The sequence below is a fragment of the Mesorhizobium sp. Primo-A genome (assembly GCF_003997175.1).
GTDB classification, from domain to species: Bacteria; Pseudomonadota; Alphaproteobacteria; order Rhizobiales; family Rhizobiaceae; genus Mesorhizobium; species Mesorhizobium ciceri.
Genome location: NZ_RZTG01000011.1, coordinates 53,928 through 167,179 on the forward strand (window position 1 = coordinate 53,928; position 113,252 = coordinate 167,179).

Here is a 113,252-nt window from a genome sequence, read left to right on the forward strand (position 1 = left end):
GACCGTGATGCTGCGGCTGCACATCGGCACGCTCGGCCTGATCCCCGACCATGTCGTCAGCGGTCAGGCCGACCTTGGCATTGGCGGCCTGCTGGGCGATGTCGACGTGAACCTTGTGCGCATCGGCTTCATGTCGATCGTGCTGGCCGCCGCGCCCACCCACCCGCTGGCCTTGCTGCCGAAACCGGTGGCGATCGAGGATGCGCGCGAACACACCCAACTTGTCGTCACCGACCAGTCGGAGCGCACCAAGGGGCGCGACTTCGGCGTCTATGCCTACCGTACCTGGCGGCTGACGGATGTGCGCACCAAGCATATGCTGATGCGCGAGGGGCTGGGCTGGGGCGGGCTGCCGCGCTGGCTGATATCAGACGACCTGGCGAGCGGCCGGCTGGTCGAGATCGACCTCGAATCCTTCAGGGAGGTGAGCTCGCCGCTGTTTGCCATGCATCGCAGCGATCGCAGCCCGAAGCCGGCGGCGGCCTGGCTGATCGACCAGTTCAAGCGCCAGCTCGGCTGCTTCAACGAGTTCGAACCGGGCGAGGTGCCGGATGAGGAGCACGAGACAGCCCATCGATCAGCGCCATGAGCACGGCGCGGTAATCTTGCGCTGAGGCGCCGGCCTCGATGGCCAGGGCGGCACGGTCGCAGGCGGAGCCGAGCAGTGCTGTCAGCGCGTCGGCCGGCAATCTCGTCATCGTCTGCGCCCGCATCGCCGCGACCAGCCCTTCGCGCAGAGAGCGGTTGCCGTGGCGATTGTCGATCGCGTCCATGGCGGCGCGGCCAAGCACGGCCGGGCCGTCGAGCAGCAGCAGCCGCGTGCGTCCGGGCGCGCGCATGGCGGCGAGATAGGCGTCGGAGCCGGCAATCAGCGCGTCATGGGCAAACAGCGATGGCGGCGAGGCGCGCTCGATCTCCTCGGCGACCGCTGCCGCCTCCTGCTCGACCACGGCAGCAAACAGTGCCTGCTTGTCGGCAAAATGATGGTAGAGCGCGCCGCGCGTCACGCCGGCGGCGGCGACGATCTCCGGCGTGCCGGTCTCGGAATAGGATTTCTCCGTGAACAGCTTTCGCGCCGCGGCAATCAGGTGGGCGCGCGTGGCTTCGGTGCGGTCGCGGTTGGAACGACGCGCGAAATCTTGTTGCATACATGCAGCCTGTATGTTAATTCGGTTTACATGCAGACTGTATGTTAATTGACGGGAGAAGGAAAGATGAAGACCACGAGCTATTACCCGGTGCTGATGACCGGCGACGTCGCCGGCACGGCGGCCTTTTATGTGAAGCATTTCCGCTTCCAGCCCCTGTTCGAAAGCGACTGGTATGTGCATCTGCAATCGGGGGAGGACAGAAGAGTCAATCTCGGCATCGTCCAGGGCGACCATGAGACCATCCCGGAAGAGGGGCGGGGCCGCGCTTCGGGCCTGCTGATCAATTTCGAGGTTCGCGACCCGGACGCTGTCTATGAGCGCGTCGTCGCCGCCGGCCTGCCGATCCTGCGCTCGCTGCGCGACGAGCCCTTCGGCCAGCGCCATTTCATCACCAAGGACCCCAATGGCGTGCTGATCGACGTCATCAAGCCGATCCCGCCGAGCGAGGCGTTTCTGGCGCAGTATGCGGAAGGGGTGGCGGGAGCCTGAGCGCCCGCCTCAACTGGCCCTTGCCACCGGCGTCACCGTCACCTGGCTGACACCGGTGCGGCGCACGACGGTGCACAGCGTCTCGCGGCCGATGCGTTCGGCGTCGAGCATGCGCACCAGGTCGTCGACGCCGGTGACAGGACGGCCGTCGATGGCGGCGATGATGTCGCCTTCTTTCAGGCCGGCCTTGGCCGCCGGGCCGTCCTTCTCGACGCTGCGCAGGCGAACCGCCGTGCTGGTCGAGACTTGCGACAACAGGGCGGCGCGGCGCGGCAAACTGGCAGTGTCGGCCGAGACGCCGATGAAGGCGCGGCGGACACGGCCGAAGCGGATGATCTCCGAAATGACGAAATTGGCGGTGTTGGAGGCGACAGCGAAGGCGATGCCCTGCGCGCCATGGATCATGGCGGTGTTGACGCCGATCACCTCGCCGGCCGACGAAACCAGCGGCCCGCCGGAATTGCCGGGGTTGAGCGCTGCGTCGGTCTGGATGACGTCGTCGATCAGCCGGCCGGTCGAGGCGCGCATGGAGCGGCCGAGCGCCGAGACGACGCCGGAGGTGACGGTCCATTCAAAGCCGAGCGGATTGCCGATGGCGATGGCGATCTGGCCGCGCCGCAGCCGCTTGGAATCGGCGAGCGGTGCGACATCGGCAAAGCTGCCGTCGGCGCGCACCAGCGCGATGTCGGTGTCGGGATCGCGGCCGAGCACGCGGCCTTCGCGGGAGGCGCCGTCCGGCATCGAGACGCGCACTGTCCTGGCATCGCCGACGACGTGGAAATTGGTGACGACCAGTCCGTCCGGCGCGATGACGAAGCCGGAGCCGTGACCGCCCTGGCCGCCGACGCGTTCGATGCGGCAGACGGCCGGGCCGATGCGGTCGACGGCGTCCGCAACGGTCGTCGAATATGCGTCGAGCAATGTATCGTCAGGTTCGAATTTGGCTGCGGCGAGGGCCATGGAAGGGCTCCGTATTTTTCGGGCGAAAGGATGATTTTTTTCCTGTGCGCGTCGTTGTCCCAAAACCGCTGAGCACTTTTGGGCGACACGCACTATATGTGCGGAGCGGCTGGAACCGCCGCGACCTGACCAGATGGCCAGTCAAACCGGCAACTAGCCTTCAGGCGAGTACCTCTGAACGCGCTGTCGAGCGATATCTGGGGCATGGATGAACCCAGGAGACCAATATGAGCGATTTCAATCTGAGTGCGTTTTCGCAAGCCATCGCCGATCTCGCCGCCCAGGCGGCAGCGGCAACGGCTGGCTTCGCCACGCATCATCACCGCACGGCAAGCGCCTTCCACTGGCGTGACGGTTATTTCGTCACCGCCGAGGAGGCTGTCGAGGCCGGCGAGGAGATCGAACTGACGCTGGCCTCGGGTGAGGCGGTGAAGGCAGAACTGGTCGGCCGCGATCCGTCGACTGGCGTTGCCCTGCTGAAGCCGGCTACGGCCATCAACGCCGTGCCGTTGGCCAGGGCTGACGCGGTGCGGCCAGGCAACATTGCCATCGCCATCGGCAATAGCAACGGGTCGGCTCTGGCCGTTTCGGGCTCGGTAGGCGAAGTCGGTCCGGCCTGGCGCTCGATGCGCGGCGGCACCATCGACCGGCGCATCAATCTGGCCGTCGGTGCCGGCGGCCGTTTCGAGGGCGGCCCGGTTCTCGACGCCAAGGGTGCGCTGATCGGCATGCTGCTGTTCGGGCCGCGCCACCGGGCGCTGGTCATGCCTTACGAGACGATCGAGCGGGCGGTTGCGACGCTGCGCGAAAAGGGCCATGTCGCGCGCGGTTATCTCGGCGCCGGCCTGCATCCGGTACGCGACCGCGACGCGCATGGCGCGATGGTGATGAGCCTCGATGACGATGGTCCCGCCAAGGCCGCCGGTCTCTCTCTCGGCGATATCATCGTGGCGTGGAACGGTGAGGCGGTGCATGGCCCGCGCGACCTGATCCGCAGGCTCGGACCAGACAGTGCGGGCGCTTCGGTGACGCTCGGCGTGGTGCGCGGCGGCGAACAGCGCGATGTCGGGCTGACCATCGGCGAAAAGCCGCTTTCCTGAGAGGAGTGATGGACACGCTCACCAGCGACCGGATCATGCATGACGGTGCCGTCTCGCGGCGGCTGGTGGTGCTGATTGCGCTTGGCGATGCGTCGCGCGCCGAGCGCTTGGCGGCCTCGCTGGCCGCGAGCGATGACCTGCTGCCGGTGGTGGCCGGCAGGGCTGACGTCGCCATCGTTGACGACAGCAGCGGCGGTGCCGTGCCGGCCGCCATTCCCCGGGTTCTGCTATCGGGACGCGCTGGCGAACGGCCCGCGGGCGAGGTGTTGGCCGTCCTCCAAACGGGCGCGGACGATTTGTTGATCGCTGCGGCGGCGCGGCTGGCGGCGGCCGGCTATCGGGTATCGGGCGAGCGCAGAACCGGACGCCATGAGGATTTCCATACTGGCGATGGCGAGCCGTTCGAAGATGAAGCCTCCGACGAGCATGCCGTCCGTCCTTCGCTGTCGCCGCGCGAGGCGGAAGTGCTGGCGCTGCTGGCCGAGGGCGCACCCAACAAGGTGATCGCGCGGCGGCTGAACATTTCCGTGCACACCGCGAAGTTCCATGTCGCCGCAATCCTGATCAAGCTCGGTGCCGCCAACCGCACCGACGCGATTGCCACTGCGATGCGGCAGGGGCTGGTGCTGGTTTAGTCATAAACCCTACGCTGCGTAACGCGGTGTCCGGCGTGTCGGGTCTTGCGCTGTGGTCGCCCGCCGCGCAAAGCTTCGCGTCTGACGTGTTGCAAGGGAGGCGCAAGGAAATGTCGCTCAAGGGAAAGACGCTGTTCATCTCCGGCGGATCGCGCGGCATCGGGCTGGCGATCGCGCTGCGCGCGGCGCGCGACGGCGCCAATGTGACGATCGCGGCCAAAACCGCCGAACCGCATCCGAAGCTGCCCGGCACAATCTATAGCGCGGCAGAAGAGATCGAGCAGGCCGGCGGCAAGGCGCTGCCCGTGCTGTGCGACATCCGTGAAGAGGCACAGGTGGCCGAGGCGGTCGCCAGGACCGTGGAAAAGTTCGGCGGCATCGATATCTGCGTCAACAATGCCAGCGCCATCCAGCTCACCGGCACGCTGGAAACCGACATGAAGCGCTACGACCTGATGCATCAGATCAACACGCGCGGCACCTTCCTGGTGTCCAAAATGTGCATTCCGCACCTGAAGTTGGCCAGCAATCCTCACATCCTGAATCTGGCACCGCCGCTCGACATGAAGGCCAAGTGGTTCAAGAACCATGTCGCCTACACGATGGCCAAGTTCGGCATGTCGATGTGCACGCTGGGCATGAGCGCCGAGTTCGCCAAGGACGGCATCGCCGTCAATTCACTGTGGCCGATTTCGACCATCGACACGGCAGCCGTGCGCAATCTGCTGGGCGGCGCGACGGTGGCGGCAATGAGCCGTTTGCCCGACATCATGGCCGATGCTGCGCATGCCATCTTTATGCGGCCGGCGCGCGAAGCGACTGGCAACTTCTACATCGACGAAGAGGTGCTGCGCGCCGAGGGCGTCAGCGATTTCTCGATCTATGCGCCTGATGCGACCGGGCCGCTGGCCGGCGACTTTTTTGTCCCCGACGAGGTGTTTGCCCGCACGGACAGCAAGATCAGGAATATTTACTAGAGCTCTTTGTTTTGACGCGACGGGCGTCGAGCCAAGCCCTTCGCCACCCGCAGGGAAAGCCCTGCTCGAACAAGGCGGTAGGGCATCGTTCCTGCGGGATTGATTCAACGTCCGGCGGGCGCAGGCTCACGCCTCGTCCTTCTTGCCTTTGCTCAGGCCCATCAGCCGGTCGATATAGGCGAGCATGAGCGCCGAGACGACGAAGGCGAGATGGATGATGGTCAGCCACATCAACTGGTCGGTCGTGTAGGACGATGAGTTCAAGAACACCTGCAAGAGGTGGATCGACGAGATGGCGACGATGGTCGAGGCAACCTTGACCTTCAGCGAACCGACATCGATGGTGCCCAGCCAGTGCACACCGCCGTCCTGGTCGTCGAAGCGGCTGACGAAATTCTCGTAGCCCGAGATGATGACCATCACCACCAGCGAGGCAACCAGCGCGGCATCGATCAAGCCGAGCATCTTCAGGATGGTGTCGGTGTCACCGAGCGTGAACGCCAGGCTAATGAACTCATAGAGCTTCTTGCCGAAGGACAGCGCATAGACGGCCAATGCCAGGGCCAGGCCTATATAGAAAACGACGAGCAGCCAGCGTGAAGCGAGAATGATCGATTCGATGGCGAGTTCGAGACGCTTCATGGGATGATTCCGGCGGGTTGATCTCTCAGACAATGGCCGTATTCGACGAGGCCGCCACCGTTTGCAAGACAAAAAACCCCGCCGAACAAAGTCCGGCGGGGCTCAATGCGTCCCGCTGGAGTCGGGACGGGGCAGGGAACGCCCAGCACCGAATCTGGGGTGGCTGCGCTCGCGATTCAATGAGCCGTGTCTAACGCCCGTACAATTCTTGTTGAACCCCGCACATCCATCCACCCCCGGCTGTGCCGGGGGTGGATGCTTCTCTTGCCGATTCCACAAACCGGGTCATGATTTTGAAATCATGACCTAATTGTTGCTGGCGACCGGTGCCACCAGCGAGGTGATGCGGCGGATGGCGACGCGGCGGTTCTCGCGGTTGGGCGCCGCCGTGTTGACCTTCAGATACTCCTCGCCATAGCCCTGTGTCGTCAGGTTTTCCGGCGGGATGCCGAAGGCATTGGTCAGAGCCTCCGCCACCGCTTCCGCACGGCGATCGGAAAGAGCGAGGTTAGCCTCCGGTGTGCCGACCGCGTCGGTGTGACCTTCGATCAGGAAGGTCTCGGCCGGGTTCTTCTTCAACAGCTTCTCCATGGCCGTCGCTACGCCCTCGAGCTTCTGCACCTCGGTGTCGGAGATGGAGGCCGAACCGAATTCGAAGTTGAGCGTGTCGAGATCGACGCGACGTGCGATGTCGCGCACGCGGGCCGAACGCTTGACCTCGTCGATCGAATAGAGGCGCTGGACCTTCTCGACCGGGGGCTGTTCGAGGAACTCGTAGTAGTCATCGGGGCTCTCGACGTCCTCGGAATCGAGAATGTATTCCCGGCGCGGGATGGTCAGCCGCATCGGCGGCAGGTCGTCGCCGGGATCACGCCAGTCGCTGTCATCTTGATAGTGCCGCTCGTCGACATAGCTCAGCACATATTCGCGTCCATCCGGCGCGATGCGCGAACGCTGGATAACGTCGCCATAGCGGTTGCGGATGGTGACGATCCGGACACCGTTGTCACGCTCGACGATTTCCCGGGTGCGATCGCCCGACAGATCCTCATAGTAGACTTCTTTGGCACCGCGGGTGACGCGCGGGGCGTCATTGCTCTGGACAAATGTCTGGTTGTTGAACTGTAGGATGACGCGATCGCCGAGTTTCCTGACGACGTCGACGCCTTTCGGACGCCGACGATCGCGGGCGATCTCATCGGGCGCACGCTCTACGCGCGTGCCCTTCTCCTCGGTCACCGGGACGATCTTCTCGGGCTTGATCTCCTGCTGTGCGGCCCTGTCGTCGGTGGGCGGCGGACCCTGGTCGACGGGAGCAGCCACCGGCTTGCGGCCCTGATCGCCACCTTGCTGGGCATTTTGCCCGCCATTCTGCTGCTCGCCATCCTGCTGAGCATTCTTGTCGCCACGTTTGCGGCCGCCGCCCCTGCGCTCGACGTCCTTCTGGCTGTCCAGGATGGGAGCGGCGTTTGGATCGGCCGGTGCTTCGCCTTGCACCGGGTTTTCGCCCTGTGCCGGTGCTGCCGTCTGACCATTGGCCGGTTGTTCGCCGGTGGTGGGTTGTTCGGCCGTCGCCGGCTGCTCGCCAACAGGTTTCCTGCCGTGCTTCTTCGTCGTGTCCTGGGGCTGCTCGCCTTGGGCCGCCGGCTGCTCGCCGGCAGGGGCCGTCGCCTCTCCAGCGGGAGCTTCCTTCGGCGTCGGGGCGACTTCAGGTTGGGCTTGCTGATCCTGCCTGTTCTTCTTGCGCGGCTGGGCCTGCTCGCCGGGCTGATTGTCGTTGGCCGGCGCGACCTGTTCGGCCGGCGTCTGCTCGGTCTGCTGCTGCTGATCACGCTTCTTCCTGCGCGGCTGCTGTTCCCCTGCGGGTGCTGCCTGTTCGGCCGGCGCCTGCTCGGTCTGCTGCTGCTGGTCACGCTTCTTCCTGCGCGGCTGCTGTTCCCCTGCGGGTGCTGCCTGTTCGGCCGGCGCCTGCTCGGTCTGCTGCTGCTGGTCACGCTTCTTTCTGCGCGGCTGCTGTTCCTCTGCCGGTGCTGCCTGTTCGGCCGGCGCCTGCTCGGTCTGCTGCTGCTGGTCACGCTTCTTTCTGCGCGGCTGCTGTTCCTCTGCGGGTGCTGCCTGTTCGGCCGGCGCCTGTTCGGCCTGCTGCTGCTGATCACGCTTCTTCCTGCGCGGCTGCTGTTCCTCGGCGGGAGCGGCCTGTTCGGCGGGCGCCTGCTCGGCCTGCTGCTGCTGGTCGCGCTTCTTCCGGCGTGGCTGCTGCTCCTCGGCGGGCTGCTCGCTCTGGGCAGGCGCGGCCTGCTGTTCAGGCTCGGCCTTCTTGCGCTCGTGTTTCTGTTCGGGTTCCGCCTGCTGCTTCTGCGCGCAGGCCTCGGCCGATTCGCCCTCGGCGCATGCTGCTTGCGCCAGGATGAATGGGGTTGCCGTGCGCTGGGCAAGACCGGACGCGACACTTCCCTGAAGCGGGAACGCGCCCAACGGCGCGGATGCCATCAACAGGCCAAGTGCGGTGCCTGCCAGAATCCGTGGTTGGCGTTTCATCGAAATTCTCCTTGTGGGGTCCCATCCTTGCCGAAACCGATCTTGTGCCGATTGGTTCCAGTCTGGCACGGATAGAGGCCGTACGGGGCGATTGACCGACCTTTTGAAGGCAACTTCATGTCATTCACCTGGCGATAGCCGCAATTGCGACCATTGCCGCGCTTGACCTTGCCCGCGGCCGGGGCCACATCCGGGAAATGGAAACGCCATTCTGGAAAACCAAGGCGCTGGAGGCGATGAGCCCGGCCGAGTGGGAATCGCTGTGCGACGGCTGCGGTAAATGCTGCCTGTCAAAGCTTGAGGACGAGGACACTGGCGAGATCTACTGGACCAGCGTCGGCTGTCGGCTGTTCGACGCCGAGACCTGCCGCTGTTCGGACTACGCCAACCGGCTGGCGCGCGTTCCCGATTGCGTCGGGCTGACGCCGCAGAATGTGCGAACCATCAGTTGGCTGCCCAGTACCTGTGCCTATCGGCTGGTTGCCGAGGGCCGCGACCTCTACTGGTGGCACCGGCTGGTGTCTGGCAGCGCCGAGACCGTGCATGAAGCCGGCATCTCGATGCGCGGCCGGGTCAAAGCGAGTGAAACCGATCTTGCCGAGCCGGAAGACTATTTTGACTATGTGCTGGACGAGGAGCCGTAGGACCAGCGGCGGCGAGCAACAGCCTTACGTTCCACGACTTCCGGCCAATCCGCGGGCTCGGAATAGGGCGCCGAGTCAGGCATTCCGGCCTTCACCAAGGGCTGGGGACGGTGGCGAATGGCCGGAACTTCCTTCTTCCCGCCATATGAACCGGAGATGAACGGCAGGTTCGTAAAGAGTTCAGACAGGCAAGCGCATTCTCCCCCCATCGGTTCACGAGGACGGGCGAAGGCCCGCAAAAAGGAGAGAAGACGATGTTCAACACGATCAAGACGGCAGCCCTTTCGGCCCTGGTCGGTCTCGGCACACTGGCGGCCGTTCCCGCCCACGCCGACAGCCTCTATCTCGGCTTCGGCAACAACAACGACCCGCGTTTCGGCGTCTATACCGGTGACGACGGTTATCGCCATCGCCGTGATGAACGCCGCGGCGACTGGCGCCGTGGCTGTTCGCCGGACCGCGCCCTCGACAAGGCCGAACGCATGGGTCTCCACCGTGTCCGCATCGTCGACGTCAACCGTCGTACGGTGAAGGTGGCGGGCCGCCAGGACGGCGACCGTGTCGTGGTGGTGTTCGCCAATGAGCGCGGCTGCCCGGTTATCTATCGCTGAGGTTCGACAATTAAGGCCGACCCCTCTTTGAGGGTCAGCCTGGCAGCATGATCTTTAGCAAGATCAGCTGGGACTAGCGGAGCCCCTTTCCGTTTGAAGGGTGTGGCTCGAAAAAACCCCCCGGGAGCAATCCCGCGGGGTTTTTCATGCGCGCTATTGGCTGGTGATGCATCGGTGGCTGGGCAAGACCCAGCCACGGATCCTCAGAGCCGCTTACTTCAGTTCGAAGGTGACGGTCACCTGGACATTGTAGGAATTCTCGCCGGCCTGCACGGGAGCCGCGCCACCCGCCGCGGCATCGAAGGCCTTGGCGTTGATCGGCATCGGCGCCGGCGCAATGTTCTGATCTGATATCTCGAGCACCCGGCCGAGGCTGGCGCCTGCGGCCTCGGCCAGCGTCTTGGCCTTGGCCATGGCGTTGGCGACCGCCTTCTTGCGCGCCTCGGTGACCGTGGCTGCCGGGTTGTCATTGGTGAAGGCGATGCCGCCACCCTGGTTGACGCCGAGCGACACCGCCTTGTCGAGGATCTCGCCGGTCTTGTCGACATCGCGCACCCGCACCGAAAGCGTGTTGGTCACCTGATAGGCGACGAGTTCGGCTTCCTGGCTGCCGTCCGGCTTGTTGGTGTAGTTGTAGCGCGGGTTGATCTGGATGCCGGCGGTCTGCAGGTCCCGGTCCTTGATGCCGGCGGACTTCATCGCCGCGATCACGGCGGCCATGGCGTCATTGTTGGCGTCGAGCGCGGCGCGCGCGGTCTTGGCCTCGCGCATGACGCTCAGCGTCAGGACCGCCAGATCGGGGGCCACGGTTGCTTCGCCTTCGCCCGACACGATGATGCGGGGCGGCGTCGGCAGATCGGTGGCTCCAGCCATCGCCGGAAAAGCGATTGCAGCGGCGAGCGCGAGAGGCAAAAGATGTCTGGTCATGAAAATCTCCTTGGTCTGCGATCAAGTCGCAGACGTCGCGTAGAGCGCGATTATGGGTTGATTTGGGCGATCTGGGGAAGCCCGTCGGGAAAGCCTTGTGCCGCGATGCGAAAAACATTAATCCAGCCCGCGTGGGGCCTGTAGCTCAATGGTTAGAGCCGGCGGCTCATAACCGCTTGGTTGGGGGTTCGAGTCCCTCCGGGCCCACCATTACCGTTAGGTCCGTTCCGGACACATAGGTTACGGTTTATACCGGAGACATGGGTAACACTTTTGGCCCGAAGGGGTTTTGGAGTGGTTCGAGCCTGCATGTCTCATCGTCGAAATATCCCAAATCATAGTCCATGAAGCTAGCCAGCCAGATATGGTCCTCGACCTGTTTGATTCCGACGGTCTGGCCGGCAAAGACAAGGCTGAGGTTGATCTTCTTGCGGTTATAGCAGATGCGGCCGCAGGTGGTGACGGTGACGGCCTTGTCGTGAAACGGGTGGTCGAGATCGGGCAAGCCGGTGTAGGGACGCGTTGAGGGCGTGTAGCGCTCGGCCGGGCAGTCCATGTCGAGCGCCTGGTGCGGGCGTTGTGAGTTGAACTCGTCGATGAAGTCATCGAACCTGGCCTGCTGTTGAAGGAAATTGGCGCCGGCCGGTTTGGTGGTCTCCTTCTTGAGGGTGAGGTGCATGCGCTCATGGCGGCCATTCTGCTGCGGACAGCCCGGCTTGATGCGCTCGATGTCGATGCCCAGGCGCAGCCACCAGACCGACAGTTTGCTGAGATTGAACAGCGCGTTGGGGCTGGCGAAGGGAACGCCATTGTCGGTCCTGATCGCGCTGGGCAGGCCGAACTCTTTGAAAACGCTTTCGAACACGGTGAAGGCATAGGCTTCCTTGGTGGTCGAGAGCGCCTCGCAGGCGATGAGATAACGGCTGGCGAAGTCGGTGATGGTCAGCGGATAGCAATAGCGCCGATCGGCGAGCATGAACTCGCCCTTGTAGTCGGCACACCAAAGATCGTTAGGGCGACAGCCGTTTGAAAGTGGTGTCCCCGTCGCCCTGTTGCGCCTGCGCTTGCGGCGCTCGACCATGCCGTGGCGGTCGAGCACGGCATGCACCGTCGAGATCGCGGGCCGGTGCACATCCGGATACAGCCGGGCCAGCCGCTCGCGTATCTTCGGCGCACCCCATGTCGGCTTGTCTTGCTTGAGGCGCACAATCAGCTTCTCGATTTGAAACGGAAGCTGATTGGCGTGGCGATAGGGCCGCCGCGATCGGTCCGTCAGCCCCTCCAGGCCGCTGTCGTTGTAGCGCGTGAGGATCTTGTAGCCGGTCTTGCGCGAGATATCGAACTCCCGGCAAAGCATCGCCATCTTCTCGCCGTCCAGCAGCCGGGCGACGAACTTCAGCCGCTCTTCCATGACGTTACACTCCCTCCAAGGCACCTTGCTCTCCTTGCAAAGGGCCGAAAGTGTAACCCATCTATCCAGAATGAACTGTCACCCATCTCTCGGGAAGGGCATTATTATCAATGGGTTTATTGACAGGTTCGCCACGAGGTTCGCCAAGCGCGTTACCAGCCGTACGACTCGGTCCATGCCCTGCACAGCCAACGCACCTGCGACGCTTCCCGGGAATAGAGTTCGGCATGGTCAATGTCGTCATGGCCGAGACATCCAACATCTGCCTGGTGGATGCCTCCGCTTCGGCGAGATAGACCCCAAGTGACTTCCGCAGACCATGCAGCGTAAGGCCCTTCGGCAATCCCGCGAGAGCGCACCAGTGGGTCATAGCACCGGTCAGAGATTTCGGCGAGAAAGGTTGGCCATATTCCGTGACTAGAACTGTTTCGCCGCGCCGGTCGGCGCGGAGATGCCAAAACAGCAGTTTCGCTACCCCGGAACTGCGCCGTGAAGGGCCAATCCATGATATGCCTGCCACTTCAAGGTTCTACCGTCCCTTGCCGTGCTGCCCAGTCGTATGGGTACAGACAGTAAAAATAGCCGGTACGCTCGGTGGCGATGTATTTGAGGTGGGTGCCGTTGGGCAGCCAGACGATGTCGCCAGGGCGGCATTCGTGGCGGCCGTCATCCAGTTCGATCGTCAGCGTGCCTTCATGGATGAACAGCACCTCGTCATAGGTCACGGTCCAGTCGATCGAGGCGTTCTCCAGATACTCGATGCCGCCGCCCATGGTCCGGCTGATCTCGGCATTGATCACGCGCGCGATCGAAGACGTTCCGGTCGGCGTGACCGATGGCTTTAGGGTCAACTCGCTGTGCTTGAAAATCTTGGCCTTGGACATCGTCATCCCTTTTTTGCGCGAAGATTGGCTTTGGAGGGAGTGACGCCGGACGGAGCCAGCCCGGCGAGCCATCTCGTCACCGGATCGAGCTTGCGCCCGGCATGTTCGAAATCGTCACGCCGACGCACAGCGCCGCGGACAAAATGTGCACCGACAAAGCGAAAGGGTTCGGGCGGGAAACCGCGCGTTACCGGACGAACCAGCGCCGAATGCGTCAGTTCCGATTCACCGTCAGTCAACAGGCCGGTGAGGATCTCGCCGCCGATATAAGCCATTGTCGTGCCATTGCCGGAAAAGCCATAGCCGTAAACGACATCGCGGTTGGCGCGCAAAGCGCCGAAAAGTGGCACGCCGCTCACCGTCCGGTCGATCGGGCCGTTCCATGATGTCTCGAGCGGAAAATCGGCGAGCGCCGGGTGGCCGTCCCGCAGCGCGCGACGCATTTCGGCGACACGGGGCGACTGGCCATGGAAACGCTGGTCGACGATGCCGCCGAAGCCAATAACGCCACCGCTGACGCCGACGGACAGCCGACCATCGCGCGTCGGAGACCAACCGCCAACGAAGACGCGGGAATCGATCATCAGCGGCGCCCGGCGGTAGCCGATCTTGTCGAGAAGGTCTGGAATGGGCTGTGACATGGCGTCGTCGCTGGAGATGTTGAAGATCGCAGGGGCCAGTTCCGGAATCGCGCCGGACCAGGCATTCATGGCAAGCACGACCTTGCCGCAGGATACAGTTCCTTTCGCCGTTTCCACCGTGAGCTTGCCCCGTCGTGAAAACCGCTTCATCGGCGACTTTTCATAGATCCGAACGCCGCGCTTTAGCGCTGCACGACGCAGGCCGCGCACCAGGAATCCGGGATGCACTGTTGCCGACGAAGCGTCGAACGCGCCGCCGAGGTGGCTCGTCGTGCCTGCCATCGCCGCGATCTCGTCGCGCGAAACGCGTCGCGCAGGCACGTAGCCATGCGCCGCCAGCTTGTTCAACGCGTCGTCCCAGGCGCCAAGCTGTGCTTCGCACGTCGCGCCCCAGATCCAGCCGATGCGATCGAACCAGGCGTCGATCGCCTCGACCTTGCAGAAAGCCTCGATGCCGCCGATCGCGGCTTCGGATGCCTTGATGATCGAAAGCGCGTCGGTTCCGTCGCGCAGGGCGACAAGCGCGCTGTATTTGGTCCATGCCGAAAGCACCATTCCGGAATTGCGGCCGCTCGGGCCACCACCACAAATGTCGCGCTCTAAAATGACAACATCGAAGCCTGGATTGTGCTCCTTGAGGCGGATGGCCGTCCACAATCCAAGATACCCGCCGCCGACGATGCAGATGTCGGCCTGCGTTGCCTCTTCGAGCGGAGGCGCAAGGTCTGGGTCCTCGGGCAGGACCTGCCGCAGCCAATGGCTTCGCCAAACAATGTCCTTTTCCGTCAGTTGCATCACGATGCGCCTCTGGCCGACAGGCGGCGCTCCACCAGCCTGACCCAAAGGCTGGCGCCAATCGGCAGGATTGCGTCGTTGAAGTCGTAGTTGGTGTCGTGAGCCGCAGCCTGATGCGCATCGTCGGCCTGGCCGAGCAAGAAATAGCAGCCCGGCCGCTGTTCCAACATGTAGCAGAAATCTTCCGAGCCCATCTCGGGAGGCGGATCGACGACGAGACGTTCCGGTCCCATCACCTCGTTCGCAATCGCGATCATCGCATCGGCTTGCGCCGGGGTGTTGATCGTCGGCGCGAAGGGCGTTTCATAGAGAATGTCGACGCTGGCGCCAAAAGCTTCAGCCTCGTTTTTCGCGATGCGGCGGATTGCCGTCTCCAGCGTCTTTTGAACCTGATGGTCGAAGGTGCGCACGGTGCCGGTCAGAAACGCCGTATCGGGGATGGTGTTGAAGGCTTCGCCTGCGCGCAGGCTGCCAACGGTGACGATTGCCGGAGCGTGCACATCGGTCAGGCGGCCGGGCAGGGCTTCGATTGCGAGCAGGATGCGCGCGGCGATGGGGAGTGGATTGATCGCCAGATGCGGTGTCGCCGCATGGCCGCCCCTGCCGTGGACGACGATCTCGAAGCGATCGGCCGCCGCGGCCACCGTTCCGCGGTGGACGGCGATCTCGCCGAGCGGCCGTTCGCAATTGTGCAGCGCGTAAACTTCATCGCAGGGGAAACGCTGGAAAAGGCCCTCATCCAGCATGGCAAGCGCCCCACCTCGACCCTCCTCGGCCGGCTGGAAGATGAAATGCACCGTGCCGGCGAAGTCGGGCGAGCGAACAAGTGCTGACGCTGCGCCGAGCAGCATTGTCGTGTGGCCGTCATGGCCGCAGCCATGCATCCTCCCGGGGACGCGGGACGCATGCGGCAGCGGCCGCGCCTCGGTCATCGGCAGGGCGTCCATATCGGCGCGAATGCTCAGGCTGCGACCAGCGCCGAGCCTGCCCCTGAGCGTGCCGACGACGCCTGTGCGGCCGACACCTTCGGTCGTCTCGATGCCCCACGAGCGCAGTTTGTCCGCCACGAAACGTGCCGTCTCGAACTCTTCGAAGCCGAGTTCTGGATTGGCATGCAGATGCCGCCGCCAGGCCGTCATCTCTGTCTCTAGTTGCTGCACCGAGGGTACCAGTCTCATGCCGATGCCTTTGCGCGAAGAGTTTGTGAGCGGCTCTGCAGGATGGCGATGACCACAAGCAGGATTGCCGAGAAAGCGATCAGCAGCACGGCGACGGCCGCGATGGCGGGACTGATGGACTCGCGCACCCCGGAGAATATCATGCGAGGCAAGGTTCGCTCTGCGCCCGTCGAGAGGAAACTTGCGACGACGACTTCGTCGAAAGAGATGATGAAGGCGATGATGGCCCCTGTAATGACGCCCGGCGCTATCAGCGGCAGCACTACCTTGAAGAATGTGCGCATGGTGCCGGCGCCGAGCGATGCCGCCGCGCGAACCAACGTCCGGTCGAAGGTCGAAAGGCTGGCGACGACAGTCGTCAGCATCACAGGCACGGCCATGGCCGTATGCACCAGAATGATCGATAGCTTGTTGCCAACGAGTCCCAGTGTGGCGAAGAATGAAAAGGCCGCGACGCCGACAATGACGACTGGCGTCACCAAGGGCGCGGCGATGATCGCATAGAGGATCCGTTTGCCGGCAAAATCGCCCCAGGCGAGCCCGATCGCCGCCGGTATGCCGAGCAGCAGCGCCAGAACCGTGGTGGACAGCGCGATGACGACCGAGTTCCACAGCGCGGTCGGCCAGCGCTGGTCGACCCACAGTTCGGCATACCAGCGCAGCGACCAGCCCGGCGTCGGAAACGCCAGCGAGTTGCTCGAGGTCAGCGACATGGGGATCACGATCAGCAGGGGCAGGATGATGAACGCCAGCAATGTCGCCGCATAGGCATACATCAGCCATTTCCGAAAGCGGTCGGCGCTCATGCGACATGCGCCTTGCGGCGGAAGAGGACGGACGCCGTCCAGAACAGGAATGCAAACAGGACGAGGATCATCAGCAGTTGCAACGAAAGCGCTGCACCCATGCCCCAGTTCAGTGTGCTGTTCGTGTAGAACGCTATGTAGCTGGAGATCATCTGGTCGGTCGGCCCGCCGACAAGCGTCGGGGTGATGTAGTAGCCGAGTGCGAAGACAAAAACGATCGCCCCGCCGGACAGGATTCCTGGCAGGATCAACGGCAACTGCACGCGGCGCCACGCTGTGAGCCACGGCGCGCCCAGTGACAGTGCCGCGCGCATATAGGTGGTCGGAACCCGCCGCATGACGGCGACGACGCAGAGCACCATCATGGGCAGCAGAACCTGAACCATTGCCACGTAGAGTGAAAAGCGTGTGTAAATGAGATTGAGCGGCTCGCTGACGATGCCGAGGCCAAGCAGCGTGGAATTCACGGGTCCGTTCTTCTGCAGCACGATGATCCAGATGACGGTGCGCACCAGCAGCGATGTCCAGAGCGGAAACAGGATCAGCGCGAACATGAGCTTCGACCAGGCCGGCGGCGCGCTGACAATTGCCTGCGCCAGCGGCACGGCGAGCACCGCGCAGATCACGGTCACCACGATGCTGATCCAGATCGTACGCAGCAGCGCGTCGACGAAGATGGCGCGATCGGCTGAAATGGCTTCGATCGAATTGTCCGCGCCTCGCTTCAGGTCAAGGCTCGCAAGCAGATAATAGTCCGTTCGCGCGCTTTGCTGACGCGCGATGACCTGCCAGAGATCGATATTTTTCCAGCCGGCCTGTTTGGAGAGCACCTCGTCGCGCACGGGACGCATAGTCAGCTTGCCGTCGGCCGCATCCTTTGCCGTCTTGATGACGAGGAAACGGCTGCCGACGACGCGCTGGTTCACGAGTTGCGCCAGTACGCCTTCCTTTCCGGCGCGCCGCGCGTCGGCCAGGTCCTCGACGAGTGCTGCAAAGACGGGTTCGCCAGGCAGGCCGCTATCTGCTTTCCAGCCTGCCAGAGCGGCAATTGTGTGCGGCAGGTTGTTCGAAAAATCCGAGTTGTCGACGGCCAGAGCGAGGAAGCGCGCCACCGGCCACAGAAACAGAATGACGACGAACAGGATAAGCGGGGCCGTCAACAGGGCGAGCATGCCGCCCCGTTGGCGCCGCTTTATAGCCGGCTTTGTCCCGACCAACATGCCTGGGTTACTTCGCGAGCCAAGCCTTGAAGCGTTCTTCCAGCGCTTCCTTGTGCTCGGTCCAGAAGTCGTTGTTATAGGCGGCGCCGTACTGGAGGTGCTCCGGCGACGTCGGCAGGTTGGCCTTCCAATCCGCGGGAATGAGGTCGGCGGCTTCCTTGCGGCCGGTGCCATAGGCATAGAGTTTCGAGAAGCCGGCCTGATTTTCAGGGATGGAGAACCACTTGAGGAGATCCAGCCCGCCCTGCTGGTGCGGTGCGCCCTTCACCACGGCCCAGTAGTCGGTGCCGTAGAAGAAGCCTGCGTCCCATGCGATGGCGTAGGGCTTTTTCTCGTTAATGGCTTCGTTGGTGATGCGTGCATTGAACGCGTCGCTGAGCGTCACTTCCCCGCTGTCGAGGTTCTGGATGCCCTGCGTCGTGGTGGACCACCAGACGACGTTCGGCTTGATCTTGTCGAGCATGGCGAAAGCCCGGTCGATACCTTCCGGCGTGGCCAGCACCTTGTACATGTCCTCGCGCTTAACGCCGTCGGCCATCAGCGCGTTTTCCAGCGTGAACTGCGCCTGCTGGTAGAGGCCACGCTTTCCCGGAAATTTCTCGACGTTCCAGAAATCCGCCCAGCTCTTCGGCGCGGCGTCGCCCTTGTAGACATTTGTGTTGTAGGCGAGGACCGTGGCCCAGGTATCGGACGCGACGCCGCATTCGTGCAGGGTGCCCGGCAAATAATTGGCCGCGTCGCCTGTGATTTCTGGCGTCAGCGGAATGAACAGGCCTTCGGCGCAGCCGACTTCCATGGCGGGCGCTTCGACCGAGACGACGTCATAGGTGATGTTGCCCGCCTGCACCTGGGCACGCACCTTGGCGACCTCGCCGCCCCACTCTTCCATGACGATCGGGACGCCCGTCTTTTCGGTGTACTTGTCCCAGACCCCATCCTTGTAGGCCTTGTCCCATGTACCACCCCAGCCGACTACCGTGACGGGGTCGGCCGCGGACGCGACCAAAGCCGAGGTCGCGAGGCAGATCGCGGCGGCAGATACGGCTTGCAGATAAGTCCTCATTGCAGTTCCCCTTTCTTATCGTTGTAGATTTGATCAAATTTCAAACGCAAAATTGATTGATTAGCAACAGGAATTTACGGTACGGTGTAAAAAAGTGAAAAAGCCAAAGGGATTTGATCGAATGCTGCAAGGCACTAGAGACGTGCGCGCCAATGTCAGTCTCGCTGCTGTTCTGGACGAGGCGCGACAGCGTTTCGCTGACGCAAACCCGAACAGCCGGGCGCGTCAGAACGAGGCCGCGGCATCGTTGCCGGGCGGCAATACGAGGGCTGTTCTATGGTATCGGCCATTCCCCGTATCGTTTGTTTCCGGTGAAGGCTGCAGGGTGACCGATCTGGACGGCCATACCTATGTCGACCTGGTCTCGGAATACAGTGCCGGTTTTTACGGCCACTCCGACAAGGCGATTTCGGCGGCCCTTGTGGACGTCATACAGGGTGGCATCATGTTGGGCGCACCCAACCGCTATGAGGCGCGCCTGGCTGCCGCGGTGGTCGACCGTTTTCCGGCCATCGAGCGCGTGCGCTTCTGCAACTCGGGCACCGAGGCGAACATCATGGCGATTTCGGCGGCTCGCGCCATCACGCAGCGCTCGAAGATCCTCGCCTTCCGCGAGGGCTATCATGGCGGCGTACTCACCTTCGCGCATGGCGGCTCACCGCTCAATTTGCCTTTCCCCTTTGTCTTCGCCGACTACAACGATAGTGCAGGCGCCGTGGCGCTCATCAAGGAACAGGGCGACGAACTTGCCGCGGTGATCGTCGAACCGATGATGGGCGGCGGCGGCTGCATCCCGGCGACGCGTGAGTTCCTGGAAGCGCTGCGCGCCGCGACGAAGGAGACCGGCGCGCTGCTGATCTTCGACGAGGTGATGACCTCGCGCCTCGACTACCGCGCGCTCCATGGCGCACATGAAATCTTTCCCGATTTCGTGACGCTCGGAAAGTACATCGGCGGCGGTGCGAGTTTTGGCGCATTCGGTGGACGCGCGGATCTCGTCGACCGCTTCGATCCTGCTTTGCCTGGTGCGTTTTCGCATGGCGGGACGTTCAACAACAATATTCTCAGCATGGCTGCTGGTTTGACCGGTCTGACGCAGGTGCTGACGCAAGAGGCGAGCCGCGCCATCAATTCGCGCGGCGATCGCTTGCGTGAAGCGATGAACGTCTCCCTTGAGCGGTATGGCGTCGAGGGCATCGTCATAGGGCGCGGGTCGTTGATGAACCTGCATTTCGTCAGGGGGCCGGTGGACACGCCGGCGCGGCTCGACGATGCCGATCCATCGGCGATTGCGCTTTGGCATATCGAGATGCTGTTGCGAGGGTACTACGTGACGCCGCGCGGCATGCTGGCGTTGTCACTGCCATTTGGCGACGCAGAACTCGACGGCTTCGCCGCCGCATTCGACGATTTCCTGTCGAGCAACCTCAAAATACTGCCGCGCCGGACAAACTGATGCTCGATCGCAAGGATGCCACTGCCGGCTCGGCCGCGCAAAAGACAGCTCATGTTCGTGTACATACGGGCTTGAAGGAGGCACTGATGAACGGTGACTTCCTGCCCGGCCAGAGACTGGTCGTACGACAGCTTGCCGAACAGTACCGGACCAGCGCCATGCCGGTGCGCGAGGCCTTGCGGCAACTCGTCAGCGACGAGGCGATGTTCGACCACCCAAATCGGGGCGTCATTGTCCCTGAGGCCACGGTGGCGCGTATTTCGGATCTGGTGCGTGTGCGCTGCAGCGTCGAAGGGACGGCGGCCGAGTGGGCCGCGACGACCATCACGCCCGAAGAACTCGATGAATTGGCGAAGCTGAACGGGCTGATGCGCGAATGCGTCGAGAGCAATGTCATGGCTAATTATCTCGGCCTGAACAGGCGCTTCCATTTCACGATGTACCATGCCGCGCGTTCACCTCTCATCCAGCAGATCATCGAGAAATTGTGGCTGCAGGCAGGACCGTTTCTGAACATCGTCCGCTCCGACGTGACCTACGGCCTGGGCCTGGACCATCACGACGAAATGCTCGCGGCGCTGCGTCGCGCCGATGGCGCGGCTGCGCGCAAGGCGCTGGTTGCCGATCTGCGCGAGGCCGCCGACATCATTCTTCGCGCCGCGGCGGCGGCTGAGGCTCAACCTGCGCGCAAACGCCCGGCTTCGGTACGCCGTGATCCGAAGGCGCAGGCGCGGTGATGGGCGGATCCCCGCATGGCCCGGTTCATGTCGAGTTTCGTGGCGTCAGCAAGCGCTACGGGCAGACCGTCCAGGCGGTGCGTCAGCTCGACCTGGAAATCATGCGCGGCGAATTCCTGACGCTGCTGGGGCCTTCGGGATCCGGCAAGACGACGGCGTTGATGATGCTTGCCGGATTCGAGGATACGACCGAGGGCGAAATCCTCATTGACGGTCAGCGCATCGACAACGTTCCCGCCAATCGTCGCGGCATCGGCATGGTGTTCCAGAACTACGCGCTTTTCCCGCACATGACGGTCGCCGAAAATCTGGCTTTCCCACTCGAGGTCCGCAAACTTGGCCGCGAGGAGGTGACGCAACGTGTCAGGAACGTTCTCGACATGGTCCAGTTGCCCGAATTCGGCAACCGGCGTCCGGCGCAGCTTTCGGGTGGGCAGCAACAACGCGTCGCGGTTGCCCGCGCCCTGATCTTCGAACCAAATCTTGTCCTGATGGACGAACCGCTCGGCGCCCTAGACAAGCAACTGCGCGAGCAGATGCAGTTCGAAATCAAGGAAATCCATGCCCGGCTTGGCGTCACGTTCGTTTATGTGACCCACGACCAGACCGAGGCGCTGACCATGTCCGACCGGATCGCGGTGTTCAGCGCCGGCCGCATCGAGCAGCTTTCGACACCACGCGAACTGTATGAGCGTCCGACGGGCAGCTTTGTGGCGAGCTTCATCGGCGAGAACAACCGCATGTCCGGCACCGTGCTTGCCGGCGGTGAAAATGGTGGCGTGGCCGTCCATCTCGACGATGGCGATCTGGTGTTGAACGCCATTTCCCCTGGCGCGACGCCCCCTACGGGCGCCAGGGTGACGCTGTCGATCAGGCCCGAGCGCATGTCCTTATTGCACGAAGGCTCCACCGCCCTCAACGTGATCGCGGCAACCGTCGTTCAGTCCGTCTATGTCGGCGATCACATCCGGCTCGTCGCTGTCACGGCGGGCGGCCTGAAATTCATTGTCAAGCTTGCCGCATCGTCGTCTCGGTCCGAACTCAATGCGGGCGAGGCGGTTCGATTGGGCTGTGGTCGTGAGGATTGCCTCGCTCTCGATAGATAACAACAAAAGGCAGACAAGGGAGAGTTCAACCATGAAGAAATCGCCGAAAGTCGTCATCACCTGTGCGGTCACCGGCTCGATCCACACGCCGACGATGAGCCCGTATCTGCCGATAACGCCGTCCGAGATCGTCGACGCCGCTGTCGGAGCAGCCGAAGCCGGGGCGTCGGTGATCCATCTGCATGCCCGCGATCCGGAGACCGGCAAGCCTACCCCTGATCCCAGGCTGTTTATGGATTTCCTGCCGCGCATCAAGCAGCAGACCGACGCCGTGATGAACATTTCCACCGGCGGCGGGCTGAAGATGACCCTCGAAGAGCGCCTTGAAGCGGCGCACGCTTCGAAGCCGGAACTCTGCTCGCTCAATATGGGATCTATGAATTTCGCCTTGCACCACATCGCGCCGAAATACACCGACTGGAAGTACGACTGGGAGAAGGGCTATCTGGAAGACACAAAGAAGGGCATCGTCTCCAACACGTTCGAGCAGATCGAGCGGATCATCGTCGAGGTCGGCCAGGCTTATGGCACGAAGTTCGAGTTCGAGTGCTACGATGTCAGTCACCTCTACACGCTTGCGCACTTTCTCGACCGCAAGCTGCTGAAGCCGCCGCTTTTCGTCCAGACGATCTTCGGGCTGCTGGGCGGTATCGGCGCCGACCCAGAAGACATGATGCACATGCGCAGGACGGCTGATCGGCTGTTCGGAGACGACTATCTCTGGTCGATCCTTGCCGCGGGCAAGCACCAGATAAATCTCTGCACGATGGGCGCGATCATGGGCGGCAATGTACGGGTCGGTTTGGAAGACAGCCTCTATGTCGGCAAGGGCACGCTCGCCAAGAGCAATGCCGAACAGGTGGCCAAGATAAAGCGCATTCTCAACGAGTTGTCGCTCGAAATCGCGACGCCCGACGAAGCCCGTCAACTGCTGGATCTCAAGGGCGCACATGAGGTCGGGTTTTGACGCCCCCCGGCATCGAAACCTATGTCGGCGTCGTGCATCCTTGGATGTGCGACGCGATGGGCCATCTCAACGTTCGTCATTATGTGGCGATGTTCGATGACGCCAGTTTCCAGTTGCTGGGCAGGATTGCCGATCCTCGTTTGACGCCGACCCTCGGCTGGGCGGATGTGAGGATGGAGATCGACTACGTGCATGAAACCGCGGTGGGAACTCTGGTCACCGTTCGCAGCGTTATAGAAAAGCTTGGGAAATCGTCGCTGACTTATCTGCATGAAATGCGCGGTACGCTGGACGGAGTCCTGCATGCGCGCATGCGCACCGTAACGGTGCGCTTCGATCTTCAAGCGCGGAGCAAGATCGAGATCGAAGGCGAGGCCCGGCAGGCGAGCGCGAAACTCCCGAGGGGTGAAGCCGGCAGCTTTGCGCCTCAAGTCGGTCGTTAAGACCAGCTTCGCCGTTTCCCGAAAGCCGACGTCATCGGACTACGCTGGCTTAAGATGACTGCGCCTCTAGACGGACGGCGGCGACAGGATGAAAAGCGCTTGCGCCTGCTTGGTGGCGGAACTGTTGCGGAAGGTGTGGAGGCGTCTTGGGTCGAAAGTCATGGCGTCGCCTTCGAGCAGGACGAACTCCTCGCCTTCGAGCAACACGGTCACGCTGCCCTCGACGACGAACACGAATTCCTCTTCCGAACGCCAGCTGTAGAGCTTGTCGCCGCCGGTGCCGCCCGGCGCCATGATCGACAGGATCGCCTGCGTCCGAACCGCGGATTTCGGGCTGAGCAGGAAGTCTAAAAGGTCGGTGCCGCCGAGCACCGCCGGAGTGCGCGCGTCAACGCGGACGACAGCCGTGTTGTCATGCTGGAACAGGCTGCCGATCGTAATTCCAAGAATGTCGCACAGGCGAACGAGCGTTGCCACCGAGGGCGAGGCCTTGTCGCGTTCGACTTCGCTGAGAAAACCCTTGCTGACTTCAACGCCATCCGCCACGGCCTGGAGGGTAAGGTCCAGTTCGCGCCGTCGATTGCGCAGGGCATCACCGATGCGGGCCGTGGACGGCCTCTGGGTGCCACTCGTCATGATTGCGCTCTCAGCATGTTCAATCCCATACCGTCAGCTCGGTCCGCCGTACAAGCCGGAATTTTATGTGTTCTGTATAGAACAACTTTGTTGACTTATACAGAATTCCCCACCAGCATCCAGATGAATTTCGAGGAGGCGGCGGTGCCATGAGGCGAGCCTTCCCCGCCAGCATACGGATGAAGGAGCGATGATGAGCCAAGACGATATTGCCGAAGCCAGGCGCAGTTCGCAGAGTTGGTACTGGTGGGGCATCGCGACGTTTTTCCGCTGCCCGGTAGCGGAGACTCCGGCCGATGTGGATATCGGCCTGGTCGGCGTGCCGCACAGCTCCGGAAACGGCTCGACGGAGCGCGACCAACATCTTGGCCCGCGCGCGGTCCGCAACGTGTCGGGCTACTATCGCCGCTCGCACGGGGTGCACGGCTTTTCGCCATGGGATGCCGCCAAGATCAGCGATCTTGGCGACGTTCCCCTGCCCGAGGCCATGAACAACGAGGCCTGTGTCCGCGACATCGAAGCCTTCTACGCCCGGCTCGACGCCGCCGGCACAAACCCGGTTTCCATCGGCGGCGATCACTCGATCACCGGGCCTATCATCAAGGCCATCGCCGGACCGGGCCGGCGCCTGTCGGGAGGCCAGCCCTGCTCGCTGATCCATTTCGACGCGCACACCGATTCCTACGACAACATGCCCCACTGGCTTGGCGCGAAGCGTTCGGCGGCGCACTGGGCGGCCTATACGGCAAAGGAAGGTGCGGTCGACCCGGAACGCAGCATCCAGATCGGCATGCGCGGTCATCCGGCGGCGGATATCCACACCGGCGGCGTTGGCGGCTCGAGTCGCGCTCTGGGCTATCGGGTTGTTACGATGGACGAGTTCGAACGCTTGGGCATAGAGCGCATGGTGGAGATGATCCGCGAGCGGGTTGGCGATCGCCCCGCCTACATCACCTTCGATCTCGACAGCCTCGACCCCTCCGTCGCTCCCGGGGTTTCGAACCTCGAGCCGGGCTTCGGCGGCCTGACCATCCGCGAGGCGACGCGCCTTCTGCAAGGATTGAAGGGGCTCAACATCATCGGTGGGGACGTCGTCTGCCTGATGCCGACCAAGGACAGCCCCAACCAGATCACGGCGCAGGTCGCCATGGTGATGATGTACGAACTGATCTGCCTGATCGCCGCAAAGAATGCCGAGACGCACTGACGCGTGGCCTTGGCCGCTACAGGAGCGCGCCGACGCCATCGGTGATGGCGTCGCGGCTCGCGGCTCCGGACTTTCGATGCCGGTTGCCGATGCGGTGGCGCCATTCTTTCGCTGTCTCCTGTTCTCTTAAATGAATTATGTTGACTATTGACGAACTTTCGGCAAGCGTTCCTTGAGGCCGCCAAGAGCCCAAACTAGAGGTGAACCATGAACCGCAAGATCCTTCTACTCATCGCCCTCGCGGCCGCCACGCCGGCGGCAGCACAGCCGCCGAGCTTCGCCGCCGACGGTAAACTGCAAGCCTGCGTCGATCCCACTTTCCCGCCGATGGAATTCATCAAGACGGCGGGCGAGGCTCCCGTTGGCGTCGACATCGACGTCATCAAGGCGCTGGCCGCGCACTGGAAGGTCGACGCCAGTATCACGACGATGGACTTCAGCGGCCTGCTTCCCGGCCTGGAATCGAAGCGCTGCGACATCGTCATCAGCGGCGCTTTGCTGAAACCCGAACGGCTGGAGAAGCTGAGCGGCGTGCCTTATCTGAAGACCGGCGTCGTCATGATCGGCAAGGCCGACGATGCGTCCGCCTACAAGAGCTATGAGGATTTCTCCGGCAAGACCATCTCCGTCCAGTCCGGCACTTCCTATATAGGCCTGCTGGACAAGGTGAACGAGGACCTGGCCAAGGCCGGCCGCGACAAGATCACCATGCAGACCTATCCCAAGCAGACCGATGCGATGCAACAGGTGGTGCTGGGTCGCGCGGTCGCGACGATCAGCCAGGACACCGAATTCGCCTACCGCGACTTGCAGCAGCCCGGTGAGTTGAAGATCGTCTACTCGGCCGGCGCGCAGGATCAGTACGCGGCCTATTTCCGCAAGGATGAGGCTGACGCGGCGGCGGTCGCCGCTACTGTCAAGGAGCTTGCCGCGAACGGCACCATGAAGACCATCGCCGAGACGTGGAAGCTTCCGATGTCGACCATCAGTGGCATCGGTCAGTAACGGCGCGATCGGCAGGGTTCCGTGAGCTTTGACTTTGGCTTGTTCTGGTCGACACTTTTTTCCGGGACGTTCTTCAGGGCGGCGCTGGTAGCGCTCGCCCTGACAATACTCGCGCATGCGGCGGCGATCCTCCTGTCGCTGCCGCTTGCCTTGGCGCTCAACGGGCAAAACAAGGTGCTGCGCTGGGGAGCGACGGCCTATATCGCTGTTTTCCGCGCACTGCCGGCGCTTCTGCTGCTGCTGTTCGTCTGGAACGGCCTGCCGCAAATATGGCCGATCTTCCGCGAGACCTGGTTTTCGCCCTTCATCGCGGCCCTCCTGGCGCTGACGCTGAACGAGGCCGCCTATCAGGTCGAGATCAACAGGGCGGCGCTCAGCGCCGTCGAAGAAGGGCAGTTTCAGGCCGGCGCCGCACTTGGCCTGCGCAAGCCGCAAGTGTTCTTCCTGATCGTCGTGCCGCAGGCGCTGCGCATCGCCCTGCCGCCGACCGTCAACGAGTTCATCACGCTGCTCAAGACCACGTCGCTGGCCTCGGTGATCTCATTGACGGAACTGATGGCGGTCACCCAGCAAAGCGTCGCCTCAACGTTCCGCTATGCCGAGTTCTACGCCGTCACCTCCCTCTACTACCTGGCGATGGTCTATGTACTGATGATCCTGCAGAAGCGGATCGAACGGCGCTTCGCCTGGGCCAAGCCCCACGCGGCCGGAAACGATACCGACAAAGTGCCCCATCACGCATGACGGGCACAAAACGGTGGGCCGCAGCGTGCGGCACGCCATTGACATCCATCGACGCGACGGCATGACGCTGCTCCGAAAGGGCGCCAGATGCCTGAGCCGCGCAGCAATTCAGGGGGACGCGTAATGTCAGGGGCTAGTTCAGAACAGATGCCGGAACAGGCTGATGTCGTCATCGTCGGCGGCGGCATTGCCGGATGTTCGGTCGCCTATCACCTCACCAAGCTTGGCATCACCGACGTCGTACTGTGCGAGCGCAAGCAGCTGACATGCGGCACGACATGGCATGCCGCCGGCCTGGTGACGCAGTTGCGGGCGACGCGACAGATGACGGAGCTGGCGAAATACACCGGCGAGCTGTTCGGCCGCCTCGAAGCCGAAACCGGACAGGCCACCGGCTTCATGCAGCGCGGCTCGCTGCGTGTCGCCAACACCGAGGCGCGCTTCGAGGAGCTGGCACGCGGCGCCTGGATGGGGCGCAATTTCGGCCTGCCGGTCGACATGGTCACGCCCGGCGAGATCAAGGAACGCTGGAGCCCGGTCAACATCGACGGCATCGTCGGCGGCTTCTGGTTCCCCAATGATGGACAGGTCAACCCCACCGACGTCACCATGGCCTATGTCAAGGGCGCGCGCACCGGTGGCGCCTGCATTCTCGAAAACACGCCGGTCACGAAAATCCTGGTCGAGAACGGCCGCGTTTGCGGCGTGGTCACCGACAAGGGCGAGATCCGCGCCGACAAGGTGGTGATATGCGGTGGCATGTGGTCGCGCGATCTCGCGGCACAGATCGGCGTGACGCTGCCGCTGCACGCCGCCGAGCATTTCTACATCGTCACCGAGACCATCCCCGGCCTGCCCGCCAATTTGCCGGTGCTTTTCCTGGGCGACGAGTGCTCCTACTACAAGGAAGACGCCGGTAAGCTGCTGCTCGGCTGCTTCGAGCCGGTGGCCAAGCCGTGGGGCCATAACGGCATCTCGCCCGATTTCTGCTTCGACAGCCTGCCCGAGGACTTCGAGCATTTCGAACCGATCCTCGAAATGGCAACCAGGCGGGTGCCGCTGCTGGCGGATGTCGGCATCAAACTGTTCTTCAACGGACCGGAAAGCTTTACGCCGGATGACCGCTATCTGCTGGGCGAGACGGCTGAGGTCTCCGGCCTGTTCTGCGCCACCGGCTTCAATTCCGTCGGCATCCTCTCCTCGGGCGGCGTCGGCAAGGCGCTGTCGGAATGGATCCGCGACGGGCGCCCACCGGTCGATCTCGCCGATGTCGACGTGCGCCGCACCATGTCGTTCCAGTCGAACAAGAAATATCTCTACGACCGCACCACCGAAACGCTTGGCCTTTTGTTCGACATGCACTGGCCATACCGCCAGTTCGCCACGGCGCGCCACATCCGCAAGAGCCCGTTCCACGACCGCCTGATGGCGGCGGGTGCCTGCATGACCGAGGCCGCCGCCTACGAACGCCCTGGCTTCTTCGCTTTGCCCGGCATGAAGGCCGAGATCGACTATTCCTACGGCCGCCAGAACTGGTTCGGCGCCTGCGGCGAGGAAAGCCGCAACACGGCTGACAACGTTACGCTGTTCGACCATTCCTGCTTCGTGAAATACTGGATCGAGGGGCGTGACGCCTGCGCGGTGCTCAACCGCATCTGTGCCAACAATGTCGACGTACCCGCCGGCCGCGTCGTCTACACGCAATGGCTGAACGAGCTAGGCGGCATCGAAGCCGATGTCACGGTCACCCGCATCTCCGAAACCGCCTACATGGTCGTGACCATCGCCGTGTCGCAGCGGCGCGACCTGGCCTGGCTCAAGCGCCATATCCCGGCGGACGCGCATGTCTTCGTGCAGGATGTCACCTCCGGCCTGCCCATGCTGGCGCTGATGGGGCCGAAATCGCGCGATCTCCTGCGCGCCGTCTCGCCCGATGACTTCTCGGAGGCGGCGTTTCCCTTCGGCACCAGCCGCGAGATCGACCTTGGCTATGCGCGGGTGCGCGCCAGCCGGCTGACCTTCGTCGGCGAGCTTGGCTGGGAGCTCTACATGCCCGCCGAGTTCGCCGCCCATGTCTTCGACAAGCTGGCCGAGGCGGGCGCCGATTTCGGCCTGCGCCAAGGCGGCTACTTCGCCATCAATTCGCTGCGCATGGAGAAAGGTTACCGCCACTGGGGTCACGACATCGGCGAGGAAGACAGCCCGCTGCAGGCAGGGCTTGGCTTTGCCGTGGCGTTCGACAAGCCAGGCGGCTTCATCGGCCGTGATGCGCTGTTGCTGCAGAAGGAGGCGGGCAAGCCGCGCCGCCGCTTGGTGCAGTTGCGGCTGCAGGCCGAAGATGCGCCTCTCCTCTATCATCACGAACCGATCTGGCGCGGCGGCAAGATCGTCGGTTCGGTCACCTCCGGCGCCTACGGCCACCGCATCGGCGCCTCGCTCGGCATGGGCTATGTCGAATGCGAGGGCGGTGTCGACGATGCCTGGCTGGCAGCCGCCCCTCTGGAGATCGAAATCGCCTGGAAGCGATACAAGGCCATTGCGCAGCTCAAGCCGTGGTACGATCCGAAGGGGGAACGCCTGAGACCGTGACAGAACCTCCTTTTGGATCAGTCGGAGGCCCTAAGTCCCAGCCACGCTGAAGGTCCGCTTCGGCTTCCGCTGATGCCTGAAGCTACCAGTCCGCTTTCGGCCCAGTCGTGACCGAGCATGGGCTGTCTGATTGAGACTTCTGCCTCGGCCAGCTAGCCGCCGGCACAAAATCAGCATCGTCGGCCTATAATGTCATCAAGAGCTTCGATCCTTGAAGCGGTTCCAGAGATGCATGCGGTTCGCGACCTGCACGGCGACCGGATGGAACGGAACCGGTTTCATGTTGGTGACCGGCAAAGGCATCTGCTCGTCCCGGCGCCGGCCTGCCGCCCAGCGGCCGATTTCCTGGCCAAGAGACATTGCCAATGCCACGCCGCGGCCGGAATAGACGCCGCCAAACACGAGGCCGGGTGCCAGGCGATAGAGGCGAGGTCTGCGATCAGGCACCACGGCAAAGGTGCCATGCCAGTATTCCACGATCGGCGGTTCGCCGCCGAATGCGCGAAAAGCCTTGCCCAGCATGCTCGAGACCTTGGCGCGACCGCGGTCGGCCTCGTCAAACCACAATGTATGCGTGCCGCCGCTCACCAGCCGGCCGTCGACGTCGTAGTGGAAATAGCGGATGTCGTTGCGCATGTCGGACACCGCGGGGTTGCCGACAAGGATCTGGGTGCGCAGGCCTTCCGGCAGCGGGTTTGTCGCGGCCTGGAAGACCTTGAACGGCATCAGTGTCTTCTTCAGCCCAGCCCAGAGGTCGCCGGTAAGCGCATTCGTGGCAAGCACCACTTCTGGCGCCGTGACGCTTCCCGTTGCGGTGAAGACGCGCCAGCCGCCTTCCACCTTCTCGATGCGAGACGCCGCGGCGTTCTCGAAGATGGTCACGCCTTCGCGCTCAAGGGCGCCGGCAAGGCCAATGGTCATGGCGAACGGATTGATGTGGCCGGAATTGTGCACCATCCAGCCGCCGAGATAGGGGCTGCCGATGCGCGCGCTGGCTTCGGCCCGGTCAAGCCAGGAGACATTGGCGCCGAAGGCTTTCCACTCTTCGTAGAACTGGTGCGCGCGGGCAAGCGTGGTGTCGGTGTGAGCGGGCTGGATCCAGCCTTCCTGAACCTGGTGGGCGTCTATGTTGAAGCGCTGCATCAGGCCGAAGGCTACGCCGGCCGCATCCGCAACCATGCGATTGTAGCGCTCACCGATCGTCTTGCCGTAGACCGCCTCGAACTCCGCCGGCGAGGCCTTGGAATGGTGGGAGATGACAAGGCCGTTGTTGCGGCCCGACGCTGCCGATCCGATCTCGTTGCTCTCAAGCAGGATGACATTGACGCCGCTGTCGCGCGCGCCGAGTGCCGCGGCCATGCCGGTGAAGCCGCCGCCGACCACCAGCACGTCCGTCTTCAGGTCGCCTTGCGGTGCCGGTGCGGCCGGGCGCCTGTTCGCGGTCTTGCGCCACAGATGCGGCGTCTTCCAGTCGACCTCAAACATGAAGGACGTCCTCGCTGGCGCCGCCGAGATAGTGTTCCCTCAGGGCCGAATGCGCGGCCATTTCCTGCGCCGGGCCATGCAGCTTCACCTTGCCGGTGTTGAGCAGGTAGGCGTAGTCGCCGCATTCAAGCGCCAGCTGAACGTTCTGCTCGACGAGCAGGATCGAAATGCCGTGGCGCGACAGGTCGAGGATGATGCGGAAGATCTGGTGGACGATCTTCGGGGCAAGGCCGAGAGACGGCTCGTCGAGCATCAGAAGCTTCGGCTCGGCCATAAGCGCGCGCCCGATCGCCAGCATCTGCTGCTGGCCGCCGGACATGCGGCTTGCCATGCCGTTGCGCCGTTCCTTGAGCACAGGAAACAGCTCGAACACCTCGGCGCGCAATGCCTCGAAACTCTTCCCGCCGCGACCGATATGGGCCGCGACCAAGTTTTCCTCCACCGTCAGGCGCTGGAAGATCTGGCGGCCTTCCGGGCAGTGGGTGATGCCGAGACGCACGACCTGTTCGGGGCGCATCCCGGTGATGTCGCGGCCCTCGAACGCGATGCTGCCTGCGGTGGGCCGCGCCACGCCGGAAACGGAATTGAGCAGCGTCGTCTTGCCGGCGCCGTTCGGACCCAGGATGACGACGATCTCGTGCGGATCGACGTCAATGCTGATGCCCTCAAGAACGCCGACGCGCCCGTATCCCGAGCTGAGCCCGGCGATTCTGAGCAGCGGCCCGGATGTCGTCGATGTCATTGGCGGTTCCCAGATAGGCGAGTTGGACGTCGGTGCTTGCCTGCACTTCGGCGGGCGTGCCCCGGAAGAGCAGTTTCCCATGATGCATGACGATGATGCTGTCGCAGAGTGTCATGACGAGATCCATGTCGTGCTCGACGACGATCATGATCCGGTCGGGCGAACGCAACGCGGTGAGTTTTGCCGTCAGTTCCGCCGTCTCGTGGTGGTTCAATCCGGCGGCGGGCTCGTCGAGCAGCAGGACGCGCGGATTGGCGACCAAGGCGCGGGCGATCTCCAGCATGCGTTGTCGGCCATAGGGCAGGCCCCCGGCATCGACGTCGGCGTAGCCCTGAAGGTCAAAAAACCGCAGGATTTCCATGCATTTCTCACGCCGGCGCCGGCGCTGGGCGTTGGCATAGGGTGGCCAGATCACTTCCCTCCAGGCGGCCGCAACCTCGGCGGGATAGAAACAGACTTCAAGGTTCTCGATCGCCGACATCTGGTCGAAGAGGCGGATGTTCTGATAGGTGCGGGCAATTCCCGAATTGGCGATCTGGTATTTCTTGAGTTTGTCGAGACGCTTGCCGTCGAGCGTGATCGAGCCCGACGACACTGTGTAGGAACCAGCCGTCATGTTGATCAGCGTCGACTTGCCGGCGCCGTTCGGTCCGATCACGCCGTGGATTATGCCGGGAGCGAAGTCGGTCGACACGCCGTCGATGGCGACGACCTCGCCATACACCTTGCGAAGGCTCTGAAAGACCAGCGTCATTTTCCGAAAAGCCCTCGGATCAGTTTCTCCGGCCCGAAGCTGCGCGGCACGATGCCGGCCGGGCGCGCGATGATCAGCGAGATCATCAAAAGACCGAGGAAGAGGATGCGCCATTCGGCGAATTCGCGCAGCAGCTCCGGCAGCAGGATCAGGATTGCCGCGCCGGCGACGATGCCGAAGATGTTGCCGATGCCGCCGACCACGATCATCAGCACGATCAGCACCGATTCCTGCAGCGTGAAGCTTTCCGGGCTGACGAAACGCTGCGATGCGGCGAAGATCGCGCCGGCTATGGAACCGATCGTGGCCGAGGTGGCGAAAGCGGCAAGCTTGGCATTGGTGGTGTTGATGCCGATGCCGCGCGCGGCATCCTGGTCCTCGCGGATCGCCGCCCACGCCTTGCCGAGGATGGAGCGCTCGAGCCGCCAGACCACGGTGCCGACGATGAGCACGGTGATCAGCAGCAGCCAGAAGAAGTCGATCGGCCGGGCAATCTGTATGCCGAGGATCGACGCCTTGTCCAGCCGGGCAATGCCTTGCGGCCCTCCGGTCAGCCAGTCGAGATTGTTGATGATGATGCGGATGATCTCGCCGAAGCCAAGTGTGACGATGGCCAGATAGTCGCCGCGCAATCGCAACACCGGAATGCCGAGCAATATGCCGGTGACCGCACCCAGGCAGGCGGCGACGAGCAGGATGAGCAGGAACGGCATATGCAGGCCGAGCTGCGGGCTTGCCAGCAGCCCATAGCTGTAGGCGCCGACCGCGTAGAAGGCGACGAAGCCGAGATCCAGCAGCCCGGTATAGCCGATCACGATGTTCAGGCCGATGCCGAGCAGGATGTAGATCAGCAGGCTGTTGAGGACACGGACATGGTAGTTGGGCAGGAAGGGCGTGGCCATGATCAGCGCGATCGCGATGGCGAAGACGAGCCAGGAGATGGTCCGGTTCGCACGCGGCCGGGCCGCGGCGAGAGTGTCGGCGGCGGCCATCAGAATTCCCTCTTGTACACGATGCTTTCCTCGGAGACGGCCTCGCCGAGTATACCGGCAGGACGGACCAGAAGCACGAGTATGAGGATCGCAAAGGCGAGAACGTCGCGATACTCGGTGCCGAGCACGCCGTTTGTGACAATGGGCAGCAGCGCGGTTCCCCACACTTCGATAAAAGCCAGGATGAAGGCGCCGAGCATGGCGCCGGGGATTGAACCGATGCCGCCGAGGATGGCCGCGGTGAAGGCCTTCAGCCCGATGACGGCGCCCATGCTGGGCGACATGATGCCATAGTAACTGGAATAGAGGATGCCGCCGGCAGCGCCGAGAAGCGGCCCGACGAAGAACACCATGGAGATGGCGCCGTTGACGTTGATGCCAAGCAGCTGTGCGGTCGGTCGGCTTTCCGATACGGCGCGCACGATGATGCCGATACGGCTCCGGTTGACTAGGACATGCAGGCCGAACATCAGCACGAAGGCGGCGATCAGGATGCCGATCTGCATCAAGGTGATGGTGCCGCCCATCACCTGATATCGGACGACGGGGAAGAAGCTGGGAAAGGCGACTGGCTGTGGGCCGGCCAGGATCTGCACCCCGGTGACGAGCGACAATGAGACGCCGAGCGAGGACAGCATCGGCGCGAGCCGGGTGGAGCTTCTCAGCGGTTTGTAGGCGACCCTTTCGATGCCGACTCCAATGAGGCCGACGAGGAAGATCGCCACGAGAAAGGCCGCGGTAAGCGCCAGCGCGCCCGACATCCCGACATCGCCGACCAGCAGGCTGAGCGCCAGAAACGCTACATAGGCGCCGAGCATGAACATCTCGCCATGGGCGAAGTTGATCATGCGCAACACGCCGTAGACCATGGTGTAGCCGAGCGCGATCAGGGCGTAGATCGAGCCGATGGTCAGGGCATTTACCGTTTGTTGGATAAGATTTCCCAGCATGGGCCGGCGTCCTGTGCCTGCAACCCCATGGACCGGTCGAACCGGGAAGGGGAATGGTCGACGTGGCCGCCCGTACTTGCGGCAGGCACGCCCGTCAACAGGTGAAGGAGCCGCTTCGCGCGTAGCGATGCGGCTCCGGCGGTCTGGCTGCTATTTCGAACCGACGAGATGGAAGCCCGTTCCCTCCACCTTGTAGAGGTAGGATGGGGCGACTTTGAGTTCGCCGGTTTCGTCGAATTCCAGCTCGCCGACGACGGTCTTCGCCTTAACTGCATGCAATGCCGCGTTGAGGTCCTCACGCGTGAGGCCTTTCGTCGTTTTCAGCACCTGTTCCAAAATCTGGCCCTGTACATAGCCGTAGATCGAATACGGGCCGGCTTCCTCACCATATTTCGCCTTGTAGAGTTTGGCGAAATCGGCGATCTCGGGGGAGGCATCCATCGGCGGCACCTGGATCGCGACAAGCGTGCCCTGGACATTGGCTTCGCCGGCCTGTTTGATGAGGTCCGGCGTGTAGCCGCCGTCCGGCACCATTAGCACGGCGGCGATACCTTGCTCGTGCATCTGCTTGGCAAACAGCGCAAGCTGCGGCATGACGGCGCCGAGATAGATCGCATCGGGCTTCTTGGACTTGATCTGGGCCAGCACAGCGGTGAAGTCCACGTCGGATGGCGCCACGGCAATGGTATCGAGGACCTTGCCGCCGCCGGTTTCGAAGTTCTTGGCGAAGATTTCGGAAATGCCCTGGCCGAAGACCTGCTTGTCGTTGACGATCACGGCAGTCTTGGCGCCGAGCTTGCCCAGCGCATATTCGGCTGGCAACAATGCGCCGGCCAGATCGTTGGCCACCGGGCGCACCATGAACTTGTAGCCCTGCTTGGTGAGAGACGGATTGGAGCCGAAGGTCATGGTCGGCAGCGTGCAGTCTTCATAGATTGGCAGCGTCGACTGGGCGACGCCGGAATTGAAGTTCACCAGGCCAAGCACGACCTTGTCATTGTCGCAGAATTTCTGGGCGACGAGCGTTCCCTCGCGCGGGTCGGCCTTGTCGTCCTGCTGGTCATAGGCAATGGTGACGCCATTGACGCCGCCATCGGCGTTCAGCCTGTCGACGTAGAGCTTGAAGCCATTGTGCCAGGTGCTGCCGAAATAGGCCTGCGCGCCCGAGAGCGGCGCGGACATTCCGACGGTAATCTGCTCGGCCATGGCCGGCGCTGCAAAAAGCGAGGCGCCGAGAAGAAGTGTGGCGATAGATTTTTTCATCATGGTTCCCCTTAGCTGCTGACTACGACAGGGGAGGCCGTTGCGGTCTTCTTCCCCGTGTAAGCCCATCGAAGCAGACAAAGGGATCGTCGTCAAGAAAGTGTCGACACTATTGCGTTCAATTTTGTGCTCAGATATCGATTATGCGTCGCGAGCCCTTCGGCGACGCTTCAGCTCGGCGCCATTGTCGGGCGCGAAAACCTTGAGCAAGGCGTCCTTGAGCGCTTGCTGCGTGGCGGAGACGGTCATTTCGATATGTTCGCGCAACAGTTTCGCGCCGTTCTCGGCATCGCGCTTGACGGCAGCCTCGACGATGGCCGAATGGGAGGTGATCTGCGCCTTGTCATGCGAAGGATGTTCGATCTGGATGCGGCGGATGAAGCGGATGCGTGCATTGATGGAGCTGAGCTGGCCGACAAGTTCCGGATTTCCGGAGAGTTCGGCGATGAGCAGATGGAAGCCTTCGTCCTCGGCCAGGATGACATCCGGCGGCTGGTCCGGGTAGGCGTCGACGATCGCTTCCCAGTAGCTCCGCAGCCGGTCGATTTCGCTGTCGTCGGCGCGCTCGCACATCAGCTTGAAAGCAGCGCACTCGATGATCGAGCGGAACTCGTAGAGATCGAGCAGGCCCTCGGTGCTGAGGCTTCTGACGAAAAAGCCTCGATTGGGCGTGAGCGAAACGAAACCCTCGGAGGCGAGCCGGTTCAGCGCCTCGCGGATCGGTGTGCGCGAAAGGCCAAGGCCGCGCGAAAGCTGGACCTCGTTGATGCGCTCTCCGGGCTTCAGCTTGAATTCGACCAGGAGCTTGCGGATGGTGTTGTAGGCGCGTTCGCTGCTATCGGCAGCGCGGCGCGTCTCCGCTTCAGCGGCAAGGGACGGGTCGCTATCGGCACTGGTCTCGGCTCGTTCGGTCACGTCGGTTCTCATCTGATTTGTATGCAGGCTGTGTCGACACTTTGTAGAGCCGCCTTTCTTTCCCAACTTCGTGTGAATGGCAAGCAGCAGGTTCAAATCCGGGGGACAACAATGATTGTAGGCATTCTTGGGGTCGGGCATCTGGCGACGTCCATGCTGGCTGGGTTCTTGCGTTCCGGGCTTGATCCCGCGGCGATCGTGCTGTCGCCGCGGGGCAAGGCGGCGGCGCTCTCCGCCCGGCACGGTTTTCGGCTGGCAATCGACAATCGCGATCTCGTCGAACAGTCCGATGTCGTCATTGTTGCGGTGCGGCCCGTGCATGCGCCGGATGCGGTCGCTGGCCTGCCGTGGCGCACGGACCAAACAATGGTTTCGGTTTGCGCCGGCGTAGCGCTATCGCGGTTTGCTGTCGCGCCTGCGCGCGCGGTGCGCGCCATGCCGTTCACGGCTTCCGAAATCTGTGCCAGTCCGACGATCTATTTCCCCGACCTTGAGCAGGCGCGGGCGGTCCTCGACTGGCTTGGCCCCTCGATCGCTCTGGCCAGCGAAACGGACTTCGAGTTGGCGACGGTCAATGCCGCCATCTATGGCTGGGTGCAGGATCTGATCCGCAGGACGACTGAATGGTCGAGCGCGCGAGGTCTCGATCCGGCAATTGGCCGCCGGCTGACGGCGATGACGTTCGTGGCCGCCGGGCGGCTGATTGAGGAGAAAGACCAGCCGATGCATCAGATGCTCGAGGAGCTGGTGACACCGGGCGGCATCACCGAGCGGGGTCTGCAGGTGCTTTCGGCGCGCGGAGTGCCTGCGGCCTGGGAGGAGGCCTGCACGGCCGTGCTCGACAAATTGACCGAGCCGGACTGAGGCGCGGCGTCGCTGACGCCACGCATGCTCATCGTTGCGGCGCGGGCGGATAGGTATGGCCGCCGGGCGCCTGTTCGCTCGGCGCGACGGTCAGTTCGCTGATGTCGACATGATCCGGCATCCGCAGCGCGGTAGCAAGCACGGCGGCAATGTCGGCCGGGCCGAGCGGCCGCTGTTGCGAGTACATGCGCTTGCGCAAGCCCTCGCGGTCGCCGTCGAAGGCCTTCAGATAGAAATCCGTTTCCACACGGCCCGGGGCGATCTCGGTCAGCCGCACGCCGGTGCCCGCGAGATCATAGCGCAGGATGCGACCGGCCTGGGAAAGGCCGGCCTTGGCCGCACCGTAGGTCGTCGTGCCGGGAAAAACGCCGCTGGCTGCCGTGCTGGTCAGGTTGAAGATGTGGCCACGCTTGCGCGCGATCATGCCCGGCAGCAACATGCGGATGAGCTGCAAGGGTGCGGTGAGGTTCAGCGCCACCACCTCGGCTGTTTCCTCCGCGCTCTGTTCGTGCAGGGGGCGCACGGTCGCCAAACCGCCGGCATTGTTGACCAGGACATCGATTTCCGCCGCACCGAGCGCAGAAGCGATCGCCTCGTTGTCGCGCACATCGGCGACAAGCGGTTTCACGCGTGGCCCGAGCCTCTCCTGCAGGACCTGTAGCGCGCCACGGCTGCGCGCCAGCGCATGGACGGTCAATCCTTCCGCGATCAGGCTCTCGACGATCGCTGCGCCGATGCCTTTCGAGGCGCCGGTGACGAGGGCGGTGCGATAGGTCATGGCCATTCTCCGTGACGATTAGAGTGCACCGTGTGCGGCCACTGTTTTCAAAATGCCGACCAGGCCAGGCTCGCGCGCGGCCTTCAGATCCTCGTGGCTGCGCCCGCCTACCGCCGCATTTGTCGAAGCTGTGATCGAGCGGATGGTCTCGCTGTCAAGCTTTGCGTCGAGCAGCGTGTCCCAGATCGCCTGATAGGTCGGGCCATATTTGCGCAGGAAGTCCTCGATGCCATCGGCGTTGAGGCTGTTGGAGATGAACGAACCTTGCAGGGTCCATTTCGCGCCCGGCCCATACATGAAGGCACGATCCACGTCCTCGACCGAGGCGACGCCGTCTCGCACCAGAGCGATCGCCTCGCGCCACATGGCGCCCATCAGGCGCAAGGCGATATGGCCGGTCACCTCCCGGTTGAGCGTTACCGGCTTCTTGCCGATGGCTTCATAGATGGCGCGTGCGCGGGCGATCGCTTGTGGATCCGATGTCTTGCCGCCGACGATCTCGACCAGCGGCATCAGATGCGCTGGATTGAAGGGATGGCCGAGCACGACGCGGCCGGGCAGGCGGCACTCGCCCTGCATGTCGGACACCAGCAGGGCCGAGGAGGAGGAGGCGATGACGATCTCGTCACCGACATGATCTTCGATCTCGGCGAGCAGCCGGCGCTTGAGGGCCAGGTCTTCCGGACCGTTCTCCTGCACGAAATCGACGCCTTGGAGCGTCTCGGCGAGCGTCGGAAAAAGATGGATCTCGCCGGGCGAGGGCGAGGATCCCTTCAACGCGTCTAGGTCGGCCATGAGTGCAGGCAGCACCTCGTTGAAAGCCGCTTCGCGCCGCTCTGTCGGGTCGAACACGCGCACCGCGTGGCCGGCATGGGCAAAGCAAGCCGTCCAGCGCTGCCCGATGACGCCGAAACCGACAATGCCGATGGTCAGTTTTTCCATCATCCGGCCCTCCTGCCGTCAAGCGCAGCGCGGAAGGCCTCGTTGAGGTCGTTCCACGGGATGAGAAGATCGATCCAAGCGCCAACCCGCCCGGTAGCCAGGATCGCCTCGTCCATCAGCGCACCGAGCGGATAGTTGCCGTCCATCGCCGCCTTGAGCCGGAAAAGCAGGGCAGGCGTTTCCTCCATGTGGCAGAAATCGCGTAGCCGGGTCGCGGTCTTGTCGAGCGCGATTGCTGCCGCCTGGCGCAGCACCAATTCGTCCTTCCGGCCGCGCTCGGCGCGGATCCACCAGAGGAATTCGTGCAGCACCCGCGCTTCTGATTCCGCGGTGAAGACAGGCCCTGCCGGGTGCATGATGGCGCGTGACGCGGTGACCCGGCTGATGTCGGCGGGACAGAACACCCACAGCGCCTTGCGAGCGGCAATGATATCCTGTGGCAGCGACGATGGCGGCGAAGGCTCGGACACGCCGCCATCCGACCGGACAAGCGTGCCTTCCAGGATGCGGCGGCCCTGGTCCTGTTTCAGTGTCGCGGCAAGTTCGGCAATGCCTTCCACCGGCGCGTCGAGATGGCCGAGAACGGTGATCTCGGCATTCTCCGCCTGAAGCGGCGCGAAGGTGATTTCGAGGAACTGCCGCACCGGCCAGTAGATGAATGCGCCGGCGGTCGCGGAAAGCACATGCGTAGCACCCTCGATATCCTCGACGAAGGGAGCATGCCAATAGATATGGCTGCCGGCGATCTTCGGCGTGTGCAGCTGCAGACGCATCGGCAAGGCCGAAAGCAGCGCGCGGCGCGTGCGCTCGGCATCGCCAGTCAGGCGCAGCGGCCAGCTGCGCCCCTCGGTCGAGAAAGTCAGGTCCATCTTATTTTCCCGGATTGAAGAACGAGACGGGTTTGAGGATCTGGTTGCGCATGTCGAGCAGATAGTCGGTCTCGATCACCTTGCGCCGGTAGGCCTGCCATTCCGGGTCTGCCTCCATGCGGTCGCGCCGCTCCTCCCGGTCGGCAAGGCTTTCATATCTCCACAGATGCACGGTGCGCGAGAGGTCGCCGATATGCGTCTGGAAGAAGCCGAAGGGCTCGCCCAGATAATGCCGCTGCATCGGCAGGCCGACGTCCTCGTAGAGTTTGAGGAAATGCGACAGCTTGTTGGGGCGGGCGGTGTAGGTGCGATGGTCGAAGATCATATCGGCACTCCTTCTGACATTCTGTCGTGGCGCCCTTGACGCGGGCGTGATGGTCTTGCCGGCTCAGCCGGCACTTCGCACCGTATCGGCGATGAGCCGGGCGGTGAGCGCCGGTGCCTCGATCTGCGGTACATGGCCAACGCCATCGAGAAGATGAACGGCAGTGAAGCCCGGCGCGCGGGCCGCATGGGCGACCGGGATGACGCGATCGAGCCTGCCCCAGATGAGCCGCGTCGGGACGGCGAGTTCGCCAAGCGCGCCCGCGAGATCGAAACCCTGCGTGCCGTCCGGGAACAGGCTTTCGGCCATCGCAGTGAGCGCGTCGCGATTGCCGGTCTTTTCCAGCTGTCTGAGTGCGGCCTGCGCATAACCGACCGGCAGGGCCGAGGGGTCGCCGACCATGACCGCCAGCCATCGCTCAAGCGCCGGGACGGTTGTTGCGCGGGCGAGCCCGGCAAGGAAGCCCGCATTGATCTCGGGGCCGAGCCCGCCAGGGGCAAGGAGTGTGACAGAGCGTACCGTAAAACGGCCCAGTCGTGCGAGCGCCAGAGCCGCCGCGCCGCCGAGCGAATGGCCGACGAGATGGGCATTGCCGACGCCCATCCCCTCCAGCCGGTCGGAGAGGAGGAAGGCGATCTCCTCGATGATGCTTGCAGGTCTTGCCGCTTCCGTACCATGGCCGGGCAAGTCGAGGCTGATCGTCTCGATCCCCGGCCCGAGCAACGGGACAACCTGCCGCCACACGGAGCGATCCGCCCCGAAGCCGTGGATGAGGACCACCGGCACCGTCTGCCGGGCCGGCGCGGCGACAGGCGATGCCTGGACTGCGGCTGGCGCCCGCTGGCCTGCACCGTCCTGTTCGTTCGTGCGAGCGGCAAGGGTGGCATCGATGTCGCGCTTCTTGATCCGTCCGCGCGGCCCGCTTCCCGAAATGGCGGCAAGGTCGAGCCCGGCCGCGGCGGCAAGGCGCCGGGCAAGCGGGCTGGCGATCGGGCGGCTGCCAGGCTGCCGGATGGAGGAAGAGGCTTCGTCAGCCACAAGCTCGCGCGGATTGGCTGCCGCGGCGGCTGCTGTCGCCGGCCCGACCGAGGCTGGCTGGCCAGCCATCGGCTTCGCGTCCGCGATCGTGCCGAGCACGGCGCCCACCGGCGCTTCCTGTCCCTCGGCGAAGAAGATTTCGGCCAGCCAGCCGTCGCGGTCGGCTTCGATTTCGGTCGCGGCCTTGGCCGTCTCGACGGTGACGACCAGATCGCCGGCCTTGACCGGATCGCCTGGCTTCACCGCCCAGGCGATCACCAGCACGGCTTCCATGTATTCGCCGCCGGCGCTGTCGATGCTGATCGGATGGGTCGCCATCGCCGCCGCCTCCGTCACTTCAGCGTCTTCAGCGCGGCGGTGCGGATCTTCTCGGCACTTGGCAGCATCGCCGTTTCCAGCGGCTCGGAATAGGGGATCGGCATGTCCGGCAGCGTGACGCGCGCGACCGGCGCGTCCAGCTCGTCGAAGGCGTGATCCATGATCGTTGCCGAAAGCTCGGCGGCGTAGCCGCAAAAGCGCCAGCCCTCGTTGACCACCACGGCATGGTGCGTTTTCGCGATCGAGGCGACGATGGCGTTGACATCCAGCGGGCGCAGCGACCGGAGATCGACGATCTCGGCCGAAACACCGTCGGCTGCGAGAAGATCCGCGGCTTTCAGTGCCTCGACCACCATCTTGGAGGTGGCGAATATCGAGATATCGTTGCCTTCGCGCAGGGTTGCCGCCTTGCCGAGCGGCACGGTCACATCGCCTTCCGGCACCTCGCCGCGGGTGTTGTAGAGCAGCTTGTGCTCGAGGAAGACCACCGGCTGGTCGTCGCGGATCGCGGCCTTCAGCATGCCCTTGGCGTCGGCGGGCGTCGAAGGAGCAACGACCTTGATGCCGGGTATGTGGGCAAGCATGGAATCGAGCGACTTGGAGTGCTGCGCGCCGGCGCCGGCGCCGCCGCCGCCCTGCGTACGCAGCACGAACGGCATCTTGACCTGGCCGTTCCAGATGTAATTGTAGATCGATGCCTGGTTGACCAGCGCATCGAGCGTCAGCGGCACGAAATCCGCATACATGATTTCCAGCACCGGCCGCGTGCCGGTCATCGCGGCGGTCACGGCCATGGCGGTCAGCGCCTGTTCGGAGATCGGCGTGTCGCGCACCCGCGTTTCGCCGAATTCCTCCATCAGCCCTTTCGTCACCTTGAAGACGCCGCCATAGCGTCCGATGTCCTCGCCGAAGACGAAGACGGAGGGGTCGGCCTGCATCTCTTCGCGCAGTGCCGCATTGAGCGCTTCGGCATACCGCATCATGGCCATGTCAGTGTGCCTCGCTGTAGGGGTTGCAGGCTTCGTCGAGCGAGAATTCGGGCATCGGGTCGGAGAGGGCCGCCGCGAATGCCTCGTCGACCTCAGCTCTGGCCGCCACCTCGATTGCCGCGAGTTTCGCCTCGCCGACGTCGCCCAAAAGCGCCTTGCGCGAGACGAGCAACGGGTCACGTTCCTTCCAGGCCGCAATATCCTCCGGCTTCTGGTAACCGCCCATGTCGGAGGTGGAGAAACCTTCGACGCGGTAGGTCTTACATTCGACCATGCCTGGGCCTTCGCCGCGCCTGGCGCGCTCGACCATGGCCGACACGGCACGGTAGACAGCCACCGCGTCATTGCCGTCGACGATCTCGGCCGGCATCGCGTAGCCGGCGGCGCGGATCGACAGGTCCTCGACCGGCGACTGGACCTCGGAGGGAACGGTCAGGCCGAACTGGTTGTGTTCGAGCACGAAGACGACCGGCAATTTCCACAGCCCCGCCATGTTCATGGCTTCGTGGCAGATGCCGGTTTGCGCGGCGCCGTCGCCAAAGACGCACATGGCGACATTGCCGGTGCCGAGGATCTGCATCGACAGCGCCATGCCGGTGGCGGCTGGAATGCCCGCGCCGACAATGGCATTGCCGCCGATCACGCCCTTTTCGGCATCGGCCACCAGCATGTGGCCGGCGCGCCCGCCGCAGGCACCGGTGGCCCGCCCGAAGATCTCGGCCACCACCGGGTGCACGGCCATGCCCTTGCCGATATAGACCGCGTGGCCACGATGGGTGGTGGCGACCTTGTCGCCGGCCTCCAGCACGGCGGTCGCGGCGACGCCGACGGCTTCCTGGCCATCGCAGCGATGGATCGGACCGCGCGTGCGTCCTTCCTTGTGAAGCGCCCCAAGGCCCTCTTCGAGATGCCGCACCAGCAGCATCCGGCGATAGATTTCCAGATGTTGTTCGACGGAAGGAGTGTTTTTCACCGATATCCCCGAGTTCGTGCCGAAATTAAATACAAAAGTGTCGACACTTTGCAAGCGCTTCTGCAAGATAGGGCAAAACAAGTTTGTGAAAAGGGGATCGATCATGCGTTTGGAGGGCAAGGCGGCCATCGTCACCGGAGCCGGCGCCGGTATCGGCGCGGCCGTCACGGAACTGTTTGCGAAGGAGGGCGCGCGCGTTCTGGTCGTCGATCGCGACGGCGCGCGGGCCGGCGAGGTGGCCGGCAGGACCGGAGCGCTGGCCTGGGAGGCGGACGTCTCGGACGAAGTCTCCGTGGCGACGATGGTGCGCCGCGCGCAAGAGGCCTTCGGCCGGGTGGACATTCTGGTCAACAATGCCGGTTACGGCATACGCGGTTCGGTTGTCACCACCGCGGCGGCGGATTGGGACGCGCTCATGGCCGTGAACCTCAAGGGCGTCTTTCTCTGCTCCAAATATGTCATTCCCGTCATGGCCGCGGGCGGCGGCGGGGTGATCGTGAACACCGCTTCCAACGTGGCCCATGTCGGACTTGCCGATCGGGCGGCCTATGTCGCCTCCAAGGGCGGCGTCGCGGCGCTGACGCGTGCCATGGCGCTTGACCATGTTGCGGACAAGATCCGCGTCAACGCCGTGGCACCGGGTGTGACCTGGTCGAGCTATTTCGAAACCATGCTGGAAACCCATCCCGATCCTCAGGGGTTTGTCGCGGCATTGAACGCGCGCTCACCGATGAATCGCGTCGCGCAGCCGGTTGAAATCGCAAATGCAATCCTGTGGCTCGCCAGTGACGAATCCTCTTTCGCCACCGGCTCGATCCTGACGGTCGACGGCGGCATGACCGCCTGGTAAGGCACGCCCCTGTCGTTGCGTAAGACGAAGCCTGCCCGTTTCAGGCAACGGGCCGGATGGAACGCAGGGCACGCAGCATCTCGTCGAGGTCGGCGCAGGGCAGGCAGCCTAGGTCTGCTATATCCTTGGTCACGTCGACCGGCAGGCCCGAATTGGACTCCTTGGGCACTTCGTTCAATCGTCCGCCGATGAGCACCGGCAAGGCAAGTCCGCGTGCCGCCATCGCTGCTTTCACCGCCTGTGCATAACGCAGCGCCACGCCATTGTAAGTGCTGACGGCGATCGCATCGGCCCCGGTTTCGGCGGCGCGGGCGACGAGTGTTTCCGGGTCGACGGCCACACCGGCATCGGCGATGACGATGCCCAGGCCTTCAAGCGCCTGTTCGACGAGATATTTTCCGTGCTCATGCACGTCGGTCGTGCCGATGCAGACGGTCAGGGGTCTAGGGCTTTCCAGCGGCTTTTGCGTCGCGACCCAGGCGACGGCCTTGTGGTTGAGCTCGCGCGCCCATTCGGCATGGATCAGCGGCGTGCGTCCGCGGATGCCGTCCGCGCCCGGGCCGAACAGCGCCTCCATGCGCTTCGGCCCCATGCGGCGGATGGCGAACATCAGCGCGGCCGGGTCTTCGGTATCCACCCCGCGCTCGGCCAGCCCTTTCATGACGGCACCGGCAAAGCGACGCCCGCCTTCGACCAGCACATCGGCCATCGCCTCCACCCTGGCCCAGTCGAAGACGGGGTCGTAGAAGGGGGCGTGCAGCGTGAGCCGGTGCGCGAAGGTTTGTGCGTCGATGATCTCGTCGACATCGGGAATGCGCTGGTTCTCGGTTACCGGTACCGGATTGATCGCATGGCCGGAGGGCCATCGCCCGACAGCCAGTATGTCGGCCAGGAGATAACTCGCCAGGGTTGCGTAATTGCCTGCCGGGGTCGACTGGTAGGAAACGGTGTTGCCGAAGATCATGGTGCCCGGCGTATCGCTGACCCGCACCAGCGCGGCATGGAAGGCAGCGCGCGACAGTGGATCGCTGAAGTGGTGGCCGTAGCAATGGCCGAGCCGCGCGCCGATCAGATCCTCGACGATGTGCTTTTCGACCAGCACCATGCCGAGCGCGCAGGCCATGTCGATGAACAGCCCGGCGAAGCCGTCGTCGAGATTGGAATGGACAAGGATTTCGGCATCCTGCGCGGCAATCAGGCCGAGGGCGGTGACGGTCGCTTCGGTGGTCGCGACATCATCGTCCCAGTAGGGCAGCCGGAAGGTGAAATACTGCCCCAGATTGCCGATGGCCGTTGCACCGGCGGCGATGGCGGCGCGGGTGTTTTCCACCGCGCCCGGCAGGCCGAGCATGAAGTCGCCGAAATGCGCGGCAGCGGGCGCGGCGTTGGTGATGCGGGCGAAATCCTCGGGGCCGGTGAGCACGATGCCGGTGCCGCGCGCGGCCTTTGCACGCATGGCTTGGGGATAACCCATCGACCAGTCGAGGGTGATGCCGAAACGGTCGACCGTTACCCCTGCCTTGCGGCATTGCTCATGCACCTCGCCGATCGCGGCCACGGTGCGGTCGACGCTTCTGAAGCCGATATGGGCGTGCTGCATGACTCGCTTTTCGGCCGCTGCCTTGCGCTTCCATGCGGCTTCGGACGGCATCCCAGTCTCGGTCAGGAAGCGGCAGCTGCCGAGGCGCCAGTCGCGCGCCATGACGCGTCCTTCGGCGAGGAGCTCGGCGCCAGGCTTGAGGCGCGGGTCGAGGAGGGCGGGGCTGAGGTCAGCGATCATGATGCTTTGCGATCAAGGTGAGCTTCGACAATGAAACGGCGAATGATGGCGGCAAGACCTTCGGGGTCGGCGAGGGGGTGAAAATGCGCACCGGGAACTGAAACAAACCGGGCATCCGGTATTGCCGCAGCGATCGCCTCCGAAAGGGCTGGCGGTGTCAGGATATCGCCGGTGGCCGCAATCACTTGAACCGGGGTGTCGATGCGCGGCAGATCGGCAAGGCGATCATGGTCGAGCAGCATGCGCACGCGCGCAGCACTGACTGTCAGCGGCGCCAGGGTGTCAGGGGCGGCGGCGACGGCTGCGTCGAGTTCCCCGGCATGCGTTTCGAGGTAGGACGGTTCGTGGCAGAGCACATGGCCGAGGCGCTGATAGGTCTCGGCCAAGCCGGCCTCCAGCAGTTCGGCGCGAGCGCTGAAGAGCGTGCGGAAACGGCTGTCGGCTCGCGCCCAGGAACTGCTGATCGTATAGCTCAGGCCAAGTTCCGAATGATCGAGCGCCAGCACCTGCGCGATGGCGCCACCAGTGGAATGCCCGACAATATGGGCGGGACCGCCCGTCTGCGCCAGCAGGCCGGCAATGTCGCTGGCGATCAGGGGAATGGAATAGGGGCTTTCGGGGCGATCGCTGCGACCGGCGCCGCGATGGTCGGTGACGATGACGCGATGGTCGGCCTCGAGCAGGCGTACCACACCAGTCCAGAACCTTCCATCACCGCCGAGCCCGGAGATGAGGATGAGGCGTGGGCCGGCGCTGCCTGATGTCTCGTAGTGGATGCGGCAGCCATCGGCGGCGGTGAAGAAGGGCATCAGCTGAGGCCCTCCCTGTCGAGCAACTCGCCAAGCGCCGCGACGAGACTGAGCGCCGTGAGCATCGAGGTTTTCGGATTGTTGGGCGAGGGTGCGTTGACGAGGCGGAAGGAGGCGGTGCCGGCGGTGCTCTCGACCTCGATTTCATGCATGTTGCCGGCAGCTTTCGGATCGGCAACCACGCGCACTGTGACTTTGTCGATACCTGCAGCGAGCGCCACGGCGAAGGCGGCGTTGAGGTTTTTCGGATAGAGCTTTGCCGCTTGCGCCGGCGTGCCTTCGAAGAGGGATACCGCGTCGTGCTCGGCCGACAGGCCAAGAGTGGCAAGCTCGACTTCCCAAGCTGTCGGCGGCTTGCGCGAGGTGTAGCGCACCCGCGCCTCAGGAAGTGCGGCTATCGCCCTGAGATAGTCGAGACCGCCCAACGCGCCTGACGGCAGGACCAAGCGCGCGCCGCTATTGCGCGAAGCATCGGTCAGCCTCGCGGCAAGGATCGGATCGGCGAATGCACCGATCGAAGCGATGATGGTCGGGATGCCGGCTTCGAGAAGCGCGGGCACATAAGCGGCCACCGCCTCCTGGCTTGCCGCCTCCACCACCGCCCGGGGGCGCGGACCGATCAGCGCGTCAAGCTGCGTGACAGTGCTGACATTCGCCGGCAAGTCGCGGCGGGTACCTTCGCGCATCAGCGCCACCCAGCAAACCGAGTCCACTGGGAAAGCTGAGACGATCTCGCGCGCGATCGTGCCGAAGCCGATGAGGCCGAGCGTCACCATCCGAGGCTTCTTCAGGGATTCTGCCTCAGGGGATCGAACTTGTCGGCGAGGTCTGCCCCGAACACCGTCTTGCGCTCGATTTCCAGAACGTTTTCGGGGCGCGGGAAATTGGACGGCACACGGTCACCTGGCTTGCGCGGCTTGCCGATCAGGCGAAAGAAATCCTCGAGCCCGTTCGGCACGATCAACCAGATCCAGCGCAGGCGCGTGTCGCCGTCGTTGATGAACATGTGTCGGACATTCTTCGGCAGGAACACCACGCTGTCCGGTTCCAGCGGATATTCCTTGCCGTCGATGACGGCGCGGCCATGGCCTTCGATGACATAGACCGTCTCTTCGTTGCGGTCATGCGTGTGTTCGCGCACATAGCCGCCGGGCGCTACCGACTGCGTGCCCAGCGCGAAGGGGTGCTCCATGCCGACGATGTGCGGCGCGAGCGCCACGTCGATATGGCCGTTTGCGGGAACCGGCTGCCAGTAGCTTTCGCGCGTTTCGGTTCCGGAAACATGGATGCCAGAGGGCGCGGGTGGAAGGTTGGTGTCGTCCATGGCTCTGCCTGTCGAATGGAGCTGCGAAGGTCGTTCGGGCGCGTTGCTGACTTGGAGAGGGTACAGCGCAAAAAGTGTCGACACAATAGTAGACAGATTAAATTTCGTGCCTCTATATAGTGCTGTGTCGATGATGGCAGGGGAATGCCGATGGGCGAGTACGATGTTCTGGTGATCGGTTCGGGATCGGCGGCCTGCTCGGCAGCGCTGCGGGCCGCCAAGGGTGGCCTCAGGGTGCTCGTCATCGAAAAGAGCGAATGGTTGGGCGGCACCTCGGCCATGTCCGGTGCCGGGGTCTGGATACCCGCCAACCATGTCGCGGCCGAAGCCGGCATCGCCGACAGCCGCGAGGATGCGCTCGCCTATCTGCGTGCGGTCGCGCCCGAAGGATGGGAGCAGAAGGAAGATGCGCTCTGGGGCGCTTTCGCCAAGGCCGCGCCGGACATGCTGCACTTTCTGTCCGTCAACACGCCGCTCGATTTTCGCTTGATCAACGAGCCCGATCCCTTTGCCGAAGCGCCGGGCGGGAAACTCTATGGCCGCATGCTCTCGCCGAGGCCGCTCAGCCGCCGTCTCCTCGGCAAGTTTGCGCGGAGTCTGCGCCGCTCCACCTTGCCGCACAGCTTTACCTACCAGGAGATCGTCGACCTCGATCTCTATCACCATCCCATCCGCGCCGGGTTCAAGGTCTGGCCGAAGCTTCTATGGCGATGGCTGACGAATTCCGGCGGCCAGGGCACGGCACTGATGACCGGGCTGATCAAGGGCTGCCTCGATGCCGGCGTCACCTTTCAGCCGGGAACGCGCGCCGTCACCCTGCTTCAGGATCCGGACTCACGCATCGCCGGCGCGGAGGTGGAGAGCAAGGGCCGGCGCACGAAGATCGTCGCGCGCCGCGGCGTCGTCATCGCAACCGGCGGCTTCGAATGGGACGCCGAGATGCGCGCACGCCACTTCCCCGGCGCCTTCGACCGGATCGGCAGCCCGCGCGGCAATGAGGGCGACGGCCAGAAGCTTGCGGCTTCCGTCGGCGCGCAATTGGACCGCATGGATCAGGCGAACGTCTATCCCTGCCTGCCGACGCGCTACCAGGGACAGTCGCACGGCTTGCCGATGACCTTCCAGGCCGAGCCGCATTCGATCGTGGTCGATCGCGAGGGAAAGCGCTTTGTCAGCGAAAACGCCTTCAACATCGGCGAGGCGATCGATGCGCGCGGACCGGATGGCGAGCCCGTCCATCTGCCCTGCTATCTCGTTGGCGATAATCGTTTCCTCAAAACCTCGCTGCCTTTCCGCTGGTATGCCTCCTACGAGCGCGACTGGATCAAGAAGGCCGATACCATCGCTGGCCTTGCCGCCAAGCTCGGGTTGCCGGCGGCGGCGCTGGAGGAGACGATCGCGCGCTGGAACGGCTTTTGCGAGAACGGGCACGATGCGGACTTCCACCGCGGCGATAATGGTTGGGAGGCATACAAGGCGCATGGCCCCGAGAACCGGCTGAAGCCGATCGACAAGGCGCCCTACGTCGGCATGACGATCAATCGCTCGATCCTCGGCACCAAGGGCGGGGCCCGGACCAACGAGCGGGCGCAGGTGTTGAGACCGGACGGCTCGATCATTCCCGGCCTTTATGCGGCAGGGCTTGCGATGGCCAACCCCATCGGCACGCGCGCCGTAGGGGCCGGCACCACGCTCGGCCCGAACCTGACCTGGGGCTTCATTGCGGCCGAGACGATCCTGCATCAGAACAGGTGATCGCGGAAGCCTACATGGCAGACGGCACCGAACCTCAGAAGCACACCGGAGGCATGGGGGTGATCGCCGGAGCCTACGGTCTTGCACGATCGCCGGTGTCGCCCTGGCCTGAACGTCCCGGAAGCGCTTCATGATCATTATTCGGCTGTCGCCGTGAATTGCAGGGAGCCGTAGGGGTGTTGGTGGATGTTTCGTCTTCGCCATCTAGCGGATTGGTTTTTTGATAGTTACGCCCGCTTGTCGTCCGGATGGCCAAGCTCGCAGAACCACCCGCCCAGATACTTCACCGATGGCGCCTTGGGATCCGGAATCTGCGTCTTCGCCTCGACCGCTGCGCGGAATGGCTCGGCGCTGTCTTGCGGGATGAACCCCAGATGGTTGGCGCCGCTGTTGTCGACCATTTTCAGCTTGTTGTCGGATATGCCGAACGAGATTGTGTGCCCGACGCGCGGCGCCGTCAGTGCTGCTTCGACCAGACGAACGCAGTCGGCGAAGGAAAGATACGACCACAGCATGCGTCGGTCGGCCGGTTCGGGAAAGGACGAGAAGATACGCAGGCAAGCCGTCTCAATGCCGAACTTGTCCCAGTAGAGCCGGCTCAGGCTTTCGACGAAATTCTTCGACACGCCGTAGAGGCTGTCGGGGCGCACCGGCGCATCGACGCCGATATGGGCTTCGACTTCATGATAGCCGATGGCATGCACCGAGGAAGCATAGATAACCCGCTTCACGCCGTGTTTCCGGGCGCCTTCGTAGATGTGGTAGGATCCGCGAATGCTGGAATCCAGGATCGTTTGCCATTCGCATTCAAGCGGCGCACCGCCGAAATGCACGATCGCGTCGCAGTCCTTGGTGGCCGCAAGTGTAGCCTCCATGTCGGCGAGATCGAAGACCGCTTCTTCCTCGTGAGGAGCAAGATCGCCGAACGGTTCGCGACCCGCCAGGCGGATCGTTTTTGCCAGCGGCACCAGCCCCTTTCGCAGTTCCGAGCCAAGCCGGCCGGCGGCGCCGGTGATCAGGATGCGTTCGTAATGCGGCATGGTCTACTCCACTTGCGCGACGGCGGCGTTGATCCGCGCGATCGCCTCGGCAAGCACCTCCTCGCTGGTGGCGGTGGAGATACGAAAATAAGGTGAAAGTCCGTAGGCAGTGCCCGGCACCGAGGCCACGCGGCCTTCGTTCAGAAGATAGGTCGCCACCGCCGTATCGTCCTCCAGCATGACGCCTTTTGGGGTCCTGCGGCCGATCAGGCTGGCGCAACCGATATAGGCATAGAAAGCTCCTTCCGGCGGCGGCAGCGTCAGGCCGTTGATGCGCCTTATGCCATCGACGACCAGGTTCCTGCGCGCCTCGAATGCATCGCGGAAACGAGCCACCTCGTCCTGCGGGCCATTCAGTGCGGCGACCGTCGCCGCCTGGGCAATCGAGCAGACCGAAGTGACCGACTGGCTCTGGATGATCGACATCGCCTTGACGAGTGGTGCCGGGCCGGCTGCATAACCGACACGCCAGCCGGTCATCGCATAGGCCTTGGCCACGCCGTTGACGATGAGGCTTCGGTCCTTGAGGTCAGGGCAGGCCTTGCCGAAGGATACGAATTCGCGGTTATCGAAGATGATGTGCTCATAGATCTCGTCCGACAGGATGAGCACCTGCGGATGCCTGGCAAGGACAGCGCCAAGCGCCTTGAGATCGTCGGCCGAGTAGACCGCTCCGGATGGATTGCCGGGCATGTTCAGGAACAGCCACTTGGTTCTCGGCCCGATCGCCTTTTCCAAGAGTTCGGGCGTCAGCCTGAAGCCGCCGCTTTCCCTGCATTCGACCGTGACGGGCGTGCCGCCTAGCAGCTTCACCATCTCAGGATAGGAGACGAAATAGGGCGCGGGCAGGATGGCCTCGTCGCCGGGTTCCAGCGTCGCCATCAGCGCGTTGAAGATGATCTGCTTGGCGCCGTTGGCCACGACGATGTCGTCGGCCGTGTAGTCCAGTCCGTTCTCGCGCCTGAACTTCCCGGCCACGGCCTCGCGCACTTCCGGCGAGCCGGCTGCGGCGGTGTAGAGGGTCTGGCCCGCTTTGGCGGCTGCATAGGCCGCTTCGATGATGTGGGCAGGCGTCGGAAAATCAGGTTCGCCAAGGCCAAGGTCGATGACGTCGACGCCTTTGACCCGTAGCGCCTTGGCCGCCTGCGAGGCGGCCATCGAAGCCGACGGCTTGACCACGGACAGGCGCGAGGAAATGTAGCTCATCGGCTTTTCTCCGAAATATAGCCCCTGGACACGTCCTGTGCCCGCGCCTCCGTACTGCGCCTGGAGGGATCGCCATAGCCGCCACCGCCAGGAAGTTCCAGCACCAGACGACGCCCTGCCGGAACGTGCTGCCAGCCCTTGGGGCGCATCAGCGTGCCATCGTCGAGCCTGACGATGCCGGCTATCCCGTCCTTGCCGCCATCGCGTCCCTTGGCCGGATGGTTGACCCGGTCGAACATGGCGGAAAAATCGAACTCGTGGCCTTCAGTGGCCGCGATTTCGAGGATCTGGCCGAGGCCGCCGCGAAATTCCCCGTCGCCCCCGGAATCGGGACGCAGTTCCTTGCGCCAGATGACGATCGGCCCGGTGTGCTCGGTCGCCTCGATCGGCATGGTATGGACACCGGACGGAAAGGCGGTGGCGGACAGCCCGTCCAACGTCGGGCGGGCCCCCATGCCGCCGGAATTGAACATCAGCACCTCGGCGCGGCGTCCATCGCTCCCGGCGACCGGCCTGACCGAGATGTGGATGTTCCACAGTGCCGCCGCCCCTTCGGCAAGGATCTGGCCCGGCAGCGCCTTGGCCAGCGCGCCCAGCACCAGATCGGGCACCATATGGCCGATGACGTGCCGCAGGGAGACCGGCGCCGGCCGCGGGGCGTTCAGGATGTTGGTCGGCGACGATATAGTGAACAGAGCAAGCGAGGCCGCATTGTTCGGGATCTCCGGCGCCACGACGCATTTCAGGGCGTAGCAGGCATAGGCCTTGCTGTAGATGATCGGAACGTTGATGCCCCATCGGCTTGTCGGATCGGTGCCGGAGAAATCGACATTCAAATGGTCGTCCTCAATCGAGACAGCTGCCACCAGCTTGACCGGCGTATCGTAGCCGTCGGTCACCAACTCGTTCGACCAGGTGCCTTTCGGCAGCGCCTTGATGCGCTCCAGCGTCGCGTCATGCGTGCGCGTGAAGATGAACTCTCCCAGCCTGTCCAGCGATGCCAGGCCGATCTCCTTCATCATGTCGACCAGGCGGCGATGGCCGACCTCGTTGCAGGCGGCCAGCGAATAGAAGTCGCCGACGACCTGGTTCGGCTCGCGCACATTGGCGCGCAGGATCTTCACCAGATCGAGGTTCACCTTGCCGCGCTCGGCGAACTTCATGATCGGGATCTGGATTCCTTCCTCGTAGACTGACTTGCCGTCGGCGCCGAAGCCACGTCCGCCAACATCGACCACGTGCGCGGTGCAGGCGAAGAATGCCACCAGTTCGCCGTTCAGGAACGAGGGCGAGACCATGGTGATGTCATGGAGATGGCCGGTGCCTTTCCAGGGATCGTTGGTGACATAGGTGTCGCCCTCGTACATCTCCTCGCGCGGGATCTCGTTCATGAACTGCAGCACGGCCTCGGCCATGGTGTTCACATGCCCGGGCGTACCGGTCACGGCCTGCGCCAGCATCTCGCCGCGCGGATTGAACACGCCGGCCGACAGGTCGCCCGATTCACGCACCGACGTGGAGAAGGCCGTACGCAACAGGGTCAGCGCTTGCTCCTCGACCACCGAAATCAGGCGATTCCACATCACCTGCATGCGGATTTCCAAGATGTCGCTCATGCCTGGACCCCTTTGCGGATCAGGAGGATCGAACCGTCGCTCTGTAGCGCGGCATCGAAGAGAGTGGTGACGACCGTCGACGTCTCACGCTCGACGATCACCGCCGGACCGCTGATGCGATCCCCTGGCGAAAGGTCGGCGCGTTCGATGATGGCTGAAACCTGCACGGTTCCGGTCGCCGGATCGAAAACCTCGCGCGTTTGCGAAGCGGCGACGGTCCTGGTCCCCATGGTGATCTCGTGCCTTGCGGGCGCCGGCCGCACGTCCTGCGCCTTGACCGACCAGGTGACGATCTCGATTTCCAATCCGTCGAGGCCATCAATGGCACGGCCGAAGAAGCGCGCATAATTGTCCCGGAAGGCGTCCTTGAGGCTCACCTCATCGCCGGGCTTGAACGCCCTGTCGGGCAGCGGCACCGGGATTTCCCAACCCTGGCCGGCATAGCGCATGAAGGCGGTGATCTCGCGGGTGATGGCATTGTTAGTGCCGGCTCGCACGAAGCTCTCGGCAGTCGTCTTCAGCCCGTCGAGCAGCGCATTCACCTCGCATGCATCGAAGCGCGACAGCCGCATCAGCTTGGAAGCCAGCGCCTCGTAGCCGAACGGCGCCTTGAGAAAACCGATGGCCGAGCCGACGCCGGCGCCTTGCGGGACAAGGCACTGTTCGACGCCAAGCTTCTCGCACAGCCGCGCCGCATGCAGGGGCGCTGCACCGCCAAAGGCGATCATGACATTGTCGGAGATGTTCTTGCCGTTTTCCACCGCGTGGACGCGGGCGGCATTGGCCATATTCTCGTCGACGACCTCGCAGATGCCGAAAGCGGCGGAAACGGAATTGAGCGAAAGCCGGGTGCCGACATCGCGGGTGATCGCCTGCTCGGAAGCCTGCGTGTCGAGCCTGATGGCGCCGCCGGCGAAATTGTCGGGATCGAGCTTGCCCAGCACCAGGTCGGCATCGGTGATGGCCGGGCGGCTGCCGCCACGCCCGTAGCAGGCGGGACCGGGTTCGGACCCGGCACTTTCCGGGCCGGTCTGGATGCGGCCCATGGCGTCGACCCAGGCGATCGAGCCGCCGCCGGCGCCGATCTCGATCATCTCGATGACCGGGATCGAGATCGGCATGCCGGAGCCTTTGCAGAAGCGATAGGTGCGGGCGACCTCGAAGGTCCGCGCCGTGCGCGGCGAATAGTCCTCGATCAGGCAGATCTTCGCGGTCGTTCCGCCCATGTCGTAGGAGACGACGGAGTCCAGGTCGAAGCGCCGCGCCACGTCGGCCGCAAAAATGGCACCGCCGGCCGGACCGGACTCGACCAGGCGCACCGGAAATTCGGACGCGGTTTCCATCGAGATCAGTCCGCCGCCCGAGTGGATCATGAACACCGGACAGTTCGCCCCCATCTCCTTCAGCCGCACCTGGAGGCGCACCAGATAGTCGGCCATCTGCGGCCGGACATAGGCATTGGCGCAAACCGTGTTGAAGCGTTCGAACTCGCGCATCTGCGGCGAGACCTCAGCGCTGATGGAAATCGGTATGTCCAGCTTTCTGGCGAGGATCGCGCGTGCCCGCTGCTCATGCACCGGGTTCATGTAGGAATGGATGAAGCCGATGGCGACGGCGCCGAAGCCGCCCGCGGCGATGCTGTCGGCGATCTCGTCGAGCGCTGCTTCGTCCAGCGGCTGCAATTCCTTTCCGTCCGCGCCGATGCGCCCCTTGACCGTATAGCGATGCTCGCGCGGGATCAGCGGCGGCGGCAGCTTCAGGTTCAGATCATACTGTTCGAACCGGTTTTCCGTGCGCATCTCGATGACATCGCGAAACCCTTCGGTGGTGACCAATGCCGTCTTGGCGCCACGCCGTTCGATGAGCGCGTTGGTCGCCAGCGTGGTGCCGTGAATGACGATGTCGAGGTCCGCCAGCGTGATGCCGGCGTCGCGCACGACGATCTCGATTCCGTCGAGGATAGCCTGTTCGGGGGCGGCATAGTTGGTCAGGATCTTGGTGGAAAAGATCGTGCCGCGCACATCGACCACAATATCGGTGAACGTGCCGCCGATATCCGCGCCGAGACGGATGTCATTTGCCGTACTGGTCATGCGTTGGCCTTATGCGAAGCGAGCGCTGCGTCGCGCATTTGGGAAAGGGTTTGACGCGGCGTGATCGCCTCCGGGGAAATATCCAGCTCCAGGACCGCGCCGGTCGCGGATGCCAGCGCCCTGCCGAAAGCGCCGGCGAACTCCCCCGTCGCGCCGACCCGCTCGGCGTGGAAGCCATAGGCCCGGGCGATGCCGACAAAATCCGGGTTCTCGATGTTCGTTCCCGACACGCGCGCCGGATAGTGCCGCTCCTGATGCGCGCGGATGGTCCCGTAGATGCCGTTGTTCAGGATGAGGACGATCGGCTGCGCCCCGGCCTGCATCGCCGTCCCCAACTCCTGGCAGTTCATCTGGAAATCGCCGTCACCGGCAAAACAGACCACCGTGCGTGAGGGAAAGGCCACTTTGGCCGCGATGGCCGCCGGCAGGCCGTAGCCCATGGCGCCGGATTGCGGTGCAAGCAGCCGCGCCTTTGGCCCGAACCTGAAGAACTTGTTTGGCCACACGGTGAAATTGCCGGCGCCGTTGGTGAGGATGACGTCGTCGGGTAGGTTCTCGCGCAGCCAGCGGCTGACTTCGACCATGTCGACCGGGCCCGGCTGGGCAGGCGCGGTGAACGTGCCCTCATAGCTTTGGCGTGCCTGCGACCGCCACGCGCCCCAGTCGCCCTTGACCGGCGAGAGCGCCTTGGCGAAGGCGTTCGGCCCGGCATGGATGCCAAGCGAGGGCACGTAGATCTTGCCGATCTCGCGATCCGAAGCGTGGACATGGATCAGCTTCTGCTTCGGCTCGGGCACAGACAGCAGCGTGTAGCCATCCGTGGTCATCTCGCCGAAGCGCACATTGATCGCCAGGATCACATCGGCGTCCCGGATCAGCTTCTTGACATGCGGGACCATGCCGACACCGGCCTCGCCGACGAAGACCGGTGAGCCATTGTCGAACTGATCCTGGAAACGGAACGCCGCGACCACCGGAATGTCGGAGGTCTCGGCGAAAGCCTGGAGCACGGCACGCCCGTCAGCTGACCAGTTGGCACCGCCGATCAGGATCACCGGTCTGCTGGAGGCGGCCAGCATGGACCGGGCCTCGGCCAGCGCATCGGCATCGGCCGCGGCCTCGAACACCCTGGCAGGCCCGCTGAGCGCCGCGACATCGGTCAGCGTCGTCAGCATGTTCTCGGGCAGGGCGATCACCACCGGGCCTGGCCGCCCGGTGAGCGCCGTGGTCCAGGCCCGGGCAATGATTTCCGGCAGGCGCTCGACAGCGTCGATCTCCACCGCCCATTTCGCCATCGTGCCGAACACCGCGCGGTAGTCGATTTCCTGAAACGCTTCGCGGCCGCGCATGTCGGTGCCGACCTGGCCGACGAACAGGATCATCGGCGAACTGTCCTGCATCGCCGTGTGCACGCCGATGGACGCATTGGCGACACCCGGTCCGCGCGTCACGAAGCAGATGCCCGGCGAACCCGTCAGCTTGCCATAGGCCGAGGCCATGAATGCCGCGCCGCCCTCGTTGCGGCACAGCACGTAGTCCAGCTTTCCACGAGTGTCGTGCAGCGCGTCCAGCACGGCCAGATAGCTTTCGCCCGGCACACCGAAACTCTTGGTCGCGCCGAGCGCGATCAGGCATTCGACAAGAAGGCGACCGCCATTGCGGATCATGCTGCGACATCCTTCATTCAGGCGGCAAGCGGATCGAGCCTGCCTTTCGGATTCATACGTGCACGCTGGCGCATCGAGACGAAACCAAGAAATGCCGTCTATTCGAAAGTTTTTCTTTCCCGAGAGGCGCGAACCAGGACGTCCGGGTTCATCGTGCCCAGCGGATCGAACGCGCCTTTGAGCCGCGCCATGAGCTCTCGCTCCACCAGGCCGCGATTGCGGTCGGCCATGACCACCTTTGCCCGGCCAAGCCCATGCTCGGCGGCAAAGCTGCCGCCCATCTGAGTGGCAAGAGATGACAGCGCCTCTGCGAACAGCTCGGCCTTGCCGTCGAAATCGGCACGACCTTCCGGCGGAGACAAATTGTAATGGATGTTTCCGTCGCCGAGGTGCCCGAACGGGTTTATCCGCACACCGGGAAGAATGCCGCCGCAGATCTTCGCGCCAGCCTCGACGAAACGGGCGATTGCACCTGGAGGGACGGAGATGTCGTGCTTGAGTTGCTCGCCTTCCAGCCTTTGTCCCTCCGGTTGCTCCTCGCGCAGCCGCCAGAATTGTGCGCGATGCGCACCTGTCGCCGCCAGCGCGCCGTCGCTAACCAGGCTCTGTTCCATGCCCCATTCCAGAGCCGAAGCCAGGATCTCGTCCAGGGGAACGCGTGACGACCCCGATGCCAGTTCGACCAGCAGATAGACGTCGCCCCGTGTCTCCAGTTGGTAGGCAAGGTCGGGCACGTGCTTGAGCGCCAATCGCAGGCCCACATCGGAGAAGAACTCGAGGCCAGTCAGGAATTCCCCGGCCTCGCCGCGCAGGAAGGCGCCGAACGAAACGGCGGCGGCAAAGTCGGGCAGGACCAGAAGGGCGCTCGCTTGCTGCCGAGGCTTGGGGTAGAGCCGCAGGATCGCGCGCGTGACGATGCCGAGCGTGCCCTCAGCGCCACAGAACAGCTTGCGCAGTTGATAGCCGGCATTGTCCTTCTGCACCGCGCGCAGTCCGTCCCAAATCCCGCCATCAGGCGTCACGACTTCGAGACCCAGGACGAGATCCTGCATCATGCCGTATCGGAAAGCCTGGCTGCCGCCGGCATTGGTGCCGATCAGGCCGCCGATCCTGGCGCTGCCTTCTGCGCCCAGATGCATTGGAAACATCAGCCCATGCGGCTCCAGCGCCTCGTGCAGCGTGGCCAGCACGACACCCGCCTCGACGACGATCGATCCGCTGTCCAGATACGGCTTCCCGATCGCCGTCATGCGTGACAGCGAGACGATCACCGCATTCGGCTGCTCGGCGACGGCGGCGCCGCAAAGCCCGGTGTTTCCGCCTTGCGGCACGACTGCCAGTCCGGCCTCGCGACATAGTTTGACGACACTGGCAACCTGCGACGTATTCGCGGGCCTGGCAACGCCAAGAGGTGCGACGCCGTAGCGATTGAGCCAATCGCGCTGGTAGGGCTCGGCATCCCGGCCCGAAAGCCAGCCTTTCGGCCCGAGAATCTCGTGCAGCGCGGTGGCGGGATCGGTCATTGATTTACCCGAGTTAGCTGAGGGCGTGCCGTGCGACACGTCCCGGATCGTTGCTTCCAATCAATGACCCAGCACCTGCGACAGGAATTGTCGAGTGCGCTCGTTGCGGGAAGAGGTGAAGAACTCGTCCGGAGGCGCTTCTTCGAGGATCTCGCCGCCGTCCATGAAAAGCACCCGGTCCGCCACGCGACGCGCAAAGCCCATCTCATGCGTCACGCAGATCATCGTCATGCCTTCCGAGGCAAGCGTGACCATGACGTCAAGCACTTCGGAAACCATTTCCGGATCGAGCGCCGAGGTCGGTTCGTCGAACAGCATGATCTGCGGCTGCATGCAAAGTGCGCGTGCAATGGCGACGCGCTGCTGCTGACCGCCGGACAATTGGCTGGGATATTTCATGGCCTGCTCGGGAATGCGCACCTTCTCCAGGTAGTGGCGGGCGGTTGCCTCGGCTTGCGCCCGCGGCTGCTTGCGCACGATCATCGGGGAGATCATGCAGTTCTCCAGCACCGTCATGTGCGGGAACAGGTTGAAGTGCTGGAACACCATGCCGACTTCACGCCTGATCTCGTCGATATTGCCGACATCGTCGTTGAGCTCGGTCCCGAGCACCGCGATGCGGCCGCCATTGTGCTGTTCGAGGCGGTTGATGCAGCGGATCATCGTCGATTTGCCGGAGCCGGAGGGTCCGCAGACGACGATTTTTTCGCCCCGTTGTACGGAAAGGTTTATCCCGCGCAGTGCTTGGAACGTGCCGTAGTATTTGTCGAGGTTTTCGATGCGGAGCGCCGGCTCACCGGTCGAATTGGTTGAGATCACCTGCACGCCTCCTTACCGTTCGCTGACCGACATGCGGCGCTCGAGAAAGGCGCCATAGCGGGATAGGCTGAAGACGAAGATGAAGTAGATGAAGGCGATGAAGGCATAGACTTCGACATAGGCGAAGCGCCATTCGCCGGTGCCATAGGCGGCATTGCCGGAAGCCAGGATCTCGAAGAAACCGACGATGACCACCAGCGAGGTCTCCTTGAACGAGATGACGAACTGGTTGATCGTGGCCGGCATCGCGTTGCGCATTGCCTGAGGCAGGAGGATGCGGCTGATGCGTTGCCAGTAGCGCATGCCGAGCGCCATGGCAGCCTCCTCCTGTCCTGTCGCAACGCCCTGCATGCCGCCTCTCACGATCTCAGCCTGATAGGCGGAGAAGAACAGAGCGGAGCCGAGGATCACGCGGTAAAGCTTATCGCCCTGCAGCCATTGCGGCAGCGCGAACGGCAGAACCACTGCAAAGGTGAAGAGGATCGATATCAGCGGAAGCGACCGGACCCCGTCGATGATGAGGCCGGTGGTCCGCGAAATCCAGGGCAGCTCCGACCGGCGTAGCAAGGCCAGGCAGATCGCCAAGGGGAAACCGATCAGGCAGGTGGTAACGAAGATGAACAGGGTCAGCGCCAGCCCGCCCCAGGCTTCCTCGCCGACATGGGCAAGGCCAAGCACGCCGCCTTTCATCAATAGGTAGAAAAGGCCTGTTCCGGCTCCCCATACCAGCGCGATCCGGCGGCCCGTCCAGAACGCCGGGATACAGCTCAGCACCGTCATCACCACAACGGCGACGCAGGCCAGCGCCGAGCGCCATTGTTCCTCGTAGGGATAGAGGCCGAAGAAGATGATCCGCCATCTCGCTGCGATGACCGACCAGCAGGCTCCCGCTGTCGCCTGGCAGGCTTCCGGCCCGCCGCTGGTGGTGAAGACAGCCGAGAAAACCGCCCAATTCAGCAGCTTCCAGACCAGGAAGACCATGATCGTCAGACAGGCCAGCGACACCACCGCCTGAAGCGGCGTCGCGAAGAAGCGTCGCCTCAGATCCTCAAGCCTGCCGGGAGCGGGTGGAGCGACAATGACCATCTCCATCTCTCAGCCCCTCAGTTGATTGCCCTTGAGGGCAATTGCCTTGTTGATGCGGTTGAAGACGGCGGCAAGGCTGAGGTTGATGGCGAGGAAGCCTGCCATCAGGATGCCGATCGCTTCGAGGGTTTGCCCGGAATGGTTGATCGTCAGCGCCACAATCATGAAGAAGTCGGTGAAGCCCACGGCGATGCCCATCGTCGTCGCCTTCATCAGCCAGACATACTGATTGGCAAGGATCGGCAGCATGGCACGCAGCGCCAGCGGCAGCCGCACCAGCGTGAAGACCCGCCAGGGACTAAGGCCCAAGGAAAGGGCTGCCTCGACCTGGCCGGTGCCGACAGATTTGAAGCCTCCGCGCACGATCTCCGCAATGTAGGAGCCGCCATAGATGGCGATGGCGATGGCGAGGGTGGCGAACTCCGGAGGGATACGCAGGCCGCCTCTCAGATTGAGGCCTTGCAGGGCAGGGAAGTCCAGCAGCGGCGTATCCGGCAGACGTCCGAGAGCCAGAATGATGGTCGCGCAGGCCAGTGCCGCTGCGGCGGCGGCAAACTGGATGGTGCGCCGCTGGCCGATCGGCTGGGCAAGGAGCGACGTCCTGCCCAGCCAGGCCGGCAGCACGATGGCCGCGATCACAGCCACTGTGGCTGCGGCAAACGCGGCACTGCCGACGTTCGGGAATGGGATGTAGAGTCCTCGGCTGGTGAGCAGGAAGCCCCAGGCTTCGTGCGCGCTGCGCGGCGTCGGCAGGTGCGTGATGATCGCATACCAGAAGAAAACCTGGAGGATCAGCGGAATGTTGCGGAAGATGTCCACATAGGTACGGCCGAGCAGCCGCGCCAAATCGTTCGAAGACGTCCGCGCCAGACCGACGATCGTTCCCACGATCGTCGCCAGTATCAGGCCGACGCTCCCCAGGAACAGCGTGTTGATGATGCCGATGAGGAAGTACCACCAATAGGGATCATTGGCCGTGGCGGGCAGCAGCGAGAAATTCACATCCCAACCCGTCGACTTGAACAGAAAGTCGAATCCGGAGGTGATCCCCTGATCAGCCAGGTTGCGGCGGGCGATCACGATGCCGGCAAGCACCATCGCGGCGATCGAGCCGACATAGAGGACCTGCAACAGCGCGTTGCGGACCTTTTGATTTCTCAGCAGGCTGACCATCCAAAGATCCTTGCCGAATTGTCGCCGACCCCGCCCGGCTGTGCCGGGCGGGGCCTGGAGCGGGTGAGTTAAGGACGGATCAGTCGATCACCAGCGGGAACAGGACACCGCCATTGTTCCAAAGGTTGGTCAACTCGCGGTCCATCTTGTAGGGCGAGTCCTTGCCGAGGTCGCGCTCGAAGATTTCGCCGTAATTGCCGACGTTCTTGATCACCTTGTAGGCCCAGTCATCATCGAGACCGAGACCCTTGCCCATGCCTGGCGTGACGCCGAGGAACTTGGCGACTTGCGGCGAGGTCGGCTTGGCCTTGACCTCGTCGACGTTCTTGGAGGTGATGCCTTCCTGCTCGGCGAAGATCAGCGTGCTCAGCGTCCAGTTGGCGATGTCAACCCAATTGTCGTCGCCTTGGCGCATGATCATGACTTCAGGCTCGACGGCGAGCACGTCGGGCAGGATGACATGGTCGTCGACCTTGCTCTTGGCGATGCGCGCAATGGCGAGCGTCGGGCCCCACTGCGCATAGAGATCGCAGCGTCCGGAGAAATAGGCCTGCTCGAGCTCCTCGGTCTTTTCGATGAGCACGGGTTCGAGCTTGATGCCAAGCTTGGCCGTATAGGCCGCGACCTGCTGTTCCTGCGACGTGCCGGCGGGAATGCAGATCGTGCCGCCGGCCGCATCCTTGAGCGACTTGAGGTTTAGCTCCTTGTGCGCCATCACCTTGGTCGTTCCGAGGTAATAGGACATGGAAAATTGCAGGCCGAGCTCGGTGTCGCGGCTGAGCGTGCCGCCTGACGCCTTGATGATGATGTCGACATCGCCCGATTGCAGGGACGGCCAGCGCTGCGCCCAGCTGATCGGAACGACCTTCAGTTTTGCCGGGTCGCCGAGCACGGCCGTGGCCACCGCCCGGCAGAGATCAATGTCCATGCCCTTCCAGTTGCCCTTGTCGTCGACTTCGGCGAAGCCGAGGTAAGACCCGTCATGGCCGGTGCAGTTGAGCACGCCGCGCGCCTTGACGGCTTCCAGCGTCTTGCCGCCGGCGGCTTCTGCCGGCGCTGCAAAATGCACAAGTCCAAGGGCCATGGCTGCGGCCCCCCATTTCATCGTCTTCATGTTCCGTCTCCACTGTTGAGGTTGTTTGGTTTCTTGTTGTTGGAGGCCCAAAAGTTCTCTTTCGGAGCTCGGTCTCAAAGCCGCTCCTAGTCGGAAAGCGGGGTCGGTTTCGGCACGGAGGAAATCTTCAGATCGCTGCCCCAGTCCTGCTGGGCGAGCCATCGGTGAAGGGCGGCGACCGCCTTCACGCGCAGGTGCCCGCGCGGGACGATCAGGTAGAATCCAGGAACTTCTTCCGGCCGCATATCGGCAAGGGCGTCGCGCCCGACCGGAGCGACCAGCGCGCCCGACCTCAAATCTTCCTCGGCGTCGATGACGGAGACGAGACCGACGCCGATGCCTTGCAGGGTTGCACGGCGCATGGTCGCGGCATCGTCGAAGCTGATGCTTTGGTTGCCGTCCGTCTGCTCGATGGCAAGGTGGCGTAAAATGTCTGGCCAAAGGCGCTTCGACTTGACGGTGTCCAGCAACGTGAACAACGTCAGGTCCTGCGCCGACTTGATGCTCTCGCCGATGGCCGGAGTGCAGCAGATGACCTTCGGATCAGGCACCAGCAGTATGGTCTCGTAGTCCGGCCAATTGCCGTAGCCCCACTGGACGGTCATATCGATGTCGTCGCGTCCGAAATCGGGCAGATCGACCATCGTCGTCAGGCGCAGATCCGCACCGGGCAATATCTCCCGGAACAGAGATAGGCGAGGCAGCAAATAGTGGGTCGCGAAATAGGGGCTCGCATTCAGGTTGATGCGGTCCCGGTAATTCGACTTGGTGACGCGGCGAACACCTTCGGAAAATTCGTCGAACCCAGCTTTGACATAGTGCGAGAGAAGGATGGCAGACTCGGTCAATTCGACCGACCGCCCCTTGCGTTCGAACAGTGTCACCTGAAGCGTGTCCTCCAGTAGCTTGATCTGCTGTCCGACGGCCTGCGGCGTGACCAGCAATTCATCCGCCGCCTGCCGGAAGCTCTTGTGCTGCGCGACGGCGTGGAAGACGCGAAGCGCATTCAGCGAGGGAAGGCGAAGCTTGCCGGTCATCGTCTATTCCACCTCCTTTCGCTTGCGTTCCTGTTGGACAATTCAGCGCCGCCGGCGCGCGAAAATAGCTCAGGCGTATATATAACCACCTGAAACAATTACGTTTTCTCCGGTCATGTAGGTATTCTTGGGGCCGCCGGTCATGAGAACCCACTCGGCAATCTCCGCAGGCTCGGCGCCACGACCCAGCGGGCTCGCCTTGGCCAGTTCCTCGAGGAAGCCGAGGGCCTTGGCCCGCTCCGTGGCCATGCCTGCGGGGGCCACCGAATTGACCAGGATCCCGTGTTTTGCGACGTCATGGGCAAAGGAGCGCGTCAGGCTGACCACGGCGGCCTTGGTTGCCGCATAGTGGGCGTTCTGCGGATGCGCCTTGAAGGCATCGACAGAGGTCAGGTTGACGATCCGGCCACGCACATGGCTCTTCGGCTCCTGCGATTGCATGTGGCGAACGGCTGCCACCATCATATGATAAGTGCCCTTGATGTTGATGCCATTGGAGGCATCCCAATCGGCGTCGCTGATCTCGAGGAGCGGGCGGCGAGGGTAGATCGCGGCGCAATTGATCAGCGTGTCGATACGCCCGAGCTTCGAAACGATGGCGTCGAAGGCGGCGTGGCACTGAGGGCCGACCTGGATGTCGCACAGGGCGGCCGCGGTCGGCAGGCCGTTGGCCTTTGCCGGTGCGAGAGCGGCTTCGGCGGCGTCCTGGTTGATGTCGATGATGCCGATCTTTGCAGCCCCGGCCTCTACAGCCATCCTGGCCAAAAGCGCGCCGAGGCCAGCGCCGCCGCCTACGATCAGAACGGAAAGATCCTTCATTCCAGTTTTTCCTTACTTGGCGCCGCTTGGCGAGGTTGGCCATGTCGGCATGATGTCGAAACGGGTAACGTCGGCCCATGCGGGCAGGCCGAGTACCGCGACCACCATTCCGGCCACGTCATCCGGCTGCACCACTTTGCTGGCGTACATGGCCGCGCGCGCCTTTGCGTCGAGGATGTCCTGGTAGAGCTGCGTCTCGACACGGCCGGCGACGATCTCGGTGACACGGACGCCTGATGGGGAGAGGTCGGCGCGCAACGCGGCGGCAAAGCCTGATATCGCCGCCTTGGTGGCCGAATAGACGGCAATGTTGGAATATGCCGCGTGGCCCGCGGTGGAGCCGGTGAACAGGATGTGGCCAGCCTGCCGCTCGCGCATCTGCGGAACGACGAGGCGGGTAAGCAGGATTGCCGCGCTGAGGTTGACCTCCAGCGTGGTGTCGATGTCGGAGATTTTCATGTCGGCGAAATTGCCCAACGGTGGCATGATCCCGGCATTATTGATCAGCACGTCGATGGTCAGATCCGCCAGAACAGCTTCCAGCGCCTCGCGATCGGTCACGTCGACGGCGATGGGCACGATGCCGGATCGCTCGGCCTGCAACGCCTTGAGCGCGGCCTGGCTGCGCCCGACCGCATAGACATCGTAGCCGGCGTCGCTCAGTGCGATCGTCATGGCCCGCCCTATGCCGCTTGTTGCACCTGTGATGAAGGCTGTCGTCACGTTGGCTTCCCTGATTGCCTGATTCAGTCTGCGGCCTGGGCCGATGCCGCGAAACCAAGAAAACCAGCAAAAAGGAAAGATAAACTTTCGAATTCTCTTCTCCCGCCCGAAACCTGGACAGGTGGTGACCTCGGCGCCGAGGCTGAAAACCGAAGGAAACGACGGGAAAACGATGTTCTCAACCTGCGGGAAACGGTTCAGGTCAGCTGGCGGAGCCAAAACATGGCTTTCGCAATGCGGTGGCTAATCTGGGTGAGTGCGAATGCCTGGGTGATCGAAGCCGGGGCCTATCCGCCGGTCGAAACAGGCCTCTTCATATCGGTAAAGAGCGAGGCCGCAGCCGCCTGCTGCTCTGCCTCTGTCGCCGCGACGCCCGAAGCCCGTGCCAAAGCGCGCACACGCCCGAGGCTGTTGTGCAGATGCTTGCGCATGGCCTGGCGAGCGGCACGACCGTCCTGCCTTTCGATGGCATCCACGATGGTTTTGTGCTCGTTGTGAATGCGTGCGTAATAGCTGTCCTTGAGCGCCGGCGTGACCACGTAGCCCAGTTGAAAGCGTGGAACGATCATCGGCCTGAGATAGCTCAGGAAGCCGTGGATGAATTCGTTGCGCGCGGCTTTGGCGATCGCCAGATGGAAATCATAGTCATAGTGGATCTGGACCACAGCGGGATCCGCTTGCTGGGCGTCGACCTGTTCCATCAGGGTTCGGATTCCACTCGCCTCCGCATCGGTGCGCCGTTCCGCGCATAGCCCGGCGGACTCCACTTCCACACTCAATCTCAGTTCGAGCAGGGCAATGGTTTCCGGCAAGGTCCTCAGCGCCTCGTCCGGTATCGAGAAATTGCGCGGCGCCGGCGTTTCGCTGACGAACATGCCGCGGCCCTGCTGCGGCACCACCATCCCTTCGGAGCGCAATCGCGCCACCGCTTCCCGCACCACCGTCCGGCTGACGTCGTACTCGGCACAAAGCTCCGCCTCGGTCGGCAATTGCGCGCCGGGAAGCAGAGATCCGGAACGGATCTTTTCGGACAGACTCTCCGCCACGACAGTGGAAAGCGGTTTGCGCTTCGTCATCAGTCTCCCCTTAGCCAGATTCGCGATGATGCCCGAACCGGCAAGGCCATTCAAACCGCCGCGGTGACGATCAGCTCGACCAGCATTCCAGGCTTGGCCATCCGTCCTTCGCCGGAAGAGCGCGCGGGTGCATGCTCCTTCGGCATCCATCCGTCCCAGACCGTGTTGACCTCGTCGAAATCCCTGATGTCGTCCAGCCACATCTGCACGTGAAGGATACGTGTCTTGTCCGTACCGGCCTTGGCAAGCAGGACGTCGACCTTGCCAAGCGCCTCGCGCATCTGGTCGGCTGCGGACTGACCCGGCTTTGCGACCTGGCCGGTGAGGTAGAGGGTGCCATTGTGGATGACCCCGTGGTGGATGCGGGTGTCGAAGTCGAAGCGCTTGATGTCACTCATTGGATTGTCCTTGTCAGATTTCCGGCCTCCGCCGGATGGGTCAGATTTCCGGCCTCCGCCGGATGGGTCAGATTTCCGGCCTCCGCCGGATGGACTCAGATTGCCGGCGTCTGGCGGATGGGGTTTCCCTGCAGATATTGTGCGTAGGGCGCCTGAACGAGCCAGCCGGCGTCGACGGGCAGGGTGACGCCGGTTATCGATGCGGCCCGGTCGGAGCAGAGGAACAGTGCGGCCTCGGCAACGTCGCGCGGCTCGACGAAGCGGCGCAGCGCGGTGGTCGCCTGGATGGCTTCGGGGTTGCGCTCACCCTTGGCGATCCTGGCTTTCAGCCCGTCCGAAAGCGTGTAGCCGGGTGCCACCGCATTGACGCGTACGCCGTGCGGACCGAGCTCGGCGGCCAGGATCTGGGTCAAGGCCAGGACGGCATGCTTTCCGGGCGTGTAGGCGGGCAGGGACAGCGGCGCGAAGGAGGCAAGCGAGCCGACGTTCAGGATCGCGCCTCGCCCGGCAGCCGACATCAGCCGACCGAACACCTGGCAACCCAGCAAGGTGCCGCGATAGTTCACTCGCCACATCCTCTCGTCTTCGTCCAGATCCTGGTCGAGGACGTGCTTGCCACTCTGCAGGATGCCGGCGCAGTTGACGACGACGTGCGGGGTACCGAACGCGTCGCTGACGGCCTGCGCCAGCGCTTCCACCGAGCCGGATTCGGCGACATCGGTCTGGACAAACAGCGCGCGCGGTGCGCCGACCGCCGCGCAGGCGCCAACCGCCTCATCGCCCCGTGCCGCATCCCTGCCGGCGACCACCAGATGGTAGCCGTCCTCGGCGAAGCGCAGCGCTATCGCGCGTCCGATGCCGGAAGTGCCGCCGATGACGACGGCCGTCAATGTCTCAGCCATTGCCGCGACCCTTGCCTTCGATGTCGAAGAATTCGGACATGGCCCGGACCTGGAAATCCATCATCGGGCGCCCCGGCTGAATGCGGCAGCCAATCTCTTTCGCCGCCTTTAGCAGGGGGGTCTCGGCGGGCTCCATGATGATGTCGACGACCGTCATGTCCGGGGTCAGCCGGCTCACATCCAGCGGCAGCGGGTCGCCGGCGTGCATGCCGACCGGCGTGGCGTTGATCGCCATATGCATGCCGGAAGGCTCGGCCTCTCCAACCTGGATGCGGCATTTCGGGAAGACCTGCGCGACCAGCGCCGCCAGTTTTTCGGCGCGACCGGTATCGATGTCGGCCAAGCGGATTTCCTCGGCACCGGCTTCGGCGAGACAATAGGCCAGGGACGCGCCGGCGCCGCCGGCGCCGACCTGAAGGATGCGGCGGCCGGCAATCTCATGTCCGCCTGCCTTGAGGCCATCGATAAAGCCGACGCCGTCGAAATTGTCGGCGTACCAGCTGCCATCGGGCAGCCGGCGCACGGAATTGGCGCTCTGCACCCTCGCGGCGCGGTCGTGAGCGGCGGTGCATTTGTGATAGACCGCAACCTTGTACGGCACCGAGATGATCACGCCCCTGATATTCTCGGCTGCCGTAATGCCGGCCCAGAAGGCCTCGAAATCCTCCGGGCGGCAGCTCAAGGGCACCATGAGGCTGTCGAGGCCCTTCTGCTCGAAGATCTCGTTGAATATGCCGGGGCTCTTGGCATGGGCCACGGGATGGGCCAGCATCACGAAGATCTCGGCCTTGCCGGTTCCGCGCATCGGTTTTACTCCTTTTCTTTTGACAGTTCGTGGCCGCTGAGGATCTCCAGCGCCTGGACGAGGGACGAGTGGTCGGCCTCCGCGCCGCCTGGTCGGGCTGAGCAGGCGCTCATCAGTTGTTGCGCCATCGCGGTGTTCGGCAGCGAGACGCCAAGCGCGCGGGCGCTTTCGAGCGCGAGGTTGAGATCCTTCTGGTGAAGCCGCATGCGAAAGCCCGGGGCGAAGGTCCGGGCGATCATGCGCTCGCCATGCACCTCCAGCACGCGGGACGAGGCAAAGCCGCCCATCAGCGCGGCGCGCACCTTTGCCGCGTCGCAACCGGCCTTGCTGGCAAAGACGAGCGCTTCCGCCACGGCCTCTATGTTGAGCGCGACGATGATCTGATTTGCGATCTTGCAGGTCTGGCCGGCGCCATTGTGCTCGCCGATCAAGGTGATGTTCTTGCCCAGCGTCCGAAAGATCGGCAGCGCGCGCTCGAACTCTGCGGTCGGCCCGCCGACCATGATGGTGAGGCTCGCCGCCTTGGCGCCGACCTCACCGCCCGAGACCGGGGCGTCGAGGTAGCCGGCTCCCGCTTGCCGCAGTTTCGCTGCGAATTCCGCAGTGGCGATAGGGCTGATCGAGCTCATGTCGATGACCAGCTTATCGGCCGACAGCCCCTCCAGGACGCCGTTTCCTCCAAGCAGGACACGCTCCACATCTGGCGTGTCGGGCAGCATGGTCACGATGATCTCGGACATCCGCGCCACATCGCCAGGAGAGGCGACGACCGATGCCCTAAGGTCCTTCGGCAGAGGGGAGCGGTTCAGGACCGTGAAGATCTCATGTCCCGCGTCGACGAGATGGTGCGCCATCGGTGCTCCCATCACACCGAGCCCGATGAACCCGATCTTCATTCTTGAACCCCTGTACGAAGGTTGGTGCGTATTGCATCTTGCAGCAAATTATTGCCGTATGATATAGGACATCATACAAATTTCAACGTCCTTTCGCTCATCGGAGACCGACCGCAAAATGCAAGAGCGCCTCAACACGCTGAAGGCTGCCGTGTCGGCCGGCCGGACCCATATCGGCATCTGGTGCTCGCTGGCTTCGGCCCTGACGACGGAAATTGTCGCGGGCTCCGGCGCCGGCTGGCTGCTGATCGATGGCGAGCATAGCCCCAATCATCTGCGCAGCATCATGGCCCAGTTGCAGGTCATGGGCGGCTTCGACAGCGAGGCCGTCGTCAGGCTGCCTTCCGACGATCCCAATCTGATCAAGCAGGCCCTGGATATCGGTGCGCGCAGCCTGATGATCCCCAATGTGCGGACGGCCGATCAGGCCCGCGCCATTGTCGCGGCTATGACATATGCGCCTGGTGGATTTCGCGGCTTCTCGGTCGGTCACCGTGCCAACGGCTTCGGTCGCATCGCCGGTTACCACGCCAAGGCGCGTGAGCAGCAGCTTCTCGCCGTACAGATCGAGGATGAATTAGGCGTCGCCAATGCCGCGGAAATTGCGGCAGTGGACGGCGTCGACGTTCTCTTCGTCGGACCCGGCGACCTTTCCACCAATATGGGTGCGATGGGCAATCCCGGGGCCGCACACGTTCAAGAAGCGATCGCCTCGGTGCGCAAGGCGGCAACGGCGGCAGGCAAGGCCAGCGGGATCCTGGCTCCCGCAAAGACCGATGCCGACCGCTACCTCGCCGACGGCTTCACCATGGTTGCCGTTGGTTCCGACCTCGGCCTGCTGGCGCGGGGCTCGGATGCCTTGGTCGCTTCGTTCACTCAGTAGACCGGAGATACAGCCATGCCGATCCCCCGGTACAAAGCGCCGTCACGCACCGCCTACGACATCGTCATCGTCGGCGGCGCCGTCATCGGTTCGTCCACGGCCTACTGGCTGAGCCAGGCGCTGGGCAGCGGCGCCTCGATCCTCGTGGTCGAACGCGACTCGAGCTACGAATTCTCGTCGACGGCGCTCTCCACCAGTGCGATCCGGCAGCAATATTCCAATCCGATCAATGTGAAGATCAGCCAGTTCGGCATCGAGGTCATCCGCGGATTTCAGGAGCGTATGGCACCTTTCTACAAGGACGAACCGGCGCCCGACCTCGGCTTCAAGGAGCATGGGTATCTTTACTGCTGTTCACCCGACGGCGTCAAAGCGGCCCGCGAGCGCGTCGATCTGCAACGCAGTTTTGGGGCCCACACGGTGTTTCTTGAGCCGGGCCCGCTGAAGGATCGCTTCCCCTGGCTCAATGTGGAGGATCTCGGTGGCGGTTCCTGGGGGGCCAGGGAAGAGGGCTGGTTCGATTCCGTGGGGCTGATGAACGGTTTCCGCCGCGCAGCCCGCGCCAGCGGCGTCGAGTATATTGACAATGCCGTGACAGGGCTGGACATCGCCGATGGGCGGGTCATCTCGGTGCGCCTCGCGACCGGACAGACGGTTGCCTGCGGAACATTGGTCAACGCCGCGGGCCCGCGCGCTCAGCAGGTGGCCGCCATGGCCGGCCTGTCGATCCCGGTCGCGCCCTACAAGCGCTACAGCTTCGTCTTCGCCAGCGCCAACCCGATCCCCGGCCGGATGCCCAATGTCATCGACCTTTCCGGAACATTCGTGCGTCCCGAAGGCGAGCTTTTTCTCACCGGCAACACGCCGCAAGGCGACGGACCGGCCGGCTACGACGACTTTGAAATGCACCATGAAGAGTTCGACGACTACATCTGGCCGGCACTCTGGCACCGCATTCCGTCTTTCGACGCACTCAAGGTCCAGACCAGTTGGACCGGCCACTACGAGTACAACATGCTCGACCACAACGGCATCGTCGGCTTCCACCCGCAGGTGACCAATTTCATGTTTGCCAACGGCTTCTCGGGGCACGGGCTGCAACAGTCGCCAGCCGTGGGCCGCGCCGTTTCAGAACTTATCGTTCACGGGGCTTTCCAGACGCTCGATCTTTCGCCGTTCTGTTACGAGCGCATAGATCGCAACGAGCCGTTTCTCGAGGAAGCAGTGATCTAAAGCGAGACGATCGGTCACCCATTTTATCTCGGGCATTCAGCGTCCAATGAAATTGCATTTTAGTCAGAGACGTCGTGAAAACTACTCGCTCGGATCGCTCTATCTTAGCAGGGGCGTCACGAACCCACGGTCGATCGATTTGGTTGCGGCGCTGCCAGATCTCGGCCAGAGGAGGCCTCGTGGCGCATGAGGAAACGCTCTATGGCGCGGATGATGGCGATCAACAGCAGATTGATCACAAGGTAGAGCACGCCGGCAATGGCGAAGATCTCGAAGATTGCGAAGGTCTGGCTCATCAGCCGCTTGGCGTAGCCGGTGATCTCGAGCACCGTGATCGTCGAGGCAAGGCTGGTCCCCTTGACGACCAGGATGAGCTCATTGCCATAGGCCGGCAGCGCCTGGCGGATGGCGAGCGGAAACTCGATGCGCCGGAACCGCAGCATGCGCGACATGCCGCATGCCTGCGCCGCTTCGACGAGGCCAACCGGAACCGACATCAATCCGCCGCGCAGGATCTCCGACGTGTAGGCAGCCGTGTTCAGCGCAAGCGCCAGCACGGCGCAGCGCGCGCCGTCGCTGATCAACCACCACAAAGCTGCGTTGTCCTTGATCGAGGAAAGTTGGCCAAGCCCGTAATAGAACAGGAAAATCTGCACCAGCAGTGGCGTCCCGCGAAAGACATTGGAATAATATTTGGCAAAGCCTGACAGGAAGCGGTTCGACGACAGTCGCATCAGCGCCAAACCGAGGCCCAGATTGAAGCCGATCAGCACCGAGACGAACGTTAGTGCCGCTGTGACCCACAGGCCCTTGAGCAGGACGGGAACCGCTAGCTGGATGAGATCCATCATAACTACTTTCTCGTCCTCACCCTGAGCAGGCGTTCGATGCCGTCGAACCCGGCCTGGCTGACGAGCGTAATGGCCAGATAAACCACAGCCGCGATCAGGTAGAAGATGAACGGGTGGCGGGTGGAATTGGCGCCAATGAAAGAAATGCGCATCAGCTCCTGAAGGCCGACCACCGAGACCAGGGCCGTGTCCTTGATCGTGGTCTGCCAGACGTTGTTGATTCCGGGAACCGCGATGCGCAGCATCTGCGGCGCGATGATGCGGCGAAAGATCCGGCCGCCCGATAGCCCGAGCGCGCGCGCGGCCTCGATATGCCCATTGGGGATCGCGCCCAGGGCCCCGCGCACGACCTCGGTCGAATAGGCGCCGGAGATCGCGCCGATGGCGATGACCGCGATGACGAACGCATAGCCGCTCTCCGCGACCCCGGCATAGCCGAAAGCGGTCACGACCTTGGTCACGAATTCAACCGAACTGAAAAACAGGAGGTAGATGATGAGCAGCTCGGGCACGCCGCGCACCAGCGAGGTATAGGCATCAACGAGCAGCGAGAGCGGAAATATCCGGGCCCATTTGATCAAGCCGCAGACAATGCCGATCACCAGCCCGGCCGCCATGCTGACGAGACCCACCAGGATCGTTATCGACGCGCCACGCAGGATGGCGGTCACCCAACCCGCTTCCCAAACCTGCCAGAGACCGAATTCCATCTGAGTTGCCCTAGTCTTGTCGTGCCAATGAAGTGCATGCGCCCGGAGCTCCGGGCGCATGCGAGGGTTCCAAGGCGTTATTTGCAGGGCCGGGAAATGTCCGTCTTGAACCATTTCTCGCTTGCCTTGCCGACCGAGCCGTCCGCGATCAGCTCGCAAAGCGCCTTGTCGATCTTGACCTTGAGTTCGGTGTTGTCCTGCGCGATGCCGACGCCGATGCCTTCGCCAAGCGTCGGGTCGTATGTGCTCTTGATCTCAACACCGACCAGTTGGAAGTTCTTGCCGTCAGGCTTGTCCAGAAAATCCTGCAAGGCGGATTGATCGGCGAAAGCCGTGTCGATACGGCCGCTCGCCAGGTCGATCTGCATCTGGTCAAGCGTGTCGTAGGTTTTCAGGTCGGCATTCGGTGCACGCTTCTCGAGGAAATGCGCGTGGGTCGTGCCAGCCTGCACGCCGACCTTCTTGCCGTCGAGCGACTTCAGCAGCGTGTCGACGTCGGTGATCGCGGCCAGATCAGACCCCTTGGCCGCGACGAACATGTTGGCCAGTTCGGCATAGCCGACGCTGAAATTGATCTCCTTCTTGCGATCGGCGGTGATCGACATGCCCGAGATGATGACGTCGAAGCGCTTGGCCTTCAGCGCCGGGATCAACCCGTCGAACGCCTGCACGACAAAATGGCAGGTCACCGCGAGTTTGGTGCACAGCAACGCGCCGACATCGGCGTCGAAACCGGTGACGTTGCCATTGGCGTCGGACATGCTCCATGGCGGGTAGGCGCCTTCCGTTCCGATGGACAACTCGCCTTCGGCCGCCAATGCGCTTCCCATGCTTCCCGCGAGACATGCGAGCAGCGTCAAGACTTTCAGTTTCATATCAGTTCCCCTTGTTGTTGGTCTTCATTGCCGTTGTCCGGTGCGAACCGGACGCTTCGAGAATGCTTCCCTCACAGTGTCCGAGCCAGGAATTGGCGCAGACGCTCCGAGCGCGGGCTGCCGAACAGCTCCGCGGGCGCACCCTCTTCCTCCACCTTTCCCTGGTGGAGAAACAGAACCTTGTGGGAGACCTCGCGCGCGAACTGCATCTCGTGCGTTACGAGGATCATGGTGTTGCCTTCCTCCGCCAGTTGACGGATCACGCGCAGCACCTCGCCGACCAACTCGGGATCGAGCGCCGATGTCGGTTCGTCGAAGAGGATGACTTTGGGACGCATCGCGAGCGTTCGGGCGATCGCGGCGCGTTGCTGCTGGCCGCCTGATAACTGGCCCGGATAATGAGCGTGCTTGTCGGCGAGCCCGACCTTCTTCAACAAAGCGTGCGCATGTTGGATGGCCTTCTCGCGGGGCTCCTTCAAGACGTGCCGGGGCGCTTCGATGATGTTCTCCGCCACAGTCATGTGCGGCCACAGATTGAAGTTCTGGAACACCATGCCGACGCGGGCGCGGATGCGTTCGACCTGCGCCATATCGGCTGGCCCAAGACGGCCGCTCGACAGCGGCTTCATCTTGATCACCTCGCCATCGATGGCGACCTTGCCGCCATCCGGCTGCTCCAGAAGATTGATGCAACGCAGGAACGTGCTCTTGCCCGAGCCCGACGAGCCGATCATGGAAATGACCTCACCGGCATGGGCGGTGAGATTGACGCCCTTCAACACCAAAAGCGAGCCGAAGCTCTTGTGAAGCTCGTCGATCTGCACGGCCGGCGTGGTGATCTTTGCCTTGTCAGCGGGCGCCGGATCGGCCGCGACGGCAGGAAGGGTTGGCGGCGTCTGTTCGCTGCTGGTGTCCTGGGTTATCTCGACGGTTCGCAGGTCCGCCAGCGCACGATCGAAATAGCGCAGGCTGCTGGACAGGCAGGTGCGTTGCCAGTCTGGGTCATCCGGGATGAAGGCGCAACGCAGAGTGTCGCGGATCCGCTTGCCCAACGGCGAATCGAGCTTGCCGAACAGATGCAGCCAGTTGTCGGCCTGGACCGCTTCCATGACAGCCGGCCCGTCCAACGTGCCGCATTCAACGACAAGCGGCAGCACGCGCGCGTTCGGCATTGCCTTGCGGACGGCATCGGAGACATAGCCGGTCGCCGTTGCCGTGATGCCGGTATCGGTCTTGGCGCCCTGGCCTGTCAGGACTGTCGCCAGCGCCGGCCCGAAGATGGATTTGCCCCAGGCAAGGCCGTCATGCTCGGAACTCGCCACAGAAAGCAGAGCCGGATAACCGTAAGGCCCGGCGCCGGTATGCAGGTCGAAGACGATGGCCTGGCGCGCCGCGCCGGCAAAGGTCTTCAGAATTTCGTTCAAGGTGCGGTTCGACCAGACCGGGCCGCCACCGCCGTAGAACATGCCGTCGGCGAACTCATACTGGCCGGCTTCGACGATCGCCGCCAGCCCGGCATGCCCAAGCCTTTTGCGCGCCACGGCGAGCTTCTCGTCGGCCGCTATGCGGTCCGGTCCCTCCCACTCGCGATACGCCATGGCGTCGTGCAGGCCGGCATAACCGTTGTTGACGGGAGCACTTGAAGACCAGTCGATGAAGTTGCGGTTGAGGTCGACATTGTCCTCGTTGACGCGCCGCGACCAAGCCGTACCCCAGGGATTGATGAGGTGAATGGCAAGGATGGCTGTGTCGCCGGGCAGGCGCCGCAGGTGCTTCTGGCCGAGCCACGCGGTCTGGCAAGTCGAGCCGAACGGGCCCTCGACACCATGCGTACCGGAGATGAGCACGATCAGCTTGCGCGCATCGCGGCGGCCAAGCAGCGCCACATCCGTCGCCAGCGTCTCGCCATCCGGGCCGTTCAGCGGATGAACATATTCAGACAGTTCCGCGCCGGCCCGCTCGGCGGCTTCGCGAAATCTCCTGCGAAGGACGGCGAAATCACGGGCATAGGCGGGGGCTGGCTCATCATGGCGCATGGTCGATCCCACCGGATCGCTGGCGGTTGCGGTCAATCCGTTCATTCCCTGTCGTTCCACCGTGGGGCTATTCATCGTTGTGATGGCTCGTGTTCTGAGGTGGCAATCGGCGCTCATTGCCGGAAAGGAGCGGCCTGGAGGACCGGACAAACCAGGCGTCGGAGGGAAGCACCTTGTCGGGGTTCATGATCGACTGATCGTCCAGCGCTCGTTTCACCCGCTCCATCGCGGCGAGCTTCGTCGGGTCAACCGTCGCCAGCAGCGAATGGATGCGCTTGGACCCAACACCGTGCTCGGCGGAAAAAGAACCGCCAATCTCCCGCAGTTGTTGGTACAGGACGCTCTCGGCAGCCTCCGCTACGTCAGGCGCCAGCGGACCCTGACGGTTGAGGATGATATGCAGGTTTCCATCGGCCAGGTGACCGAAGACATAGGGCGCCAGACCCGGTTCGATCGCTGCGAGCCGGGGCAGGATTCTGTCGAGATAGGCCGGAATTTCCGACAGAGGCACCGACACGTCGAAGGAAGGCGCTTGGGGATGGGCGCGATAGAGCACGCCGGTGTCCTCGCGCAACCGCCACAGGTCTTCCTCTTGCCGCCGCGAGCCGGCAATGATGCCGGTGGCTTCAGGATAGCGCTCCATCACTTCCGAATAGATCCGCTCGAAATCTTCGCGCAGCGCCTCTTCGCGCGCGCCGCCAAGCGACAGCAGCAGGAACAGCGGCTGGTCGAGCGGCACGCTCGGTTCGGACCATTCATGCGCGGCTGCGGCCAGGCTGAAATACGAGGTCCACATCGCCTCCGCCGCGCGCAAATGTCCCGCATCCGATTCAAGCGCCAGACGAATGACTTGCAGCGCCGCTTCGACAGACGGCAGCCCGAAAAGCGCGGTGGCGGTGGCTCGGGGCGAAGGGTCGAGCTTGACGACCACGCGGGTCACGATGCCAAGCGTGCCCTCCGCACCGATGAAGAGATGCTTCAGATCGTAGCCGGCGGAATTCTTCACCACCCGCGTCAGATCGGAATAGACCGATCCATCGGCCAGCACGGCCTCCAGGCCAAGGACGCGGTGGCGCATGACCCCGTTGCGAAAGGCCATCACGCCACCCGCATTCGTGGAAACCATGCCGCCGATCGTCGCCGAACCGCGCGCGGCAAGATCGATACCGGGCTCCAGGCGGTGCTCAAATGCGGCAGACTGCAAAGCTTCGAGCGTAACACCGGCACCGACGATCGCCACGCGCTCGACGGGATCGAGCCGCTCGATCCGGTTCATGCGTGCCAGGGAAAGAACGATCTCGCCCGGCCGCGAGACACTTCCGCCGACCAGGCCGGTCCGCCCGCCCTGCGGCACGATCGGAATCTCATTTTGACTGCAGATGCGCACCACCGCGGCGACCTCGCCGGTCGATGAAGGCGCAACGACGATGCCGGCGGCGCAATCCGTCCCGTTCGAACCAAGGTCGATCGCCCCGGCATCATCACCGATCCGCACATTCGAGGCGCCAACGACATGGCGGATCGCGTCGACAACCGACAACGGCACCGCTTGCTCGATCCAGTTCGTTTGCCTGGGAGACGCGTGGCCGCTCATCGCCCAGCCAATCCCTGAAGCGCCGTGATCAGCCGGTCGTTGTCGGCCGGCAAGCCGATGGTGGCGCGCAGATAGTGCTCGTAGCCGGCTTCGCGCCACGCCTTGACGATGATCCCCTGCTTCAGGAGACCGGCGGCAACGCTGGAGCTGTCGCCCTTGCAGTCGAAGAACAGGAAGTTTGTCTGCGACTGGGCAACCCGGAAACCAAGGCCCGTAAGTGCGGCGGCGGTGCGCACGCGCTCGGCTCTGACGCGGCCCGCCGACGCCTTCATCCAGCTTTCGTCGGCCAGTGCCGCAATAGCGGCGACCTGTGCTGCCGCATTGACGTTGAACGGCGTCTTGGCGGCCGCGATCACTCTTGCCAGTTCGAAGCCCGAACAAACGGCATAGCCAACGCGCAGCCCCGCCAGGCCATAAGCCTTCGAAAATGTGCGCAGCACGACATGGTCGATGCTGCTGTTGCGCAGGACCTCGATGCCGTCGGGCGCGCCGGGATCGGCGAATTCGAAATAGGCCTCGTCCAGGACAAGAAGCGTGCCGGGTCGCACGGCGCCGATCAGCCGTCGCAGGCCAGCGTGGTCGAGACCCGGCCCGACCGGATTCCACGGCGAGGATATGAAAACGATCCGTGGCCCAACGGCGATCGCCGCTTCGAGCGCGGCAAGATCGAACCCCATCTCGGGTTTCATCGCAATCTTGACGACATCGGCACCGGCAGCCAGCGGCTCTATCTCATGCAGCCCGAAGCTCGGCACCGTGGTGACGACCGAGGCGCCCGGCACCAGGACGGCGCGCGAGATGGCGGCGATCATCTCCTCGGAACCATTGCCGGCAACGATCATGCCAGGATCGATCGCCAGTTTTTCGCCAAGCGCCGCCCGCAGCGCCGTGCAGGCCGGATCGGCATAGCGCCATGGCTCGAAGGATGAGGAGGCCAATGCGGCCATGACGGCGGGAGAACACCCATCCGGGTTCTCGTTGCTGGCCAGCCGGGCGACATCGTTGCGGCCACTCAGCGCCCGCGCCATCGCGATGTTCATGCCGGCATTGTAGGGCGGCAAGGCGGCGATATGCGGATTGAGCGGCAGGCTCGACGCTGGTTTGACCGACTGTTCCAAATCCCGACTTCCGTTTCCCCGCGCCCACGCGCGGCAATCTTGTCAAATATCGAGGACGACTGATCCGCGCGGCTTGGAGCAGCACAACAGCACTTCGCTGCTTCCAAGCTCGTCCAGCGGTTCCTCGAAATAGGCGATGTCGCCCGAGATCAGCCGCGACTTGCATGTGCCGCAGATGCCGGCCCGGCAGCTGAATTCCGGCAACAGACCTTGGTTCTCGGCGAAGTCGAGCAACGATACGGCCGAGCCATCCCAGACGGCCGTCAGGCCCGACTTCCGAAATTCCACGGTTGTCGCTTCCCCGGCCGGCTCGATCCTTGCCGGCTGCGCTGGAACCGCGGGAACTCGCACTGCATCGGGCTCAAGCACCGTCGCCGGGCCGAAGAATTCGTAGGCAATGCGATACCTTGGCGCGCCAAGCTCGCGCAGCATGACGTAGATCGCCTGCATGAACGGCGGCGGGCCACAGAGGTAGAAATCATAGTCATCGATCGGCAGCAAACGCTGCAGCACGTCCCGCGAAATCATGCCTTCGCTATGAAAGCGCTGCTCGGCCTTGTCGCGCTCGGACGGGAGCCGGTAGCAGAAGTGTGCGGTCAGGCCGGGACGGGTCGAGACCAGGTCGGTCACCTCATCGCGCAAGGCATGCACATCGCCGTTGTCGCAGGCGTGAATGAAGACGGCACGGCGGTCCGGCAACGAAGCCAACGCATGCAGCATCGACACCATCGGCGTCAGCCCGACGCCGCCGCTGAGCAGCACGACTGGACGGTTGCTGGCCTTGTCGAGCACGAAATCGCCGCGCGGCCCTTCCGCCTGAAGCACATCACCGACGTCGATACGGTCATGCAGGAAGCACGAGCTTATCCCATCGGGAAGCCCCGGCCCGGGTGCTGCCTCACGCTTCACACTGATCCGATAGGAAGCGCTGTCTGGGGAACAGGAGATACTGTAGTTGCGCAGCACATATCCCCTTTCGCCGGCGGCCTCCCGCGCTACCGGAATCCGGAACACCAGGAACTGGCCCGGCTGGAAGTCGCGCCAGTCCTGTGGATCGACCGGCTCGAGATGGAATGAAGTGATGAGGGCGCTTTCGCGCACCTTCGCGACCAATTTCAGGTCGCGAAATCCGCTTCTTGCGATGGTGTCGCGAGCGGTGAATGCATTCATTCGGCAGCTGCCAATTGCTGGCTCTCGCTGGCGATCAGCTTGGCCAGGTTCCGGCGAAAGCGCAGCGGTCCGACATCTATCTTCAGATCGAGATTGGGCGTGCGCTTGTTTGCCATGCCCTTGTGCACGGCATTGAGCACGGTGCGGTCCTCGTCGAAGGCGCCGCGCACAGAGGTGGCGAACTGGCGGGAAACCTCCAAATCGTCGGGGGCGAAATTGCGCATCTGGAACCAGTAATATTTCGTCTGGTTCTCATCGACCGGCGTCATGAAGTTGTAGCTGTCCATGAGGAACACGTCCTCGTGCAGCGGCTTGCCCTCGCCGCCGGTGCGGGCCGGCACGAAGATCGCCTTGATGATGGCGTTGGAGGGGTAGCGCACTTCGTAGTGCTGCTTGCGGTCGCAATTGCCTGAGAATTTGAGGAAAGGCGCATAGAAGGGCGCCGGCGCGGCATCGACCACCCAGCGCCACACGGTCACGCCGTCCGCGCCTACGGTGGTTTCGAGTGGCGCATCCTCCATCGCCTGAACGCCGCCGAAGGAGGACTGGTGGACCCAAGACACATGCGAGGGGTCGAGCAGGTTGTCGGTCATGTAGAGGTAGTTGCAATCGAGCGCCATGGACTCGCCGCGATTGACGCCCCATGCCGGATCGCCCCAGTGGTCGACCGCGAAAATCAGCGCGGGGTCGGCCTTTGCCGCTTCGCCCATCCATATCCACAGCAGCCCGTAACGTTCGGCGATCGGATAGGAACGAACGCATGCCACATGCGGTATCTTTTCAGCACCGGGCACGCGCGTACAGGTTCCGGTGCTGTCGAAGGTCAGCCCGTGATAGCCGCATTCGACAGTGTCGCCCTTGATGCGGCCCATGGACAGCGGCAGCTTGCGGTGGGGACAGGCATCCTCGAGCGCCGCCACCACGCCATCGGTCCGGCGGTAGAGGACAATGTCCTCGCCAAGTATCCGGGTCGGCACCAGCCTGTCGGCGACCTCATGGTCCCATGCGGCAACGTACCAGCAGTTTCGAAGAAACATGGCGTCCTCCCGAGCTTGTGACGCCTAAACGAATATCTTGCGGGCCTGGGACGACATAGGGCTTGCATCTGTGTTCTATTTTAGAAAAACTAAATCAAGCTGACCCCAGGATTGTTGCCCAGGTGAAGAAGACGCCCCCACTGCGTGCGATACAGGCCTTCGAGGCTTTCGGCAGGCGTGGCAGTGTGACGGCGGCCGCCAACGAACTCGGCGTCTCCGTCGGCGCGGTCAGCCAGCAGATCCGCAAGGCCGAAGACGCGCTGGAGGCGCGGCTTTTGGAACGGCGCGGCAGGAGTGTCGCCCTCACCGCGCTGGGCCGCGTTTACCACGCAGCGGTTGCCGTCGGCTTCGAACACATTCGCGACGCCCAGGATCTCATCGAACAGGCCCGGTCCGCGGACACTTTGACCATCTCCTGCCTGCCGTCGTTGGCCAGCAAATGGATCGGCCCGCAGCTCCTGGATTGGCAGGTCGACCACCCCGGCGCGACCGTGCGGCTGGTGGGCGCCGAGACGGAGCCAAGGCTGGGCGCCGAACAAGTTGACTTCCGTATTTCGTACGGCACGAAATATCGTGATTTCGAGCACTACACCGAACTGTTCACCGACTGGGTGGTGCCGGCCTGCTCGCCGACGCTGCTGGCGAAACATCCGGTCGGCAAGCCCGCCGATATTCTCGATCTGCCGCTTCTCAGCATCGAATGGGCCCGCGATCACCGCTCGCCGCCGACATGGGCGGAATGGGCCGCAAGCATCGGCGCGGTGCACCGCAGAACATCCGGCGAAGTGGCCTTTTCCCTGTCGAGCGCGGCGATCGATGCGGCGGCCAACGGAAGGGGCTTTGTGCTGGCGCAACTGTCGATGGCTGCCGACGATATCGCGTCGGGCAGGCTCGTCGCCCCGTTCGACAAGCGGATCAGGCTGCCGGAACCTTATTTTTTGGCTTGGGATCGGGCCATTCTTGAGAAGCCTTTTGGTCCTGAGCTGCGAGCCTGGATTGTTTCGATTTCCAAGCGACTGGGCGCAACCTTAGCCGGATAGCCGAACACCGATCTGGAGACACAAGTTTGCATCTGCCGAGTTCGCGCGCACCAGCGTCTTAAGAGATCCAGACATTGGTCGGCGGTGTGCGGTCCCACGGATTGCTTCAGTTTGCCCTAGATATCTCGACAAAAGTCCGCTTTTTTCGCCCTTCTTGCACCGCTAGCCGTCGGGCGGCTTTGCGACCCAAAACAGCAGCGTTCGCGCCCTCAAGTCAACAGGGGTTCACTCAACTTCCCTGCTGTACGAGATCCCGGCGAACTCGGAGCCCCTGCTTGAGCAAATTCCGACGTACACGAAGTCCTGGCCCCGCCCACAATCGTAACGCCGGCTTCCTCATCAGCGTCCTGTAACCGGCGACGGGTCTCCAACGTGCCCGTGTCGTCATTGCCTGTAACAATTAGATCAAAAGTTTTCTGGCCTGCGAGAGGCGGCCTGCTGTTTTGCTCGAATCACTTGCGATGGAAGGTGCGGCGTTTCGGTGGCAGCCCCAGCGCGCTTTGAAATGGGATAATCCCTCGCAGATCGCCTTTGCAACGGGGATACCAATCTCGGATCGCGAAAGATCGGCGAACCAGACCTGCGAACCACAAACTTCGCCGATTTCATTCAGCAGGTCGGTGACGTTGCTTTCGCCAGCGCTTTCCAGGCCGTCGGCAGGCTTGCCGATGGCGAAACGAAAGTTGCGCACGTCAGCGAAACGCTTCCAGCGGGTCATCCGACAATCGTCATCGCTCATCGTTTTATTACGGGGCCGTTCTGCCCTTTCGGCATGGGCCTGCATTGCAGCTTCGGATTGTATCAATTCCAAAAACGCGGACCGGGCGGCAGCAACCATATCGAAGCTGCACCCGAACCCCGCCGCCATATGCTCGCCACTGTCTTCGCAGCTGATCGCCGCCGTCACAATGGCCGTGCGGAAGGACGAGATATCGAGAAGCCAGAGCCTGCGTCCCGTTTCTTGGCGATGCTGCTGGATGTGAGACGCCAAGCCTTGGTCATCAAGCCGCGCGATATCCAGCCGCTTTCTCAGGGAGCCTCGGTGCCACCATATCCCTGTGGCGTCTCGTTCGACGAGTTCAAGCAAGGCGCGGGTTCTTGCATCCGCCCGCGTTGTGCCAGCGGCGCAACCATTGGTGTCGACGTTCAAGCTGCAATCGCCATATGCGACGTCACCAAAGCGGCCATAGCAGAGAAACGCCGGACAAAGCGCGACCCTATCGTCATGGAAGCTGCGAACGGACGCCCATAGCTGGGGATTGTTCAGATGATCCGTTGAAGGGATACTGTCCCAGCCACGCCACATTCTGTTGAGCCGATCGCGATGTCGGATCTGTTCCAGCGAAAAGCCCAATACCTGAATCGCATCGATCCTCATTCCATCGCCTGGAGAGCCGATGCGTGCTGACGCCGTGACGTCTTCGGCTCTGCAGGCCCAGCTGGAAATCTCCGCGGCCTCTCCGAGGCAAGACAGCACGGCCGTGCCGGCATCAAAGCCTTTGCCACTTGCCGTGAATCGTTTCTCATTCCCTTCGAATGGAGCAATGTTGGACATAGCCAGGAATCCACCCGGAACATCGAACACTTCAACGCCAATGTCGTGCCGTGTCGCGAAGTGCAAAAGGGGCAGCCCATTCTCGGGCGCAGCGACAAGGGTCGCAGCCAGATTCTCCAAAACATCCAAATCATCTTCACTCGACTGGCGGTCCCAGGTCGGGTCGTCTTGGTTCACCGTCATCGGCCGGCCGTGATGCATCAGCAGAGCAAGCGTTGTCCAATGCGACCCGCGCAACAGCATGTTGGCTCTTTCAATATCTTGGCTTCTGCTGTTTACGTAGGGTAAGCGGTGGCGCCCGTTGGCGACCGAGACGATAGCCGGCGGAGTTGACAATTTCCACAGACGGTCTGGCGATTAGGCTAATCGGCGGTTTCGAGCTTCGCAAGGGCTCGGAGACGTTCTCGTTGGGCAAGCGGAAGGCCTGCGCGATTCTCGCCTATCTGTTACTGAGCGGCAGGTCACGCGAGACGCGCGGGCGACTGGCGGCATTGCTTTGGAGCGAGCAGGACGAGGAGCATGCGCGCGGATCACTGCGCCAGTGCATAAAGGATCTCCGACGCCTGGCAAGCGAGACCAGGCTTAATTACCTCGCGGTCGACAAGCTCGTCCTGGGAATCGATCCGACTGCAATCCGTTCCGACATCGATGAGCTTGAACGTGCGCTCGACGACCGCAATTATGACGGTGCGCTGCTCCTGCTGGCCAAAGCCAGGGATGGACTTTGCGCCGGGTTGGACGATTGCGATCCTGTCTTCGACAACTGGCTGAGAATGCAGTCGACGATGATAACCGACAGGCTGGTGACACGGCTCGCAGCCTGGCTGGCGGCCGAGACAGACCCGAGACAGCGCAAATCCATCGCTGCGTGCATCCTGCAACTTGATCCGTTTTTCGACGATGCCGTGGTGGAGACCATTCGGAGGGTCTGTGAGGAAAGCGGTTATGCCCGCGCCCTAGCGTTCTTCGACCGCTACGCGGCCGAACTCAAAGCGGACATGGATCTGCGACCACCGGCAGAAATCCTCCACCTTCTAGAGGCGCTCAAGCCGGGCAACGACGGTGAAAAGCGGGCGGCTGACCCCGACCTTGCGCAAAGCGATCACGACAGCCGCATCCCAGGGAAGCCGACAATCGCCATCATCATTGCCAGGCGCGAAGCAGAGAACGAGCACCTGCAATTTGCCTTGGCGACAGAGCTTCTGGCTTCGATTTCCCGATTTAGGCATTGGACAGCCGTGTCAACGGAGTTGCAAGCCGGTGAATTCTCACTGGATCAGATGCATCAGGCGGCAGGCGAACACGTGGATATCGGCGTCCTCATCCGTCTGATCGACACGGATGGACCAGCAGTGTTCCAAATTACCTGCTATGATTTCCTGCAAGAAGGAGAAGCCTTCGTTCTCACCGTTCCGTCGGATCCGTCTTCCTGGCGCTCGGCCTTCAATGAAGTTTGCGCACGCTTTTCCGCGCGCCTGCAGATTGCCTTGTCCAGTGCCAGGCTGCATCGCATATCGCAAGCTTCCCCGAACCATTTCTCGGCCTATGATTGCTGGCTGGACGGACAGCGGCTTTCGATCATGTGGCGAAAGGACACCGAAGAAGCTGCCATCGCCCGCTACGAGGAAGCCATCCGGCTTGATCCCGATCTGTCCTGCGCTTATTCCAGCCTCGCTGCGGTGCTCAACTCGCGTTGGATCGTCGTTCCGGGTGCATCGTCGATCGAGCAGGATCTAAAGCGCGCATTCGAACTGGCCAAGCGTTCGGTCCTGCTCGACCCATTCGACCACCGCAACCAGGTAAATCTGGCCTGGAGCCACCTTCTGGCGCGACGCTGGGAGCTGGCCGATTTTCACTTCAGCCTTGCACATGAGCAAAATGCCGGGAACCCCGCGACGTTGATCGCCTACGCGCTGGCCAGCTCCTTCATGGGTGATCATCAACGGGCATCGGAGCTTTCGAAGCGCAGTTTCGACCTCAATCCCATGCCCGACGCTCACTATCATGGCTACCAGGCGACCATTGCCTTTCTCGCCAATGATCTGGAGGGGTGCGTGGCCGCTGCGGTCAAGAGCGATCAACTGTTCGCCGACATCCACGGCTGGTCGGCGGCGGCACTTGCGTTGCTGAAACGCAACCGCGAGGCCGGGGATGAGTTCAGACGTTTTCTACGCAACCTAACGGCGGCGTGGCAAGGGCCGGGTAGGCTTGACCGCGCTGTCGCCGTGGAGTGGTTCAAGACCGCTTTTCCGATCCGGTTACCAGTCGATCAGGAGAAGCTGGCCCGTGGCATCGAATTGGCAGCCCAGTCGGGCTGACACGGCCGAACCGTTGCTCGCAATTGCGCCGGGTTTCACTTGCAGCGTGACATCACGTAGTCGCCGAGGCGCTTATGATATGCGCTCAAACGGTTTTTCTTTATTTGATCGGGCGGGCCGGCGTTCGGGTCGAGATTGTAGTGATCGGGAAATGTATAGTCCTCACCGGGTCCATCCGCCGGCGCAATGGTGGCGATCGTTTGCTCGACGTCGCCGGTGAAGGGAAAGGCGATGTTCACGATCAGGTCTTGGTCGAAGTATGGTTGGATGGTGATCTCCTCCCAGGTTTTGTCCCTGGGCGTCATGAACCCACGCAGCAGGTCCTTCATCGCCTCCTGATCTCCACTTCTGAAGATCGCTTGCTTGGCCGGATCCTTGATCAGGTCTCGGATGAATTCGCCAAGCGCCTCGAACTGCACATCTTTGAACTTCACCATGTCCACTTTCCCCGCTAAACCAGATTGAGCACTGTAGCGCTGCCGTTATCAGCGCTATTGAAAACCCTGACTGCCGAGCAGGCCGCCAAGCACTTCATCCGATACCTTCGCAGTATCATTGAGATCGAGCAGTCCTGCCAGCGTTTTTGGCTCTACGTCCGGAATGAGCCTGCGAGAGGTGATATCCGTATCGGCAGCCTTGAACAGTGCGGATGCGATCGTGGCGGCCACCACATAGGAGCCAACTGGGCCAAGATGGCTGCCGTCATTACCAAGAACGGACGCCTCCTGGATGATATAGTAGGAGAGAGGTGTTTGCCTCAGGAACTCCGGGTACCGTTGCAAAGCGGCCCGAAGTCGGCCGGCGTTGTAGACGTAACGTTTGGCGCAGGCGGCCGTGGGAAGCATGTCATTGCCCGTCAGGACCGGCACATCGATACTGTTGTCGCCCAGGGCGGTCTTCACCGCACCGGCCACGTCCTGCCCGGATGGCAAACCAAGGTCGTAACAGCGCCAGCAATCCATGAAGGCAACCGGCCGGACTGTGCCGTTCAATTCCGCACTCAGGCCGGCAATCGTCAGTTCTTTCGACAGGAATGGTCCTATGCGCCGGGCACTTTGAGCTTTCGACGGGGGGTCGGCTGAGGCAAACCGGTTCCAGTCGACAATCCAGTTCTCGGGTATTGGAATCTCCCCACCCGGGCGCAGGCTGGAAAAGGACAGCATTTTGCGCAGATTGGCTGGTTCTTCGACCGACCTGTCGTTCACGACATAGAACTGCCGGACCATGGCGTGGGCAAAGCGCGACGCACCGAAGGTGAATTCCAAAGGCAGCGCATTGAAAGTCTCAAGTGCCGAGACTCCGGCGCCAAGAAAATCGTCACTGGCGAAAAAATGGTCCCATATTTCCGGAGCCAGAACTTTTCTCAGATAGTCGTTGATGATCACAGTGCGGTAAACCGAGGTCAGATAGATCCTGGCACGCTTGTAAGCTTCTGCTGGGTCGGTGCCGATGCCAAGCAGCAGATCCACGATCCTGTTGTGGATGCCCATGAGTGTGCAGAGCAGTTGCGACAGGACAAGATTGTCGTCGTTTCGCGGATCCGCCACCAAGGGCCGATAAGGCGATCGCCGACCCTCGACACTGATAAACTTGCCCGAGAAGTCGATGCGCGGCAAATCACGGCCTTGCATGGTCTTACCGTCGACCGGAAGCATACTGCCTTTCATGCAAGGCAAGCCGATCGGAAAGCGGCAAGCCGACAGGTCCGCCCCATCCGCAACATCGTAGAGATGGGCGTCGACGATTGGCCCCCGCCCATAGAGCCCCGAAAGGTCAAGGCCTTGCGAGGACGCGTTCTTCAAATGATGGGTTTTGCCTGTCGGCTTGGGCAATCCGAATATTTGGCTGAAGACGATGTCATGGAACACGAATTGACCGAAATAGGTAAAGCCGGCTGGTGTAGGGCTGAGATCACTGCCTTCAAGTCCATCGGTCGGGCCGACCATTTCCGCCGTGATGTCCAGCAAGCCCGCCTTGGTGCGGTCGATGGCGCTCTCGTCTTCGGTTGCGTCAAACAAGGCGATCGGCATGTCCGCCAGGGACGGGAAGAGCCTGATGCCTCTCAAGGTCGGCTTGTCGTTGAGGCCGTCGTCTGAATTCTGGTTTGACCGGTTCGGTATGTTGGCGGCTTCGAAGGAGGACGTTTCGCCGTGGAGCATCGAAGTAGACCTCGTTTTCCAGAAGGATGAATGCGGCCAGGCGAGTAGCTTGGCATGAATCCGGGAGTAGAAACAGACTTGCCCGTCGGTGGTCTGAATGGCGCGGCCCCAGAGCAGAGCGACATTGCCGAGGCGATCATGACACTGACGGATCGAGCTTCGGGCCCGCCGAGACGGCGGTGAACAGCACACAGGACAGAATGACGCCCGCACCCAGAAGCCCGTCGGGCGAAAGCCGTTCACCAAGCAGAGCGGCAGCGGAAATGGCGGCGAACACACCCTCTCCGCTGCAAATCACCGCCGCATGGGACGAAGTGGTGTAGCGCTGTGCAGAAGTCTGCAGGCAAAAGCCGACAGCGGTCGAGAACACACCAAGCGTGATGAGTTCTGGCCATGCTGCCATAATTGCCTGAAATGTCATTGTGCCCTGCAGGGCGAAAGGTAGCGTGGCAACGGCCGTGCCGATGAACTGTGCGGCCGCCGTCGCGAAGGGATGGCCATGTGCCTGCACATGCCGCCCGAGTTCGACCGTCCATACTGCAAAACAGATTGCAGTCAGGACGGCGAAAGCGTCGCCGGCGGTTGCCGAACCATTGAAGCCGCCCGCCAGGAGAGCCGATCCCACGACCGTCAGAATTGCGACGAATAGGATCAGTGCACTTGGACGCTCCCTCATGATCAGCCATGCGGCGATCGGCGTGATAACAGTGGAAGCGCTGATAAGGAGGCTCGAGTTCGTCACCGTCGTGCTGACATAGGACAATTGCTGGACCACACAGCCGAGAGCAAAAAGCAGAACCACTCTCGCCACACTTGGAAACCAGCCGGTGTTGGTTTCGGGGTCGCGCTCCCGCACCGCGAATGGCAACGTCACCAGTCCGGCGATCACGCTGGTCAGGAAAACAACCGCCATGGGATCGAGGTGGGCCAGTATGGTCTTGTGGGACACATTGCCCACTCCCCAAATGAGCGCAGCAAGCATTAGCAAGGAATTTGCCTTGAATCTGGACATGATTGATCGCATCACCACAGCGGGCAATGGCTCCAACGGTTTGTGATCGGGTTTGAAAGCGATGATCGGGGCCGACGGACCCCGTCATCGTCGAGGTGGCTGGTGTTGCGCGGAAGAACGCGTCTTTTGGTTCGCGATCTATCCGGGGCCAGCACTCGATATATGTGATCTGCGCAAGACGGGGATGGTGGGCAGCAGGACGGGCGTTGGCGGTTCGTTCTGCTCGAAACTGACGCTGCGCTGAAGAAGCGGAAGGATGGCCTCCGGGGTTGCCGAAACCATTTGCGTGCATCGAGTTGACGAGTTCATGAAGCCAGCCTCGGACATGCTCTCGAAGACGCCGAGAAGTGGTGACCAGAAGCCTTTGAAATTCGCCAGGACCAGCGGCTTGCAGTGCCTTTCCAGCTTGCGAAGCGTCATGACCTCGGTCAGTTCCTCAACGGTTCCGATGCCGCCAGGCAAGGCTACAAATGCATCCGCGTAGTCAAACATGAGCTGTTTGCGGATACTCATGTCGGGAACTGAAATCGTCTGGCATCCCGATAATAGCATTCTCATCCGCTCGATCAGGAACTGCGGGGTGATCGCGATCACGGTTCCACCCCCTTCTGCTGCGGCAATAGCCACCTGGCCCATCAGGCCATCACAGCCACCGCCATAGACCAGGCGAATACCTGCTGCGGCTATCGTCTCGCCAAGGATGGTGGCGCAACGGGCGTGGTCGGGATCGTTGCCAAGCATGGCGCCGCCGAAAACGCAGATCGTGCCGATGCGTCGCTGCAAGGGATAGGAGCGGCCGATCTGTTCTGCGGAATTGTCGGATGATGATCCAAACATGGTGTCTCTCCAAATGAGGTTGGAATAGCGAAGCTTGATCAGCCGGCGGAATGATCGCGGGCTGCGCGAGGTTGGCTCGATCGGAACAGAAGCAGGTCAGCCCAGGACCAGAGCAGGTAACAAACGAGAAGGCTGGCGGGCGTAGACCAATGCTGTGGCTGTTCGACTTCGAATTTGAACAGCGATGCACAGAGTTCTGTCCCGGCGGCGATGAGGGCCGGCAGCCGGCTGAGAAGGACCATGACGCGAAACGGGTCGGGGCCGTATTCCGACAAGTTGAGGATCCGGACACCGGGTCGGTGGCAAGCACTGCCGAATTTTCCAACGGAATGAAGCAGGCCCGATGTCAACGCCAGCAACGGATGGCCAAGTTCAAACAGGGCCAGGCCAAGGCAACCGGCACCAACGCCGGACAGGAAATCACCCAGGCGGTTGAGATTTTCCCTAGGCTTGAGACGTCCGTTCCAGGCGCGATGGTAGATCTCGCCGCTGGCGAAGAAGATCGCCGTCGCCGAGGTCATTGCGATCGCAGCGAAATTGCCCGTCAAATAATGGCTGATGGCGGCCGGCGCGCCTGTCCAGAGGAGTTGGTTCAGATCGCCGGATACGAGAATCTGCGCCGTAATCCCCTGACAAAGACCAATGAGGTTGCCGACATTGTAGGCTCCCCCAGGGCCAGACATCCGTGCCGTTAACGCGCTGCGCCAAGCAAGGAGGCGCGGAGACCGAACCGTGAAGGATGAGGCTGTTTCGCGAGCTGAAATTTCGACTGGGGCTACACGCAGCGGCTTATTGATGTTGAGCGTCATGTCGGGTTCCTCCCTTATGACGCATGCTTTGCAGTGCTCCGCGTGATCTCAACGTGAATTGCGCTGGAATGGGTCCGTCCAGGCTAACAGGCAGATCGCATTGGCGGTTCCTGCAAGGTGACGGTTGATCTACTTCTCTCAATTGCCTCGGCCAGCCTTATCCCGCGGCGAGCTTCTGTGTCGGCGGGGCCTTGCAGCCCTGGCCGACGACATTGTCTAAGCGGATCGCCTGCCGAGCCTCCATTGACAGCCATCCGGATGCACGGGCCGCGAAGACCGGAAATCATCTCTCGACGATCATGCGAAGACACCGGGGAACGATGATCGTTATTTCACGCTGAATTACGCTGAGTTGCCCAACATCACAGCCGCAACGCCAGACTGACATCCGCAAAAGGCTGAGCGGTCGAACCTGAACCTCAACTGAATCCAAGGATGGAATTCGATCATGCTACGCAGCTTGACGAAAACATTCACCGCCATCTCGACAATCGCCGTTCTCATGGCACCTCTGATGACTCCCAATGCGGCCTACGCGAACAGCACCACCGTTCCGCGCAAATGCATAAACGGCGTGGCAAGGTGCGCATCTCGCTATCCAGCAAGCTTTCGAGACCACCCATTTCAATTCAGCGGGACAGTGCAACGCACCTTACTCCCGAGGTTGGCGCAACGCTCTCCGGGTCGGCATCCATCTCAAGCTCCTTCGAACGCCCGGCTTGTCTGAGGGTCTTCACAAAATGTTACGTAAGGGAACGTTCGCGCCTGACTCTTCTTAGGCAATCGAGGCGGTTGTCGCCTCGTGCATTGTGAAGGAGAAGAAGAATGCCCAATCAAGGTGGTAGCCACGAACAGCATGTGAAGGCAGGCCAGCAGAGCCACAAGAATGCCGACAATAAAAACCGTCAGCAACAGCAGGCCGCTGGTGGTGGTCAACGGCAGCAGGGCGATGGATCCGGCATGCGTGGTGGAACCCACGAACAGCACGTGAAAGCTGGCGAACAAAGTCACAAAAACCGCTGATCGCGGGTGATTTCAGCAGACCCACCCCGAAGTATCGGGGTGGGTCTGATTGCATCTGAAAGAGGTGCTATCGACGACGCTGCGGTTAGGGTCGCGAAAGTCGCCCCGGCGACTTTGCCGGGGCGACTTCAGTCAGGACGCCCAGTCAGGCAGCTTGCTCCAGGGCGCGCTCATTGACACCGCCTTCGCCCAGCCCGGAAAGCGCTTCGTCCGTCGCGACCTCCTCTTTCAATGTCTCGTTGAGGAGCTTGACCACGTCGCTCTTGCCAAGCTGTTCAGCCCACGCGACCAACGTGCCGTAGCGCGCGATTTCATAATGTTCGACGGCCTGTGCCGCGCCGACCAGCCCAGCATCCAGGGCTGGGTCGCCCTTGTATTCGTCGAGAATTTCCGACCCTTCCTCAAGAATGCCGTCGATCGCCGGACAGGTTTTGCCGCGCGCCGGTTTGTCCATAAGTTCGAACACTTGCTCGAGCCGATCAACCTGGCCTTCGGTTTCCATGCGATGTTTTTCGAAGGCCGCAGCCACCTCCTCGGATTCGGCGCCCTTTGCCATCTTCGGCAAGGCCTTGAGTATCTTCTTTTCAGCGTAGTAGATGTCCTTCAGCCCATCGAGGAACAAAGCCTCCAGTCCCTTGGTCGTCGCTCTTTTTGCAGTCGCCATGATTTGTCTCCCTTGGATTGTCGTGAAAGCTCACCGGCGGTGTAGCCATGGACTAACTTTCCATGGAAGCAGTTGTTCCCTGGGGGCGACGTGGAAGGGCAGCGCGTCGAACACCGCTTTTATCGAGGGCCGATCGACATCAAAAGGCGATGGACGATGACGGTGTGAGAGCCGCCGGCAGGGGGGACGGAAAGCACCGGGGTTCGTCGCGCTGTATGGAGTAGATGGTGAAAAGAGATACTTCCGATGGGTTCATATACGAAATCATATTTACATATAAAACAAATCATGATGATCTTGCTGTCGTGCAACGGCGGCTAAGGTGGTCGGTTCCGGCGTCCGTCGCCGAGCCTGAATGCCAGCAGATGATCGTGCACAATGAAATCAAAGATGATGTCGCGGTCGAGTGAGCCGTGCATTGGTCGGATGTAGGGAGTGCGGCATGCCCTTTGATGTCATCGTTGTCGGAGCCGGCGCAGCCGGGGCTGTCCTTGCCGCCCGGCTCACCGAAGATGCGGCCACGAACGTGCTTTTGCTGGAAGCGGGGCCGGACTACCGGAGCGGCGAGCAACCTGCCGAGATGGCGAGTCCAAATCCCTTCAACCTGCTGCTTCCCGATCATTTTCAGCAACAATATATGTACCCCGACCTGATGGCTCGCCGCACCAAGCGGCAGGAGCATCGGGTCTACTGGCGCGGCAAGGGGCTTGGCGGTTCGACGGCCGTCAATGGGCAGATTGCCATTCGCGGCGTGCTCCATGCCTTCGACCGCTGGGAGGAAATCGGATGCAAGGGCTGGTCGGGAGCCGACGTGCTGCCCTTCTTCCGCCGGCTGGAGGATGACCCGATCGCGGCTAATTTTCACGGCAGCGATGGCCCGATTCCGATCTACCGCGCGCCTGTCGAAAGCTGGGGAAGCGTCGACAAGGCCATGCGCCAAAGCGCGATGGCCCTCGGCCATCCCTGGCATGACGATCTCAATGCTCCGGATGCCGAAGGGGCTTGCACCTATCCCATCAACAGTCGAGCCGGCAAGCGCGTGTCGGTCAATGACGGCTATCTGGAAGCTGCCCGCGACCGGCCGAACCTCACCATCATCGGGCAGGCGACGGTGGACAAGGTGCTTTTCGATGGCAAGAAAGCGATCGGCGTTTTGGCCATCGTGGCCGGTCAGGTTCGCAAATTCGAGGCGCCGCTGGTCATCGTCTCGGCCGGCGCCATCCACTCTCCAGTCATCCTGCAGCGCTCGGGCATCGGTCCGGCGGCTCTCTTGAATCGAAAGGACATCGAGGTGCTTGCCGACCTGCCGGTCGGCGAAGGTTTCTTCGACCATCCTTATTGCCGCATCGAACTGAAGCTGAAGCCGGAATTCAAGGCGACCGATGTCGACGCGCGGCATACCAACTGCTGTGTGCGGACGAGTTCCGGCGTGCCGGGTGCCGAGCGCGACGACATTCTTTACGTCGCCATGAACCATGGCGGTATCGGCGTGGAATCCGACAGCGCCCAGTTCGGCGAGGCCATGGTCAATCTGATCCTGATGGAAGCCAAGAGCCGGGGCACCGTGCAGTTGCGTTCCGCCAATCCCTTCGACCAGCCGATCGTGGAAGAGAACATGCTGGACGATCCGATGGATCTTCAGCGCATGCGTATCGCCTATCGCCACCTTGGCGAGATTGCCCGGCAAGCGCCGATCCAGGCGATCGCCGAGCGCGTCCTGCTGGGGGATTCCGATCTGCCTTTGTCATGGCTCGAAATGGCAAGCGACGAGGAGGTCGACAATTTCCTGCTGGCGCAGTCTTCCGATGCGCAGCATGGGATCGGCGGCTGTTGCATGGGTAGGCCCGGTGAGGCCGTGGTCGATCCGGAATGCCGGGTCTACGGTTTTGAAGGGCTGCGGGTTATCGATGCGTCGATCATGCCGCTCGATTGCCAGGCAAACACCAATCTGACCTCGATCATGATTGGCGAGAAAATGGCCGACAGCCTGCGCCGGTCCATCTGACAGCTCGCTGCCGAACGGCATACGGTCGCACGGGAGGCCCGCGCAAAAGGCGCGGGCCTTGAATGTCAGCGAGTGACGTCCACGGTAATCGTCTTCAGGTCGCACATTTCCATCAGCGTGTGCCGACCCCCGGTGCGGCCGAGGCCGCTCTGCGTCCCGGCGGCGCCGCCGGCAGGAATATGCGGCTCCCAATAGCAGCTCATCTCGTTGACGTTGACGATACCGACCCTCAGGCTTTCAGCAAAGGCAAAGGCGTTCTTGATGGTGCTGGTGAAGACCGCGGCCGACAGGCCGTAGGGGCTGGACGCCGCAAGTTCCATCGCCTCCTCGTCGGTCTCGAAGGTCAGCACGGGTGCAATCGGCCCGAAGGATTCCTCGACGTTGAGCAGGCTTTCCCGGGTCAGTCCTGTGACGATCGACGGCTCGAAATAGAGATTGGTGGCAAAACCCGACGCCACATTGCCGCCGGTGACGATCTCGGCGCCACGAGCGCGGGCGTCCGCAATGTGGCTGAGCACCTTGTCGACGGCGACCGCATTGTTGATCGGCCCCATCGTCGTCGCGGGATCGAAAGGGTCGCCCATTTTCACCTTCGCGGCCGCTTTCACCAGACCTTCGATAAACCGGTCATGGATGGATTTATGCACCAGCACGCGTTCGGTGGCCGTGCAGATCTGCCCGGCATTGGCAAAGCAGCCGGCCCCCACCTGGGCGGCGGCCATGTCGATATCGGCATCGGCTAGCACGATGGTCGGGCCGTTGCCGCCCATTTCGAGCAGAAGCGGCTTGCCCGCGCCACGCCGGGCGATCGTCGCGCCGGTGGCGGAACTGCCGGTGAAGCCGATGGCATGGGTGCCCGGATGAACGACGGCCTCGTCGCCCACCTCCGCACCATCTCCCAGAACGAGATTGATGGCGCCGTCCGGCAAGCCCGCCTCGATGAAGCATTCGACAAGTGCCGTGGCAATCAGCGATGTCGTCGGCGCCGGCACCCAGACAACGGTGTTGCCCGTTGCGACGGCCGGTCCGAGATAGTAGAGGCAGGGCAGGGCGAGCGGGAAATTCCATGGCGTGATGATGGCAAAGATGCCCTTCGGCTGCAGGAAGCTGAAGGCGCGCTTGTTGGCATCGGCCAGGGGAAACGCCGCCGTCTCCAGCCACTTCATCTGCTCTGCCGCATTGCGGAAACCGAGAGCTGCCGCCGATGCTTCGGCCTTTGCCTCGCTGTGGAAGGGCTTACCCTGTTCCAGGCAGAGCAGGTGGGCAAGCTCTTCGGCGCGCCTGTCGATCGCGTCGGCGATGCGTATGCACAATTGAGCGCGTGCGAAGGTTCCCATCTTGCGCATGGTCCCGCGTGCGCCTTCGGCGGCTTTCACCGCGCGACCGACATCGGCGCGGGTGGAAAGGGAGAGATAGCCGAGATGCTCGCCCGTCGAAGGACTATCGATTTTCAGGAATTTGCCCGAGCTGCCGGCAATCCACTCGCCGCCGATGCGGTTGATGCCGATGCGGGCGGCTGCTTCCGGCTCCGAGACGATCGCCATGCCACGCAGGTTGGGGCCTTCGAGAGAAGATTTGAAATGGACTGTCATCATGCGTTCCTTTGGCCGAATTCGGATTGGATGTTCAAAATGGCGGCGCGGCTGCGTTCCACGGCTGCGATGAAAAGTCTGCTGCCGGCCTCCGCGCTTGCCTGCGATGGCGTGCCGATGACGCCGTTGTCGCGGATGGCTTCGAAACGGCGCCAGACGGTGACGGCCGGCGCGGCGTAAAGGTGAGGATCCGGCCAGGATGGCGGAGTGCCGCCTGGCGGGATGAGATCGCGGCGAACGCTGTCGCCAAGCACATGCATCATCAACGACGTTTCAAGCGCGCAAGCGTGACCGGTGCCTGTGGCGGCATCGGGCAGGGCCTGCGCCGCCACGTCGGCGATGAGATCGAAATACGAGAAACCCGCGGTGACGATGCCACGCTTGCCAAGGGTGGTGATCGCCACCTGGATGGCGGCGCGGTTTCCGCCATGGCCGTTCAGCATGACCGGCAGGAAGCCGTCTTCGGCAAGGCAGGTGCAGAGATCGACGAGAACGGCGATGAAGATCTGCGGGCTGAGGCTCATGGTGCCGGAGAAAGAGCGATGATGCTCGGACGAGCCATAGGCGAAAGGTTCGGCGACACGGATGGAGGCCTGTCCTTCCGCCGCGGCGAGCGCAACCGCTTCCGCAAGCCAGCAATCGACGCCGAGCGGCAGATGCGGGCCATGTTGCTCGACAGCGCCGAGCGGTAGAATGACGACGGGTTTATGCACGCCGGCTGTCGCGTGTCTTTCCGTATCCGGGGAGGTCATCAGCGCAAAGCTGGATCCAGGCGGGATCGGCAAGGCCGGAGCTGGCTCGTTCATCGTGCTGCCTCGACAAGCCGGGCCTTGGCGTAGGTCATGCCGGAATCGGCCAGGAGAGCGACCATGATGATTGCTCCCTTGTAGAGTTCGAGGCTGGACGGGTCCGTGCCGAACACCCGAAGCGCTGTCGTCAGCAGGCTGACGATCAGCGCGCCGACGACCGCGCCCCACACCGTTCCCCTGCCGCCGAAAATACTGGTGCCGCCAAGTACGGCCGCGGCGATCGCGTCCAGAAGCAGCGAGGTCCCGCCGATGTTGGGCGTCACGACCGGCACCCGGCTGATCATGATCACGGCTGTCAGGAAGACGAAGATACTGGAGGCGCAATAGACGAGGATCGTGTGTTTCGTCACCGGGATGCCGGCAAGTTCCGCGGCTCCGGCATCCGATCCGAGCGCATAGGTACGCAGCCCGAAACGGCTGTGCCGCATCAGGATTGCTGCTACGGCGACGATCAGCAGCGTTGCGAAAATGACATTGGGAATGCCGAAGCTGCGTTCGATGCCGACCGCGCGAAGCGTCGGATCCTTCAGCATCAGGACGCCTTTGGAGGCAACGGCAAGCGTTGCGCCCTGCAGCGCGACCATTGTGGCCAATGTCGTCACGAAGGGCGGTATCTTCAACAGTGCGATAACGGCGCCGTTCGCGAGGCCGATCACCACCATCACGGCAAAGCCGACGAGCAAGGCAAGCGGCAGGCTGGCGCCGCCGTCGATCAGGCTGGCGATGAAGACGGCACAGAAGGCGACGCCGACGCCGGCGGACAGGTCGATGCCTGCCGTCAGCAGAACGATCAGGGCGCCAAGCGCCAGTATGGCGATCGGGGTCGCCTGGGCGACGATGTTGATGAGGCTGGCGGTTGAAACGATGCGGGCGTCGATGAGCGCGAAGATCGCCAGCAGGATGACCAGCAGGATCAACGGCGAGAGGTCGAGAAAGCGCCTGCACCAAATGTTCTGTTGGCGGGTCATGAGGGTTCTCTCATCGGATGTGCCAATCTTCGACCGGTTCGCGCAGGCCTGATTTGACGCTGCGCAGGATTGCATCATTGACGGCGACGGCGCGCAGGGCGTCGTCGAGCGGCATCACGAAAGGGGTTTCGTCGCGAACCGCGGAAATGAAATGGTGGACCTCCTCGAAGAGATCCCCGGTGATGCGGCCATTGACGGTCGGCCAGTGCAAGGCGTCGGGCTGCGACCACTGTCCATGCGATAGGATACGTAGACCGTGGTCGCGCACGTCGAGGTCGATCATGCCTTCGGTGCCGATGATTTCGGTGCGCGCCCAGATGCCGGTCGGAACGGTCGGTGGCAGCGTCCAGCCGAAGTAGAGCTGTCCGCTCATTCCGTTCGACAGCTCGACGGTGGAGAAGATCGCGTCTTCGGAGCGAACTCCGAGCGAAGGCATGAGCTTGGCGACCGATCGGGAGTAGACGGCGATGATGTCTGAACCTGAGATCCATTGCAGCGCATCCACGTCGTGCACGCCGAGGTAGAAGCAGACGCTCGAGTTTCCGTTCATGCGAAGACCGACTTCGCGATTGGTGAAACGGCCGCTGCTGCCGTGGATCGGCTCGCCGATCCGCCCGGATTTCACCGCTGCCGCGGCTTCGCAATAGCGCGGGTCGAACCGCAGGATGTGGCCGACCAACAGACGCGCGCCGTTTCTCTCCGCCGCTTTCGCAATCGCCTTGGCAGCGGAAAGATCATGAGCCATCGGTTTTTCGAGCAGCACCGGCTTGCCGGCATCGAGCAGAGTGCGGCAGACGTCTTCATGCAGCGTATCGGGTGCCGCCACTATGTAGGCGTCGGCGGCATTGGCAGTCAGCGCGGCGGCGGCATCGGTGAAATGCCGGACGCCGAAATCGGACGCGGCCTTGCTTCCCGAGGCAGCGTTCGGATCAACGAATGCCGATAGTTCCGCGACAGGGCTCTCGGCAACCACCTGCGCATGCAGGAGACCCATGTAGCCGGCACCGACGATGGCGATCTTCAATTTGCTCAAAGGGTCCTCCTTACAGGCATGGTGCAAGGTTGGATGCTGGCCGGGGTGCGCAGGCTGGTGGTGTGATCGTGCGATCACCGAAGGCCAGCGTCATCACATCTTCTTCCGTCGCCCCACGCGCCAGCGTGCCGACAGAGTGGCCTTCGCGCATGACGACGATGCGGTCGGCAACGCCGAGGACCTCGGGCAACTCGCTCGACACCATGAGGATCGCCGCGCCCTCGGCCTTCAATCTTGCGATCAGGTGATGGAGTTCGGACTTTGCGCCGACGTCGACGCCGCGTGTCGGCTCGTCGAGCAGGATGATCTTCGGCTTGGTGGCAAGCCATTTGCCGATGACGACCTTCTGCTGATTGCCGCCCGAGAGTTCGATGGCCATCTTGTCGGGCTGGGCCGGCCGCACGCCGAGTGAGCCGATGAGATCGCGCGCGAGAGCCAGGATGTGGCGAGGTCTCAGCAGGCCGAAGTGACTGTTGTCGCGAATCCAGGCGAGGGACAGGTTATCCCTGATCGACATCGTGCCGACAAAGCCTTCCAGATGCCGGTCTTCCGGTATGTAGACGATGCCGGCGCGATTGGCGGTCTTGGTGTCGCCGCTGGTCTGCTGCCCGCCGAAAATTCTGAGGGTGCCGCCATGCATGGGATCGAGGCCGGCAATCAGCCTGAGCACTTCGGAGCGGCCGCTGCCCATCAGGCCGGCGAGCGCGACGATTTCGCCCCTGCACACGCTGAGCGTCGCAGACTTCAAGAGCTTGCCATCGGAGATGTTGCTGATCTCGATCGCGGTCTCGCCGACTTGCGCTTTGAGATAGGGGAAGATGTCGCCGACATCGCGCCCGACCATCATGGAGACGATCTCGGCCTCGCTGGTCTGGCTGGTCTGGCGCTCGCCGATGAAGCGCCCGTCACGCAGAACGACGACGCGGTCGCACTGGCTGAAGATCTCTTCCATCTTGTGCGAGATGTAGAGGATGCCGGCGCCGCGAGCTCTCAGCCTGTCGATCAGGTCATAGAGCTGGTCGCGCTCGCGGTTGGAGAGCGCGCTGGTCGGCTCGTCCATGATGAAGAACCAGGCATCGGACAGAACGGCACGGGCGATTTCCACCATCTGCCGGTGCCCGACGGAAAGCGTTCGCAGTTCCGCGCCAATGTCGATATCGAGCGACAGCTCGTCCATGATGGCTTTCGCATCGCGCCGCATCCGGGCCCGGTCGAGAAATCCCAGGCGGGTGTGCGGTTCGCGGCCGATGAAGAGATTCTCCGCCACGGTCAGGTCCGGCGAAAGGCTGAAATGCTGATGGATGACGCTGATGCCCTTGGCGGCGCTGGGGGAGTGGAACTGGACGGCGTTGCCGTCGATGACGATCTCACCCTCGTCCGGGCGATGTAGACCGGAAATGCACTTCACCAGCGTCGATTTCCCGGCCCCGTTCTCGCCGGCAAGTCCCACCACCTCGCCGGCCGAGACGGCAAAGCTGACACCGTCGAGTGCCTTGACGCCCGGAAAAGACTTGCCAAGCCCGCGCAAGGCGATGCTGTGTTTGCCGACCGATGTTGCGGCGGTGTTGCGGGGCGACGGGGTGGACTTGCGGCCACCGGTCTTGAACAAGGCGGCGACACTCTCCGGCTGGCTGGTGAGAACGGCCACCAGAATGAGGCTCGCGGTGACGAAATAGATCAGGATCTGCGGCACCTGCAGGAACGACAGGCCGGTGTTGATGACGCCCAGCAGCAGCGCCCCGATCGCCGTTCCCCAGATCGAGCCCTGGCCGCCGGAGAGTTTCGTGCCGCCGATGATCGCGGCTGTGATGGCTGTAAATTCAAGGCCGGTGCCGGCAAGCGGCTGTGCCGAACCAAGGCGGCCGATGGTGAGGATCGCGCCGAGCCCGGCTGTCGCACCGGCAATCAGGTAGACGGAGATGCGCACGAGGTCGACGGGAACCAGAGAGGCCCGCGCCGCCCCCGCATTGCCGCCGATCGCATAGATCCAACGCCCGTATACCGTTCGATTGAGCACGAACCACCAGAGGCTCAGGCAGATGGCGGCGATGATGACGGAGACCGGCAGCAGGCCGATTGTCTCGCGTCCGGCGAAAAGCAGGACCGGATCGGCGACCGCGATGCTGGATGCGCCGGAGAGACTGAGCGCCAGGCCGCGCGCGAACGCCATGGTGGCGAGCGTTGCGATGAAAGGGGAGATGCCGGCAAAGCCGATCAGCGCTCCATTGAGCAGACCTATCGCGGCACCGCCACCGATCGCGGCGAGAAGGCTCAGGCTCGCCGAGCCGGTTGCCGTATAGGCAAGACCCGCGGCGATGCCGGAACAGGCGAGGTTGCTGCCGACGGAAATATCGATGCCGCGCGCGATGATCACGGCCGTCATGGCAAAGGAGATGAGGGCGATGACCGCACTCTGCTGCGCGATGCTGACAAGGTTGCCGGTCGACAGAAAGCGCGGATCGATCCAGCCGAAGACGGCGATGGCGACCAGCAGCACCGCGATGAGAACCGGTTCGTTGCGCCGTAGTAACGGAGAGGTCCAGGACTGGAACATGGGTCGGTCCTCTTATCGAGCATCATGCGCGGTCACCACGGAAGCGGCGACGGCGATCGTCAGGAAAAGGGGACGCCGGATGATACGTCATCCGGCGCTTGAGCCGCTTTAGGCTGTTACTTTGCCAGGGTCATGGCGGTCGCCGGAACCTTGGGACCGAGTTGCTCGGTATAGTTCTTGGCTTCCACCGCCTCCTTGTCGGTGTTGATGTATTCGAAGGTGAGGCCATCCGCCTTGAGCTTCGCCGCCGTCGCATCCGAGGTCACGAAATAGGTCGGCATGTAGAGATCCTGCGGCAGCTTTTCGCCGTTGGCCAGGCGAGCGGCAACGGCGATGTTCCAGTAGCCGACACGATAGGCGCCGGTCAGCACGTCCATCACCATCTTGCCGTCGTCGATCAGCGGCTTCATCTCGGCGTCGCCGTCATAGCCGCCGTAGAGCAGCTGGGTTCCCATCGAACTGGCAACGGAATCGGCTGCCAGGCAAAGGCTGTCGGAGATGCAGCCGATGGCCTTCAGGTCCGGATAGGTGGTGAGCCATGTCTGGGCGGCATTCGTTGCCTTGGCTGCGTCCCAGCCGGTCGGCTCGATGCCGACGACCTTGATGTCCGGAAACTCCTTTTTCAGGGTTTCGACAAAGCCTTTTTCGCGCGTGTCGGACACGAAGTTGCCACGCGAACCGACGAGCAGGGCGACTTCGCCCTTGCCGCCAAGCGACTTGCCGAGCGCGCGGGCAACCATCGACATGTTGTCGTAGTCCGGATAGAGCGTCGAATAGTTCGAGCCTGCCTCGACCTTGTTGCCCATGGTGATCACCGGAATGCCGGCGGCAGTGGCTTTCTGGATCACCGGAATGACCGCGTTCTTGTCGATCGGATCGATCAGGATCGCGCTGACGCCCTGATTGATGAAATTCTCGATGATGCTGACCTGTTTTTCCAGGCTACCCTCGGCGCTCTGCCAGGTGGATTTCACCCCATAGTCGGCGGCAGCCACGTCGCCGGCTTCCTTCATGCGGACAAAGAAGGAGTTCTGCAAGTCGATTGCCGCAAGTCCAAGAACCTTTTCCGCGGCAAGCGAGGGCGTTGCGATGGCGAGTGCAAGCAGAGCAATGGATGCTTTCAGGGAAATGCGCATGTTTCAGTTCTCCTCTTGTTGCGACAGGACGATTCTTCGCCTCTTTTTCATGTCCCGCACGACGACCGTCCCAGCGACAGGCATTCCGGCGGTATTCCGCGGCACTCGTGCCGTATCCATGTCGGGCCGCGTCTTGCGTGGACCGGCCTTTCTCGACCTCAGCCGTTCAGGCCTTCGACACCGGCGCCGCAGACAAGCCCGGCGATGCGGGCGCCGCGCGGTGGCTTGAAAGCTCCGCTCATCAACGCGGCCAGCGATGCCGCGCCGCTGAGGTCGGCGGCGATGCCGAATTCGAACCAGAGCAATTCAGCGGCTTTCTGCATGTCCGCATCCTCGACAAGGACGATGTCGTCGACGTGCTTGGCGACGATCTCGTAGATACTTTCGTCCGTGCGGCCGCAGGCCATGGTCGCCACCTTCGTCGTTATCTCGGGCAAGCGAACGACACGGCCGGCAGTCAGGGAGGCGTGAAGGGTCGGTGAACCGGTCGGCTCGACACCAACGATCCTGGCGTCGGGTTTGACGTGCTTCAGGACTTCGGACATGCCACTGATGAGGCCGCCTCCGCCGATCGCGACGATGTAGATGTCGGCATCGGGAATCTGGTCGACCATCTCCAGCGCCACGGTTCCCTGGCCGGACACGATCTGCGCATCGGCGAAGGGATGCATGTAGAAGGCGCCGCGCGCTTTTGCCTCGGCCAATGCAGCCTCATGCGCTTCATCCCAGACCTTGCCTTCGAAGCGAACGTCAGCGCCCCATTTGCGCAGCTTTTCCGCCTTCAGCGGGCTTGCATTGTTCGGCAGGTAGATGGTGGCGGGAGCGCCGGCCCGGGCAGCCACATAGGCGGTGGCCAGGCCGTGATTGCCGCCGGATGCGGCGACCAGTCCGTTTTCGATCCGGCCCGGCTCGAGCGTTTTCACCCGGTTCGTGGCGCCCCGGATCTTGAAGGAGCCGCTCACCTGGAGGCATTCGAGTTTCAAATAGACATCATTTTGGAGGTTCGCGCCCGTGGCATGGTCGAGCTTGACGACCGGGGTGCGCCGTATGAAGGGGGCAATGCGCCGGGCAGCCGCCATGATGTCTTCATGGCTCATCGGTCAGTGCCTCCGGATATTCGTTGGCCAGCACGAAACAGCAATTCCCCGGGCGCACGCGGCCGGGTTGACGCTTGGCGAAAACGATGCCGTCGATGGGGTGAAGGAGATCGATGGGCGCGCGCGACAGCGTGTGGAGGAAGTGAATGCGTCCGGCAAGGTCGCCTTTGCTGACGGCACTGCCGAGGGGGCTCAAGGGTTCGAAGACACCGTCCTCCTCGGAAAGCAGATAGCCTTCGCTTCCGGGCACCTTGAGCACGCGTGCGTTGGCGCCAGGGGCAATGTCAGGCGCGCCCTTCAGGACGCCTGCATGTTTCAGCACATTGCGGATGCCCCTGCGGCAGATGGCCAACGCATCCGGACTGACAAGGCCGCCGCCGGCCATCTCGCTGCCGATGACGATCAGCCCCTGGTGATTGGCGGACGCGGTCGAGGTCCGGGTTTCACCGAGATTGTCGACCATGACAACGGTCGGCGCCCCGAAGGCGAGCGTCGCCTTGATGTTCTTGCGATGCCCCTGCGCGGTCGGGGAGGGCTCGATGATCGCGCTCGGCAGGATCATCAGGGACGAACCGCCGGAGTGGAGATCCAGGAAATAGTCGGCCTTCGGAAACAGGATGTCATGCACATAGGCCGCTATCTGGCTTGTCAGCGTGCCGTTGAAATCGCCTGGAAAACTGCGGTTGAAATTCAACCCGTCGACCGGGGAGGTGCGGGTGCCGGCCTCGACGGCCCGAATGTTGATGGCCGGAATCGCGATGATGCGACCGGCTATATCCCGTGGATCGATCTCGCGCAGAAGCTCGCCGAGCGCGATCGGCCCCTCATATTCGTCGCCGTGGTTGCCACCCTCGATCAGGACCGTCGGACCGTCTCCGTTCTTGATGACGGCCAGCGGAACGCGGACCGTGCCCCAGGCATCGTCGTGCGGCGATTGGGGCACATGGAAGAAGCCGATCTGCTTGCCCTCGCGATCGAAATCGACCGACGTGTAAACACTGTTGTTCCGGGGCGTGATGGTCGCGCGGACAGTGTTTGCTGGTCTCTGGACGGTCATCGGCTCGGCCTCGAAATTCATTGTCCCCGTCATCATGTCAGTTTTATATATGGTGTCAAGTTTGGATATAAAACCAATGGCAATTCCGATTTCTTGTCTCTATCGTGCGTGGACCACCGGGGATTCTTCGAATGGCAGATGACGCAAAAGAGAGTGGCAAACCGACCTATTCGGCCCCGGCGCTGACGAAGGGTCTGGATGTCCTGGAGCTGCTGGCGGAGGCGCGAGCGCCCTTGACGATGAAGGAGATCGCGGAAGGCCTCGGTCGTTCGAAGAATGAGATTTTCCGGATGCTGATCGCGCTCCAGGAGCGTCAATATATCGAGCGCAACGCCGAGACCGACGCCTATTCGTTGACCGACAAGCTTTTCAAGCTGGGGCTGCACACGCCGAGCGCTCAGGATCTCATGTCCGCCGCAATGCCCGAGCTGACGCGGATTGCCGGGGACTCAAATCAGTCGCCGCACCTGGTCGTCTTCAATCATGGCTTGACTGTCGTGACCGCGGCCGTTCCCGGCGGCGAGGACATGGCGTTCACGCTGCGCCTCGGCTACGGCCGCCTGGCCACCGACGCGACCTCCGGCCATGTGATCCTTGCCTTCCAGCCGCCAAAGGTCGCGACGCGGATGATCGACGAATGTGCGGCACATTCGCCGGCGCCGCTGGATCGAGAGGCGCTGGAAAAGCAGCTTCGTACCATCCGCGCGGACGGTTACTGGATGCGCGAGAGCCGTGATTTCGTCGGCATCACCGATATCTGCTGTCCGGTCATCGGACCGGACGGCAGCGCCGTCGCCTCCATTATCGTCGCCTATATCAATCGCCATACGCGTGAAAGCCGCCATGCCTTTACTCTGGAGGTCCTGCGTGCTGCCTGCGATCGCATCTCCATGAAGCTGTCACCGCGGGTTCGCTGAGGGGCCGTGGTGCGCTGACGGCGCGGACGAGGCACCGCCCGCGGGACGTTTGCACCGGATTGATAATACCAGTATGGGTCCAGTCAGGAATGTTTTGATCCTGGGTGCTTCTCGCGCGGGAGGAAGAGCAATGACAACCGTGAACCTGATCGGGCTTGTCAGTCGGGAGATGGAAGCGACAGCCTCCGATGTGCCGCTTTACCGACGGTTGAAATCGGCGATCGAGGCAGCGATCCGTTCCAACGCTTTGAAGGCCGGCGCGGTTCTGCCGGGCGAGCGGGTTCTGGCGGAAGCCCTGTCGATCTCGCGTGTCACTGTGAGAAAAGCTCTGGCGTTGCTCGAAGAGGAAGGGCAGCTCAATCGCCGGCATGGTTCCAAAACCGAGATCGGGTCGCGGGTCGAAAAATCGCTTTCGACGCTGACGAGCTTTTCGGAGGACATTCTGGCGCGCGGCCTGAAGCCTGGATGCCTATGGCTTTCCAAACAGATAAGCCGTCCATCGCCAGCCGAAATGATGGCTTTGGGTATTGCCGCAAACACCAATGTAATCCGCATGCGCCGCGTGCGGACGGCCGATGGCGCGCCGATCGCCGTCGAGGTCTCGGCCGTGCCGGTTCGCTTCCTTCCTTCGCCCGAGATGGTTCAGGACTCCCTCTATGAAGCGCTAGATGCACGCGGCTTCCTGCCTCAGAGGGCAATCCAGCGCATGCGCTCGCGCGGCGCATCGCTGGAGGATGCAAGACACCTTCATTGCGAGATGGGCGCACCGCTGCTGATGACCGAGCGCCGCTGCTTTCTCGCCGACGGACAGATCGTGGAATACTGCGAGACACGCTACAAGGGAGACGTCTACGACTTCGTCTTCGAGCTGCAAAGATAATACCAGTTATGAACTGGTTGTAATCTGGTATTTTCCATTTATCGTGATGGCGACAGGGGAGTGCCGACGTGCAGCGGGAAGACATCGCCAACAGTCTCATCGTGTCCTGCCAGCCGGTTCCCGGCGGCCCGATGGACAGTGCGCAATTCGTGACGGGCTTTGCCAGGGCCGCTCTTGAAGCCGGAGCCAAGGCCCTGCGCATCGAATCCGTGCCCTATGTCGCGGCCGCCCGCCTGGCCGTCCGCGAGCCGATCATCGGTATCGTCAAGCGCGATCTGACCGACAGCCCCGTGCGCATCACGCCCTATCTGGCCGATGTCGAGGCGCTGGCCGAGGCGGGCGCCGATATCATCGCTTTCGATGCGACGGACCGTGTCCGTCCCGTTCCTGTCGAAGCGCTTGTGAAAGCCGTCAAGGCCAGGAACAAGCTGACCATGGCCGATTGCTCTTGCCTTGACGATGCGCGCCGGGCCCTTGCCGCGGGTGTCGATTTCGTCGGCACGACGCTTTCCGGCTATGTCGGCGGGCCGGAGCCGGAGGATCCGGACATTGCCCTCATCGCTCAAATGCGAACCCTGAGCCCCTACGTCATCGCCGAAGGGCGTATCCGGTCGCCGGAGCAGGCGGCCGCCGCCGCGCGCGCCGGCGCCTGTGCCGTGGTTGTCGGATCGGCGATCACCCGTACCGAGCACGTCACCTCGTGGTTCCACCAGGCGATTTCCGGGGCCTATGCGGCAAGGGGCACGCAAACCGTGCTTGGCCCAACCGTGCTGGGCATCGACATCGGGGGAACCAAGACCATGGCCGCGCTGGTCAGCGGCGGCAAGGTGGTCGAGGACATGATCGTGCCTACCGCGCGAGAGGCTGGACCCGACGCCTGGCTGGCATCCCTTGCGCAAAGCACGTCGGCCTGGTCAAGCCGCTTCAGTCGTATCGGTATTGCGGTGACGGGGCTGGTGCACGATGGACGCTGGTCGGCGTTGAATCCGGCGACGCTTGGCATTCCCGACGGCTACCCGCTGGTCGAAAGGGCATCCGCTGTTTTCGGCAAGCCCGTCTGTGCGTTCAACGATGCCCAGGCAGCCGCCTGGGGCGAATACAAATTCGGCGCCGGGCAAGGTCGCGACATCGTCTTTCTGACCATCTCGACCGGAATTGGCGGCGGCATCGTTTGCAACGGCCGATTGCTGTCCGGTCTTGCCGGTCACTTCGGTCTGATCCGTGGTTTGTCTGAAGACCAGGCCCCGCTCGAAGACAGCACCTCCGGCCGCTGGATCGCTTCGCAGGCCCTCAAGGCCGGCTTCAAGGCCGATGCCGCCGATGTGTTCGGGCTTGCGCTGAAGGGCGAGGCCTGGGCCGACGCCATCGTCTCGCGGAGCGCCTCGCGGGTCGCGACGCTGTGCCGGGACATTCAGATGATGTTCGATCCGAAATCGATCGTCATCGGCGGCAGCATCGGTCTTGCCGATGGCTATCTCGACCGGGTGCGCGCGCATCTGGGCGAGGTTCCACCGCGCCTTTCCTCCAATCTCGTTGCGGCGAAGCTCGCGGGCCACGCCGGCGTCATCGGTGTTGCCGATCTTGCCGAATGGGCAAAGTAGCGGCGCCGCCGGTCATGCCATGCAAAAATCATCAAAAAAGAAGGGAACGATCATGAAATTGAGCAGGACGTCTTTTGCGCTTATGGCCACCCTCCTCGCGGGGACAGCTTTGCCGACCTTTGCCAACGCAACCGTGACCGTGCTCGGCTGGCCTGGCGGGTCCGAGGAAACCGCACTGCGGGCAACCGTGGAAACCTATAACAAGCAGGCAAGCGATGCCGACAAGGTGGAGCTGCTGTTCTTCAACCGCGAAGGCTTTTACGACAAGCTGCAGGCCGACATGGCGGCCGGATCCAACGCCTTCGACGTGAATCTCGTCGCCACCTACTCGCTCGGTCGCTACGCGCCCTATATGGAGCCGGTCGATCTTGGCGCGGATGCGGCCAAGGTTTTCGGCGAATCCGTTCTCAAGACGATGCAGTTCGACGGCAAGCAATACGGCGTGCCGACCGACCTTTCGCTGCACTTCATGTACTACCGCAAGGATCTCGTCGACGCCTTGAGCAGGGATGACGCCGCCAAGAAGACCTATGGTGAAATCGCCCAGAAATATCTCGGCAAGCCGCTGCAGCCGAAGGACCCGGACAGCTGGACCTGGGACGACTGGGCGGCCACCGCCCTCTATTTCACCAAGCAGGTGAACCCCGACAGCCCGGTGCGCTACGGCACGGTCCTGCAGATGAAGAACCTGCTGTTCAACATGATGGTCTTCCAGTCCCTGCCGCGCTCCTACGGCGGCGACTGGATGGACAAGAACGGCAATGTCACGGTGGATTCCGATGCCTACAAGACCGGCCTCGAGCTCTACAAGAAACTCTATGATGCCGGGTCATCGCCCAAGGATTCGCTGAGCTACGAATATGCGGAAACCAACGCGGCCTTCGCATCCGGTCAGGCCGCGACGGCACTGCAGTGGAATGCCGCGGCGGCGGATCTGACCAGCACCGAAAAATCTCCGGCGGTCGCCGAGGTGACCGGGATCGTCGCGCCGCCGGCAGGTCCCGACGGACGCGCCGATCATATCCACGGCCTTGGTTTGGGCCTCAACAAGAACGCCAAGAACAAGGAAGGCGCCGTCAAGTTCCTGAAGTGGCTCGCCACCGAGGATGCGGCCTTGCTCTATGCGCGCAGCGGCGGTTCGCCGGCATTGTCTCCCGATGTCGTCGCCAAGGTTGCGAAGGAACGTCCCGATCTCGTCAAGCTCGGCGAATTCGCCAGCAAGTACGGCTATGTCATGACCGGTGCGACGTCCGCGAGTGCGCTCCCGGTCTATGAGCTGCAGGCAAAGGAGTTTACCGGCTACTGGTCCGGCCAGCAGAGCCTCGAGGATGCGCTCGCCCACACCAAGGCGGGCATGCAGGACCTTCTCAAGAAATGAACCATTTGCCGGACGCCGGGTCGAGCTCGGCGTCCGGCGCGTTTGGCGGATCGACATGGCCCTTGTGACACGTGCCGAAGGCAGGATGTATCTGACGCCGCTGGTCGGCTTCCTGCTGCTGTTCCTCGGCTTTCCGGCGATCGTCAATCTGATTTATTCCATTTCGGCCGTCACATTCGAGACGCTGCGCAGTCCGGTGTTGAGCGGTTTCAGCAACTATGTCGCGGTGTTGAACGACCGCGAATTCTGGAGCTCGGCCTGGTTCTCTCTGCGCTTCGGTATTCTTACCGCATCAGCGGAATGTCTGATCGGTCTTTTCCTTGCCATCTTCCTGGCACCGCTTCTGAGCAAGCGACCAGTCCTGATGGCGCCGTTGATGCTGCCGCTGATGGTCGCGCCGGCCATGGTCGGTCTCATGTACCGGCTGGTGCTGCATGAATTTGCGGGCCCCGTCCCCTACTATCTCTTCGAATGGTTCGGTGACAGCCCGGCCTTCCTCGACATCAACAATGCCTTCCGCACCCTTGTCGTCGTGGAGACGCTGCAATGGACGCCTTTCGCCTTCCTGCTCTTCTACATGGCCTATTCGGCCATACCGCTCGACGTGCGCGAAGCCTCCTCGCTCGATGGCGCATCACCGTTTGAGATCGTCCGGTGGATCGACCTGCCATTGATGAAGCCGACGCTGGTCATCGCGTTTTTCATCCGTTTCATCGACGGTTTCCGGGTGTTCGACAATGTCTATGCATTGACCGGCAGTGGTGCAGGAGGTTCAACGACGTCCTTGTCGATCTACATCTACCAAGCCTTCTTCAAGGAAGGGGCTATTGGCAAGGCGGTCGCCGCCTCGGTTGTCCTGTTCATGGCGTCGTTCATCGTTCTCCACTGCCTTAACCGGCTTGCCGGCCGCAGGAAGCGTTGACGATGGCCGGGGCACTGCGCTGGATCGTTTTTGCCATCGCCGTGCTGGCGATGAATTTCCCCATTATCGTGACGCTGATCACATCGCTCAAAAGCCAGCGCGAGCTTTCGACGAACCCCGGTTTGTGGATCAGCCAGCCGACGCTCGACAACTATCTGGAGGTCCTGACGCAGACCAGCCGCTTCAACATCTATGCCTATCTGCTGAACAGCACCGTGGCGGCGCTGATCGGAACCGGCCTTGCGATCGTGCTCGCGTTCCCGGCTGCCTATGCGATCGCGCGCAGCGAGGCGGGAAAGCGCTTGGTCCTGCCGATCGTCATCAATCTTCGCGCCGTGCCGCTGATCATCTTCGCGATCCCGCTTTACATGATGTACCAGTGGCTGGGCCTGCTCGATACGCGGATCGGGCTCGGGCTCATCCTGACCATCGTCAACGCGCCGCTTGCACTCGTCATCCTGGTAAACGCGATTTCAGATGTACCAGTCGAACTCGACGAGGCGGCGAAAGTCGATGGCGCAAGTTCCTTGCAGGTGATGATGATGATCGTCCGGCCCGTCATCCGACCGGCGCTCGTCACAACCTTCATCTTCGGCTTCATCACCGCCTGGAACGAATTCCTCTTCGGCCTCATGCTGACAACCAGTCGTGCCGTGCCGATGACGGTCGGCGCATCCTTCTTCTTCGCCGCGAGCGGCGGTGGCGTAAAATGGGGAACCGCTTCCGCCGTCATGATGCTGGGCGCCTTGCCGCCGGCATTGCTGGGTCTTGTGATGTATCGGCAGATATCGGGATCCATGACCGCTGGGGCGGTCAAGGGCTAAAGCAAGAAGAAGTTCGTCTTTCCGACAAATTGGACAACCCAATCCGACAGCGCCAGCGCGCTTGTCAGGCCAGGTGGCTCGATTCCGAAAAGACGGATCAGCCGTCCGGACGGATCTGCCAGAATGGCGAAATCGCCGAACTGCAACCCGTTCGTTTTAGGCCGCAGCCCGCGATGGCTCGGCTCCAGTTCCCCGTCTCTCAGCCCCGGCCAATAAATGGCGCGTAAAATGGTGTGGCCCCGGGCCGGCCGAGGAAAGAAGAAATGGTGCAGCTTGCTGAGGGCGAAATCGCGATGGCGCAGACGCAACGCAGTCTGGTTAGGTCCAGCCTAAGCCGAACTACTGAAAATCATAATTTGTGCAGCGCACCCAACGTGCTTTGCTCCGCCATCGGCTGAAAGAAAACAAGAAAAGAACGTCAGGCGACAGGCTTCGGCGATGCCTCCGGAGCGGGTTTCGTTCGGGCCGGGATAACGCTCGACTTCAGAAAACAGGGGAACGTGATGACGACAATAATCTCGAAGTTTCGCCGGGCCGCGCTGGTGGCCGGCATTGCGCTCAGCGCCATATCGGTGAGCCTCCACGCCGAAGCTGGCAGCTTGAAACTGGGCATGACGACCTGGGTGGGGTACGGACCGCTCTTCCTTGCCCGTGACATGGGCTACTTCAAGGAAGGTGGGCTCGATGTCTCGCTTGAAATCATCGAGGAAGCATCGCTGTATATGGCGGCTGTTGCCGCCGGCGAGCTCGACGGCAGCGCATCGACCGTCGACGAGATCATGAAGTATCGTTCGAAGGATGTTTGCTTCAAGTCGGTCTATGCGCTGGATGACAGCCATGGCGGCGATGGCGTGCTCGCGCCCAGCGGGGTCAAGAGCATCGCCGACCTCAAAGGCATGGACGTAGCGCTGAACGAGGGTTCAGTGTCGCAGTTCTGGTTCAATATCCTGCTCAAGCAGGCCGGTCTCACCCAGGCCGATGTGAAGATCACCAACATGACGGCAGACGATGCCGCTGCCGCCTTCATGGCCGACCGCATTCCCGTTGCCGTCACCTGGGAACCGCATCTGACGCTGGCCAAGAAGGAAAACAAGGGACAGGTGCTGATCGACTCCTCCAGGACACCCGGCTTGATCGTCGATGTGGTGGCGCTCAACTGCGACTACATCACGAAGAACCCCGGAGATGTCGAGGCGCTGGTGAAGGGCCTCTACAAGGCCAACGAGTTCATCAAGGAGAATCCTGAGAAGGCGTATGAGGTGATGGCCAAAGGCGTCGGCGGCTG

At 62.8% G+C, this 113,252-nt stretch carries 105 protein-coding genes, 1 tRNA gene and 1 pseudogene (2 of these 107 cut by a window edge); 33 read left to right on the forward strand and 74 right to left on the reverse strand.

Translation table 11 applies throughout. The features are described from left to right. On the forward strand, window positions 1-589 hold the 3' portion of the coding sequence (locus tag EOC83_RS20690) for a LysR family transcriptional regulator (protein WP_024505493.1). It extends 368 nt beyond the left edge of the window; only the last 589 of its 957 coding nucleotides appear in the window; its start codon lies off the left edge, out of view; the stop codon is at window positions 587-589. Here the strand turns inward: EOC83_RS20690 and EOC83_RS20695 are convergent. After that, complete coding sequence (locus tag EOC83_RS20695) at window positions 522-1,148, reverse strand: TetR/AcrR family transcriptional regulator (protein WP_063168769.1); 627 nt, start codon at window positions 1,146-1,148, stop codon at window positions 522-524. The genes EOC83_RS20690 and EOC83_RS20695 overlap by 68 nt on opposite strands. Window positions 1,149-1,214: 66 nt before the next feature. On the opposite strand from EOC83_RS20695, the gene EOC83_RS20700 reads away from it, so the two are divergent. Beyond that, window positions 1,215-1,640 (forward strand): VOC family protein, encoded by a 426-nt coding sequence (locus tag EOC83_RS20700; RefSeq protein ID WP_013530166.1) that lies wholly within the window; start codon window positions 1,215-1,217, stop codon window positions 1,638-1,640. A 9-nt stretch (window positions 1,641-1,649) separates the two neighbouring features. Here EOC83_RS20700 and EOC83_RS20705 read toward each other — a convergent pair whose 3' ends face one another. After that, on the reverse strand, window positions 1,650-2,600 hold the full coding sequence (locus EOC83_RS20705) for a trypsin-like peptidase domain-containing protein (protein WP_013530167.1): 951 nt from the start codon (window positions 2,598-2,600) through the stop codon (window positions 1,650-1,652). 227 nt (window positions 2,601-2,827) lie between these two features. On the opposite strand from EOC83_RS20705, the gene EOC83_RS20710 reads away from it, so the two are divergent. The 3 genes from EOC83_RS20710 to EOC83_RS20720 all read left to right on the forward strand — a co-directional run bounded on the left by EOC83_RS20710 (window position 2,828) and on the right by EOC83_RS20720 (window position 5,312). After that, window positions 2,828-3,700: a S1C family serine protease gene (locus tag EOC83_RS20710; RefSeq protein WP_063168768.1), complete on the forward strand. Its 873-nt coding sequence runs from the start codon at window positions 2,828-2,830 to the stop codon at window positions 3,698-3,700. Between the two features lie 8 nt (window positions 3,701-3,708). Next, complete coding sequence (locus EOC83_RS20715; protein ID WP_063168767.1) at window positions 3,709-4,335, forward strand: helix-turn-helix transcriptional regulator; 627 nt, start codon at window positions 3,709-3,711, stop codon at window positions 4,333-4,335. A gap of 110 nt (window positions 4,336-4,445) precedes the next feature. Then, the gene (locus EOC83_RS20720) at window positions 4,446-5,312 is read left to right on the forward strand and encodes an NAD(P)-dependent oxidoreductase (protein WP_013530170.1); all 867 of its coding nucleotides are present in this window, start codon (window positions 4,446-4,448) and stop codon (window positions 5,310-5,312) included. 126 nt (window positions 5,313-5,438) lie between these two features. On the opposite strand, the gene EOC83_RS20725 is transcribed toward EOC83_RS20720, so the two are convergent. After that, window positions 5,439-5,954 carry a TIGR00645 family protein gene (locus EOC83_RS20725; RefSeq protein WP_013530171.1) on the reverse strand — a complete coding sequence of 172 codons (516 nt, stop codon included), beginning with the start codon at window positions 5,952-5,954 and terminating at the stop codon, window positions 5,439-5,441. Window positions 5,955-6,260: 306 nt separating this feature from the next. Next, window positions 6,261-8,492, reverse strand: a complete 2,232-nt coding sequence (locus EOC83_RS20730) for an OmpA family protein (RefSeq protein WP_063168766.1) — start codon at window positions 8,490-8,492, stop codon at window positions 6,261-6,263. A gap of 197 nt (window positions 8,493-8,689) precedes the next feature. Here EOC83_RS20730 and EOC83_RS20735 point away from each other — a divergent pair, with 197 nt between their 5' ends. Both EOC83_RS20735 and EOC83_RS20740 read left to right on the forward strand, forming a co-directional pair. Continuing rightward, the gene (locus tag EOC83_RS20735) at window positions 8,690-9,136 is read left to right on the forward strand and encodes a YcgN family cysteine cluster protein (RefSeq protein ID WP_013530173.1); all 447 of its coding nucleotides are present in this window, start codon (window positions 8,690-8,692) and stop codon (window positions 9,134-9,136) included. Window positions 9,137-9,390: 254 nt separating this feature from the next. Next, window positions 9,391-9,747 carry a hypothetical protein gene (locus EOC83_RS20740; protein WP_013530174.1) on the forward strand — a complete coding sequence of 119 codons (357 nt, stop codon included), beginning with the start codon at window positions 9,391-9,393 and terminating at the stop codon, window positions 9,745-9,747. 213 nt (window positions 9,748-9,960) lie between these two features. Here the strand turns inward: EOC83_RS20740 and EOC83_RS20745 are convergent, their stop codons facing one another. Beyond that, complete coding sequence (locus EOC83_RS20745; RefSeq protein WP_013530175.1) at window positions 9,961-10,674, reverse strand: SIMPL domain-containing protein; 714 nt, start codon at window positions 10,672-10,674, stop codon at window positions 9,961-9,963. Between the two features lie 134 nt (window positions 10,675-10,808). Here EOC83_RS20745 and EOC83_RS20750 point away from each other — a divergent pair. Next, a tRNA-Ile gene (locus tag EOC83_RS20750) sits at window positions 10,809-10,884 on the forward strand. Window positions 10,885-10,921: 37 nt separating this feature from the next. Here the strand turns inward: EOC83_RS20750 and EOC83_RS20755 are convergent. From EOC83_RS20755 to EOC83_RS20790, 8 genes and pseudogenes are all read right to left on the reverse strand, one after another. Further along, window positions 10,922-12,085: a helix-turn-helix domain-containing protein gene (locus EOC83_RS20755; protein ID WP_082826531.1), complete on the reverse strand. Its 1,164-nt coding sequence runs from the start codon at window positions 12,083-12,085 to the stop codon at window positions 10,922-10,924. 156 nt (window positions 12,086-12,241) lie between these two features. After that, a pseudogene (locus tag EOC83_RS20760) lies at window positions 12,242-12,524 on the reverse strand (tyrosine-type recombinase/integrase); the annotation flags it as partial. A gap of 82 nt (window positions 12,525-12,606) precedes the next feature. Continuing rightward, window positions 12,607-12,975, reverse strand: coding sequence for an AraC family ligand binding domain-containing protein (locus tag EOC83_RS20765; protein WP_063168764.1), 369 nt, complete (start codon window positions 12,973-12,975; stop codon window positions 12,607-12,609). After that, window positions 12,972-14,405 carry an FAD-binding oxidoreductase gene (locus EOC83_RS20770; RefSeq protein WP_063168763.1) on the reverse strand — a complete coding sequence of 478 codons (1,434 nt, stop codon included), beginning with the start codon at window positions 14,403-14,405 and terminating at the stop codon, window positions 12,972-12,974. The genes EOC83_RS20765 and EOC83_RS20770 overlap by 4 nt, the downstream gene beginning before the upstream one ends. Further along, window positions 14,405-15,583, reverse strand: a complete 1,179-nt coding sequence (locus tag EOC83_RS20775; RefSeq protein ID WP_063168762.1) for a M20 aminoacylase family protein — start codon at window positions 15,581-15,583, stop codon at window positions 14,405-14,407. Before EOC83_RS20775 ends, EOC83_RS20770 begins: the two co-directional genes overlap by 1 nt. Next, window positions 15,580-16,389 (reverse strand): ABC transporter permease, encoded by an 810-nt coding sequence (locus EOC83_RS20780; protein ID WP_082826529.1) that lies wholly within the window; start codon window positions 16,387-16,389, stop codon window positions 15,580-15,582. The genes EOC83_RS20775 and EOC83_RS20780 overlap by 4 nt, the downstream gene beginning before the upstream one ends. After that, window positions 16,386-17,561: an ABC transporter permease gene (locus EOC83_RS20785; protein WP_063168760.1), complete on the reverse strand. Its 1,176-nt coding sequence runs from the start codon at window positions 17,559-17,561 to the stop codon at window positions 16,386-16,388. Before EOC83_RS20785 ends, EOC83_RS20780 begins: the two co-directional genes overlap by 4 nt. 55 nt (window positions 17,562-17,616) lie before the next feature. Continuing rightward, entirely contained in the window at window positions 17,617-18,672 is a 1,056-nt protein-coding gene (locus tag EOC83_RS20790; RefSeq protein ID WP_063168759.1) for an ABC transporter substrate-binding protein, read from the reverse strand. Between the two features lie 121 nt (window positions 18,673-18,793). Here EOC83_RS20790 and EOC83_RS20795 point away from each other — a divergent pair, with 121 nt between their 5' ends. Genes EOC83_RS20795 through EOC83_RS20815 form a run of 5 tightly spaced genes read left to right on the forward strand, consistent with a single transcriptional unit; the run spans window position 18,794 to window position 23,381 of the window. Continuing rightward, a complete protein-coding gene (locus tag EOC83_RS20795) occupies window positions 18,794-20,128 on the forward strand; it encodes an aminotransferase class III-fold pyridoxal phosphate-dependent enzyme (RefSeq protein ID WP_063168758.1) in 1,335 nt (444 codons plus the stop codon). Next, complete coding sequence (locus tag EOC83_RS20800) at window positions 20,128-20,865, forward strand: GntR family transcriptional regulator (RefSeq protein WP_063168757.1); 738 nt, start codon at window positions 20,128-20,130, stop codon at window positions 20,863-20,865. The genes EOC83_RS20795 and EOC83_RS20800 overlap by 1 nt, the downstream gene beginning before the upstream one ends. After that, window positions 20,865-21,971, forward strand: a complete 1,107-nt coding sequence (locus tag EOC83_RS20805) for an ABC transporter ATP-binding protein (RefSeq protein ID WP_063168756.1) — start codon at window positions 20,865-20,867, stop codon at window positions 21,969-21,971. Before EOC83_RS20800 ends, EOC83_RS20805 begins: the two co-directional genes overlap by 1 nt. 31 nt (window positions 21,972-22,002) lie before the next feature. Next, the gene (locus tag EOC83_RS20810) at window positions 22,003-22,938 is read left to right on the forward strand and encodes a 3-keto-5-aminohexanoate cleavage protein (protein ID WP_063168755.1); all 936 of its coding nucleotides are present in this window, start codon (window positions 22,003-22,005) and stop codon (window positions 22,936-22,938) included. Further along, window positions 22,935-23,381, forward strand: a complete 447-nt coding sequence (locus EOC83_RS20815) for an acyl-CoA thioesterase (RefSeq protein WP_164745900.1) — start codon at window positions 22,935-22,937, stop codon at window positions 23,379-23,381. Before EOC83_RS20810 ends, EOC83_RS20815 begins: the two co-directional genes overlap by 4 nt. 66 nt (window positions 23,382-23,447) lie before the next feature. Here EOC83_RS20815 and EOC83_RS20820 read toward each other — a convergent pair whose 3' ends face one another. Then, entirely contained in the window at window positions 23,448-24,017 is a 570-nt protein-coding gene (locus tag EOC83_RS20820; protein ID WP_063168754.1) for a cupin domain-containing protein, read from the reverse strand. Window positions 24,018-24,210: 193 nt separating this feature from the next. Between EOC83_RS20820 and EOC83_RS20825 the strand changes: the two genes are divergently transcribed. The 4 genes from EOC83_RS20825 to EOC83_RS20840 all read left to right on the forward strand — a co-directional run bounded on the left by EOC83_RS20825 (window position 24,211) and on the right by EOC83_RS20840 (window position 29,562). Continuing rightward, window positions 24,211-25,224 carry an arginase family protein gene (locus EOC83_RS20825; RefSeq protein ID WP_063170311.1) on the forward strand — a complete coding sequence of 338 codons (1,014 nt, stop codon included), beginning with the start codon at window positions 24,211-24,213 and terminating at the stop codon, window positions 25,222-25,224. Between the two features lie 207 nt (window positions 25,225-25,431). Further along, window positions 25,432-26,229, forward strand: a complete 798-nt coding sequence (locus EOC83_RS20830; protein ID WP_063168753.1) for a transporter substrate-binding domain-containing protein — start codon at window positions 25,432-25,434, stop codon at window positions 26,227-26,229. A 21-nt stretch (window positions 26,230-26,250) separates the two neighbouring features. Next, entirely contained in the window at window positions 26,251-26,973 is a 723-nt protein-coding gene (locus EOC83_RS20835; protein ID WP_063168752.1) for an amino acid ABC transporter permease, read from the forward strand. A gap of 147 nt (window positions 26,974-27,120) precedes the next feature. Beyond that, window positions 27,121-29,562 carry an FAD-dependent oxidoreductase gene (locus tag EOC83_RS20840; RefSeq protein WP_063168751.1) on the forward strand — a complete coding sequence of 814 codons (2,442 nt, stop codon included), beginning with the start codon at window positions 27,121-27,123 and terminating at the stop codon, window positions 29,560-29,562. A gap of 195 nt (window positions 29,563-29,757) precedes the next feature. Here EOC83_RS20840 and EOC83_RS20845 read toward each other — a convergent pair whose 3' ends face one another. From EOC83_RS20845 to EOC83_RS20875, 7 genes are all read right to left on the reverse strand, one after another. Continuing rightward, window positions 29,758-31,047: an FAD-dependent oxidoreductase gene (locus EOC83_RS20845; RefSeq protein WP_063168750.1), complete on the reverse strand. Its 1,290-nt coding sequence runs from the start codon at window positions 31,045-31,047 to the stop codon at window positions 29,758-29,760. Continuing rightward, window positions 31,040-31,789, reverse strand: a complete 750-nt coding sequence (locus EOC83_RS20850; RefSeq protein WP_063168749.1) for an ABC transporter ATP-binding protein — start codon at window positions 31,787-31,789, stop codon at window positions 31,040-31,042. Before EOC83_RS20850 ends, EOC83_RS20845 begins: the two co-directional genes overlap by 8 nt. Further along, entirely contained in the window at window positions 31,713-32,543 is an 831-nt protein-coding gene (locus tag EOC83_RS20855) for an ABC transporter ATP-binding protein (RefSeq protein ID WP_063168748.1), read from the reverse strand. Before EOC83_RS20855 ends, EOC83_RS20850 begins: the two co-directional genes overlap by 77 nt. Then, the gene (locus EOC83_RS20860; protein ID WP_024504006.1) at window positions 32,540-33,535 is read right to left on the reverse strand and encodes a hypothetical protein; all 996 of its coding nucleotides are present in this window, start codon (window positions 33,533-33,535) and stop codon (window positions 32,540-32,542) included. The genes EOC83_RS20855 and EOC83_RS20860 overlap by 4 nt, the downstream gene beginning before the upstream one ends. After that, entirely contained in the window at window positions 33,535-34,485 is a 951-nt protein-coding gene (locus EOC83_RS20865; protein ID WP_224620706.1) for a branched-chain amino acid ABC transporter permease, read from the reverse strand. Before EOC83_RS20865 ends, EOC83_RS20860 begins: the two co-directional genes overlap by 1 nt. A gap of 150 nt (window positions 34,486-34,635) precedes the next feature. Continuing rightward, the gene (locus EOC83_RS20870; protein ID WP_063168747.1) at window positions 34,636-35,748 is read right to left on the reverse strand and encodes a branched-chain amino acid ABC transporter substrate-binding protein; all 1,113 of its coding nucleotides are present in this window, start codon (window positions 35,746-35,748) and stop codon (window positions 34,636-34,638) included. A 141-nt stretch (window positions 35,749-35,889) separates the two neighbouring features. After that, complete coding sequence (locus tag EOC83_RS20875; RefSeq protein ID WP_063168746.1) at window positions 35,890-36,663, reverse strand: GntR family transcriptional regulator; 774 nt, start codon at window positions 36,661-36,663, stop codon at window positions 35,890-35,892. Window positions 36,664-36,774: 111 nt separating this feature from the next. Here EOC83_RS20875 and EOC83_RS20880 point away from each other — a divergent pair, with 111 nt between their 5' ends. Continuing rightward, window positions 36,775-37,527: an NAD(P)-binding domain-containing protein gene (locus EOC83_RS20880; RefSeq protein WP_063168745.1), complete on the forward strand. Its 753-nt coding sequence runs from the start codon at window positions 36,775-36,777 to the stop codon at window positions 37,525-37,527. A gap of 28 nt (window positions 37,528-37,555) precedes the next feature. Here EOC83_RS20880 and EOC83_RS20885 read toward each other — a convergent pair whose 3' ends face one another. From EOC83_RS20885 to EOC83_RS20915, 7 genes are all read right to left on the reverse strand, one after another. Continuing rightward, window positions 37,556-38,305, reverse strand: coding sequence for an SDR family oxidoreductase (locus EOC83_RS20885; RefSeq protein WP_063168744.1), 750 nt, complete (start codon window positions 38,303-38,305; stop codon window positions 37,556-37,558). Window positions 38,306-38,323: 18 nt separating this feature from the next. Further along, window positions 38,324-39,250, reverse strand: coding sequence for a 3-hydroxyacyl-CoA dehydrogenase NAD-binding domain-containing protein (locus EOC83_RS20890; protein ID WP_063168743.1), 927 nt, complete (start codon window positions 39,248-39,250; stop codon window positions 38,324-38,326). Beyond that, window positions 39,247-40,116, reverse strand: a complete 870-nt coding sequence (locus tag EOC83_RS20895; RefSeq protein ID WP_063168742.1) for a hypothetical protein — start codon at window positions 40,114-40,116, stop codon at window positions 39,247-39,249. Before EOC83_RS20895 ends, EOC83_RS20890 begins: the two co-directional genes overlap by 4 nt. A 1-nt stretch (window position 40,117) precedes the next feature. Continuing rightward, window positions 40,118-40,441: an NIPSNAP family protein gene (locus EOC83_RS20900; protein ID WP_063168741.1), complete on the reverse strand. Its 324-nt coding sequence runs from the start codon at window positions 40,439-40,441 to the stop codon at window positions 40,118-40,120. Window positions 40,442-40,504: 63 nt separating this feature from the next. Continuing rightward, window positions 40,505-41,797: an alpha/beta fold hydrolase gene (locus tag EOC83_RS20905; protein WP_127224187.1), complete on the reverse strand. Its 1,293-nt coding sequence runs from the start codon at window positions 41,795-41,797 to the stop codon at window positions 40,505-40,507. Window positions 41,798-41,811: 14 nt separating this feature from the next. Beyond that, window positions 41,812-42,786, reverse strand: a complete 975-nt coding sequence (locus tag EOC83_RS20910) for an alpha-ketoacid dehydrogenase subunit beta (protein ID WP_063168739.1) — start codon at window positions 42,784-42,786, stop codon at window positions 41,812-41,814. A gap of 1 nt (window position 42,787) precedes the next feature. Next, window positions 42,788-43,759, reverse strand: coding sequence for a thiamine pyrophosphate-dependent dehydrogenase E1 component subunit alpha (locus EOC83_RS20915; RefSeq protein WP_158515799.1), 972 nt, complete (start codon window positions 43,757-43,759; stop codon window positions 42,788-42,790). Between the two features lie 103 nt (window positions 43,760-43,862). On the opposite strand from EOC83_RS20915, the gene EOC83_RS20920 reads away from it, so the two are divergent. Next, the gene (locus EOC83_RS20920; protein ID WP_063168737.1) at window positions 43,863-44,609 is read left to right on the forward strand and encodes an SDR family oxidoreductase; all 747 of its coding nucleotides are present in this window, start codon (window positions 43,863-43,865) and stop codon (window positions 44,607-44,609) included. Window positions 44,610-44,649: 40 nt separating this feature from the next. Here EOC83_RS20920 and EOC83_RS20925 read toward each other — a convergent pair whose 3' ends face one another. From EOC83_RS20925 to EOC83_RS20940, 4 genes are read right to left on the reverse strand one after another with little or no spacing between them, the layout of a single operon-like run. Next, window positions 44,650-46,389 (reverse strand): cobalamin-dependent protein, encoded by a 1,740-nt coding sequence (locus tag EOC83_RS20925; protein WP_063168736.1) that lies wholly within the window; start codon window positions 46,387-46,389, stop codon window positions 44,650-44,652. Continuing rightward, window positions 46,386-47,198: an alpha/beta hydrolase gene (locus tag EOC83_RS20930; RefSeq protein WP_063168735.1), complete on the reverse strand. Its 813-nt coding sequence runs from the start codon at window positions 47,196-47,198 to the stop codon at window positions 46,386-46,388. The genes EOC83_RS20925 and EOC83_RS20930 overlap by 4 nt, the downstream gene beginning before the upstream one ends. Then, the gene (locus EOC83_RS20935) at window positions 47,198-47,974 is read right to left on the reverse strand and encodes an aspartate dehydrogenase (RefSeq protein WP_063168734.1); all 777 of its coding nucleotides are present in this window, start codon (window positions 47,972-47,974) and stop codon (window positions 47,198-47,200) included. Before EOC83_RS20935 ends, EOC83_RS20930 begins: the two co-directional genes overlap by 1 nt. A gap of 11 nt (window positions 47,975-47,985) precedes the next feature. Further along, a complete protein-coding gene (locus EOC83_RS20940; protein ID WP_063168733.1) occupies window positions 47,986-48,522 on the reverse strand; it encodes a cupin domain-containing protein in 537 nt (178 codons plus the stop codon). 150 nt (window positions 48,523-48,672) lie between these two features. Between EOC83_RS20940 and EOC83_RS20945 the strand changes: the two genes are divergently transcribed. Next, window positions 48,673-50,277 carry an FAD-dependent oxidoreductase gene (locus EOC83_RS20945; RefSeq protein WP_199489654.1) on the forward strand — a complete coding sequence of 535 codons (1,605 nt, stop codon included), beginning with the start codon at window positions 48,673-48,675 and terminating at the stop codon, window positions 50,275-50,277. Between the two features lie 227 nt (window positions 50,278-50,504). Here the strand turns inward: EOC83_RS20945 and EOC83_RS20955 are convergent, their stop codons facing one another. The 18 genes from EOC83_RS20955 to EOC83_RS21040 form a co-directional block, all read right to left on the reverse strand. After that, window positions 50,505-51,317 (reverse strand): NAD(P)-dependent oxidoreductase, encoded by an 813-nt coding sequence (locus EOC83_RS20955; RefSeq protein WP_063168731.1) that lies wholly within the window; start codon window positions 51,315-51,317, stop codon window positions 50,505-50,507. Window positions 51,318-51,320: 3 nt separating this feature from the next. Continuing rightward, entirely contained in the window at window positions 51,321-52,523 is a 1,203-nt protein-coding gene (locus EOC83_RS20960; protein ID WP_063168730.1) for a pyridoxal phosphate-dependent aminotransferase, read from the reverse strand. Continuing rightward, on the reverse strand, window positions 52,520-54,139 hold the full coding sequence (locus EOC83_RS20965; protein WP_063168729.1) for a hydantoinase B/oxoprolinase family protein: 1,620 nt from the start codon (window positions 54,137-54,139) through the stop codon (window positions 52,520-52,522). The genes EOC83_RS20960 and EOC83_RS20965 overlap by 4 nt, the downstream gene beginning before the upstream one ends. Next, complete coding sequence (locus EOC83_RS20970; RefSeq protein WP_063168728.1) at window positions 54,136-56,232, reverse strand: hydantoinase/oxoprolinase family protein; 2,097 nt, start codon at window positions 56,230-56,232, stop codon at window positions 54,136-54,138. Before EOC83_RS20970 ends, EOC83_RS20965 begins: the two co-directional genes overlap by 4 nt. Beyond that, a complete protein-coding gene (locus EOC83_RS20975) occupies window positions 56,229-57,899 on the reverse strand; it encodes a thiamine pyrophosphate-binding protein (RefSeq protein ID WP_063168727.1) in 1,671 nt (556 codons plus the stop codon). Before EOC83_RS20975 ends, EOC83_RS20970 begins: the two co-directional genes overlap by 4 nt. 98 nt (window positions 57,900-57,997) lie before the next feature. Then, the gene (locus tag EOC83_RS20980; RefSeq protein ID WP_063168726.1) at window positions 57,998-59,422 is read right to left on the reverse strand and encodes an FAD-binding oxidoreductase; all 1,425 of its coding nucleotides are present in this window, start codon (window positions 59,420-59,422) and stop codon (window positions 57,998-58,000) included. A 60-nt stretch (window positions 59,423-59,482) separates the two neighbouring features. Beyond that, a complete protein-coding gene (locus EOC83_RS20985) occupies window positions 59,483-60,241 on the reverse strand; it encodes an amino acid ABC transporter ATP-binding protein (protein WP_027161621.1) in 759 nt (252 codons plus the stop codon). Between the two features lie 12 nt (window positions 60,242-60,253). After that, entirely contained in the window at window positions 60,254-61,333 is a 1,080-nt protein-coding gene (locus EOC83_RS20990; RefSeq protein ID WP_063168725.1) for an amino acid ABC transporter permease, read from the reverse strand. 3 nt (window positions 61,334-61,336) lie between these two features. Continuing rightward, entirely contained in the window at window positions 61,337-62,500 is a 1,164-nt protein-coding gene (locus tag EOC83_RS20995) for an ABC transporter permease subunit (protein WP_013530399.1), read from the reverse strand. Between the two features lie 79 nt (window positions 62,501-62,579). Continuing rightward, the gene (locus tag EOC83_RS21000) at window positions 62,580-63,614 is read right to left on the reverse strand and encodes an amino acid ABC transporter substrate-binding protein (protein ID WP_013530400.1); all 1,035 of its coding nucleotides are present in this window, start codon (window positions 63,612-63,614) and stop codon (window positions 62,580-62,582) included. An 86-nt stretch (window positions 63,615-63,700) separates the two neighbouring features. Then, window positions 63,701-64,651, reverse strand: coding sequence for a LysR substrate-binding domain-containing protein (locus EOC83_RS21005; protein WP_063168724.1), 951 nt, complete (start codon window positions 64,649-64,651; stop codon window positions 63,701-63,703). A 69-nt stretch (window positions 64,652-64,720) separates the two neighbouring features. Next, entirely contained in the window at window positions 64,721-65,470 is a 750-nt protein-coding gene (locus EOC83_RS21010) for an SDR family oxidoreductase (RefSeq protein WP_063168723.1), read from the reverse strand. A gap of 12 nt (window positions 65,471-65,482) precedes the next feature. Next, on the reverse strand, window positions 65,483-66,193 hold the full coding sequence (locus EOC83_RS21015; RefSeq protein WP_082826690.1) for an SDR family oxidoreductase: 711 nt from the start codon (window positions 66,191-66,193) through the stop codon (window positions 65,483-65,485). 287 nt (window positions 66,194-66,480) lie between these two features. Continuing rightward, complete coding sequence (locus tag EOC83_RS21020; RefSeq protein WP_063170308.1) at window positions 66,481-67,269, reverse strand: FadR/GntR family transcriptional regulator; 789 nt, start codon at window positions 67,267-67,269, stop codon at window positions 66,481-66,483. Window positions 67,270-67,319: 50 nt separating this feature from the next. Then, window positions 67,320-67,667 (reverse strand): RidA family protein, encoded by a 348-nt coding sequence (locus tag EOC83_RS21025; protein WP_013530405.1) that lies wholly within the window; start codon window positions 67,665-67,667, stop codon window positions 67,320-67,322. Between the two features lie 95 nt (window positions 67,668-67,762). Further along, on the reverse strand, window positions 67,763-68,569 hold the full coding sequence (locus tag EOC83_RS21030; RefSeq protein ID WP_063168722.1) for an SDR family oxidoreductase: 807 nt from the start codon (window positions 68,567-68,569) through the stop codon (window positions 67,763-67,765). After that, window positions 68,562-69,374 (reverse strand): shikimate dehydrogenase, encoded by an 813-nt coding sequence (locus EOC83_RS21035; protein WP_013530407.1) that lies wholly within the window; start codon window positions 69,372-69,374, stop codon window positions 68,562-68,564. The genes EOC83_RS21030 and EOC83_RS21035 overlap by 8 nt, the downstream gene beginning before the upstream one ends. A gap of 5 nt (window positions 69,375-69,379) precedes the next feature. Then, window positions 69,380-70,270, reverse strand: coding sequence for a 2-hydroxy-3-oxopropionate reductase (locus EOC83_RS21040; protein WP_063168721.1), 891 nt, complete (start codon window positions 70,268-70,270; stop codon window positions 69,380-69,382). A 118-nt stretch (window positions 70,271-70,388) separates the two neighbouring features. Here EOC83_RS21040 and EOC83_RS21045 point away from each other — a divergent pair, with 118 nt between their 5' ends. Next, window positions 70,389-71,153: an HpcH/HpaI aldolase/citrate lyase family protein gene (locus tag EOC83_RS21045; protein WP_063168720.1), complete on the forward strand. Its 765-nt coding sequence runs from the start codon at window positions 70,389-70,391 to the stop codon at window positions 71,151-71,153. Window positions 71,154-71,168: 15 nt separating this feature from the next. Then, window positions 71,169-72,386 (forward strand): FAD-dependent oxidoreductase, encoded by a 1,218-nt coding sequence (locus EOC83_RS21050; protein WP_024503251.1) that lies wholly within the window; start codon window positions 71,169-71,171, stop codon window positions 72,384-72,386. A 116-nt stretch (window positions 72,387-72,502) separates the two neighbouring features. Here the strand turns inward: EOC83_RS21050 and EOC83_RS21055 are convergent, their stop codons facing one another. From EOC83_RS21055 to EOC83_RS21090, 8 genes are all read right to left on the reverse strand, one after another. Then, on the reverse strand, window positions 72,503-73,234 hold the full coding sequence (locus tag EOC83_RS21055; RefSeq protein ID WP_063170307.1) for an ABC transporter permease: 732 nt from the start codon (window positions 73,232-73,234) through the stop codon (window positions 72,503-72,505). 5 nt (window positions 73,235-73,239) lie between these two features. After that, on the reverse strand, window positions 73,240-73,947 hold the full coding sequence (locus EOC83_RS21060) for an ABC transporter permease subunit (RefSeq protein WP_063168719.1): 708 nt from the start codon (window positions 73,945-73,947) through the stop codon (window positions 73,240-73,242). Between the two features lie 77 nt (window positions 73,948-74,024). Next, on the reverse strand, window positions 74,025-74,822 hold the full coding sequence (locus EOC83_RS21065) for a transporter substrate-binding domain-containing protein (protein ID WP_063168718.1): 798 nt from the start codon (window positions 74,820-74,822) through the stop codon (window positions 74,025-74,027). 71 nt (window positions 74,823-74,893) lie between these two features. After that, window positions 74,894-76,903 carry a DUF2817 domain-containing protein gene (locus EOC83_RS33595; protein WP_082826520.1) on the reverse strand — a complete coding sequence of 670 codons (2,010 nt, stop codon included), beginning with the start codon at window positions 76,901-76,903 and terminating at the stop codon, window positions 74,894-74,896. 22 nt (window positions 76,904-76,925) lie between these two features. After that, window positions 76,926-78,452: an FAD-binding oxidoreductase gene (locus EOC83_RS21075; protein ID WP_063168717.1), complete on the reverse strand. Its 1,527-nt coding sequence runs from the start codon at window positions 78,450-78,452 to the stop codon at window positions 76,926-76,928. After that, complete coding sequence (locus EOC83_RS21080; RefSeq protein ID WP_082826519.1) at window positions 78,449-79,570, reverse strand: aminotransferase class I/II-fold pyridoxal phosphate-dependent enzyme; 1,122 nt, start codon at window positions 79,568-79,570, stop codon at window positions 78,449-78,451. The genes EOC83_RS21075 and EOC83_RS21080 overlap by 4 nt, the downstream gene beginning before the upstream one ends. A gap of 42 nt (window positions 79,571-79,612) precedes the next feature. Then, window positions 79,613-80,740, reverse strand: coding sequence for a 2Fe-2S iron-sulfur cluster-binding protein (locus EOC83_RS21085; protein ID WP_063168716.1), 1,128 nt, complete (start codon window positions 80,738-80,740; stop codon window positions 79,613-79,615). After that, window positions 80,737-81,777, reverse strand: coding sequence for an aromatic ring-hydroxylating dioxygenase subunit alpha (locus EOC83_RS21090; protein WP_013530418.1), 1,041 nt, complete (start codon window positions 81,775-81,777; stop codon window positions 80,737-80,739). Before EOC83_RS21090 ends, EOC83_RS21085 begins: the two co-directional genes overlap by 4 nt. A 122-nt stretch (window positions 81,778-81,899) precedes the next feature. Between EOC83_RS21090 and EOC83_RS21095 the strand changes: the two genes are divergently transcribed. Beyond that, the gene (locus EOC83_RS21095) at window positions 81,900-82,817 is read left to right on the forward strand and encodes a LysR substrate-binding domain-containing protein (RefSeq protein ID WP_013530419.1); all 918 of its coding nucleotides are present in this window, start codon (window positions 81,900-81,902) and stop codon (window positions 82,815-82,817) included. A gap of 400 nt (window positions 82,818-83,217) precedes the next feature. Here the strand turns inward: EOC83_RS21095 and EOC83_RS21100 are convergent, their stop codons facing one another. After that, window positions 83,218-84,615, reverse strand: coding sequence for a YcaO-like family protein (locus EOC83_RS21100; RefSeq protein WP_127325977.1), 1,398 nt, complete (start codon window positions 84,613-84,615; stop codon window positions 83,218-83,220). Between the two features lie 164 nt (window positions 84,616-84,779). Between EOC83_RS21100 and EOC83_RS21105 the strand changes: the two genes are divergently transcribed. Further along, window positions 84,780-86,690, forward strand: a complete 1,911-nt coding sequence (locus EOC83_RS21105; RefSeq protein WP_063168714.1) for a hypothetical protein — start codon at window positions 84,780-84,782, stop codon at window positions 86,688-86,690. A 35-nt stretch (window positions 86,691-86,725) separates the two neighbouring features. Here EOC83_RS21105 and EOC83_RS21110 read toward each other — a convergent pair whose 3' ends face one another. From EOC83_RS21110 to EOC83_RS21130, 5 genes are all read right to left on the reverse strand, one after another. Continuing rightward, window positions 86,726-87,127: a hypothetical protein gene (locus EOC83_RS21110; RefSeq protein ID WP_013530422.1), complete on the reverse strand. Its 402-nt coding sequence runs from the start codon at window positions 87,125-87,127 to the stop codon at window positions 86,726-86,728. A gap of 54 nt (window positions 87,128-87,181) precedes the next feature. Beyond that, entirely contained in the window at window positions 87,182-88,849 is a 1,668-nt protein-coding gene (locus EOC83_RS21115) for a peroxidase family protein (RefSeq protein WP_063168713.1), read from the reverse strand. Window positions 88,850-88,985: 136 nt separating this feature from the next. Continuing rightward, the gene (locus EOC83_RS21120) at window positions 88,986-89,861 is read right to left on the reverse strand and encodes a DMT family transporter (protein ID WP_244514330.1); all 876 of its coding nucleotides are present in this window, start codon (window positions 89,859-89,861) and stop codon (window positions 88,986-88,988) included. Window positions 89,862-89,999: 138 nt separating this feature from the next. Beyond that, window positions 90,000-90,698, reverse strand: coding sequence for a TIGR00730 family Rossman fold protein (locus tag EOC83_RS21125; RefSeq protein ID WP_013530425.1), 699 nt, complete (start codon window positions 90,696-90,698; stop codon window positions 90,000-90,002). Window positions 90,699-90,736: 38 nt separating this feature from the next. Then, the gene (locus tag EOC83_RS21130; RefSeq protein WP_013530426.1) at window positions 90,737-91,507 is read right to left on the reverse strand and encodes a hypothetical protein; all 771 of its coding nucleotides are present in this window, start codon (window positions 91,505-91,507) and stop codon (window positions 90,737-90,739) included. An 825-nt stretch (window positions 91,508-92,332) separates the two neighbouring features. Here EOC83_RS21130 and EOC83_RS21135 point away from each other — a divergent pair. Further along, window positions 92,333-92,530 carry a hypothetical protein gene (locus tag EOC83_RS21135; protein ID WP_013530427.1) on the forward strand — a complete coding sequence of 66 codons (198 nt, stop codon included), beginning with the start codon at window positions 92,333-92,335 and terminating at the stop codon, window positions 92,528-92,530. A 145-nt stretch (window positions 92,531-92,675) separates the two neighbouring features. Here the strand turns inward: EOC83_RS21135 and EOC83_RS21140 are convergent, their stop codons facing one another. Further along, on the reverse strand, window positions 92,676-93,194 hold the full coding sequence (locus EOC83_RS21140) for a ferritin-like domain-containing protein (protein ID WP_013530428.1): 519 nt from the start codon (window positions 93,192-93,194) through the stop codon (window positions 92,676-92,678). 442 nt (window positions 93,195-93,636) lie between these two features. On the opposite strand from EOC83_RS21140, the gene EOC83_RS21145 reads away from it, so the two are divergent. Next, window positions 93,637-95,199: a GMC family oxidoreductase N-terminal domain-containing protein gene (locus EOC83_RS21145; protein WP_063168709.1), complete on the forward strand. Its 1,563-nt coding sequence runs from the start codon at window positions 93,637-93,639 to the stop codon at window positions 95,197-95,199. A 65-nt stretch (window positions 95,200-95,264) separates the two neighbouring features. On the opposite strand, the gene EOC83_RS21150 is transcribed toward EOC83_RS21145, so the two are convergent. The 8 genes from EOC83_RS21150 to EOC83_RS21185 form a co-directional block, all read right to left on the reverse strand. Continuing rightward, complete coding sequence (locus tag EOC83_RS21150; RefSeq protein ID WP_063170303.1) at window positions 95,265-96,791, reverse strand: aldehyde dehydrogenase family protein; 1,527 nt, start codon at window positions 96,789-96,791, stop codon at window positions 95,265-95,267. Further along, entirely contained in the window at window positions 96,791-97,597 is an 807-nt protein-coding gene (locus tag EOC83_RS21155; protein ID WP_013530431.1) for a creatininase family protein, read from the reverse strand. Before EOC83_RS21155 ends, EOC83_RS21150 begins: the two co-directional genes overlap by 1 nt. Further along, the gene (locus tag EOC83_RS21160; RefSeq protein WP_024503985.1) at window positions 97,594-98,568 is read right to left on the reverse strand and encodes an ABC transporter permease; all 975 of its coding nucleotides are present in this window, start codon (window positions 98,566-98,568) and stop codon (window positions 97,594-97,596) included. Before EOC83_RS21160 ends, EOC83_RS21155 begins: the two co-directional genes overlap by 4 nt. 10 nt (window positions 98,569-98,578) lie before the next feature. Beyond that, the gene (locus tag EOC83_RS21165) at window positions 98,579-99,601 is read right to left on the reverse strand and encodes a Gfo/Idh/MocA family oxidoreductase (protein WP_013530433.1); all 1,023 of its coding nucleotides are present in this window, start codon (window positions 99,599-99,601) and stop codon (window positions 98,579-98,581) included. Window positions 99,602-99,611: 10 nt separating this feature from the next. Further along, entirely contained in the window at window positions 99,612-102,155 is a 2,544-nt protein-coding gene (locus tag EOC83_RS21170; protein ID WP_063168708.1) for an ATP-binding cassette domain-containing protein, read from the reverse strand. Between the two features lie 116 nt (window positions 102,156-102,271). Next, window positions 102,272-103,291: a sugar ABC transporter substrate-binding protein gene (locus tag EOC83_RS21175; RefSeq protein ID WP_013530435.1), complete on the reverse strand. Its 1,020-nt coding sequence runs from the start codon at window positions 103,289-103,291 to the stop codon at window positions 102,272-102,274. Between the two features lie 158 nt (window positions 103,292-103,449). Continuing rightward, a complete protein-coding gene (locus tag EOC83_RS21180) occupies window positions 103,450-104,388 on the reverse strand; it encodes a threonine/serine dehydratase (RefSeq protein ID WP_013530436.1) in 939 nt (312 codons plus the stop codon). Then, entirely contained in the window at window positions 104,378-105,481 is a 1,104-nt protein-coding gene (locus EOC83_RS21185) for a succinylglutamate desuccinylase/aspartoacylase family protein (protein WP_244514328.1), read from the reverse strand. The genes EOC83_RS21180 and EOC83_RS21185 overlap by 11 nt, the downstream gene beginning before the upstream one ends. 95 nt (window positions 105,482-105,576) lie before the next feature. Here EOC83_RS21185 and EOC83_RS21190 point away from each other — a divergent pair, with 95 nt between their 5' ends. From EOC83_RS21190 to EOC83_RS21215, 6 genes are all read left to right on the forward strand, one after another. Beyond that, entirely contained in the window at window positions 105,577-106,362 is a 786-nt protein-coding gene (locus EOC83_RS21190) for an IclR family transcriptional regulator (RefSeq protein WP_013530438.1), read from the forward strand. A gap of 130 nt (window positions 106,363-106,492) precedes the next feature. Beyond that, window positions 106,493-107,242: a GntR family transcriptional regulator gene (locus EOC83_RS21195; protein WP_027160933.1), complete on the forward strand. Its 750-nt coding sequence runs from the start codon at window positions 106,493-106,495 to the stop codon at window positions 107,240-107,242. A gap of 68 nt (window positions 107,243-107,310) precedes the next feature. Further along, on the forward strand, window positions 107,311-108,843 hold the full coding sequence (locus tag EOC83_RS21200) for a putative N-acetylmannosamine-6-phosphate 2-epimerase (RefSeq protein WP_082826518.1): 1,533 nt from the start codon (window positions 107,311-107,313) through the stop codon (window positions 108,841-108,843). An 82-nt stretch (window positions 108,844-108,925) separates the two neighbouring features. After that, window positions 108,926-110,221, forward strand: a complete 1,296-nt coding sequence (locus EOC83_RS21205; RefSeq protein ID WP_244514326.1) for a sugar ABC transporter substrate-binding protein — start codon at window positions 108,926-108,928, stop codon at window positions 110,219-110,221. 55 nt (window positions 110,222-110,276) lie between these two features. Next, entirely contained in the window at window positions 110,277-111,143 is an 867-nt protein-coding gene (locus EOC83_RS21210; protein WP_013530442.1) for a sugar ABC transporter permease, read from the forward strand. Between the two features lie 2 nt (window positions 111,144-111,145). After that, on the forward strand, window positions 111,146-111,967 hold the full coding sequence (locus EOC83_RS21215) for a carbohydrate ABC transporter permease (protein WP_027160930.1): 822 nt from the start codon (window positions 111,146-111,148) through the stop codon (window positions 111,965-111,967). Here EOC83_RS21215 and EOC83_RS21220 read toward each other — a convergent pair. Next, the gene (locus tag EOC83_RS21220) at window positions 111,964-112,275 is read right to left on the reverse strand and encodes a hypothetical protein (RefSeq protein WP_127224133.1); all 312 of its coding nucleotides are present in this window, start codon (window positions 112,273-112,275) and stop codon (window positions 111,964-111,966) included. The genes EOC83_RS21215 and EOC83_RS21220 overlap by 4 nt on opposite strands. A gap of 195 nt (window positions 112,276-112,470) precedes the next feature. Here EOC83_RS21220 and EOC83_RS21225 point away from each other — a divergent pair, with 195 nt between their 5' ends. Beyond that, on the forward strand, window positions 112,471-113,252 hold the 5' portion of the coding sequence (locus tag EOC83_RS21225; protein ID WP_063168707.1) for an ABC transporter substrate-binding protein. 208 nt of this gene lie beyond the right edge of the window; 782 of the gene's 990 nt are visible here — the first part of the coding sequence; its start codon is at window positions 112,471-112,473; its stop codon lies beyond the right edge, outside the window.

Excerpts from the sequence above, each read along its gene's own strand:
- EOC83_RS20695 (WP_063168769.1), bottom strand. The coding sequence starts at position 1,148 with ATGCAACAAGATTTCGCGCGTCGTTCCAACCGCGACCGCACCGAAGCC.
- EOC83_RS20700 (WP_013530166.1), top strand. The coding sequence starts at position 1,215 with ATGAAGACCACGAGCTATTACCCGGTGCTGATGACCGGCGACGTCGCC.
- EOC83_RS20705 (WP_013530167.1), bottom strand. The coding sequence starts at position 2,600 with ATGGCCCTCGCCGCAGCCAAATTCGAACCTGACGATACATTGCTCGAC.
- EOC83_RS20710 (WP_063168768.1), top strand. The coding sequence starts at position 2,828 with ATGAGCGATTTCAATCTGAGTGCGTTTTCGCAAGCCATCGCCGATCTC.
- EOC83_RS20715 (WP_063168767.1), top strand. The coding sequence starts at position 3,709 with ATGGACACGCTCACCAGCGACCGGATCATGCATGACGGTGCCGTCTCG.
- EOC83_RS20720 (WP_013530170.1), top strand. The coding sequence starts at position 4,446 with ATGTCGCTCAAGGGAAAGACGCTGTTCATCTCCGGCGGATCGCGCGGC.
- EOC83_RS20725 (WP_013530171.1), bottom strand. The coding sequence starts at position 5,954 with ATGAAGCGTCTCGAACTCGCCATCGAATCGATCATTCTCGCTTCACGC.
- EOC83_RS20730 (WP_063168766.1), bottom strand. The coding sequence starts at position 8,492 with ATGAAACGCCAACCACGGATTCTGGCAGGCACCGCACTTGGCCTGTTG.
- EOC83_RS20735 (WP_013530173.1), top strand. The coding sequence starts at position 8,690 with ATGGAAACGCCATTCTGGAAAACCAAGGCGCTGGAGGCGATGAGCCCG.
- EOC83_RS20740 (WP_013530174.1), top strand. The coding sequence starts at position 9,391 with ATGTTCAACACGATCAAGACGGCAGCCCTTTCGGCCCTGGTCGGTCTC.
- EOC83_RS20745 (WP_013530175.1), bottom strand. The coding sequence starts at position 10,674 with ATGACCAGACATCTTTTGCCTCTCGCGCTCGCCGCTGCAATCGCTTTT.
- EOC83_RS20755 (WP_082826531.1), bottom strand. The coding sequence starts at position 12,085 with ATGGAAGAGCGGCTGAAGTTCGTCGCCCGGCTGCTGGACGGCGAGAAG.
- EOC83_RS20765 (WP_063168764.1), bottom strand. The coding sequence starts at position 12,975 with ATGACGATGTCCAAGGCCAAGATTTTCAAGCACAGCGAGTTGACCCTA.
- EOC83_RS20770 (WP_063168763.1), bottom strand. The coding sequence starts at position 14,405 with ATGCAACTGACGGAAAAGGACATTGTTTGGCGAAGCCATTGGCTGCGG.
- EOC83_RS20775 (WP_063168762.1), bottom strand. The coding sequence starts at position 15,583 with ATGAGACTGGTACCCTCGGTGCAGCAACTAGAGACAGAGATGACGGCC.
- EOC83_RS20780 (WP_082826529.1), bottom strand. The coding sequence starts at position 16,389 with ATGAGCGCCGACCGCTTTCGGAAATGGCTGATGTATGCCTATGCGGCG.
- EOC83_RS20785 (WP_063168760.1), bottom strand. The coding sequence starts at position 17,561 with ATGCTCGCCCTGTTGACGGCCCCGCTTATCCTGTTCGTCGTCATTCTG.
- EOC83_RS20790 (WP_063168759.1), bottom strand. The coding sequence starts at position 18,672 with ATGAGGACTTATCTGCAAGCCGTATCTGCCGCCGCGATCTGCCTCGCG.
- EOC83_RS20795 (WP_063168758.1), top strand. The coding sequence starts at position 18,794 with ATGCTGCAAGGCACTAGAGACGTGCGCGCCAATGTCAGTCTCGCTGCT.
- EOC83_RS20800 (WP_063168757.1), top strand. The coding sequence starts at position 20,128 with ATGCTCGATCGCAAGGATGCCACTGCCGGCTCGGCCGCGCAAAAGACA.
- EOC83_RS20805 (WP_063168756.1), top strand. The coding sequence starts at position 20,865 with ATGGGCGGATCCCCGCATGGCCCGGTTCATGTCGAGTTTCGTGGCGTC.
- EOC83_RS20810 (WP_063168755.1), top strand. The coding sequence starts at position 22,003 with ATGAAGAAATCGCCGAAAGTCGTCATCACCTGTGCGGTCACCGGCTCG.
- EOC83_RS20820 (WP_063168754.1), bottom strand. The coding sequence starts at position 24,017 with ATGACGAGTGGCACCCAGAGGCCGTCCACGGCCCGCATCGGTGATGCC.
- EOC83_RS20825 (WP_063170311.1), top strand. The coding sequence starts at position 24,211 with ATGAGCCAAGACGATATTGCCGAAGCCAGGCGCAGTTCGCAGAGTTGG.
- EOC83_RS20830 (WP_063168753.1), top strand. The coding sequence starts at position 25,432 with ATGAACCGCAAGATCCTTCTACTCATCGCCCTCGCGGCCGCCACGCCG.
- EOC83_RS20840 (WP_063168751.1), top strand. The coding sequence starts at position 27,121 with ATGCCGGAACAGGCTGATGTCGTCATCGTCGGCGGCGGCATTGCCGGA.
- EOC83_RS20845 (WP_063168750.1), bottom strand. The coding sequence starts at position 31,047 with ATGTTTGAGGTCGACTGGAAGACGCCGCATCTGTGGCGCAAGACCGCG.
- EOC83_RS20850 (WP_063168749.1), bottom strand. The coding sequence starts at position 31,789 with ATGACATCGACGACATCCGGGCCGCTGCTCAGAATCGCCGGGCTCAGC.
- EOC83_RS20855 (WP_063168748.1), bottom strand. The coding sequence starts at position 32,543 with ATGACGCTGGTCTTTCAGAGCCTTCGCAAGGTGTATGGCGAGGTCGTC.
- EOC83_RS20860 (WP_024504006.1), bottom strand. The coding sequence starts at position 33,535 with ATGGCCGCCGCCGACACTCTCGCCGCGGCCCGGCCGCGTGCGAACCGG.
- EOC83_RS20865 (WP_224620706.1), bottom strand. The coding sequence starts at position 34,485 with ATGCTGGGAAATCTTATCCAACAAACGGTAAATGCCCTGACCATCGGC.
- EOC83_RS20870 (WP_063168747.1), bottom strand. The coding sequence starts at position 35,748 with ATGAAAAAATCTATCGCCACACTTCTTCTCGGCGCCTCGCTTTTTGCA.
- EOC83_RS20880 (WP_063168745.1), top strand. The coding sequence starts at position 36,775 with ATGATTGTAGGCATTCTTGGGGTCGGGCATCTGGCGACGTCCATGCTG.
- EOC83_RS20885 (WP_063168744.1), bottom strand. The coding sequence starts at position 38,305 with ATGACCTATCGCACCGCCCTCGTCACCGGCGCCTCGAAAGGCATCGGC.
- EOC83_RS20890 (WP_063168743.1), bottom strand. The coding sequence starts at position 39,250 with ATGATGGAAAAACTGACCATCGGCATTGTCGGTTTCGGCGTCATCGGG.
- EOC83_RS20895 (WP_063168742.1), bottom strand. The coding sequence starts at position 40,116 with ATGGACCTGACTTTCTCGACCGAGGGGCGCAGCTGGCCGCTGCGCCTG.
- EOC83_RS20900 (WP_063168741.1), bottom strand. The coding sequence starts at position 40,441 with ATGATCTTCGACCATCGCACCTACACCGCCCGCCCCAACAAGCTGTCG.
- EOC83_RS20905 (WP_127224187.1), bottom strand. The coding sequence starts at position 41,797 with ATGGCGACCCATCCGATCAGCATCGACAGCGCCGGCGGCGAATACATG.
- EOC83_RS20910 (WP_063168739.1), bottom strand. The coding sequence starts at position 42,786 with ATGGCCATGATGCGGTATGCCGAAGCGCTCAATGCGGCACTGCGCGAA.
- EOC83_RS20920 (WP_063168737.1), top strand. The coding sequence starts at position 43,863 with ATGCGTTTGGAGGGCAAGGCGGCCATCGTCACCGGAGCCGGCGCCGGT.
- EOC83_RS20925 (WP_063168736.1), bottom strand. The coding sequence starts at position 46,389 with ATGATCGCTGACCTCAGCCCCGCCCTCCTCGACCCGCGCCTCAAGCCT.
- EOC83_RS20930 (WP_063168735.1), bottom strand. The coding sequence starts at position 47,198 with ATGCCCTTCTTCACCGCCGCCGATGGCTGCCGCATCCACTACGAGACA.
- EOC83_RS20935 (WP_063168734.1), bottom strand. The coding sequence starts at position 47,974 with ATGGTGACGCTCGGCCTCATCGGCTTCGGCACGATCGCGCGCGAGATC.
- EOC83_RS20940 (WP_063168733.1), bottom strand. The coding sequence starts at position 48,522 with ATGGACGACACCAACCTTCCACCCGCGCCCTCTGGCATCCATGTTTCC.
- EOC83_RS20945 (WP_199489654.1), top strand. The coding sequence starts at position 48,673 with ATGGGCGAGTACGATGTTCTGGTGATCGGTTCGGGATCGGCGGCCTGC.
- EOC83_RS20955 (WP_063168731.1), bottom strand. The coding sequence starts at position 51,317 with ATGCCGCATTACGAACGCATCCTGATCACCGGCGCCGCCGGCCGGCTT.
- EOC83_RS20960 (WP_063168730.1), bottom strand. The coding sequence starts at position 52,523 with ATGAGCTACATTTCCTCGCGCCTGTCCGTGGTCAAGCCGTCGGCTTCG.
- EOC83_RS20965 (WP_063168729.1), bottom strand. The coding sequence starts at position 54,139 with ATGAGCGACATCTTGGAAATCCGCATGCAGGTGATGTGGAATCGCCTG.
- EOC83_RS20970 (WP_063168728.1), bottom strand. The coding sequence starts at position 56,232 with ATGACCAGTACGGCAAATGACATCCGTCTCGGCGCGGATATCGGCGGC.
- EOC83_RS20975 (WP_063168727.1), bottom strand. The coding sequence starts at position 57,899 with ATGATCCGCAATGGCGGTCGCCTTCTTGTCGAATGCCTGATCGCGCTC.
- EOC83_RS20980 (WP_063168726.1), bottom strand. The coding sequence starts at position 59,422 with ATGACCGATCCCGCCACCGCGCTGCACGAGATTCTCGGGCCGAAAGGC.
- EOC83_RS20990 (WP_063168725.1), bottom strand. The coding sequence starts at position 61,333 with ATGGAGATGGTCATTGTCGCTCCACCCGCTCCCGGCAGGCTTGAGGAT.
- EOC83_RS20995 (WP_013530399.1), bottom strand. The coding sequence starts at position 62,500 with ATGGTCAGCCTGCTGAGAAATCAAAAGGTCCGCAACGCGCTGTTGCAG.
- EOC83_RS21000 (WP_013530400.1), bottom strand. The coding sequence starts at position 63,614 with ATGAAGACGATGAAATGGGGGGCCGCAGCCATGGCCCTTGGACTTGTG.
- EOC83_RS21005 (WP_063168724.1), bottom strand. The coding sequence starts at position 64,651 with ATGACCGGCAAGCTTCGCCTTCCCTCGCTGAATGCGCTTCGCGTCTTC.
- EOC83_RS21010 (WP_063168723.1), bottom strand. The coding sequence starts at position 65,470 with ATGAAGGATCTTTCCGTTCTGATCGTAGGCGGCGGCGCTGGCCTCGGC.
- EOC83_RS21020 (WP_063170308.1), bottom strand. The coding sequence starts at position 67,269 with ATGACGAAGCGCAAACCGCTTTCCACTGTCGTGGCGGAGAGTCTGTCC.
- EOC83_RS21025 (WP_013530405.1), bottom strand. The coding sequence starts at position 67,667 with ATGAGTGACATCAAGCGCTTCGACTTCGACACCCGCATCCACCACGGG.
- EOC83_RS21030 (WP_063168722.1), bottom strand. The coding sequence starts at position 68,569 with ATGGCTGAGACATTGACGGCCGTCGTCATCGGCGGCACTTCCGGCATC.
- EOC83_RS21035 (WP_013530407.1), bottom strand. The coding sequence starts at position 69,374 with ATGCGCGGAACCGGCAAGGCCGAGATCTTCGTGATGCTGGCCCATCCC.
- EOC83_RS21040 (WP_063168721.1), bottom strand. The coding sequence starts at position 70,270 with ATGAAGATCGGGTTCATCGGGCTCGGTGTGATGGGAGCACCGATGGCG.
- EOC83_RS21045 (WP_063168720.1), top strand. The coding sequence starts at position 70,389 with ATGCAAGAGCGCCTCAACACGCTGAAGGCTGCCGTGTCGGCCGGCCGG.
- EOC83_RS21050 (WP_024503251.1), top strand. The coding sequence starts at position 71,169 with ATGCCGATCCCCCGGTACAAAGCGCCGTCACGCACCGCCTACGACATC.
- EOC83_RS21055 (WP_063170307.1), bottom strand. The coding sequence starts at position 73,234 with ATGGATCTCATCCAGCTAGCGGTTCCCGTCCTGCTCAAGGGCCTGTGG.
- EOC83_RS21060 (WP_063168719.1), bottom strand. The coding sequence starts at position 73,947 with ATGGAATTCGGTCTCTGGCAGGTTTGGGAAGCGGGTTGGGTGACCGCC.
- EOC83_RS21065 (WP_063168718.1), bottom strand. The coding sequence starts at position 74,822 with ATGAAACTGAAAGTCTTGACGCTGCTCGCATGTCTCGCGGGAAGCATG.
- EOC83_RS33595 (WP_082826520.1), bottom strand. The coding sequence starts at position 76,903 with ATGAACGGATTGACCGCAACCGCCAGCGATCCGGTGGGATCGACCATG.
- EOC83_RS21075 (WP_063168717.1), bottom strand. The coding sequence starts at position 78,452 with ATGAGCGGCCACGCGTCTCCCAGGCAAACGAACTGGATCGAGCAAGCG.
- EOC83_RS21085 (WP_063168716.1), bottom strand. The coding sequence starts at position 80,740 with ATGAATGCATTCACCGCTCGCGACACCATCGCAAGAAGCGGATTTCGC.
- EOC83_RS21090 (WP_013530418.1), bottom strand. The coding sequence starts at position 81,777 with ATGTTTCTTCGAAACTGCTGGTACGTTGCCGCATGGGACCATGAGGTC.
- EOC83_RS21100 (WP_127325977.1), bottom strand. The coding sequence starts at position 84,615 with ATGCTGTTGCGCGGGTCGCATTGGACAACGCTTGCTCTGCTGATGCAT.
- EOC83_RS21110 (WP_013530422.1), bottom strand. The coding sequence starts at position 87,127 with ATGGTGAAGTTCAAAGATGTGCAGTTCGAGGCGCTTGGCGAATTCATC.
- EOC83_RS21115 (WP_063168713.1), bottom strand. The coding sequence starts at position 88,849 with ATGCTCCACGGCGAAACGTCCTCCTTCGAAGCCGCCAACATACCGAAC.
- EOC83_RS21120 (WP_244514330.1), bottom strand. The coding sequence starts at position 89,861 with ATGTCCAGATTCAAGGCAAATTCCTTGCTAATGCTTGCTGCGCTCATT.
- EOC83_RS21125 (WP_013530425.1), bottom strand. The coding sequence starts at position 90,698 with ATGTTTGGATCATCATCCGACAATTCCGCAGAACAGATCGGCCGCTCC.
- EOC83_RS21130 (WP_013530426.1), bottom strand. The coding sequence starts at position 91,507 with ATGACGCTCAACATCAATAAGCCGCTGCGTGTAGCCCCAGTCGAAATT.
- EOC83_RS21135 (WP_013530427.1), top strand. The coding sequence starts at position 92,333 with ATGCCCAATCAAGGTGGTAGCCACGAACAGCATGTGAAGGCAGGCCAG.
- EOC83_RS21140 (WP_013530428.1), bottom strand. The coding sequence starts at position 93,194 with ATGGCGACTGCAAAAAGAGCGACGACCAAGGGACTGGAGGCTTTGTTC.
- EOC83_RS21145 (WP_063168709.1), top strand. The coding sequence starts at position 93,637 with ATGCCCTTTGATGTCATCGTTGTCGGAGCCGGCGCAGCCGGGGCTGTC.
- EOC83_RS21150 (WP_063170303.1), bottom strand. The coding sequence starts at position 96,791 with ATGACAGTCCATTTCAAATCTTCTCTCGAAGGCCCCAACCTGCGTGGC.
- EOC83_RS21155 (WP_013530431.1), bottom strand. The coding sequence starts at position 97,597 with ATGAACGAGCCAGCTCCGGCCTTGCCGATCCCGCCTGGATCCAGCTTT.
- EOC83_RS21160 (WP_024503985.1), bottom strand. The coding sequence starts at position 98,568 with ATGACCCGCCAACAGAACATTTGGTGCAGGCGCTTTCTCGACCTCTCG.
- EOC83_RS21170 (WP_063168708.1), bottom strand. The coding sequence starts at position 102,155 with ATGTTCCAGTCCTGGACCTCTCCGTTACTACGGCGCAACGAACCGGTT.
- EOC83_RS21175 (WP_013530435.1), bottom strand. The coding sequence starts at position 103,291 with ATGCGCATTTCCCTGAAAGCATCCATTGCTCTGCTTGCACTCGCCATC.
- EOC83_RS21180 (WP_013530436.1), bottom strand. The coding sequence starts at position 104,388 with ATGAGCCATGAAGACATCATGGCGGCTGCCCGGCGCATTGCCCCCTTC.
- EOC83_RS21185 (WP_244514328.1), bottom strand. The coding sequence starts at position 105,481 with ATGATGACGGGGACAATGAATTTCGAGGCCGAGCCGATGACCGTCCAG.
- EOC83_RS21190 (WP_013530438.1), top strand. The coding sequence starts at position 105,577 with ATGGCAGATGACGCAAAAGAGAGTGGCAAACCGACCTATTCGGCCCCG.
- EOC83_RS21195 (WP_027160933.1), top strand. The coding sequence starts at position 106,493 with ATGACAACCGTGAACCTGATCGGGCTTGTCAGTCGGGAGATGGAAGCG.
- EOC83_RS21205 (WP_244514326.1), top strand. The coding sequence starts at position 108,926 with ATGGCCACCCTCCTCGCGGGGACAGCTTTGCCGACCTTTGCCAACGCA.
- EOC83_RS21210 (WP_013530442.1), top strand. The coding sequence starts at position 110,277 with ATGGCCCTTGTGACACGTGCCGAAGGCAGGATGTATCTGACGCCGCTG.
- EOC83_RS21215 (WP_027160930.1), top strand. The coding sequence starts at position 111,146 with ATGGCCGGGGCACTGCGCTGGATCGTTTTTGCCATCGCCGTGCTGGCG.